This is a genomic window from Pseudomonas sp. MPFS, assembly GCF_022537035.1.
In the GTDB taxonomy this organism is placed as follows: domain Bacteria; phylum Pseudomonadota; class Gammaproteobacteria; order Pseudomonadales; family Pseudomonadaceae; genus Aquipseudomonas; species Aquipseudomonas sessilinigenes.
Map to the genome: position 1 here is coordinate 6,154,465 of NZ_CP066123.1, position 113,765 is coordinate 6,268,229.

Annotated in this window: 109 protein-coding genes and 1 pseudogene (2 of these 110 only partly in view); 50 read left to right on the forward strand and 60 right to left on the reverse strand. The window is 63.5% G+C overall.

The window, feature by feature from the left end:
• On the forward strand, positions 1-1,160 hold the 3' portion of the coding sequence (locus I9018_RS28240; protein ID WP_241108074.1) for a TIGR03862 family flavoprotein. Its footprint begins 88 nt before the window's first position; only the last 1,160 of its 1,248 coding nucleotides appear in the window; the start codon falls outside the window, past its left edge; it ends in the stop codon at positions 1,158-1,160.
• Positions 1,161-1,215: 55 nt separating this feature from the next.
• Here I9018_RS28240 and I9018_RS28245 read toward each other — a convergent pair whose 3' ends face one another.
• Positions 1,216-2,550: a DEAD/DEAH box helicase gene (locus I9018_RS28245; protein ID WP_068576339.1), complete on the reverse strand. Its 1,335-nt coding sequence runs from the start codon at positions 2,548-2,550 to the stop codon at positions 1,216-1,218.
• A 194-nt stretch (positions 2,551-2,744) separates the two neighbouring features.
• On the opposite strand from I9018_RS28245, the gene I9018_RS28250 reads away from it, so the two are divergent.
• Complete coding sequence (locus I9018_RS28250) at positions 2,745-3,203, forward strand: hypothetical protein (protein ID WP_068576337.1); 459 nt, start codon at positions 2,745-2,747, stop codon at positions 3,201-3,203.
• A 62-nt stretch (positions 3,204-3,265) separates the two neighbouring features.
• A complete protein-coding gene (locus I9018_RS28255; RefSeq protein WP_241108075.1) occupies positions 3,266-4,327 on the forward strand; it encodes an alpha/beta fold hydrolase in 1,062 nt (353 codons plus the stop codon).
• Here I9018_RS28255 and yedA read toward each other — a convergent pair whose 3' ends face one another.
• On the reverse strand, positions 4,328-5,236 hold the full coding sequence (gene yedA / locus I9018_RS28260; protein ID WP_241108076.1) for a drug/metabolite exporter YedA: 909 nt from the start codon (positions 5,234-5,236) through the stop codon (positions 4,328-4,330).
• A 162-nt stretch (positions 5,237-5,398) separates the two neighbouring features.
• On the opposite strand from yedA, the gene I9018_RS28265 reads away from it, so the two are divergent.
• The gene (locus I9018_RS28265; RefSeq protein WP_241108077.1) at positions 5,399-5,860 is read left to right on the forward strand and encodes an Lrp/AsnC family transcriptional regulator; all 462 of its coding nucleotides are present in this window, start codon (positions 5,399-5,401) and stop codon (positions 5,858-5,860) included.
• 79 nt (positions 5,861-5,939) lie between these two features.
• Here the strand turns inward: I9018_RS28265 and I9018_RS28270 are convergent, their stop codons facing one another.
• The 3 genes from I9018_RS28270 to I9018_RS28280 all read right to left on the reverse strand — a co-directional run bounded on the left by I9018_RS28270 (position 5,940) and on the right by I9018_RS28280 (position 7,967).
• Positions 5,940-6,545 carry a 3'-5' exonuclease gene (locus I9018_RS28270; RefSeq protein WP_241108078.1) on the reverse strand — a complete coding sequence of 202 codons (606 nt, stop codon included), beginning with the start codon at positions 6,543-6,545 and terminating at the stop codon, positions 5,940-5,942.
• A 28-nt stretch (positions 6,546-6,573) separates the two neighbouring features.
• Positions 6,574-7,053 carry an NYN domain-containing protein gene (locus tag I9018_RS28275; protein ID WP_068576326.1) on the reverse strand — a complete coding sequence of 160 codons (480 nt, stop codon included), beginning with the start codon at positions 7,051-7,053 and terminating at the stop codon, positions 6,574-6,576.
• Positions 7,054-7,190: 137 nt separating this feature from the next.
• On the reverse strand, positions 7,191-7,967 hold the full coding sequence (locus tag I9018_RS28280) for a DUF2076 domain-containing protein (RefSeq protein WP_241108079.1): 777 nt from the start codon (positions 7,965-7,967) through the stop codon (positions 7,191-7,193).
• Between the two features lie 178 nt (positions 7,968-8,145).
• Here I9018_RS28280 and I9018_RS28285 point away from each other — a divergent pair, with 178 nt between their 5' ends.
• Both I9018_RS28285 and I9018_RS28290 read left to right on the forward strand, forming a co-directional pair.
• Entirely contained in the window at positions 8,146-8,805 is a 660-nt protein-coding gene (locus I9018_RS28285; RefSeq protein WP_241108080.1) for a YciC family protein, read from the forward strand.
• 88 nt (positions 8,806-8,893) lie between these two features.
• Positions 8,894-9,970: an endonuclease/exonuclease/phosphatase family protein gene (locus I9018_RS28290; RefSeq protein WP_068576320.1), complete on the forward strand. Its 1,077-nt coding sequence runs from the start codon at positions 8,894-8,896 to the stop codon at positions 9,968-9,970.
• Positions 9,971-10,341: 371 nt separating this feature from the next.
• Here I9018_RS28290 and I9018_RS28295 read toward each other — a convergent pair whose 3' ends face one another.
• The 3 genes from I9018_RS28295 to I9018_RS28305 are packed head-to-tail and all read right to left on the reverse strand — an operon-like array spanning position 10,342 to position 13,270.
• The gene (locus I9018_RS28295) at positions 10,342-11,214 is read right to left on the reverse strand and encodes a transporter (protein WP_241108081.1); all 873 of its coding nucleotides are present in this window, start codon (positions 11,212-11,214) and stop codon (positions 10,342-10,344) included.
• Between the two features lie 20 nt (positions 11,215-11,234).
• Entirely contained in the window at positions 11,235-12,275 is a 1,041-nt protein-coding gene (locus I9018_RS28300; protein WP_241108082.1) for a phenylacetaldoxime dehydratase family protein, read from the reverse strand.
• Positions 12,272-13,270, reverse strand: coding sequence for a nitrilase (locus tag I9018_RS28305; protein ID WP_241108083.1), 999 nt, complete (start codon positions 13,268-13,270; stop codon positions 12,272-12,274). The genes I9018_RS28300 and I9018_RS28305 overlap by 4 nt, the downstream gene beginning before the upstream one ends.
• A gap of 161 nt (positions 13,271-13,431) precedes the next feature.
• On the opposite strand from I9018_RS28305, the gene I9018_RS28310 reads away from it, so the two are divergent.
• Complete coding sequence (locus I9018_RS28310; protein ID WP_241108084.1) at positions 13,432-14,403, forward strand: helix-turn-helix domain-containing protein; 972 nt, start codon at positions 13,432-13,434, stop codon at positions 14,401-14,403.
• A 40-nt stretch (positions 14,404-14,443) separates the two neighbouring features.
• Here the strand turns inward: I9018_RS28310 and I9018_RS28315 are convergent, their stop codons facing one another.
• Positions 14,444-14,962, reverse strand: coding sequence for a nuclear transport factor 2 family protein (locus I9018_RS28315; RefSeq protein WP_241108085.1), 519 nt, complete (start codon positions 14,960-14,962; stop codon positions 14,444-14,446).
• Positions 14,963-15,003: 41 nt separating this feature from the next.
• Positions 15,004-16,128, reverse strand: coding sequence for an amidase (locus tag I9018_RS28320; RefSeq protein ID WP_241108086.1), 1,125 nt, complete (start codon positions 16,126-16,128; stop codon positions 15,004-15,006).
• Between the two features lie 197 nt (positions 16,129-16,325).
• Between I9018_RS28320 and I9018_RS28325 the strand changes: the two genes are divergently transcribed.
• On the forward strand, positions 16,326-16,805 hold the full coding sequence (locus tag I9018_RS28325) for a MarR family transcriptional regulator (protein WP_241108087.1): 480 nt from the start codon (positions 16,326-16,328) through the stop codon (positions 16,803-16,805).
• Between the two features lie 29 nt (positions 16,806-16,834).
• Here the strand turns inward: I9018_RS28325 and I9018_RS28330 are convergent, their stop codons facing one another.
• From I9018_RS28330 to iacA, 7 genes are all read right to left on the reverse strand, one after another.
• A complete protein-coding gene (locus I9018_RS28330) occupies positions 16,835-17,332 on the reverse strand; it encodes a flavin reductase (RefSeq protein WP_185698285.1) in 498 nt (165 codons plus the stop codon).
• A gap of 11 nt (positions 17,333-17,343) precedes the next feature.
• Complete coding sequence (locus tag I9018_RS28335; RefSeq protein WP_241108088.1) at positions 17,344-18,303, reverse strand: PDR/VanB family oxidoreductase; 960 nt, start codon at positions 18,301-18,303, stop codon at positions 17,344-17,346.
• Positions 18,304-18,348: 45 nt separating this feature from the next.
• Entirely contained in the window at positions 18,349-19,089 is a 741-nt protein-coding gene (locus tag I9018_RS28340; RefSeq protein ID WP_241108089.1) for an SDR family NAD(P)-dependent oxidoreductase, read from the reverse strand.
• Positions 19,090-19,099: 10 nt separating this feature from the next.
• Complete coding sequence (locus I9018_RS28345; protein WP_124347307.1) at positions 19,100-19,576, reverse strand: aromatic-ring-hydroxylating dioxygenase subunit beta; 477 nt, start codon at positions 19,574-19,576, stop codon at positions 19,100-19,102.
• Positions 19,577-19,590: 14 nt separating this feature from the next.
• Positions 19,591-20,865: an aromatic ring-hydroxylating dioxygenase subunit alpha gene (locus I9018_RS28350; protein WP_124347306.1), complete on the reverse strand. Its 1,275-nt coding sequence runs from the start codon at positions 20,863-20,865 to the stop codon at positions 19,591-19,593.
• Positions 20,866-20,926: 61 nt separating this feature from the next.
• Positions 20,927-21,289 (reverse strand): IacB protein, encoded by a 363-nt coding sequence (locus I9018_RS28355; RefSeq protein ID WP_241108090.1) that lies wholly within the window; start codon positions 21,287-21,289, stop codon positions 20,927-20,929.
• A gap of 18 nt (positions 21,290-21,307) precedes the next feature.
• The gene (gene iacA, locus I9018_RS28360) at positions 21,308-22,477 is read right to left on the reverse strand and encodes an indole-3-acetate monooxygenase (protein ID WP_124347304.1); all 1,170 of its coding nucleotides are present in this window, start codon (positions 22,475-22,477) and stop codon (positions 21,308-21,310) included.
• Positions 22,478-22,512: 35 nt separating this feature from the next.
• Between iacA and I9018_RS28365 the strand changes: the two genes are divergently transcribed.
• A complete protein-coding gene (locus I9018_RS28365) occupies positions 22,513-22,782 on the forward strand; it encodes a hypothetical protein (RefSeq protein WP_124347303.1) in 270 nt (89 codons plus the stop codon).
• A 369-nt stretch (positions 22,783-23,151) separates the two neighbouring features.
• Here the strand turns inward: I9018_RS28365 and hrpB are convergent, their stop codons facing one another.
• Positions 23,152-25,674, reverse strand: a complete 2,523-nt coding sequence (gene hrpB / locus I9018_RS28370; RefSeq protein ID WP_124347302.1) for an ATP-dependent helicase HrpB — start codon at positions 25,672-25,674, stop codon at positions 23,152-23,154.
• 130 nt (positions 25,675-25,804) lie between these two features.
• Between hrpB and I9018_RS28375 the strand changes: the two genes are divergently transcribed.
• Together I9018_RS28375 and I9018_RS28380 are read left to right on the forward strand one after the other, a co-directional pair.
• Positions 25,805-26,224: a hypothetical protein gene (locus tag I9018_RS28375; RefSeq protein WP_022641172.1), complete on the forward strand. Its 420-nt coding sequence runs from the start codon at positions 25,805-25,807 to the stop codon at positions 26,222-26,224.
• 22 nt (positions 26,225-26,246) lie between these two features.
• On the forward strand, positions 26,247-27,143 hold the full coding sequence (locus I9018_RS28380; protein ID WP_068579651.1) for a cation diffusion facilitator family transporter: 897 nt from the start codon (positions 26,247-26,249) through the stop codon (positions 27,141-27,143).
• Here I9018_RS28380 and I9018_RS28385 read toward each other — a convergent pair.
• On the reverse strand, positions 27,137-28,201 hold the full coding sequence (locus I9018_RS28385; protein ID WP_068579648.1) for a DUF6515 family protein: 1,065 nt from the start codon (positions 28,199-28,201) through the stop codon (positions 27,137-27,139). The genes I9018_RS28380 and I9018_RS28385 overlap by 7 nt on opposite strands.
• Before the next feature lie 416 nt (positions 28,202-28,617).
• On the opposite strand from I9018_RS28385, the gene I9018_RS28390 reads away from it, so the two are divergent.
• Together I9018_RS28390 and I9018_RS28395 are read left to right on the forward strand one after the other, a co-directional pair.
• Positions 28,618-29,097, forward strand: a complete 480-nt coding sequence (locus I9018_RS28390; RefSeq protein ID WP_068579645.1) for an Lrp/AsnC family transcriptional regulator — start codon at positions 28,618-28,620, stop codon at positions 29,095-29,097.
• Between the two features lie 138 nt (positions 29,098-29,235).
• Positions 29,236-29,445: a DUF2788 domain-containing protein gene (locus I9018_RS28395; protein ID WP_022641176.1), complete on the forward strand. Its 210-nt coding sequence runs from the start codon at positions 29,236-29,238 to the stop codon at positions 29,443-29,445.
• Here the strand turns inward: I9018_RS28395 and I9018_RS28400 are convergent.
• The 4 genes from I9018_RS28400 to I9018_RS28415 form a co-directional block, all read right to left on the reverse strand.
• A complete protein-coding gene (locus tag I9018_RS28400) occupies positions 29,440-30,006 on the reverse strand; it encodes a pseudouridine synthase (protein WP_241110205.1) in 567 nt (188 codons plus the stop codon). The two genes, I9018_RS28395 and I9018_RS28400, sit on opposite strands and share 6 nt — an antisense overlap.
• Before the next feature lie 146 nt (positions 30,007-30,152).
• The gene (gene amn / locus I9018_RS28405) at positions 30,153-31,649 is read right to left on the reverse strand and encodes an AMP nucleosidase (RefSeq protein ID WP_241108091.1); all 1,497 of its coding nucleotides are present in this window, start codon (positions 31,647-31,649) and stop codon (positions 30,153-30,155) included.
• A gap of 76 nt (positions 31,650-31,725) precedes the next feature.
• A complete protein-coding gene (locus I9018_RS28410) occupies positions 31,726-33,378 on the reverse strand; it encodes an acyl-CoA dehydrogenase family protein (protein WP_241108092.1) in 1,653 nt (550 codons plus the stop codon).
• Positions 33,379-33,451: 73 nt separating this feature from the next.
• Positions 33,452-35,818, reverse strand: coding sequence for a hybrid sensor histidine kinase/response regulator (locus tag I9018_RS28415; RefSeq protein WP_241108093.1), 2,367 nt, complete (start codon positions 35,816-35,818; stop codon positions 33,452-33,454).
• A gap of 280 nt (positions 35,819-36,098) precedes the next feature.
• On the opposite strand from I9018_RS28415, the gene I9018_RS28420 reads away from it, so the two are divergent.
• From I9018_RS28420 to I9018_RS28435, 4 genes are all read left to right on the forward strand, one after another.
• On the forward strand, positions 36,099-36,896 hold the full coding sequence (locus I9018_RS28420; RefSeq protein WP_241108094.1) for a hydroxymethylpyrimidine/phosphomethylpyrimidine kinase: 798 nt from the start codon (positions 36,099-36,101) through the stop codon (positions 36,894-36,896).
• Positions 36,897-36,914: 18 nt separating this feature from the next.
• Positions 36,915-37,538 carry a thiamine phosphate synthase gene (gene thiE / locus I9018_RS28425; RefSeq protein ID WP_241108095.1) on the forward strand — a complete coding sequence of 208 codons (624 nt, stop codon included), beginning with the start codon at positions 36,915-36,917 and terminating at the stop codon, positions 37,536-37,538.
• Between the two features lie 20 nt (positions 37,539-37,558).
• Complete coding sequence (hemL, locus tag I9018_RS28430; protein ID WP_241108096.1) at positions 37,559-38,842, forward strand: glutamate-1-semialdehyde 2,1-aminomutase; 1,284 nt, start codon at positions 37,559-37,561, stop codon at positions 38,840-38,842.
• Between the two features lie 220 nt (positions 38,843-39,062).
• On the forward strand, positions 39,063-39,617 hold the full coding sequence (locus I9018_RS28435; protein ID WP_068579613.1) for a tetratricopeptide repeat protein: 555 nt from the start codon (positions 39,063-39,065) through the stop codon (positions 39,615-39,617).
• A gap of 65 nt (positions 39,618-39,682) precedes the next feature.
• On the opposite strand, the gene I9018_RS28440 is transcribed toward I9018_RS28435, so the two are convergent.
• On the reverse strand, positions 39,683-40,009 hold the full coding sequence (locus I9018_RS28440; protein WP_007927079.1) for a DUF1820 family protein: 327 nt from the start codon (positions 40,007-40,009) through the stop codon (positions 39,683-39,685).
• A gap of 133 nt (positions 40,010-40,142) precedes the next feature.
• On the opposite strand from I9018_RS28440, the gene miaB reads away from it, so the two are divergent.
• From miaB to lnt, 5 genes are all read left to right on the forward strand, one after another.
• Positions 40,143-41,471, forward strand: a complete 1,329-nt coding sequence (miaB, locus tag I9018_RS28445) for a tRNA (N6-isopentenyl adenosine(37)-C2)-methylthiotransferase MiaB (protein WP_068579610.1) — start codon at positions 40,143-40,145, stop codon at positions 41,469-41,471.
• A gap of 188 nt (positions 41,472-41,659) precedes the next feature.
• Positions 41,660-42,679, forward strand: a complete 1,020-nt coding sequence (locus I9018_RS28450; RefSeq protein ID WP_068579607.1) for a PhoH family protein — start codon at positions 41,660-41,662, stop codon at positions 42,677-42,679.
• Entirely contained in the window at positions 42,672-43,130 is a 459-nt protein-coding gene (gene ybeY / locus I9018_RS28455; RefSeq protein WP_241108097.1) for an rRNA maturation RNase YbeY, read from the forward strand. The genes I9018_RS28450 and ybeY overlap by 8 nt, the downstream gene beginning before the upstream one ends.
• A 43-nt stretch (positions 43,131-43,173) precedes the next feature.
• Positions 43,174-44,013 (forward strand): HlyC/CorC family transporter, encoded by an 840-nt coding sequence (locus tag I9018_RS28460; protein ID WP_068579604.1) that lies wholly within the window; start codon positions 43,174-43,176, stop codon positions 44,011-44,013.
• 190 nt (positions 44,014-44,203) lie between these two features.
• The gene (gene lnt / locus I9018_RS28465; RefSeq protein WP_241110206.1) at positions 44,204-45,727 is read left to right on the forward strand and encodes an apolipoprotein N-acyltransferase; all 1,524 of its coding nucleotides are present in this window, start codon (positions 44,204-44,206) and stop codon (positions 45,725-45,727) included.
• A gap of 36 nt (positions 45,728-45,763) precedes the next feature.
• Here lnt and I9018_RS28470 read toward each other — a convergent pair whose 3' ends face one another.
• Positions 45,764-46,525, reverse strand: coding sequence for a YdcF family protein (locus I9018_RS28470; protein WP_241108098.1), 762 nt, complete (start codon positions 46,523-46,525; stop codon positions 45,764-45,766).
• Between the two features lie 126 nt (positions 46,526-46,651).
• Complete coding sequence (locus tag I9018_RS28475; RefSeq protein WP_124347298.1) at positions 46,652-46,972, reverse strand: hypothetical protein; 321 nt, start codon at positions 46,970-46,972, stop codon at positions 46,652-46,654.
• 262 nt (positions 46,973-47,234) lie between these two features.
• On the opposite strand from I9018_RS28475, the gene leuS reads away from it, so the two are divergent.
• The 5 genes from leuS (at position 47,235) to I9018_RS28500 (ending at position 53,272) form a co-directional block, all read left to right on the forward strand.
• Entirely contained in the window at positions 47,235-49,841 is a 2,607-nt protein-coding gene (leuS, locus tag I9018_RS28480; protein ID WP_124347297.1) for a leucine--tRNA ligase, read from the forward strand.
• Between the two features lie 89 nt (positions 49,842-49,930).
• On the forward strand, positions 49,931-50,536 hold the full coding sequence (gene lptE / locus I9018_RS28485; protein WP_068579595.1) for an LPS assembly lipoprotein LptE: 606 nt from the start codon (positions 49,931-49,933) through the stop codon (positions 50,534-50,536).
• 39 nt (positions 50,537-50,575) lie between these two features.
• Positions 50,576-51,613 (forward strand): DNA polymerase III subunit delta, encoded by a 1,038-nt coding sequence (holA, locus tag I9018_RS28490; protein ID WP_241108099.1) that lies wholly within the window; start codon positions 50,576-50,578, stop codon positions 51,611-51,613.
• Positions 51,614-51,724: 111 nt separating this feature from the next.
• Entirely contained in the window at positions 51,725-51,886 is a 162-nt protein-coding gene (gene arfA, locus I9018_RS28495; RefSeq protein WP_007927093.1) for an alternative ribosome rescue factor ArfA, read from the forward strand.
• Between the two features lie 63 nt (positions 51,887-51,949).
• Positions 51,950-53,272 (forward strand): lytic murein transglycosylase, encoded by a 1,323-nt coding sequence (locus I9018_RS28500; RefSeq protein WP_241108100.1) that lies wholly within the window; start codon positions 51,950-51,952, stop codon positions 53,270-53,272.
• 43 nt (positions 53,273-53,315) lie between these two features.
• On the opposite strand, the gene I9018_RS28505 is transcribed toward I9018_RS28500, so the two are convergent.
• The 13 genes and pseudogenes from I9018_RS28505 to I9018_RS28565 all read right to left on the reverse strand — a co-directional run bounded on the left by I9018_RS28505 (position 53,316) and on the right by I9018_RS28565 (position 65,718).
• Positions 53,316-54,263: an LD-carboxypeptidase gene (locus I9018_RS28505; RefSeq protein ID WP_068579574.1), complete on the reverse strand. Its 948-nt coding sequence runs from the start codon at positions 54,261-54,263 to the stop codon at positions 53,316-53,318.
• Positions 54,264-54,403: 140 nt separating this feature from the next.
• Positions 54,404-55,429, reverse strand: a complete 1,026-nt coding sequence (gene lipA / locus I9018_RS28510) for a lipoyl synthase (protein ID WP_068579572.1) — start codon at positions 55,427-55,429, stop codon at positions 54,404-54,406.
• 1 nt (position 55,430) lies between these two features.
• Entirely contained in the window at positions 55,431-56,078 is a 648-nt protein-coding gene (gene lipB / locus I9018_RS28515) for a lipoyl(octanoyl) transferase LipB (RefSeq protein ID WP_068579570.1), read from the reverse strand.
• Positions 56,078-56,353, reverse strand: a complete 276-nt coding sequence (locus I9018_RS28520; RefSeq protein WP_025129297.1) for a DUF493 domain-containing protein — start codon at positions 56,351-56,353, stop codon at positions 56,078-56,080. The genes lipB and I9018_RS28520 overlap by 1 nt, the downstream gene beginning before the upstream one ends.
• Before the next feature lie 81 nt (positions 56,354-56,434).
• Positions 56,435-57,592 (reverse strand): D-alanyl-D-alanine carboxypeptidase family protein, encoded by a 1,158-nt coding sequence (locus I9018_RS28525; RefSeq protein ID WP_068579568.1) that lies wholly within the window; start codon positions 57,590-57,592, stop codon positions 56,435-56,437.
• Between the two features lie 184 nt (positions 57,593-57,776).
• Positions 57,777-58,778 carry a septal ring lytic transglycosylase RlpA family protein gene (locus I9018_RS28530; RefSeq protein WP_241108101.1) on the reverse strand — a complete coding sequence of 334 codons (1,002 nt, stop codon included), beginning with the start codon at positions 58,776-58,778 and terminating at the stop codon, positions 57,777-57,779.
• Positions 58,778-59,788, reverse strand: coding sequence for a lytic murein transglycosylase B (gene mltB / locus I9018_RS28535; protein WP_068579562.1), 1,011 nt, complete (start codon positions 59,786-59,788; stop codon positions 58,778-58,780). The genes I9018_RS28530 and mltB overlap by 1 nt, the downstream gene beginning before the upstream one ends.
• A gap of 17 nt (positions 59,789-59,805) precedes the next feature.
• On the reverse strand, positions 59,806-60,909 hold the full coding sequence (gene rodA / locus I9018_RS28540; protein ID WP_068579663.1) for a rod shape-determining protein RodA: 1,104 nt from the start codon (positions 60,907-60,909) through the stop codon (positions 59,806-59,808).
• A 31-nt stretch (positions 60,910-60,940) separates the two neighbouring features.
• Complete coding sequence (gene mrdA, locus I9018_RS28545) at positions 60,941-62,836, reverse strand: penicillin-binding protein 2 (protein ID WP_241108102.1); 1,896 nt, start codon at positions 62,834-62,836, stop codon at positions 60,941-60,943.
• Between the two features lie 12 nt (positions 62,837-62,848).
• On the reverse strand, positions 62,849-63,316 hold the full coding sequence (gene rlmH / locus I9018_RS28550; RefSeq protein WP_011063671.1) for a 23S rRNA (pseudouridine(1915)-N(3))-methyltransferase RlmH: 468 nt from the start codon (positions 63,314-63,316) through the stop codon (positions 62,849-62,851).
• A gap of 9 nt (positions 63,317-63,325) precedes the next feature.
• Positions 63,326-63,733 (reverse strand): annotated as a pseudogene (gene rsfS / locus I9018_RS28555) (ribosome silencing factor); the annotation flags it as partial.
• Positions 63,734-63,808: 75 nt separating this feature from the next.
• Complete coding sequence (nadD, locus tag I9018_RS28560) at positions 63,809-64,453, reverse strand: nicotinate-nucleotide adenylyltransferase (protein ID WP_068579553.1); 645 nt, start codon at positions 64,451-64,453, stop codon at positions 63,809-63,811.
• Positions 64,453-65,718: a glutamate-5-semialdehyde dehydrogenase gene (locus tag I9018_RS28565; protein WP_241108103.1), complete on the reverse strand. Its 1,266-nt coding sequence runs from the start codon at positions 65,716-65,718 to the stop codon at positions 64,453-64,455. Before I9018_RS28565 ends, nadD begins: the two co-directional genes overlap by 1 nt.
• Positions 65,719-65,883: 165 nt before the next feature.
• Here I9018_RS28565 and I9018_RS28570 point away from each other — a divergent pair, with 165 nt between their 5' ends.
• Together I9018_RS28570 and I9018_RS28575 are read left to right on the forward strand one after the other, a co-directional pair.
• Entirely contained in the window at positions 65,884-66,570 is a 687-nt protein-coding gene (locus I9018_RS28570) for a DNA-3-methyladenine glycosylase (RefSeq protein ID WP_241108104.1), read from the forward strand.
• 38 nt (positions 66,571-66,608) lie between these two features.
• A complete protein-coding gene (locus tag I9018_RS28575) occupies positions 66,609-67,925 on the forward strand; it encodes a bifunctional DedA family/phosphatase PAP2 family protein (RefSeq protein ID WP_241108105.1) in 1,317 nt (438 codons plus the stop codon).
• 19 nt (positions 67,926-67,944) lie between these two features.
• Here I9018_RS28575 and I9018_RS28580 read toward each other — a convergent pair whose 3' ends face one another.
• Genes I9018_RS28580 through I9018_RS28590 form a run of 3 tightly spaced genes read right to left on the reverse strand, consistent with a single transcriptional unit; the run spans position 67,945 to position 69,622 of the window.
• Entirely contained in the window at positions 67,945-68,535 is a 591-nt protein-coding gene (locus I9018_RS28580) for an LON peptidase substrate-binding domain-containing protein (protein ID WP_124347290.1), read from the reverse strand.
• Between the two features lie 11 nt (positions 68,536-68,546).
• Entirely contained in the window at positions 68,547-69,263 is a 717-nt protein-coding gene (locus tag I9018_RS28585; protein ID WP_068579536.1) for an LrgB family protein, read from the reverse strand.
• Positions 69,260-69,622: a CidA/LrgA family protein gene (locus I9018_RS28590; RefSeq protein ID WP_241108106.1), complete on the reverse strand. Its 363-nt coding sequence runs from the start codon at positions 69,620-69,622 to the stop codon at positions 69,260-69,262. Before I9018_RS28590 ends, I9018_RS28585 begins: the two co-directional genes overlap by 4 nt.
• Before the next feature lie 178 nt (positions 69,623-69,800).
• Here I9018_RS28590 and I9018_RS28595 point away from each other — a divergent pair, with 178 nt between their 5' ends.
• From I9018_RS28595 to I9018_RS28605, 3 genes are all read left to right on the forward strand, one after another.
• The gene (locus tag I9018_RS28595) at positions 69,801-70,256 is read left to right on the forward strand and encodes a MaoC family dehydratase (protein WP_068579530.1); all 456 of its coding nucleotides are present in this window, start codon (positions 69,801-69,803) and stop codon (positions 70,254-70,256) included.
• Positions 70,257-70,358: 102 nt separating this feature from the next.
• Positions 70,359-72,077: a C13 family peptidase gene (locus I9018_RS28600; RefSeq protein ID WP_241108107.1), complete on the forward strand. Its 1,719-nt coding sequence runs from the start codon at positions 70,359-70,361 to the stop codon at positions 72,075-72,077.
• A gap of 28 nt (positions 72,078-72,105) precedes the next feature.
• On the forward strand, positions 72,106-72,747 hold the full coding sequence (locus tag I9018_RS28605; RefSeq protein WP_068579524.1) for an oxidoreductase: 642 nt from the start codon (positions 72,106-72,108) through the stop codon (positions 72,745-72,747).
• Between the two features lie 47 nt (positions 72,748-72,794).
• On the opposite strand, the gene I9018_RS28610 is transcribed toward I9018_RS28605, so the two are convergent.
• The 4 genes from I9018_RS28610 to I9018_RS28625 all read right to left on the reverse strand — a co-directional run bounded on the left by I9018_RS28610 (position 72,795) and on the right by I9018_RS28625 (position 77,095).
• Positions 72,795-73,082, reverse strand: a complete 288-nt coding sequence (locus tag I9018_RS28610; protein WP_068579522.1) for a YceK/YidQ family lipoprotein — start codon at positions 73,080-73,082, stop codon at positions 72,795-72,797.
• Positions 73,075-73,707 (reverse strand): flavin prenyltransferase UbiX, encoded by a 633-nt coding sequence (gene ubiX, locus I9018_RS28615; RefSeq protein ID WP_068579519.1) that lies wholly within the window; start codon positions 73,705-73,707, stop codon positions 73,075-73,077. The genes I9018_RS28610 and ubiX overlap by 8 nt, the downstream gene beginning before the upstream one ends.
• Complete coding sequence (mpl, locus tag I9018_RS28620; RefSeq protein ID WP_068579516.1) at positions 73,704-75,053, reverse strand: UDP-N-acetylmuramate:L-alanyl-gamma-D-glutamyl-meso-diaminopimelate ligase; 1,350 nt, start codon at positions 75,051-75,053, stop codon at positions 73,704-73,706. The genes ubiX and mpl overlap by 4 nt, the downstream gene beginning before the upstream one ends.
• A 119-nt stretch (positions 75,054-75,172) precedes the next feature.
• Positions 75,173-77,095, reverse strand: a complete 1,923-nt coding sequence (locus I9018_RS28625; protein ID WP_124347288.1) for a sigma-54-dependent Fis family transcriptional regulator — start codon at positions 77,093-77,095, stop codon at positions 75,173-75,175.
• A gap of 382 nt (positions 77,096-77,477) precedes the next feature.
• On the opposite strand from I9018_RS28625, the gene I9018_RS28630 reads away from it, so the two are divergent.
• The 14 genes from I9018_RS28630 (at position 77,478) to I9018_RS28695 (ending at position 92,763) form a co-directional block, all read left to right on the forward strand.
• Positions 77,478-78,998, forward strand: coding sequence for an aldehyde dehydrogenase family protein (locus I9018_RS28630; protein WP_068595430.1), 1,521 nt, complete (start codon positions 77,478-77,480; stop codon positions 78,996-78,998).
• A gap of 195 nt (positions 78,999-79,193) precedes the next feature.
• Complete coding sequence (gene eutH / locus I9018_RS28635; RefSeq protein WP_068579677.1) at positions 79,194-80,474, forward strand: ethanolamine utilization protein EutH; 1,281 nt, start codon at positions 79,194-79,196, stop codon at positions 80,472-80,474.
• A gap of 25 nt (positions 80,475-80,499) precedes the next feature.
• On the forward strand, positions 80,500-81,936 hold the full coding sequence (locus tag I9018_RS28640) for an ethanolamine ammonia-lyase reactivating factor EutA (protein ID WP_241108108.1): 1,437 nt from the start codon (positions 80,500-80,502) through the stop codon (positions 81,934-81,936).
• 28 nt (positions 81,937-81,964) lie between these two features.
• On the forward strand, positions 81,965-84,160 hold the full coding sequence (locus I9018_RS28645; protein WP_241108109.1) for an ethanolamine ammonia-lyase: 2,196 nt from the start codon (positions 81,965-81,967) through the stop codon (positions 84,158-84,160).
• A gap of 51 nt (positions 84,161-84,211) precedes the next feature.
• On the forward strand, positions 84,212-85,606 hold the full coding sequence (locus I9018_RS28650; RefSeq protein WP_241108110.1) for an ethanolamine ammonia-lyase subunit EutB: 1,395 nt from the start codon (positions 84,212-84,214) through the stop codon (positions 85,604-85,606).
• Between the two features lie 11 nt (positions 85,607-85,617).
• Positions 85,618-86,442, forward strand: coding sequence for an ethanolamine ammonia-lyase subunit EutC (gene eutC / locus I9018_RS28655; protein ID WP_068579689.1), 825 nt, complete (start codon positions 85,618-85,620; stop codon positions 86,440-86,442).
• Between the two features lie 107 nt (positions 86,443-86,549).
• A complete protein-coding gene (locus I9018_RS28660) occupies positions 86,550-87,008 on the forward strand; it encodes a GNAT family N-acetyltransferase (protein WP_068579692.1) in 459 nt (152 codons plus the stop codon).
• A gap of 360 nt (positions 87,009-87,368) precedes the next feature.
• On the forward strand, positions 87,369-88,025 hold the full coding sequence (locus tag I9018_RS28665) for a DedA family protein (protein ID WP_068579694.1): 657 nt from the start codon (positions 87,369-87,371) through the stop codon (positions 88,023-88,025).
• Positions 88,026-88,030: 5 nt separating this feature from the next.
• Positions 88,031-88,843: a M90 family metallopeptidase gene (locus I9018_RS28670; protein WP_241108111.1), complete on the forward strand. Its 813-nt coding sequence runs from the start codon at positions 88,031-88,033 to the stop codon at positions 88,841-88,843.
• A gap of 171 nt (positions 88,844-89,014) precedes the next feature.
• The gene (ppa, locus tag I9018_RS28675) at positions 89,015-89,542 is read left to right on the forward strand and encodes an inorganic diphosphatase (protein WP_068579703.1); all 528 of its coding nucleotides are present in this window, start codon (positions 89,015-89,017) and stop codon (positions 89,540-89,542) included.
• Between the two features lie 433 nt (positions 89,543-89,975).
• Positions 89,976-90,440, forward strand: a complete 465-nt coding sequence (locus tag I9018_RS28680) for a hypothetical protein (RefSeq protein ID WP_241108112.1) — start codon at positions 89,976-89,978, stop codon at positions 90,438-90,440.
• A 175-nt stretch (positions 90,441-90,615) separates the two neighbouring features.
• Positions 90,616-91,791, forward strand: coding sequence for a GGDEF domain-containing protein (locus tag I9018_RS28685; RefSeq protein WP_241108113.1), 1,176 nt, complete (start codon positions 90,616-90,618; stop codon positions 91,789-91,791).
• A 140-nt stretch (positions 91,792-91,931) separates the two neighbouring features.
• A complete protein-coding gene (locus tag I9018_RS28690) occupies positions 91,932-92,303 on the forward strand; it encodes a cytoplasmic protein (protein ID WP_068579033.1) in 372 nt (123 codons plus the stop codon).
• A gap of 10 nt (positions 92,304-92,313) precedes the next feature.
• Positions 92,314-92,763 carry a DUF3828 domain-containing protein gene (locus I9018_RS28695; RefSeq protein ID WP_068579036.1) on the forward strand — a complete coding sequence of 150 codons (450 nt, stop codon included), beginning with the start codon at positions 92,314-92,316 and terminating at the stop codon, positions 92,761-92,763.
• A gap of 106 nt (positions 92,764-92,869) precedes the next feature.
• Here the strand turns inward: I9018_RS28695 and I9018_RS28700 are convergent, their stop codons facing one another.
• From I9018_RS28700 to I9018_RS28725, 6 genes are read right to left on the reverse strand one after another with little or no spacing between them, the layout of a single operon-like run.
• Positions 92,870-93,685 (reverse strand): DUF2135 domain-containing protein, encoded by an 816-nt coding sequence (locus I9018_RS28700; RefSeq protein ID WP_241108114.1) that lies wholly within the window; start codon positions 93,683-93,685, stop codon positions 92,870-92,872.
• 3 nt (positions 93,686-93,688) lie between these two features.
• Positions 93,689-95,332: a DUF2300 domain-containing protein gene (locus I9018_RS28705; RefSeq protein WP_068579041.1), complete on the reverse strand. Its 1,644-nt coding sequence runs from the start codon at positions 95,330-95,332 to the stop codon at positions 93,689-93,691.
• Position 95,333: 1 nt separating this feature from the next.
• Positions 95,334-99,911, reverse strand: coding sequence for an alpha-2-macroglobulin (locus I9018_RS28710; protein WP_241108115.1), 4,578 nt, complete (start codon positions 99,909-99,911; stop codon positions 95,334-95,336).
• A complete protein-coding gene (locus I9018_RS28715) occupies positions 99,908-100,567 on the reverse strand; it encodes a DUF1175 family protein (RefSeq protein WP_124347282.1) in 660 nt (219 codons plus the stop codon). The genes I9018_RS28710 and I9018_RS28715 overlap by 4 nt, the downstream gene beginning before the upstream one ends.
• Positions 100,552-102,264 (reverse strand): DUF2138 domain-containing protein, encoded by a 1,713-nt coding sequence (locus tag I9018_RS28720; protein WP_068579046.1) that lies wholly within the window; start codon positions 102,262-102,264, stop codon positions 100,552-100,554. Before I9018_RS28720 ends, I9018_RS28715 begins: the two co-directional genes overlap by 16 nt.
• A 37-nt stretch (positions 102,265-102,301) precedes the next feature.
• Positions 102,302-103,093, reverse strand: a complete 792-nt coding sequence (locus tag I9018_RS28725; protein ID WP_068579048.1) for a DUF2135 domain-containing protein — start codon at positions 103,091-103,093, stop codon at positions 102,302-102,304.
• 445 nt (positions 103,094-103,538) lie between these two features.
• On the opposite strand from I9018_RS28725, the gene I9018_RS28730 reads away from it, so the two are divergent.
• The 4 genes from I9018_RS28730 (at position 103,539) to I9018_RS28745 (ending at position 108,679) form a co-directional block, all read left to right on the forward strand.
• The gene (locus tag I9018_RS28730) at positions 103,539-103,781 is read left to right on the forward strand and encodes an exodeoxyribonuclease VII small subunit (protein WP_068579050.1); all 243 of its coding nucleotides are present in this window, start codon (positions 103,539-103,541) and stop codon (positions 103,779-103,781) included.
• Positions 103,778-104,665, forward strand: coding sequence for a (2E,6E)-farnesyl diphosphate synthase (ispA, locus tag I9018_RS28735; RefSeq protein ID WP_068579052.1), 888 nt, complete (start codon positions 103,778-103,780; stop codon positions 104,663-104,665). The genes I9018_RS28730 and ispA overlap by 4 nt, the downstream gene beginning before the upstream one ends.
• Before the next feature lie 112 nt (positions 104,666-104,777).
• Positions 104,778-106,679, forward strand: a complete 1,902-nt coding sequence (gene dxs / locus I9018_RS28740) for a 1-deoxy-D-xylulose-5-phosphate synthase (protein ID WP_068579054.1) — start codon at positions 104,778-104,780, stop codon at positions 106,677-106,679.
• A 107-nt stretch (positions 106,680-106,786) separates the two neighbouring features.
• Positions 106,787-108,679, forward strand: a complete 1,893-nt coding sequence (locus tag I9018_RS28745; RefSeq protein ID WP_241108116.1) for a TonB-dependent receptor — start codon at positions 106,787-106,789, stop codon at positions 108,677-108,679.
• Between the two features lie 7 nt (positions 108,680-108,686).
• Here I9018_RS28745 and I9018_RS28750 read toward each other — a convergent pair whose 3' ends face one another.
• The 8 genes from I9018_RS28750 to ribE all read right to left on the reverse strand — a co-directional run.
• Complete coding sequence (locus I9018_RS28750; protein WP_241108117.1) at positions 108,687-109,484, reverse strand: cobalamin-binding protein; 798 nt, start codon at positions 109,482-109,484, stop codon at positions 108,687-108,689.
• Positions 109,484-109,903 carry a hypothetical protein gene (locus tag I9018_RS28755; protein WP_022641265.1) on the reverse strand — a complete coding sequence of 140 codons (420 nt, stop codon included), beginning with the start codon at positions 109,901-109,903 and terminating at the stop codon, positions 109,484-109,486. Before I9018_RS28755 ends, I9018_RS28750 begins: the two co-directional genes overlap by 1 nt.
• A complete protein-coding gene (gene ribA, locus I9018_RS28760) occupies positions 109,900-110,517 on the reverse strand; it encodes a GTP cyclohydrolase II (protein WP_022641266.1) in 618 nt (205 codons plus the stop codon). Before ribA ends, I9018_RS28755 begins: the two co-directional genes overlap by 4 nt.
• Before the next feature lie 128 nt (positions 110,518-110,645).
• Positions 110,646-111,389, reverse strand: a complete 744-nt coding sequence (locus I9018_RS28765) for a transporter substrate-binding domain-containing protein (protein WP_241108118.1) — start codon at positions 111,387-111,389, stop codon at positions 110,646-110,648.
• A gap of 10 nt (positions 111,390-111,399) precedes the next feature.
• Positions 111,400-111,903, reverse strand: a complete 504-nt coding sequence (locus tag I9018_RS28770; protein ID WP_068579061.1) for a phosphatidylglycerophosphatase A — start codon at positions 111,901-111,903, stop codon at positions 111,400-111,402.
• A complete protein-coding gene (thiL, locus tag I9018_RS28775; protein ID WP_241108119.1) occupies positions 111,900-112,865 on the reverse strand; it encodes a thiamine-phosphate kinase in 966 nt (321 codons plus the stop codon). The genes I9018_RS28770 and thiL overlap by 4 nt, the downstream gene beginning before the upstream one ends.
• An 18-nt stretch (positions 112,866-112,883) precedes the next feature.
• Entirely contained in the window at positions 112,884-113,384 is a 501-nt protein-coding gene (gene nusB / locus I9018_RS28780; protein ID WP_068579066.1) for a transcription antitermination factor NusB, read from the reverse strand.
• Positions 113,381-113,765: the 3' portion of a 6,7-dimethyl-8-ribityllumazine synthase gene (gene ribE / locus I9018_RS28785; protein WP_022641271.1), read on the reverse strand. 92 nt of this gene lie beyond the right edge of the window; the window shows 385 of its 477 coding nt (coding positions 93-477); the start codon falls outside the window, past its right edge; its stop codon occupies positions 113,381-113,383. The genes nusB and ribE overlap by 4 nt, the downstream gene beginning before the upstream one ends.

The window sequence follows — 113,765 nt, forward strand, 5'->3', positions numbered from 1 at the left end:
AGGCAGGCGTGCGGGTCGATCTGTACGATGGCATGCCATCAGTGGGGCGAAAATTCCTCCTGGCCGGGGTCGGTGGCATGAACATCACCCACTCCGAGGCCTATCCGGCCTTCCTCTCCCGCTACGCGGAACGGGCACCGCAAATCGCCCCGCTGCTGCGCGAGTTCGGCGCCGAGGCGCTGTGCCAATGGATTCACGGGTTGGGTATCGACACCTTTGTCGGCAGCTCCGGCCGGGTCTTCCCCACGGATATGAAAGCCGCCCCACTGCTGCGTGCCTGGCTCAAGCGCCTGCGCGATGCTGGAGTGGTTATCCACACCCGTCATCGCTGGCTGGGCTGGAATGCCGATGGCAGCCTGCGCATCCAGCACCCGGCGGGTGAAAGTACGGTCCAGGCCGACGCGACCTTGCTGGCGCTGGGCGGTGGCAGTTGGGCACGCCTGGGGTCAGATGGCGCCTGGTTGCCGCTACTGGAACAACACGGGGTCCGGGTAGCGCCCCTGCAGCCGAGCAATTGCGGTTTCGAGGTCAGTGCCTGGAGCGAGTTGCTGCGCAGCAAGTTCGCCGGTGCGCCATTGAAGAACGTAGCCATCGGCCTGGACGACGACGTACCACGGCTGGGGGAATGCGTGATCACCGCCAGTGGCATCGAGGGCAGCCTGGTCTACGCCCTCTCGGCATCGATCCGCGAAGCGATCAACCAGCACGGCCAGGGCACGATCCATATCGACCTGTTGCCCGGCAAGCCCCGGGACAAGGTCCAGGCGGCGCTGGCCAAGCCACGCGGGTCACGCTCCATGGCCAAGCACTTGCAGGGCCAACTGGGCATCGAGGGCGTAAAGGCTGCCCTGCTGCGAGAGCTGGCGCCCGTCGAGGCCTTCGACGACCCGGCCCGCCTGGCCGCCGCGATCAAGTCCCTGCCGCTGGTGCTGGTGAAGGCCCGTCCACTGGACGAAGCCATCAGCAGCGCCGGTGGCGTGTGCTTCGAGGCATTGGATGAGCGGCTGATGATCCAGCAGCGACCGGGGCTGTTCTGTGCCGGAGAGATGCTCGACTGGGAAGCGCCCACCGGTGGCTACTTGCTCACCGCCTGCTTCGCCAGCGGACGCCGGGCCGGACGCGGCATCCTCCAATGGCTCGCCGAACGCCGCCAGTCCTAGGCCGGATACCAGGAGCGGCCAGGTTGAACCGGCCGCTCGCAACGTGTCGTGGTGCTTATGGCTTGCGCTTGCGCGGCCCGGTATTGAAGGCCGGTACCTTGCGCACCGGTTTCACCGCAGGCTCTGCGGCCACTTCCCCGCTATCGACCCAACGTCCCAGGTTGCGCTTGCCGGCGCCACCGGCGGCCTTGGGCTTCTTCGGTTTCTTCGGCTTCTTCACCACCTGGCCACTGGCGTCGGTCTCGGGCACCCGGTGCTCGGGCTCGAAATCCTGCTCTTCATGGCGCTTGAGGGTCTGGCGGGTCAGCATTTCGATTGCCGAGAGCAGGTTGACCTCGTCGGCGCAGACCAGGGAAATCGCCTCGCCGGTGGAACCGGCACGCCCGGTGCGGCCGATGCGGTGGACATAGTCCTCGGCCACGATTGGCAGGTCGAAGTTGACCACCAGCGGCAGATCCTCGATGTCCAGGCCGCGGGCCGCCACGTCAGTGGCCACCAGGATCTGGACCTCGCCCAGCTTGAACCGATCCAGGGCGCGCTGACGCGTGGCTTGGGGCTTGTCGCCGTGGATACCGTCGGCATTCACGCCCTGGCCCTGGAGCTTCTCGACCAGGGCATCCACGCCGTTGCGGGTCTTGGCGAACACCAGCACCTGCTTCCAGCGGTTCTTGCGCAGCAGGTGGCTGAACAGCTCCGGCTTGCGCTTCTTGTCCACTGGCACCACCCATTGCTTGACCGTGCTGGCGGCGACGTTGCGCGGGCTGACTTCGATGCTCAATGGGTCGTTGAGCATCTGCCCGGCCAACAGGCGGATGGCATCGGAAAAGGTTGCGGAAAACAGCAAGGTCTGGCGCTTTTTCGGCAGGGCGGCGTAGATGCTCTTGAGCTCCTCGGAGAACCCCAGGTCGAGCATGCGATCGGCCTCATCCAGCACCAGTGTCTGCAACTGGCTGAACTTCACCGCGTTCTGCCGGAACAGGTCCAGCAGGCGGCCAGGGGTCGCCACCAGCAGGTCGACACCCTTGCGCAACTTCATCATCTGCGGGTTGATGCTGACTCCGCCATACACCGCGTAGGTGCGCAGCGGCAGGTGCTCGGCGTACTGGCGCACGCTGTCATGGACCTGCTCGGCCAGCTCGCGGGTCGGCACCAGGATCAGTGCCCGCACCGAGTTGCTGTCGACCTTCGGGCCTTCCAGGGTCAGCAATTGCAACAGCGGCAGGGCGAAACCGGCGGTCTTGCCGGTGCCGGTCTGGGCTGCGGCCATCAGGTCGCGACCGGCCAGCACCGCCGGAACCGCCTGGGCCTGCACCGGGGTCGGGGTCTGGTAGCCAAGGGGTTCAAGGGCGCGCAGCAAGGGTTCGATCAGGCCGAGAGTGGCGAATGTCATGGAGATACCGTAGGAAAAAGTCAGCACAGGAATGCAATGGGCGGCAGTTTACCCTAATTCACAGCCCCACTTACGGACCATGCCCGCCGGCCCGGGAGCGTGTATGCTCGCCCCCAGCTGGCCCAAAAGAATGCACCGTGCGCCCCGCACCGGGTATCTTCACGGCCTTCCCCCCTCAAGGAGTCTCACCTCGTATGGACCACGAAAATCCGTTCCAGCCCCCCGCTGCCGAACTGCGGACCGCACCGACCGCCGATCAGAACCTGCGCCTCTACAGTGTCGCGGCCATCGGCCTGAGCACCTTCATCGGCACCTCCATGGCGGGTGCCTATTTCATCAGCCAAAACCTCAAGGCACTGGGGCGCGAGGCCGAGGTGAAGAAGGTCTGGGGCATGGGTATCGGCGTCTTCCTGGCAATGACCCTGGCAGGTTTTTTCCTTCCAGAGAACATTCCCGCCGTGGTCTTCATCCTGCCGCAGATCTATGGGATGAACGCCTACGCACGCCAACTGTTCGGCCCCCAGGTGATAGAACACAAGACCAACGGGGGGCCCTTCGTTTCGTTATGGCGCGTGGCGGGAATCAGCCTGCTGTTTGCCCTGGCCCTGGCGGCGGTGTTCTTGATAGTAGCGCTGCTTATCGGCCTCGAGTGATGCTCTCACGCTGAAACCACTACGCCGGGCAATGCCCGGCGTTCTTTGTCCATGGAATCCCAATGCGCAATATTGCCCTATCCGCACGGATGCTCGCGGGCCTGTCGCTGACCCTGTTCCTCCCCCTTGCCGGTGCTGCCGAACTCACCGCTTTGCGTGAAATCACTGTGGCGGATGCCAGCGGCCAACGCCCCCTGCATGTCGCCCTCTGGTACCCCACCGAAACACCGGCTCCGCTGCTGACATTCGCAGAGAACCCGGTCTTCCAGGGCCTGCCCGCCATCAAGGATGCCTCGCCTACCGCCGCGGCCCACCCATTGGTGGTCCTGTCCCACGGCTATCGGGGCAGCTGGCGCAACCTCAGCTGGCTGGTACCGAGCCTGGTCAGCCGGGGATACGTGGTCGCAGCTCCTGACCACCCTGGCACCACGACCTTCGACCGACGCCCGGCAGAAGCGGCGAAGCTCTGGGAGCGTCCCCACGATGTAAGCCGGGTCATAGATGCGCTGAGCGCAGACCCGTCCCTGGCGGGCACGGTCGACCCACAACGTATCGCCGCCATCGGCCATTCCCTGGGTGGCTGGACAGTCACCGCGCTGGCCGGCGGGCGCTACAGTCCGCAACGCTTCCTCGAGCAGTGCCGGCTGCATCCCAACCCACGCCTGTGCGGGCTGGCTCCGGAACTGGGCATCGCAACGGACAACCAAGGTCCGCTAAGTGCCGATCTGCGAGACCCGCGAATCAAGGCCGTGGTGTCACTGGACCCGGGGCTGGTCCGCGGATTTACCCCAGAGAGCCTGGCAGCGGTGCAAACGCCGACCTTGATCCTGGGCGCCGGGGTGAACATTGCCGGCATGCCGGTGGAACAGGAATCGGGTTATCTGCAAGCCCACCTGCCGCCGGCCACCTCCAGCCTGTTGGTGATCGCCGATGCCAGCCATTTCAGCTTCATGCAACTCTGCAAGCCAGGAGCCACGGCCTTGCTCAGGGAGGATGACCCCGAGGATGAAATCATCTGCCGGGACGGTGACAAGCGCAGCCGTGAAGCGATCCACCAGCAAGCGGCCCAGGTCATCGACGGTTTTCTCGAGCGCAACCTGGCCAGCCAGGCACCGGGAAGCTGATCAGGCAGCCTCTTTCTGGACTACAGCCTTAGGCTTGCGCCATTGCGGCAGGCCGATCAACACCACGGCGCTGATGATCACCAGCATCGCCAGCGCCTCTTCCAAGCCGATGCTCTCGCCGACGAAGACGATACCCAGCAACACCGCCACCGCGGGGTTGACGTAGGCATAGCTGGTGGCCGCCGCCGGGCGTACGTGCTTGAGCAGGTACATATAGGCATTGAAGGCGATGATCGAACCAAAGCCTGCCAGGTAGGCCAGCGCCAGCCAGCCCTCCAGGGCCGGCATGGCTTCCAGGCGCTCGCCGCGCAGCAGGCTGCCCAGCAGCAGCACCACACCACCGACGAGCATTTGCGCGGCGCTGGCCATGGCGCCCTGGGGCAGAGGCAAGTGCTTGCTCCAGACCGAACCGAAGGCCCAGGCCGCTGCGGCGAACAACAGCAGGGCCGCGCCCAAGGGACTCGATTGCAGGTTGGACCCCAGGTTGAGCATGCCGATGCCGATCATCCCGAGGATGATGCCGGCCCACTCCAGGCGGGTGTTGCGGGTGCCCCAGAAGTAACCGCAGAGCAAGGTGAACAACGGCACCGTGGCCACCGCCAGGGCCGCGACTCCGGAAGCCACGCCCAGGTGCTCGGCGACCGTCACCGCACCGTTGCCGAAACTCAGCAGCAGGATGCCGATGATCCCGGCGGCCTTCCATTGTGCCCAGGTGGGCGCCGGGACCCCACGCCAGCGCAGGAAGGCATACATCAGGCTGCCGGCGAGCACGAAGCGGATACCGGCAAGCATCAAGGGTGGCCAGTATTCGACACCGATACGGATCACCAGGTAGGTCGACCCCCAGATCACGTAGAGGGCAAAGAATGCGGCGATCAACGGCAAAGGAAAGCGGCTTTGGCCAGGCATGGGGTACGACTCAGGAGGCAGGCAGGGAAGGCCCATTGTAGAAAGTCGAACGGGGCAAGCTTAAGTTACAAAACCTGTTTTTAAGAGCAGTACACTTTCAATAAAGTGGAGTTTTTACCTATATACCTTGCTTTCGAAAGCCAGGTTGTTTTGGAGCCTTCCATGGACAAGTATGACCGCATGCTCCTGGCCCAGCTGCTGGAAAACGGCCGGGCGAGTTATGCCGAGCTCGCGCGCAAGGTCAACCTCTCGGCACCTGCCGTGGCCGAGCGAGTCGCCAAGCTTGAAGCCAGCGGCGTGATCACCGGCTACCAGGCCAAGGTCGACATGAACAAGCTGGGGTTGCCGATCCAGTGCGTCATCGAGCTGCGCCTGGCCCAGCACGGCAACCAGAAAAGCTATGAAGAACTGATCAAGATCCCACAACTCACCGAATGCCATCGGGTCACGGGGGATCCCTGCGTGATCATGCAGGCGGCCGTGGGCTCGATGCCAGAGCTGGAAGAGTTGATCAACCGCGTCGCCCAGTTCGGCTTCAGCAAGACCTCCATCGTGCTCTCCAGTGCCATCGAACGACGCCTGCCCCTGGGGCACCTGGACAGCAACGGTAAACCGTCCAGCTGATCCACCAACGGCTGCGTGAAAACCCACGGGGCCTTGCTTGAAGACTCCCCAGGCCCTGTCCGATGGCGCCCGCGGCGTGTCAGCGATGGCGCCGCAAGTGCTCGGGCACCTTGGCCGCGGGAACCTTCTGCAACTTGCACAAAAAATCGTGGGACAGCGGGTGCAGGCCGTGGGTATCGCGCAGTTCGCCCGCCAGGTGCACCAGCAGGTTGGCCGCCATCTCGGCGTCGGCCATGGCCCGGTGAGCCTGGCCGGTATGCGGCAGGCCGGCATAGGTGGTCAGGGTGCCGAGCTTGTGGTTAGGCGCAGCGGGCATCAGGCGCCGGGCCAACAGCAGGGAGCAGGCGAAGTTCTGCAACCGGGTGCGCCGGATCCGCCCCAATTCGAAATCCCAGAACTTCTGGTCGAAGGCCGCGTTGTGCGCCACCAGCGGCGTGGTGCCGACGAACTCGTTGACCTCGTTCATCACCTGCTCGGCCGGTGGTGCGCTACGCAGCATGGCATTGCTGATGCCCGTCAGTTGCTCGATGAAGGCCGGTACCCGTACGCCCGCGTTCATCAGGCTCTGGTAACGCTCGACGATACGTCCCTGCTCGAGGATCACCACGGCGATCTCCGTGGCCCGACAACTGCTGCTCGGGGAAATCCCGGTGGTTTCAAAGTCGATGACGGCAATGCGTTCCAAACCTGTTTTGCTCCGTATGAATCTGTTTTCAGCTTTTGAGCAGCAAGGTGCCTTCGATCGGCACATAGCGCGTGGCGGCACGAATCAGCGAGTTGGCCGTCAATCCAGGCACCCCATAGGCCACCGCACTGACACCGTGCTTGTGGATGATGCGCTCGAGCAACAGGTCGAAATCGCCATCACCGGAAGCCAGCACCACTTCATCCACCTGCGCAGCGGCGTCCATGATGTCGATGGTGATGCCCACGTCCCAGTCGCCCTTGGCCGAGCCGTCGCTGCGCTGGATATAGGGTTTGAGTTTTACCGTGAAGCCCAGGTTGCGCAGGATCTGCTGGAACTGCTGCTGCTTGCTGTCACCACGATCGATGGCATAGGCATAAGCCTGGACGATCTGCCCCTGCTTGCTGACATCCGCCCACAGGGCGGCGTAGTTGAAGTGGCAACCATAAGCCTGGCGCACGGTGTAGTAGAGATTCTGGACATCGGCGAACACAGCGATTTTTTTCACCGCTAATCCTCATGGCACAGCAGCGTGGGAGCTCGATCGGCACTCAGGGCCGCAAAAGTGGCCCAGTATGCCAGCGCCAGGGATTGTTCCGCGAATTATCGGCCCGGGGCGGGTCTGCGCCCCAGGTCGATGATGGATCAGACGAAGGAATCGTCGTCGGAGAAGAACGAGCTGTCGTCGTTGTCGTAGCCCGCGTCGCTGAAGCCGCCCTGGTCGTTGCCACCCCAGGAGTCGTTGTTGGCATAACGCTGCTCATCGTTGCCCCAGCCGCTGTTGTCGCTGGCCGGTGCCGGCTCTTCCTTGATGACCTCGACGACTTCCTGAGGCTGCTGGTTGCTGTGGAACAGGCTGCTGATACCTTGGGCCAGCATCACGCCGCCGGCGACGCCCGCTGCGGTTTTCAGCGCCCCCCCGAGGAAACTGCTGCCAGCCGCTGGCGCCTGCTGCGGCGCGTAGTTCTGTTGCGGCGCAGCGCCGAACCCCTGCTGGGGGGCACCGAAGTTCTGCTGTGGCGTGCCAAAGCCCGGGCGTGGCGGCTCACGCCAGCCACCACCGGAAGATGGCGCCGAGCTCGGGGCCGGGGCAGGTTGCGCTTCGCGGGAGCCACCGAAGATGCTCGACAAGAACCCGCCACTCGAGGCCGGAGCCGGAGCCGCCTGGGACTTGGCCTGCTGCAAGTCGGCCTGCAGTTGCTGTACCTGCTGGGTCAATTGCTTGTTCTGTTCATCGAGGCTCTTGAGGGCAGCCTCCTGCACCAGGATCGCCTGGGTCATGAAATACCCGGCCGCAGGCTGGCGGGTCAGATGCTCCTTGATCCGCGCCTCGGCCTGGGCATCACGCGGGGCTGAATCCGTTTCGGCTTGCTGCAACCGTGAAAACAGTCCATCGATCAGGGTTTGCTCTTCGTTATTCATGGCGACCTCTTTAGATTGCCGGTAAAAATCCGCTCTACCGCCGGATGAGACGGCGTTACGCACCAGTTATGGGGCTGGCGCGCAGACTTTCAATGGTCTTTACGCAAGGTTTACGTTTGCTCCGCAGGGGGCGTGATCGGTTAAAGTGTCCAACCGCTTCGCCACTGCGACCCCATCGATGAATCCGTTAGATGTCCTGCGTGACTCCCTGTATTTCTTTCGACGCAACCTGGGGCGCATTGCCCAGTTGTGCCTGCCCCTGGTGATATTCGAGGCCTTGTTGCAGCAAGGCGTGGGACAGATCCTGGGCCCGAATGCCTTTCCCGGATACAGCGTGATCGTCGGCCTGCTGGTGTATCCGCTGTACACCGGCGCGCTGATCCTGCTCCTCGATGCCCGTACCCGTGGCGAATCGCCACGTATCCGTGACCTGCTGGCCATGAGCCTGAGCCTGTGGCCACGCTTCGCCCTGCTGACGGCGGTCAGCACCCTGCTGATCCTGCTGGGGCTGTCGCTGTATTTCCTGCCGGGCCTGTGGTTGATGGTGGTCCTGGCCTTCGCCGAGTACCTGCTGGTACTCAAGGGGGCATCGCCGCTGAATGCCATCACCGAGAGCTTTCGCCTGAGCCGCGGGCATTTCCTGCGCATCCTGGTGTGCATCCTGTGCGTGATGACCCCGCTCTGGTTGCTCAAGGGCATGAGCGAGGCCGCCTATCCAGACCCGACGCCGCTGCTATCGCTGACGCTCGACAGCGCCTACAGCTTCCTCCAGCTATTCACCAGCGTGGTGCTGTTTCGCCTGTTCATGCTGATCAGCCAGCAACCGGACAAACACTGAAGCCCCGGCGCGCCGCTCTACCCCTTGGGGGACGGCGGCGCACTCGGTTATGCTCGGACCCCATCCTGCAACGCCATAAGCCGAGCCGATGACCCGTCTATTGCGCATCACCCTGTTGAGCCTGCTGCTGATCAGCCTGGTGCTGGCCAGCCTGATCTACAGCCTGACCTGGCGTCCCGAGGCCAAGGAGACCCTGGCGGTATCCTGCAGCGCCAAGGCTGCGCCCCTGGTACCGGGGCAGGCGCTGAAGGTGATGACCTGGAACCTGCAATACCTGGCGGGCAAGCGCTACGTGTTCTGGAACGACCAGGCCCACGGCGAGGATGAGCGCCCGACCCAGGAAGACATGGCCTTCAGCCTGGATGAAGTCGCCCGGGTCATTCGCGACGAACAACCGGACCTGGTCCTGCTCCAGGAAGTGGACGACAACGCCAAGGCCAGTGCCTACCAGGACCAGCTCAAGCTCCTGCAGGAGCGTCTCGCCGACCTCTATCCCTGCAGCACCCAGGCCTATGACTGGAAGGCCGATTTCGTCCCCTCCCCGCACATCTTCGGCAGCGTCGGCCGAAAGCTGGCAACGCTCAGCCGCTACCAGATCGAACACGCCGAGCGCCTGCAATTGCCGCTACCGGCCAGCAACTTCATCAGCCGCCAGTTCCAACCCAGGGATGCCATGCTGCTGAGCTACCTCCCCCTGAGCGACGGCGGGCAAATGGCCGTGCTCAATACGCACCTGGAGCGTGCCGAACACCCTGGCGACACCCAGCCAAGGCAGGTCGCGGCCATTGCCAAGGTACTGGACAAGCTGGAGGGCCGCGGCACGCCGTGGCTGATCGGTGGCGACTTCAACCTGCTCCCCCTGGGCCAGTACCGGCGCCTGGATGAAAACCAGCGCGCGCCCTACAGCGCCGACAGCCCGCTACACCTGCTGTGGGACAAATACCCGATGATTCCCAGCAATCCCCAGGCCAGTGGCATCGATCGCGCGCACTGGTTGACCCACTACCCCAACGATCCCACTCTCGACGGCCCGGATCGTACCGTCGACTACCTGTTCCACAGCCCGCGCCTGAAACGGGTCGAGTCCCGGGTCCGCCAGGACGACACCCTGCGCATCTCCGACCACCTGCCGGTGCTCGCACGCTTCCTGTTGCCGGCCCAGTAGATGGCCGCTCTGGGGCTTGGCGATGATGGTGAAAGTCAGCGTGTCGCTGTAGATACCGCCCTTGGCGGTCTTGTCGGTGGAGACATCAAAGGTCGTGTCCCTTGGCCGCTTTCCGGTCGATAGTGACAGTTATAGCCCGGGGGCCATTGCCGTTGTCGATATAGGAACAACCGCTCTAGCCATTGCTCAAGGGATCAAGGTCCAGGGCGGCAGAAGCCTGGTTGGCGAAGAAGCAGGCCGACATCGCAACCATTGCCACCAGACACGCGCAACCTGTTCAGGACGGTATCGGTTTTCCCCTTCGCCTCTTCACCGAAAACAAGACGAACCTTAAATAACTCTTCTGGTTTCAGACAAAGCGACACCCGGCATCAGAACAGCTTCACCAACCGCAGATTCAGCCGCCCGCGTTCCTTGAAGCCTTGCTCCACCGCCATGTCGCGACCCAATTGCACTTGGACCTGCACGTCAGGCACCAGAAAGTGAGTCAGGGTCAGGCGTGCATAGGAGGTCCTGAGTTCATCGTCCTGGTCGTCACCGGCCACCGAGCTACGCGCCCCCGTGACATATCCGCCGCCTATGCCCAGGCTGGTGGCCGGTGCCCACTGGTAGCGCAGGAAAGCCTGGTATTCGTAACGGGCCTTCTGCCTCTGCGTCGAGCCGTTCGGACCGAAGTCATCATTGCGGCTGAACCCGCTGACATCGGCCACCGTATCCAGCGACCAGCGTTCATCGAAGTGATGCACGTAGGCGCCTTGCAGCATCAGGCGCCAGCGATTTTCCCCCAGGTTCAGGGCATCGTCCCGGTCGTAGCTCCCGGTGGGCGCCTGGACAAACACCCCCAGGCCCAGCATGTCGCCATGGCGGGTGGGCAGGCGGATCTTGACCACCGACCCCAGGTTCAAGTCCCCCACCCCCGACTCATTCCCCAGTACCCGGGCATCGCCCCCTGTACGCAAGTGGCCGAAAGGCAGGATCGCCTGGGGCTCCCAATAGAGCCCGTCGCTCAACGGCACCGACTGCACCAGGCGCAGCAGGCCCATCTCGGAGCGCAGGCGGAAATCGTCCGAGATCTGGTGGCCGGAACGGTAGAACGACGAGCTCCGGGCATGCTGGTAGTACATCAACAACGCAGTCTTGCCCGCTGGCACCGGCTCGTAGTCGCCCGGTGCGGTTTCCTGGGCACAGACTGTTTCGGCAAAGGCAAACGGCAGGCAGCACAACGCCATCTTGGACTTGTTCATTGGTCGCACCCACCTGAGGTTCAGCCACGTAGCAGGCCTGTCTGGCCATGGCAGTTGATGTACTCGAACCACTGGGCACTGGCAGGAATGATCGCCACCTCGTGGTACAGCCGCAACGCGATCTGGAAATCGAGCGCCTGGGTGTAGCGCATGAAGCGCCCGAAGATGGCGAGGTGGGTCGGATGGGACCTGGCCCAGGTTTCGAGCTGGGCCAGCTCCTCGAAATGCACAAGCCCGAAGCTCTTATCCAGCGGGGTACCGGAGCAGGCATCCAGCACCTGCATCAGACGACAGCTGCGGCAGCCGATGCTACGCCCCTCGTCCCTCAGGAAATCCATCCCGGCACGCAACACCGGCTGGATCTCGCTCACATAGAGCTCCCGCTCCTGCTGCGAGGTGGCCGACCAATCCTGGCCGGAGCGGATCAGGCACAGGTTCTCTCGTCCTGGCACCCGAACCCGAGCGCCGGCCTCGGCCGCTGACGGCACTTCGCCACATTCCCCGAGCAACTTGTCCACCTGGGCCCGAGGCAGCCGATCCCGGGCGCTGCCCCAATAGCCGTGCTCACGGACCACGCCACTCATTCCACTGGCGAGATGGGCAATACCCTCGACGCCATCTGGCGAAGAAAACAGCGTCTCGAACCATTCCTGGCCCGGTGTCACGATCTCGACGAAGCGGCCAATGGCCTCGGTGTCCCGCTCCGGCGCCTGCCACCACTGATCGAATCCGCTGTTGCTCCGCCAACGCTCGAAAGCGGCCACATCGGCCCAATAGGCGATGGCCACCAGGTTATACGCGCCCGTTGCGTCCTGGCATTGCGCCGGGTCCCAGTACAACGGTCCATCCGCCAGGGCGAACCGCTTGGTATACGGTGCCAGGCTCTCCAACCCCAGGACCGTAGGAGCCTGGACGCCAAAACAGGCCATCACCACCTGCTTCACCAGGGGGGTGAAACGAGCGGTCCAGGCCGGAAACGGTGCCTGGTAATCGCGCGGGGTATTGACCGGTTCAAGGCGCGGACACACCAGGTGCTCGGGAATAGCCGATTCGATACTCACAAGACTTCCTCCGCTGCCTGACCCAGAACCTCGCCAAGGGTGCTGCCGTCGCACTCCACCACGGGGGTATAGGCATTGCGGTTGAACAGCAGCCGGGTCACATCGGGCCGCGAATAATGCCCCACCGGATCGGCCGCGAGCTTGGCGCCGACGAGCGCGGCAGGATCCAGCGTCGCATACAAAATGCCTTCTTCATGCTCGCCCAGGGGACTTGCCAGGTCCGCACCGTCGGGGCCGAAGATCCGTGCATGACCACCACCCGCTTCCAGCAGCGCGCGCTGCTCGTCGGTGGCGCAGAGCAGGTCGAGCATGTCCGGGGTCACCACGGCGCAGGACGCCAGCACGAAACACTGGCCTTCGGCGGCGTACAGCCGGGAAGCCGCCAGGTTGACCTCCGGCCCCAGTGCCGCGGTGCCACGCCGATAGAGGCTAAAGCTCGGCCAGGCGGCGACATGAATCTGCTCGTGCTGGGCGTACATCGCATAACGGCTGAGTGGTTGCAGGTGCTCCCAGCAGCACAACGCCCCCAGCTTGCCCAGGTGGCTGTCGAAGGTGGCCAGGGAGGAACCATCGCTTTCCCCGAACAGCACCCGCTCCACATGGGTGGCCTTGAGCTTGCGCCGGATACCGAGAGTGTGTCCCTGATCATCGATCAACCATTGGCCGATGTAGAGCGAGCCGTGATCACGCTCGCTGTAGCCCAGCACCACGTGGATGGCGTGCTGGCGCGCTGCCGCGCTGATCCGTCTGGCCTGCTCGCTGTCCAGTACCAGGGAGTTCTGGTGGTAGCGCTGCACCAGCGGCATGTAGTGGGCCGGCGCCTGCAACCACAGGAACCAGGGATAGCCAGGGATCCAGGTTTCTGGAAAGGCGATGAGCCGAGCACCCTGGCTGGCCGCTTCCTCGATCAGCGCCAGGGTCTTGTCCACCGTACCTTGCAGATCGAGAAAAACCGGGGCCGCCTGGACACAGGCAACCTTGATCTTCGCTTGCATGAGGCTTGACCTCCATTGAGTGATGGCCAGAGGTTAAGCGCCGCCCCAAGTGCAGTATTAGGACCTCAGGGAAGCGATGCTTGACTGCGAGGGAACTGCCATTTTTGGCCTTCGAATTGCATTCCAGCTCCAGCTTCTCCCTTACCGCGTGACATCAAGCCATGCTCACTCGATTCGATACCGGCGATATCAAGCCCCATGAGCGCCAAGCCTTCTGGCAGGAAGTGGTGTGCGCGACCTTCGTGCCGCTGGAGTGCCAGATTGGTGCGGGGGTGGATTTCGATGGGCAGTTGCAAGCCCATGACCTGGATGGACTGACCGTGGTCGATATTCGCGCCAGCAGCCAGCAGGTGCGTCGCAATCAACATTGCATTGCGCGCAGCCCGGATGAATATGTGCTGATCAACCTGGCGCAGGAGGGGTACTCACAGGTTATCCAGGACGGTCGCGAGGCCTTTCTGGAACAAGGGGACTTCGCGATCTACGACACTCGCCAGCCTTATGAGCTGCGTTTCTGCGGGGACTTTCGCCAGACCGTATTGCAAATTCCCTATCAGGTCCTGCGCGAGCGCATCAGTAACATCGAGCAATTGACCGCCCTGTCGCTGTCACGAAAAGACCCAGTGGCCCGATTGGCCTTCGACTACCTGACCGGTTTGGCCGGGATCGATGACAGCATCGACGTCGAAACCAGGCGCCGGTTGACCCATCAGGGCTTGGACCTACTGGCCACGGTCCTGGCCGAACGCGGCAAGGGGATCGTCCAGCCCTCCGCGCGACGTACGTCCCTGCTCTATCGCATCAAGAATCATGTCAGGGCCAACCTCGCGGACAGCGATCTGTCCCTGGCCGGTGTCGCTGGTGCCTTCGGCGTCACGTCGCGCTACATCAACAGCCTGTTCCAGGATGAGCGGACCTCGTTCGGGCGCTTCCTGCTCAGTACCCGCCTGCAAGCCTGTGCCGACCAGCTACGCAGCCACTCTCAGCAAGGCGTCTTGATCAGCACGTTGGCCTATCGCTCGGGTTTCACCGACATGACCTATTTCAGCCGAGTGTTCAAAGCACGCTTCGGTTGCAGCGCCAGGGACTTCCGACATGCCGCCATGCTTGGCATCGACACGCCCCTGGGCTGACTCATGGATAGCAACTGAAAATGGAGCTACCGAAAAAAGGCTATCCAGCCTGCCCCGGAACCGGCAGCGGCGCATCATTGTTCCAGGCCGTCGTCGGCCGGCTGAACAGGTTCTCGGTCTGGAAGTGAGCGATCCGCCAATGCCCCTCCTCCAGGGCGAAGCACACCGTCAACCTGGCTGCATTCAAGTGCGAGGCGCCCTCGGCGAAGGTACTGGCTTGCAACATCATCCAGCTACCACGCCCCTCATCCCCCTCCACCTCAATGACCTCACTGGCCAGGAAATGTGCGTTCAAGGCAAAGTGCGCCGGGGTCCTCATATAGGTGGCGAACATTGCGCGGATTGCCTCGCGACCACGGTAACCACCGAAGCTTGTGGCGTACCGGACACCCTTGCCTTCCCAGACCGCCTCACAGGTGAACAGGCCAGCCAGCTCATCCAGGGGGGTATCGGCATCGAGGCTGTCGCACAACGTCATGTAGCGATTGATGCAGGCCCTGATCGCCTGCTGGTTTTCGAAGAACTGCAGCCGGGCCTGCAACTGGGAAATATCAGGCATGTTGACCTCGTAATCAGTACCAGGAATGCAACGCAGCAGGATCAAAGCCCACTGGCGTCATGGATGCCGAGCAACAGGCGCTGCGCCACCGCTAGCAGCTTGGCGTCCGCGCCCTTGGCCGCCACCAATTGCAAGCCCACCGGCAAGCCTTGCGCGCTGCCCAACGGAATGCTCAGCGCCGGGTGCCCGGACAGGTTGAACGGTCGCACCAGCGAGGTCATGCCCAGCACCGCCCGGGTATCGGCGGCCTCCTCCACGCGCAGGGGAAAGTCGGGCATGGTCGGCAAGGCCAGCACATCGCAACTGGCCAGCACACGGTCGACCTCGGCGCTAAAGCGCCGGCGCACCTCTTCAGCCTCGGCGAGCGCCTGATCGCTGGTCTGGCCGGCGGCCGCCAGTCGGTCGGCAACGTCCGCGCCCACCAGGCCACTGGCCAGCAGGTGGCCGCAGCCTTCGAAGGTCTCGCGATTGATGACCACCAGGCCCGCGTCATAGGCCGCGGCAAAATGCTCGAGCTCGACATCCAGCAAGGTCAGGCCGCTGGCCGCCAGCGTGTGCTGGACGACTTCGAGAATCGCCGGCGCGGCGGGCACCGGCAACACCCCGACCCGGGCCTGGGACGGCACCTGGGCCACGCTGAAGGTCGGGTCGAGCATGCCCATGGCGCGAATCAGCATGGGCAGGCTCGCCGCCAGGGGGCCGACGCAATCCAGGCTGCTGCGCGCTGGTAGCACGCCCCGGCGGCTGATCCGGTCGAAAGTCGGCTTGAGACCGTACACCCCGCAGCAGCAGGCCGGGACCCGGATCGAACCCCCGGTGTCGGTGCCCAGGCTGAAATCCGCCAGGCCGGCGGCCACCGCGGCGGCCGAACCGCTGGAAGAGCCACCGGGGATGCGCCCCGGGAACCGCGGATTGGCCGCCGTGCCCAGGTAACGGTTGATACCGGTGGTGCCGAACGCCAGTTCGTGCAGGCTCACCTTGGCGGTCAGGCGAGCACCGGCGGCCAGCAGGCGCTCGACCACCTCGGCATGCCGCTCGGCCAGCGGCGCCTGCTCCAGGGCCCGGCTGGATGCACGGGTGGCGGTGCCGGCGACATCGATGGTGTCCTTGATCATGACCCGGGGGCCGCTGCCGCCCAGGTCCAGTGACTCAACTATGATGGTCATTTTCACCCCCCTTTTTTCAGGATCGGCCTGCAGCTCCTTAGCCACAGGCTCCCCTGACGACTAGTTGAACAATCAACTGAATATTCCAGTAAAATCGTCGCACTCCCCCAGCCCTATACCAGGCTGTTCGCGCCATATGGCACAGAACCTCGAACTGGCTATGATGGCGCGGCCCTCCACGGACAAGCAGTGAATCGATGAACAACTCGAAGAACCCCGGTCAGCCCCACCACGACCCTGCCAGCAGCGACTTTCGCAAGGAAGACTTCCCGTTCTACTGGCTGGCCCGGACCCACGGCCGCTATACCCAGAACATGGAGCGCCTGCTCAAGAAGGTCGATCTCGACGTGCCACGCTGGCGCGTGTTGTGGATCCTCAAGGAAAACGGCGAATCGAGCATTTCCGAGATTTCCACCCATGCCATCGCCAAGCTGTCGACCATCACCAAGATCGTCTACCGCATGAAGGACGATGGCCTGGTGGACACCGCTCCCAGCCCTGAGGATGGCCGCGTCACCCAGGTACGCATCACCGAGACCGGCCAGCGCGCCGTCGAACGCATGCAGGACATCACCCATGAACTGTTCCAGCGCAGCTTCAAGGGCCTGACCCAGGCCCAGGTGCAGCGGCTGAACCATATGCTGGAAGTGGTGTTCCACAATCTGGAAAGCCTGTAGCTACCATCGGCGCACGACGCTCCCGAGCCTCAACAGGCCTTGGAGGCCTCGCACACCCGGTGGTAGGCCCGGTTGAAGTACACCAGCCCATCATCCCCAGCGCCGTGGCGGATGCCCTGGATCTGGCAGTAGAAGATGCTGTGGGACCCCACCTCGTGCACCTGGGCGATACGGCAATCGAAGTTCACCAGGGCCTCCTGCATTACCGGCGCGCCGCTTTCCAGCACCGTCCAGTCGGTGGCGGCAAAGCGCTCCTCCATGCTCAATGCCTTGTTGGCGAAAGCCCCCGACAACGCCTGGTGGGTACCGGCCAGGACGTTCACGCATAATGCGCCGTTGGCCTTGAACTGGGCGTTGGAATACGAAGAACGGTTCATGCACACCAGCAGGGTGGGCGGCACATCGGTCACGCTGCATACCGCCGAGGCGGTGAAACCGAAGCGGCCGGCAGGACCATCGGTGGTGATCACCGTCACGGCGCCACCGAGCAGGGCCATCGCGTTGCGAAATTGGTTTACGTCTACCATGCTCGTTGCCCTCAGATATCCAGCACCAGTTTTTTCGATCGAGCCCGCGAACAGCACACCAGGATCTGGTCGTTGGCGGCCTTCTCTTCATCGGTCAGGTACACGTCGCGGTGATCGGGCTCGCCTTCGAGCACCTCGCACACGCAGGTTCCGCATACCCCCTGCTCACAGGAAATCTCGATCTTGATCCCCACCTGGGCCAGGGCATCGAGGATGCTCTGGCCGGCGGCCACCCGGACGCTTCTGTTGCTGCGGGCGGCGACCACCTCGAAGTCTTCGCCGCGGGTATCCACCGTCACCTGGAAGTATTCCTTGTGGATATGGTCCTCGGCGTAACCCCGCTCCCGGGCGCCGGCGATCACCCAGTCCATGAAGCCCGCCGGGCCGCAGGTGTACAGGTGGGTGCCGACCGCGCCAGGCCCCAGCACCCGCGCCAGATCCAGGCGCTGCTCCAGGCTCTCGTCATCGAAATGAGTCTGTACGCGATCGGCGAACGGCGCGCTGGCCAGTTCCGCGAGAAAGGCACTGCGGCTGCGCGAGCGAGCGCAATAGTGCAGCTTAAAGTCGGCTCCCCGCAGATGCAGGGTATGGGCCATGGCGATCATCGGCGTGATGCCGATCCCGCCTCCCAGCAGAATGCTGCGCCCGGCCCCCGGCGCCAGAGGGAACAGGTTGCGGGGCATGCTGATCTGCACTTCGCGTCCCTCGAGCAGGCTTTCATGCACGCCTTGCGAACCGCCCCGTGACGCCGGGTCCTTCAGGACCCCAAGGCGATATACCGCGCCATCGGCCGGATCGCCACACAGCGAATATTGGCGCACCAGGCCGGGAGCGATGTGGATATCCACATGGGCCCCCGCCTCGAATGCCGGCAGCGTCGCGCCGTCGACATGCCCCAGGTCGAGGACGACCACATCGTGCCCCTGGAGCTCGCGCTTGCGCACGACGACCTTCAGTAACTGTTCATTCATGACCGCATTCCTCATCACGACAAGGCGAACTGGCGCCCCGGAAAATCAACGCATGAACAGGCCGCCGTTCACGTCCCAGGTGGCGCCAGTGGTGAAGTAGGCCTCGGGCCGCGCCAACTGCGCGATCAGGTCGCCGACGAAGTCCGCATCCCCCAGGCGCTGCACCGGGACACCAGCCAGCAGGCCGGCGATGCGTTCGGCCGGAATCGCCGCGTGCACCGCCGGCGAATCGATGGGCCCTGGGGCAATGGCGTTGACGGTGACCCCACGGGCGGCGAATTCCTTGGCGAAGATCTTGGTCAAGGTAATGATCGCGCCCTTGCTAGCCGCGTAATGCGCGCCCGTGGCGGTACCGCCGTTCTGCCCGGCCAGGGAAGCCATGTTGATGATCCGGCCGTAGCCGGCCTCGGCCAGGTACGCACCGAACACCTGGCAACCGAGGAACACGCTGCGCAGGTTGAGCCCAACCACGGCATCGAACTCCTCGGGGCTGATCTGCATCAGTGGTGTGGTCCTGGTCACGGCGGCGTTGTTGACCACCACCTGCAAGGCGCCAAAATGCTCCAGCACCCGGGCCAGGCCCCGCTGGAAGTCGGCCTTGCTGCCGACATCCAGCTCAAGTGCCAGCAGCCGTCCGCCCGCCCCTTGCAACTGTGCGACGCTAGCCTTGGCGAGCTCCAGGTCACGGTCGCTGACCACCACATCGAAGCCCGCCGCCAACAGGCGCGCGCAGGTACGCTGGCCCAGCCCCTGGCCTGCACCGGTTACCAATGCGACTTGGTTCATGGCCGCCCCCTCAAAGGATGTAGCCGATACCGGCGAGGGTATCGTCGCTGTTGATCAGGCTGATCACCTTGCGCTGGATGCGCCATCCGCCCTCGGCCCTGACCAGGGTGTAGGTCAGGTCGGCGCTGTAGTGCTTGAGCGTGTCCTTGCGGAACTCCCGCAGGTTCTGCGCACAGCGCACCGTGACCTGGTCGCCGTCATCGTCAAGCACCCGAAAGCGCGAAAGCGTGCGCACCGTGCGTGGCCGCGGGCTGGTGGAGATCGACTCGCCGCCGACCAGGCGCTGCACCCGCAGGCCGCGCATGTGGTGGTCGTCATAGGCATAGTTGAGGCTGTTCTCGTAGTCGCCTTCCCCGGGCCTGATCGGAATGATGTAGGTGCCTTTTTCCGTCCATTGCGCCAGCCAGGCTTCGTATTCGCCATGGTCGAGCATGTCGCCTTCCTGCCAGATGAAAGCGCTCACTTCTTGCAGCAGTTGCAGATTCATGGGGTTCTCCAGGTTCAGGCCGACATCAGTTTTTTCCATTGCCGGTAGGCAGCGCGCATACCGGTCTCGGCGCTCACGTCCGAAACCAGGCCATCGGCGCTGGGTCTCTCGCCCGGCAGGCCACGGTTGAGCATGATCCACAGGTCTTCGCCGGCGCTGGCGCCCTTCTGCACACGCTCCCAGGCTTCGGAGTCGTCCGGAGTGCCGAAGCCCAGCGGCCCCTGGAAGTGCTCATGCAGGCGCAGGCGATAACGGTTGGCCGAGGCCGGTCCACCGTCCATGGTGATCACGGCATGGTGGATCTCGGTCTCGGTCACCGAGATCGGCTGCAGCACCCGGAAAAAAGCCATCGAGCAGGCGATGTTGGGAAACAGGTTGAGGTTGAAACCCGAGCCGCCCACGGCTCGAACGATGCGGCGCACCTGGGGTTCGTCGATGCCCTCGTCACGCAGCTCGGCGGCCAGGCCCGCGAAGCGCTCGGGGATGGGTTTGTCGAGGTCGGCCTCCAGGTCCACCAAATCGGGAATCATCACCATCACGCTGTGCCCGTTGCCCAGGTCCTCGACGTAGCCCGGACCTTCGGCGAAGTCGAACAGTTTCAGGGTCTGCTCGTCGACCGAGGACAAAAAACTCTTGTGCACCAGGGGGAAGTGATAGGCGTCGGTAGTGTTTTCCAGCTGGATTTTCCAGTTGCCGGGAAAACGGAAACGATGCTCACCGGGTACCTTGATGCCATAGCCGGCACCTTGCTTCATGAACAGGTCCATCCATTTCTTCGCCGCACCGAGGAAGTCCTCCAGCGGCTCAATGCCATCCTTGAAAGTGGCGAAGACCATGCCGGCATAACTCTCCACCCGTAGGCTGACCAGCGGTAGTTCGGACTTGTCCAGGCATTCGCCATAGCTCTCTGGCTGAGGAATGCCCCGCAGCGAGCCATCAAGGGCATAACCCCAGCCGTGATAGGGGCAGACGAAGCTGTTGGTCTTGCCCTTCTTGTGTTCACAGACCGTGGCCCCGCGATGCCGGCAGCGATTGAGCAGGACGTGAATGGCCTGCTTGCGATCCCGCACCACGATCACTGGCTGCTTGCCGATGTAGGTGCTCTTGTAGCTGCCGGCGTCCGGAATTTCACTTTCATGGGCGACCCAGACCCAGGTGCTGTAGAAGATCTTTTCCAGTTCGGCATCGAACAACGCCGGATCGGTGTACATGGAGGTATGGACGCGGTCGTCCTGCACCAACCCGGCAGGATCGAGCGCCAGGTTGACGGCTGGAATCAGGTTGTTCACGGCGTACTCCTTGCCAGCGTCGAAGGCTGGGCATTCTCGTTGTAGAGGGGCTCGGGGGACTTCAGGCACGCTGGATCACCAACTCGCGACCGATTCGCGCCTCGACTTTGGCGTAGCGCCACAGCTTGTAGGGTCCCTGGCCCACTGAGGTGGTGCGAAACAGGTTGCAGGCGTCGTGCACGGTCTCGATATCCGGGACATCGGCCAACAGGTAGGTGGTCCAGGGATAACCGTCGGACGGCCCGACCATGCCCTGGTCGTCATCCATGTTGCCCAGTACCTTCACTCCAGGCAGATCGTGGATACCGTTCCACATCGCGCTGAAGGCCGCCCATACCTGGAGCTGCTCTTCGCGCGGCGCATCGAAGAAGCTCTGGTTGATGCCCATGCAGAACAGCACGCGCAAGGTCTTCCGGTTGCTCATGGGATTTCTCCTCGAGGGTTACAGGTAGCCCGGCAGGGGCTGCTTGCCGAAGAACATCGCTCCGGCGTTCTGATAGGTGACATCGCCCATGAAGGCGTGCTGGGTGACCACCTGGGCGTCGTTGACGCAGCGAGCCAGGGGGCTGTCGTGGTAGATGCCGGTCATACCGGAGAGCATCTGTGCGTTGCGCGCCACCTCAGCGGCGATGCGCGTGGCATGGGTAGAAGACAGGCGCAGCAGGTTGGTGGCCTCCTGCGGCACAGGATCACCAGCCAGCACATGGTCCCAGGCGCGCTCGATGGATTCGTAGAAGAAGGCCCGGGCCGAACGCAGCGCCGCCTCGGCCTTGGCCACGTCTACCTGGGCCAGCGGACGGTCGGCGAGCGCAGGGGCCCCAGTCACCGATATTCGCCCGCTGGCCATGGCCGACAACTCGTCCAGGGCGGCACGGGCGACTCCCAGGCCGACCACCGACAGTACCTGTGTGGCGAAGGCCAGCGATGGATAACGAAAAAATGCCTCGTCCAGGTTGGGCAGGCCGCCACGGACGAATGTCCAGTCCTCGTCCACCCGCACGTCCTCCACCACCAGGTCATGACTGCCCGTGCCCAGCAAGCCCACGGTGTCCCAGGTTTCCTCGATACGTGCCTGAGCTTTGGGCAGCACGGCCAGGCGCGGCAGGTCGAGCTTGTCGCCGTGGCACGGAGCGATACCGACACCGACGATATCGGCGCCCAGCGAACCGCTGGAATACTTCCAGCGCCCGTTAACCCTGAAGCCGCCCGCCACCACTTCAGCCGGTTGCGGTGGAAAGATACCTCCGGCAAATACCGTATCGGGGTTGTCGCCATAGATTCGGGCGATGGTCGCCAGGGGCAGCGCCGCCAGGTACACCGGGCTCATGCCGAAGCTGGCCACCCAGCCCGCCGAACCATCGGCGTGGGAGATACGCTCGATCATCTGGCAGAACTCCCCGGGCGAGCATTCCAACCCGCCGAATCGACGGGGCACTAGGGCACGGTAGACACCGTGGGCCTTGAAGCCGTCGATCACGTCTCGGGAGATATGGCGCTGACGATCGAACTCTCCCAGGCGGGCACGATCACGAATAGTCTCAAGCAAGGCCTCGAAGGCCGGTCCGGAGGCCAGCGCCGAAGCAGGCGCCGAATGCAGGCAAAGCGAATCCATGGACTTTCTCCGTCTCAGGTGCGGTTGAGTACTAGATGGCAGGAGGGAAAACGCCGCTTGCGCAGCAAGGATGGGCACCAGCGAAAACCGCTGGAGAGATGTCAGGGCTGGCCGAAGGCAAGCGCCAGGCGTGCGCAGGGGCATGGATCGAGCAAGGCGGCATGGGCTGTCTCTCTTGTTATGGGTGCCGATGGCCAAGAATCGTGATTTTTTACATGAAATGTCAATTGAATATTCACGGTAAAAGTACCGAAAAATATTTTCAAGATAACCACCAGGATCACGGCAAATACTTATCCAATTGATTTAAATCAAATTAATTGACCCTTCCACGTTCAAAAATCGCATAAAAAGCTTAAAACAAATTCCTAAATGTTATTTATTCACAAGCAAATAAACATGAAATATCCATTAAATTCCAAGCAAAATCCTCCTTGTCGATAGCCGTGAGCCGCGGACAATCAGGATGTTTTCCAGGTGACCCAGCGGATATCGAGGCGAAACACCGCCGCAGGTAATCGTGCGCAACGATCACCTTTAAAGGCATTGGTAAAAAACAGGCAGCACGAACCGCTCCCGCTGTCGACGGGAGGAGGCCAGGCAGTGACGAAAAATGGCTGGGCAGGACGGCTTGCGATGCCCCCGCTGTTCGGCGGAGGCTTCGGGGCGGCCTGTCAGGTCCCCCTGGGCTTGGCCCGGGCGGTGGCTTCGGCGATCAGCGGATCATCCGGCCAGTAGTGCTTGGGGTAGCGCCCCTTGAGGTCCTTCTTGACCTCGGCGTAGGTGCTGCGCCAGAAGTTCGCCAGGTCCTGGGTCACCTGCACCGGGCGGCGGGCGGGGGACAGCAAGTGCAACTTGACCGCCTGGCGGCCGTCGGCGATGCGTGGGGTTTCGGCCAGGCCGAACAACTCTTGCAGGCGCACCGCGAGAATCGGCGGCTGCTCGCTGTAGTCCAGGCGGATCGAAGAGCCGGATGGCACCTTCAGGTGCTGCGGGGCCAGCTCGTCCAGGCGCTGGGGCAAGGGCCAGGGCAGCAAGCCGAGCAGGATGCCGGCCAGGTCCAGGTTGGCGAAGTGGGCCAGGCGCGAGACCTTGCCCAGGTACGGTGCCAACCAGTGTTCCAGCCCCTCAAGCAAGGCCGCATCGCTGACATCCGGCCACTGGCTTTCAGCCTTGGCGGCCAGTTCCAGCTGGCGCAACAGGGCCACCCGGGCCTGCCACTGGCGCAGCTCGGCGGTCCAGGGCAACAGCTCCAGGCCCTTGCGCCGCACCAGCTGGACCAGGGCCAGGCAGCGGGCGCTTTCATCCAGGCCCGGCAGCGGCTCGCGGCTGAGCACCAGTTCGCCCACCTTGCGTTGCCTTTCTGCCCGCAACAGGCCTTCACGCTCGTCCCAGTCCAACTGGTCGACGTTACGCACCTGCTCGGCCAGCACCGTTTCGAACAGCGCTGGATCGAAATCCGCAGCCAGGTAGATCCGCTCCTCACGCTGGCCCTGGCGGCTGCCCAGGTCGGCGATCACCAGCCAGGGTTGTTTCATCAGGTTGTCGGGCTCGCTGAACAGGGCCGCACGGCCATTGGCCAGGCGGTACTCGGCGCCACCCGGGCGCCGTTGCTGGGCCACCCGGTCGGGATAGGCCAGGGCCAGCAAGGCACCGAGCCAGCGTGGATGCTCGGGATCGGCTACCGCCGCATCGGCTTGGCCGCGCAGGTAGCCGCGGTATTGGCGCGCCAGTTGCCGGGCCCGCTGCACGCCACCCTGGGCGCCACGGGCAGCCCGCGCCTCACCCGAGAGCAGCACCAGGCGGCTGTGCAGGTCGGCGTCGGCGCCCCGCAGGATGTCCCGCTCGCCAAGCAAGGCCGCGACATCGCAAGCCATCGGCGCCAGCCCCAAGGACTGGCCACGCAGCAACAGATGGGCGATCCGCGGGTGGGCCGGCAACTCGGCCATGGCCTGGCCGTGACGGGTCAGGTTGCCTTCCCCGTCGAGCGCGCCCAGGCGCATCAACAGGTCCTGGGCCTGGGCGTAGGCTGCGCTGGGCGGCGCATCCAGCCAGGCCAGCTGGTCTGGCGCCACGCCCCAGCGCGCCAGTTGCAACGCCAGGCCAGCCAGATCGGCCTGGAGTATCTCCGGGCTGGCGTGGGCGGCCAGTTGTTCTTGCTGGTCCGCCGACCACAGCCGGTAGCACACCCCTGGCTCCAGCCGCCCGGCGCGACCGGCACGCTGGGTGGCGCTGGCCCGGGAGATGCGTTGGGTATCGAGGCGGGTCATGCCGCTGCCGGGATCGAAGCGCGGCACCCGCGCCAGCCCGGCATCCACCACCACCCGCACCCCGTCAATGGTCAGGCTGGTCTCGGCGATGTTGGTGGCCAGCACCACCTTGCGCTTGCCCGGTGGCGCCGGATCGATGGCGGCGCGCTGGGCGGCAAGCTCCAGCTCGCCATGCAGCGGGCACAGCAGGATCTCGTCCCGCTCGCCCAAGGCCTCGCTCAATTGCTGGTGCACCCGGCGAATCTCCGCCTGGCCCGGGAGGAACACCAGCAAGCTGCCGCTCTCATCATGGATCGCCTCCAGGACCGCCTGCACCACCCGCGGCTCGATGAACTCCCCGGGCTGGAACGGCCGGCCCCAGCGCTGGGCCACCGGGAACATGCGCCCCTCGCTGCGCAGGATCGGCGCAGCGTCCAGCAACGCCGACAAGCGCTCGCCCTCCAGGGTCGCCGACATCAGCAGGATCTTCAGCGGTTGCTCGTCACGGAACAGTTCGCGGCCATTGAGGCTCAGGGCCAGGGCCAGGTCGGCATCCAGGCTGCGCTCGTGGAACTCATCGAAGATCAGCAGGCCGACACCCTCCAGGGCCGGATCGTCCTGCAGGCGCCGGGTGAGAATGCCTTCGGTGACCACTTCGATACGGGTACGCGGACCGACCTTGCTGTCCAGGCGGATGCGATAGCCCACGGTTTCCCCGACCTTTTCCCCCAGTTCGCTGGCCAGGCGCTCGGCGGCGGCACGGGCGGCCAGGCGCCGGGGTTCGAGCATGAGGATGGTTTGCCCGGCCAGCCAATCCTGGTCCAGCAACGCCAGGGGCACGCGGGTGGTCTTGCCGGCGCCGGGCGGGGCTTCGAGCACCGCTTCGTGGCGTGTCGCCAAGGCGTCACGCAGTGCAGGCAAAACTTCATCGATCGGCAAGGATTTCATGCTGGCTCCAAAACAGAGGCGCGAGTATAACGGCGAACTGCCCGGGGCTGATCATGGTCTGAGTGCTGATCGACAAGACTCGCCCCACCGCACCATTTGTCCGGGCCTTCATGCCTGTTAGGAGATATCCATGCGTATTCCCCACCGTGTCATCGGCGGCATCCTGGTGACCACCCTGCTGACCCAGCTCACCGCCTGCGGCTCGATCTTCTTTCCTGATCGGCGCGGCCAGATCGACGGCAAGATCGATCCGGTGATCGTGGCGCTGGATGCCGTGGGCCTGCTGTTCTACGTGATCCCGGGGCTGATCGCCTTCGGTGTCGATTTCGCCACTGGCGCCATCTATCTGGAGCCGGGCAAGACCGCACAGGTCGCACCGGAGAAACTCCAGCAGGCCATCGGCGCCGACGGTACAGTCGACAAGCGCAAGTTGCAGGCCATCCTCGAGCAGGAACTGGGGGGCCACTTCCCACTGGACGATCCACGCCTGATCCAGCACAAGGGCAGCGTGCAACAACTGGCCCTGTACGGACTGCAACCGGCCGCTTGAACGCGCCACACAAGGAAACCCCATGATCGGTAGCCCGGAACACGCTCGCCTCCTACGCCTAGCCACCCGCGCCTCGGTCACCGTGGCCGGCATCCTGATCCTGACCAAGGCCGTGGCCTGGTGGCTCAGCGGCTCGGTGAGCATGCTCGCCGGCCTGACCGACTCGGTGCTCGACGGCTTCACCTCGCTGCTCAACCTGCTGGCCGTGCACTACGCCCTGCGCCCGGCCGACGATGACCATCGCTATGGCCATGGCAAGGCCGAGTCCCTGGCGGGCATGGCCCAGGCCCTGTTCATCGCGGGCAGCGCGGTGCTGATCGCCTTCCAGGCGGTCGAGCGCCTGCACCACCCGGAACCGGTCGGGGCGCCCTGGCTGAGCATCGGGGTGATCGTCCTGTCGCTGGTGCTGACCAGCGCCTTGCTGGTGTTGCAGCATCGGGTGATCCGGGCCACCGGCTCCAACGCGGTACGGGCCGACTCACTGCACTATCGCTCCGACCTGATGCTCAACGGCAGCATCCTCCTGGCCCTGGCCCTGGCGGCCTTCGGCTGGCAGCAGGTGGACGCCTGGTTCGGCTTGGGGATCGCCGTGTACATCCTCTGGAGCGCGATCCAGATCGCCCGGGAAAGCTTCTCGGTGCTGATGGACGAAGAACTCCCTCCCGAGGTCAGCCAGCGCATGCTGGAACTGGCCTGCGCAGTACCTGGAGTGTTGGGCGCGCATGATTTGCGGACGCGGATTTCCGGCAGCCGCTGGTTCGTCCAACTGCACCTGGAGCTACCCGGCGACCTGACCCTGAGGGTGGCCCACGGCATCAGCGACCAGGCCGCCGATGCAATCCACGCCGCCTATCCACGGGCCGAAGTGCTGGTGCACGCCGACCCGCAGGAAGTGGTCAAGGCCGCCAGGGCTCAGTAGGTCACCTGGTAGCCCCGTGAGCTCAGGCAATTGCCCTGGGCCTGGCGATAGGCCTGGACCACTTCGGGCGCCGGCTGGTAGGTCACACTGGCCGGATCGAAACCACTCTGCTGCACCGCCCAGCGATAACAGTCATAGCGGTCCTGATCGACCTGCTGCGGCGGCTGGCCGTTGACCGGATAGGCCATGACGTCATAGCCATTGCCAACCGGTTGCGGCGCAGGTGGCGCGACGCCTGCCGGCGGCTCCACCACCACGTACTCCTGGGTGTTGGCCTCATAGGTGTAGTAGGCACCGGCGGCAAGGAAGAACAGCGCGCTGCCGATCCACACTTCACGCGCGTAATCGGGCAGGTAGCCCACGCGGATGCCATAGGGCGGGGTCACCACCACATAGCGCGTGCCCTGGGGGCGATACCAGTAGCCACCCGAGAAGAAGTAGTCGTGGCCACGATACGGCACGCGAAAATTGCGCTCGGGAAAACGGTCGATCACATAACCCGGGCGGTATTGCGGCCCCGGGCCCCAACCGTTGCCACGACCGTCAGGACGACCCGGCCAGCGATTGTCATTGGGGTGGCGATTGTCTGGGCGCCAACCCGGATTGCCGGCCTGCCAATGCGGGTTGTAATCGTTGCGCCGGGGGATGTCCTGGTAATAGCCACGTTGTGGCTCCTGGGTCTGGCGCACAGTATCCGGGCGCGGCTGGATCGGCAGGTTCGGGGCCGGTTGTGGCGCTGGCCGCCCCTGCTGCTCGGCCTCATGGCGGGGGCGTTCCTGCCACTGCCCTTCCTGATGTTGAGGGCTGCGCTCGAACTGACGGCTGTTGTCGCCACGGATGATTTCGTTCTGCACACGGGGTTGCTGCGGGGGCTGCTGGTACGCCGGATGGCCCTGGTTGTTCTCCCTGCGGCCTTCAGGAGCATGTTCGCGCTGGCCCCCGGCCTGCTCTCCCTGCTGGGGAGGGCGCCTCTCGTCTCGCTCATCGGCGAACACCTGCGCGCTGACGCTCACGCACAACACACCAACACCTGCCATACGCCAGATGCGCGACTTCATGCTATTCCTCACTGCGAATTGGGGGACCTGAACATAAGACTGGCAAAAGCCCAGGGCGGTTCTGCTAGAGATTATCAGTCACGAAACTTATTTCGCAGGCAATAAAAAAGGGCGGCCCGTCGGCCACCCCTTGAGATTTTGTCCGTGCTCGGCGCTTGTGGCACCGGCTCACCTCACTCCGTCTTCTGGACAGGGTGCAGCCCGGGGGCCTGCCCAACCCTGTGGGGTTGGCGGCCGCGGCAGGCCTGATTCGGCGGGCCGCAGTGGACTCTATGTCCGGGCAGTGATTCTGGTGATAAGCATAGGCTTGGGCCTGCGACAGGGGATTGCGAAGATTGCTTTCAAAAACAACTCTTGCGCAATTTTTAACCCAAGACAGATAATTCGACGCAATAGTTAAGACAAAGGCCTGAACAATGAGCAAACTCGACCGCTACGACCTGAGCATTTTGGCGGAATTGCAACGCGACGCCCGCATCTCCAACCAGGAACTGGCCGAACGCATCGGCCTGTCGCCTTCGCCTTGCTCGCGCCGGGTCAAGCAGCTGGAAGACGACGGCTACATCTCGCGCCAAGTCGCGCTCCTGGACCGCAAGATGCTCGGCCTGAGCCTGACGGCCTATGTGCTGATCGGCATGGACCGGCACACCCCGGAACGCTTCGAGAATTTCGAAGCGGCGATCCGCAACCTGCCCCAGGTGCTCGAGTGCAGCCTGGTCACCGGGATCGACGCCGACTACCAGCTCAAGGTCGTGGTACCGGACATGGATCACTACCAGAAGCTGCTGCTGGGCCACCTCACCCGCATCGAAGGGGTCACCAGCGTCCGCTCCAGCTTCGTGCTCAACCAGGTGCTCAATAGCACCGAATTGCCCCTGACCCACCTGCGCAACTGACGACCACCGGCGGATTAGGCCAGGCTCTGCGCCCGATTGTCGCTGTGGCGACGTAACGCACGCAGATCAATGCCTGGCCCAGGTCGCTTGGCGTATACTCGCCCGGCTTTTTTATCCTGCCTGCACTGGAGATGATCGATGGATCCAGCAGTATTCGAAGAATGGATGATGACTGGCCTGGTCAGCATCCTGATCATTTTCATGGGTTTCATCGTCTGGGACCTGGCCAAGAAATCCAAGGCCGGACGTTTCGGCTCGTTCATCCTGTTCTTCGTCCTGGGTCTTGGCGTGGCCGCGTTCATCATCAAGAGCGTGGTGATCGGCCTGATCGAAACCGGCGCCCTATAGCCGCGCCGGCACTTCCTTCCACTGGCCTTGATCGAGGCCATCCAGGGTCCAGTCACCGATCCGCACCCGTACCAGGCGCAAGGTCGGCAAGCCCACCGCCGCCGTCATGCGCCGTACCTGGCGATTGCGCCCTTCGCGGATCACCAGCTCCAGCCAGCTGGTCGGTACGCTCTTGCGAAAACGCACCGGCGGATTGCGCGGCCACAGCGGCGGCTCCTCCAACTGCCGGGCCTGGGCTGGCAAGGTCATGCCGTCGTTCAACTCCACGCCGTCGCGCAAGCGCTGCAACTGCTCGGCGCTGGGCTCGCCTTCCACCTGCACCCAATAGGTCTTGGCCAGCTTGTGCTTGGGATCGGCGATACGCGCCTGCAACTGGCCGTCGTTGGTCAGCAGCAACAGGCCCTCGCTGTCGCGGTCCAGGCGCCCGGCGGGATAGACCCCGGGGATGGCGATGAAATCCTTGAGCGTCGCCCGGCCTTCGCCGTCGCTGAACTGGGTCAGCACATCGAACGGCTTGTTGAACAGGATCAACCGTGGCTCGGCGGGCGGCGCCTTGGCCACGCGCTTGGCGGGGGATGCGGAAAACGGCTTCGCGCCGGGGCGGCGGGAAGCAGGACGAGGCGGACGAGACATAGAGACGGGAACATTCAGCGATCAGGACCGACCATGCTAGTGGCCTGATCGCCAAATGACCATGGGGCGAGGTGTCAGCGGAACGGCGGCTCGTCGAAGCTGCGCAGTTTGCGCGAGTGCAGGGAATTGAGCTCGCTGCGCAGCAGGTCCACGGCCTCGATGCCGATCTTCAGGTGCTGGCTGACTGCGCGCTCATAGAAAGCGTTGGCCGATCCCGGCAGCTTGATCTCGCTGTGCAGGGGCTTGTCCGAGACACACAGCAAGGTGCCGTAGGGCACCCGCAGGCGATAGCCCTGGGCGGCGATGGTGCCGCTCTCCATATCCACCGCCACGGCCCGGGACAGGTTGATCAGCGGCCGCTCCTCGGCCCAGCGCAATTCCCAGTTGCGGTCGTCGTAGGTCAGCACGGTGCCGGTGCGCAGGCGCTTCTTGAGTTGCTCGCCCTTCTCCCCCGTGACATTGGCCGCCGCTTGTTGCAGCGCCAGCTGGACCTCGGCCAGGGCTGGAATCGGGATATTCGGCGGCACCACGCGATCGAGAATGCCGTCGCGGCGCATGTAGGCGTGGGCCAGCACGTAGTCGCCAATGGTCTGGGACTGCCGCAGGCCGCCGCAATGGCCAATCATCAGCCAGCAATGAGGACGCAGTACCGCCAGGTGGTCGGTGATGTTCTTGGCATTGGACGGACCGACCCCGATGTTCACCAGGGTCACGCCGTGGCCATCGCTGGCCTGCAGGTGGTAGGCCGGCATCTGGTAGCGGTGCCAGACCACGCCGGCGGCAATGGCCGAGGCCTCGCCGTGGTCCATGCCCTTCTCGATGATCACGTTGCCCGGCAAGACCATGCGCACGAAACGCGGGTCGGTGCGCAGCTGCTCCAGGCCATGGACGATGAACTGATCGACATAGCGATGGTAGTTGGTCAGCAGAATCCACGGCTGCACATGACGCCAGTCGCTGCCGGTGTAGTGCACCAGGCGACGCAGGGAAAAATCCACCCGCGCGGCATCGAACAGCGCCAGGGGCAGCGGGTCGGTGTTTTCCCAGTCGTAGAGGCCATCGGCGATGCCATCGGTGGCGGCCGACAGGTCGGTGCTCGGGAAGACCCGGGCCAGGGCCGCGGCAGTTACACCGGAGCCAGCCAGCTCATCGCCCTGCTCGACGACATAGGGATAGGGAATGTTCTGCTCGCTGACACCCACTTCCACCGTCACGGTGAAATCGTGCATCAACGGCACCAGCTGCTCGAGCAGGTAATTGCGAAAGGCCGCAGGGTGAGTGACGGTGACACTGTAGGTACCCGGCAGCTGGACCTTGGCATAGGCCCGGGTGGTCTGGGGTACTTCGCCCTGGCAGTGGTAGGTCAGGCGCAGCTCGGGGTAGCGGAACAACGCTCGTTGTTCGGCATCCGGTTCGACGCGGTCCTTGAGGTAACGCTTGAGCGCCTGGCTCAGCGCCGTGGTGGCCCGCTCGTGCAGAGCAGCCAGCCGGTCCACGGCTTGTTCGGCGGATTGAACGACAATAAAAGCTTCGGTCACGATGAGCACCCTGTGTTCTGATATTGCAGGCATCCATCTTGCCTGCAACCTCGTCCCACGGGAACAGTGGTATCACAGTCGGGGCCGGCGAACCGACCCCGGCCATGCCTCAGAAGCCCTGTGGAGTGGAGCGGGCAACGATGGCGGCTACGTCCAGCCCACGCGGCAGGGTGCCGTAGACCCGTCCGGACTGGCCACCCAGGCGACTGGCGATGAAGGCATCGGCGACCACCTGATTGCCGGCCTCCAGCAGTAGCTTGGCCTGCAGGCCCAGGGCAATGTCCTCGGTCAGCTGGCGAGCGCGGTACTGGATATCATCGGTGTCCTTGAAACCCGCCTTCAACCCGGCGATATGGGCGGCCAGGTGTTTGTCGCCATGGCCATCGCCCAACTCGGCGAACAACGCATCGAGCACGCCTGGCTCCTTCGACAGGGCCCGCAGCACATCCAGGCACTGGACGTTGCCGGAACCTTCCCAGGTGGAATTCACCGGCGCCTCGCGGTACAGCCGCGGCAGGATGCTGTCCTCGACATAACCGGCGCCGCCCATGCATTCGGCGGCTTCGTTGATCATGGCCGGGGCCCGCTTGCAGATCCAGTACTTGCCCACCGCCGTCACCAGGCGCGAGAACTTCGCTTCCTGGGCATCGTCCTGGTGATCCAGGGCCCGGCCCATGCGCATGCTCAGGGCCAGGGCGGCCTCGCTCTCCAGGGCCAGGTCGGCCAGCACGTTCTGCATCAGCGGCTGCTCGCCGAGCACCCGGCCACCGACGCTGCGATGGGCACAATGATGGCTGGCCTGGGTCAGGGCCTGGCGCATCAGCGAGCTGGAACCGACCATGCAGTCGAAGCGGGTCATGGCCACCATCTCGATGATGGTCGGCACCCCTCGACCCTCCTCTCCCACCATCCAAGCCAGGGCGCCACGGAACTCCACTTCGCTGGAAGCATTGGATTGGTTGCCCAGCTTGTTCTTCAGGCGCTGGATATAGAACTGGTTGCGACTGTCATCCGGGCGATGGCGCGGCAGCAGGAAACAGGTCAGGCCCTTGTCGGTCTGGGCCAGGGTTAGGAAGGCATCGCACATCGGCGCCGAGCAGAACCACTTGTGCCCGACCAGCTCATAGGCCTGCCCCGGCCCCGTGGCCCCTACCGGGTAGGCCCGGGTGGTGTTGGCGCGCACATCGGTGCCGCCCTGTTTCTCGGTCATGGCCATGCCGATGGTCAACCCGGCCTTGTGCTGCATGCCGACGTTGCGCGGGTCGTACTCGGTGGCGAGGATCTTCGGCAACCACTGCCCGGCGATATCCGGCTGTAGCTTCAAGGCCGGTACACAGGCGAAGGTCATGGTCAGCGGGCAGCCGCTGCCGGCCTCGGCCTGGCTGTGCAGGTAGGTCATGGCGGCCCGCGCTACGTGGGCGCCAGGCTGGGGATGGGTCCAGGGCAAGGACGTGAGGCCGCCCTCGATCGCCGCCTGCATCAGCTGATGGTAGGCCGGGTGGAACTCCACCAGGTCGACCCGGTGGCCGAAGCGGTCATGGCTGTTGAACACCGGCTTGTTCTGGTTGGCCAGGAACCCCGCTTCCATCAACGGACCGCCCGCCAGGGCCCCGTAGGCCTCGACCCGGGACTCGGCCCAGCCGGCATCGAACCGGCGCATCCATTGTTGCAGCGGCAGGTCGATCCGATAAAGATTGGCGCCATCCAGGGCAGGCGGCTGGTTGGTCACTTCGTGGGTTTCAGCGAACTGGTGGAGGTTCATCACAGGGCTCCTTCAGGGTGTGCCAAGCCCCAGTTAAGCACCCACCCCAGCCCGAACAAAGTGGCATATACGCCTAAATGTCGGCGCTTTCGCCCTGTTCCACGCGCAATACGCATGTGGCCAGCACGGCCTGCAACTCCTCGAACTTCACCGGTTTGCCCAGGTAATCGATGGCGAGACCCGCGGCACATCCCTCGGAGCCTGGCGTACAGGCCAAGAGAATCGGCAGGTGTGCATAACCCGGTAACGCCTGGACCTGAAGACGAAATGCTCCCAGCTGGGCAGTGCTGATATCGCCATCCACCAGCACCCCGCTGATAGCCTCGCGCCCCAGGGCCTGCAAGGCATCCGTGGGCCCGGCAACGGTACGCACCCGGTACCCCAGCTTGAGCAGCATGCCTCGCAGTACCAACTGATTGACGTCGTTGTCATCCACCAGCAGCACGGTGCAATCCTGGGGGCGGCGTCGCTGGGCAATCTCAGGGACGCGAGCCAGTGGCTCCTGGGAGTCCAGCTCCACATGCAGGCGGAAACAACTGCCCTGGCCAGGGCTGGACTCATGGGTCAACTGCCCACCCAGCAGTTCCACCAATTGCCGGCAGATCGCCAGGCCGATGCCCAGGCCACCGTATTCACGGGTCATGGTGCCATCGAGCTGGAAGAAGCGTTGGTACAAGGTGGCCTCGTCCAGATTGACGAAACCTATCCCGCTGTCGACCACCTCGAAGATCAGGCTCACTCGACCTGCCCGTGCAGGCCTGCTGATCACTCGCAAGGTCACCCCACCGCTAGGGGTGAACTTGACCGCGTTTTCCAGCAGGCACTCCAGGCAATGACTGAGCTTGCAGCGGTCTCCCAGGAGGCGGTCAGGCATGTTCGCACCCAGGTCGACCTGGAAAGACAGGGACTTGTTGGCGGCACTGGCACCGAACTGGGTCTGCAGGGTGCTCAACAGCGAGCGCAGGCTGAATGGCTGGAGTTGGGCCGTGAGCTTGCCGGCCTGCAGCTCGGTCAGGGTCAGAATGCCATTGACCATGCGCATCATGTCCCGTGCAGAGCCGGCGGCGGTCTGCTGGTATTGCTCAAGCTCCGGGTCCAACTCCAGGGTCTGCATCAACTCCAGGGAGCCGATGACCCCGTTCATCGGGGTCCGCAGTTCATGGGTCAAGGTGGCCAGGAACTCATCCTTGAGCCGGTTGCTGTGGGCCAGTTGCTGGTTCAGCACTTCCAGTTTCTGTCCGGTCTCCAACAGGGTCTGGGCCTGTTGCTCGCGCATCGAGTTGATGCGGTCGGCCAGGGCCAGGGAGAGCAGTGCCACCTCGATCGCCGAGCCGATCTGGCTGGCATACATGGTCAGGAATACGTTGGGCAGGTAGCCCAGCACCATCAGTGTGTTGATCACGCCTCCGAACAGGAAGGCCGACCAGGCGATGATGAAGTAGCGCGCCACTCGCAAGCCACGGCACCAGGCGACGATTCCCGCCACATAGATCACCACGGTGAAGACCAGGGCCAGGGTCGTGGCCAGGCGCAGCGCCAGGGCATAGCTGGTCATCAGCGACAGGGCCATGACCACGGCCCCGAAGGCCATCAGCGCCAGCAAGACACGATCGACCCAGGGGCTATGCCGGGCCGTTTGCAGGAAACTACGGGCGAACTGGCTGCCGAACAGGCCGGCAGAACCGATGAAGAAAGGTGTCGCGGCGTTGGCCCACCAGGGGTTGTCGGGCCAGAAGTACTCCACCGCAGCACCATTGACCGATAACTGGTAGAGACCGAAAGAAGCGATATAGACGATGTAGTAGAGGTAGCTGGTGTCGCGGACGCTGAGGTAGATGAACAGGTTGTATACCAGCATGCCCAGCAACACCCCGTAGATCAGCCCGAGCACGTACAACCGCATGGGCTGTGCCTCGAGATAAGCGGTGCTGGACCAGAGGCTCACCGGCGCCTGGATCGACCCCTCACTGGCCAGGCGCAGGTAGACGGTCTTGTGTTCGTGGGGCGAGAAATTCAGATGGAACAGGTAGTTGTTCTGGCGAATCTGCCGACTGTCGAAGGGCAAGGCATCGCCGGTGTGCCCGGCCAGGCGATAACCGCCAGCTTCGTCGGGAAGATACAGGTCCAGGCGATCCAGCGGCGGATAGGCCAGCTCCAGCAACCAGCTGCGTTGCGCTGCGGGGTTCGCGGGGCGATAGTCCAGATCGATCTTCAGCCAGAACGCCGAACGCGAATAGCCGGCATTGAGGGTGTCTTTTTCGTGGGGCTTGAATAGTGCGGCCAGGGGGCCTGAGCTGACATCGGCGATCGTGGCTTTGCCACCGGCATCCTCCAGGACTTGCATCACTCGGCCCAGGGGCAGGTGCGAAGTGAACTCGTCGAACTCGACGGCACCAGCCAGCATCGGCAAGCTCAACAGCAACATCAGCAAATAGCGCATTAAAGCCCCGGCGTGGCTTGTCCGGTTGTGTCAGGAAGTCCCCCATATCCCTTTGAGTAGACGTCAACCAGCATGACCTGTTATTGGTTTGAATCCACTCTAGCATAGCCGCTGATGGCCATTGAGCACCATTGAAAATTTTAGGTTAAAGGCTCTAGGACGGGCGTTTCAGCGCAATAGCGCGAGCTAGAGCTGTTGCATCGGTCAGGATCGTGATCCATATCGCCAGCGCCACGCCAAGCACCGCGCTCCAAAGCGTTTGGTGGTAAGCTCGCCGCCCATGAATATCTACAGCTCCCGCCCCGTTGTCCTCTGTCTCTCCGGCCACGACCCCAGTGGCGGCGCCGGCTTGCAGGCAGATATCGAAGCCCTGCTGGCCCAGGGCTGTCACGCAGCTCCGGCTGTCACCGCCCTGACCGTGCAGGACACGGTCAATGTCAGCGATTTCCGCGTCCTGGATCGCGAGTGGGTATTGGCCCAGGCCAATGCCGTGCTCAACGACTCCACCGTCGCCGCGGTCAAGCTGGGCATGCTCGGTTCCCTGGAGATAGTCGACACCGTGGTCGAACTGCTCCAGGCGCACCCGCACCTGCCACTGGTCTGCGATCCGGTGTTGCGCGCCGGCGGCGGTGGCCGCCTGGGCAAGGATGAAGTGGGCTACGCCATGCGCGAGCGCTTGTTGCCCCTGGCGACCGTTGCCACCCCCAACCTCCCTGAAGCCCGGATCCTGGCGGAACTGCCCGAAGGCACCGCCGACCAATGCGCCGAAAAACTCCTGCCCTACATCAAGTACCTGCTGATCACCGGCGGCCACGGCGACGAACACGAAGTGCACAACCGCCTGTACGGCCGCGACGGCCTGCGCGAAACCTATACCTGCCAGCGCCTGCCCGGCAGCTACCACGGCTCCGGTTGTACCCTGGCCAGCGCCCTCGCCGGCCGCCTGGCCCAGGGCGAGCATCTGGCCAGCGCGGTACAGACAGCCCTGGACTACACCTGGCGTACCTTGCGCGACGCCGAACAACTGGGCCGCGGTCAATTCGTCCCGCGCCGCTTGCCATTGGATTTCTGCTCGTAATGCCCTGAGGCCCGCCCAATGAAGCTACGTGGTCTATACGCCATCACCGACAGCCAGCTGATGGCTGGCAAGCTCCTGGAATACGTGGAGGCCGCGCTCGAGGGTGGCGTCACCCTGTTGCAGTATCGCGACAAGAGTACCGATCAAGCCCGACGCCTGCGGGAGGCCGAGGCCCTGCTCGGCCTCTGCGAGCGCTACAAGACCCGCCTGATCATCAACGACGACGCCGAGCTGGCCGCGCGCATCGGTGCCGGCGTGCACCTGGGCCAGACCGACGGCCCGCTGACCCCGGCGCGGTCCCTGCTGGGACGCCAGGCGATCATCGGCGCCACCTGCCACAGCCAGTTGGAGCTGGCCGAGCAAGCGGCCCGCGAAGGTGCCAGTTACGTCGCCTTCGGCCGCTTCTTCAATTCCACCACCAAACCCGGCGCACCTGCTGCCAGCCTCGAGCTGTTGGACCAGGCCCGGGCCAGCCTGCAATTGCCGATCTGCGCGATCGGCGGCATCACCCTGGATAACGCCGCACCGCTGGTCAGCCATGGCGCCGACCTGCTGGCGGTGGTCCACGGGCTGTTCGGCGCCGACAGCGCCGAGCAGGTGACCCGTCGTGCCCGCGCCTTCAATGCCTTGTTCGATCTTTGAAACTTTTTGAGAGCCCTGCCATGTCTCGTTCCGAAACATTGTTCGCCAACGCCCAGAAACACATCCCCGGTGGCGTCAACTCGCCGGTCCGCGCTTTTCGCAGCGTGGGTGGCACCCCGCTGTTCTTCAAGCACGCCGAAGGTGCCTACGTCACCGACGAAGATGACAAGCGCTATGTCGACTACGTCGGCTCCTGGGGCCCGATGATCCTCGGCCACAGCCACCCGCAAGTGCTGGACGCCGTACGCAAGCAGCTGGAGCACGGCCTGTCCTACGGCGCGCCGACCGCCATGGAGACCGAGATGGCCGACCTGGTGTGCTCCATCGTGCCGTCCATGGAGATGGTGCGCATGGTCAGCTCGGGCACCGAGGCCACCATGAGCGCCATTCGCCTGGCCCGTGGCTACACCGGCCGCGACGCCATCATCAAGTTCGAAGGCTGCTACCACGGTCACTCCGACAGCCTGTTGGTCAAGGCCGGCTCCGGCCTGCTGACCCAGGGCGTGCCAAGCTCGGCCGGGGTACCGGCCGACTTCGCCAAGCACACCCTGACCCTGCCGTTCAACGACATCGCCGCCGTCGAGAAGACCCTGGCCGAAGTCGGCCAGACCGTGGCCTGCATCATCGTCGAGCCGGTGGCTGGCAACATGAACTGCGTACCTCCCGCGCCAGGCTTCCTCGAAGGCCTGCGCGAGCAGTGCGACAAACACGGCGTGGTGCTGATCTTCGACGAAGTGATGACCGGTTTTCGCGTCGCGCTCGGTGGCGCCCAGGGCCACTACGGCATCACCCCCGACCTGTCGACCTTCGGCAAGATCGTCGGCGGTGGCATGCCGGTAGGCTGCTTCGGTGGCAAGCGCGAGATCATGGGTTGCATCGCCCCACTGGGCCCGGTCTACCAGGCCGGCACCCTGTCGGGTAACCCACTGGCCATGGCCGCCGGCCTGACCACGCTGAAACTGATCAGCCGCCCGGGCTTCCACGCCGAGCTGAGCGACTACACCAGCCGCCTGCTCGAAGGCCTGCAACAACGCGCCGATGCCGCCGGCATCCCGTTCGTCACCACCCAGGCAGGCGGCATGTTCGGCCTGTACTTCAGCGGCGCCGACGACATCGTCACCTTCGACGATGTGATGGCCAGCGACGCCGATCTGTTCAAGCGTTTCTTCCACCTGATGCTCGAAGGTGGCGTGTACCTGGCGCCAAGCGCCTTCGAAGCCGGCTTCACCTCGATTGCCCACGGCGAGACCGAGCTGAAGCTGACCCTGGATGCCGCGGAACGCGCATTTGCCGCGCTCAAGTAAGCGCTAGCCGGCGGGCGCAGCCATCGACTGTGCCCGTCGCTGCCTTTACACAGGCATTGCCCCGGTCAATCCGGGATATGCTGGACAAACCAGCAGATATCACGCCCATGCAGCAGAAAAACGAGTAAAGACTTTGTAAGGTGGGCCCTGCTTATTTCATAATGCGCGCTTATTGGGCCCCACGCTGGGCCGCGCGCCCCTCAGAGGTAAGTCGATTCCCATGAACCGCACCGGCCGCGCCCTGACACTGGGCTGCCTGTTGCTCCTTCAACCCCTGCTCGCGCACGCACAAGCAGGCGGCAACTCGTTGTTGATCCCTGCGCTGGGGCGCTGCACTCTCGATCCCCAGGCCCAGGAACAAGCCGAGGCGCTCGCTGCGTGCCAGAAAGCCGCCGATGAAGGGGATGCACAGGCGCAATACGAGCTGGGCGAGTTCTACTACGAAGGCAAAGCCACGCCGCGCGACCTCAACCAGGCCCTGAGCTACTTCGAGAAAGCCTCGCTGCAAGGCCATGCCCAGGCACAGTTCAAGCTGGGCACCATGTTCTTCCATGGCGAAGGCGTACCGGCCAACAACGTCCAGGCCTACATCGTCTTGAAGATGGCGGCGGTCAATGGCGCCGAGGATGCCCTGGATACTGCCGATGAAGTCGCCGAGCACATGCAGCGCGACGAGCTGGAAGTCGCCACCCAGGTATTGGGTCAGATCTTTCGCAAATACCTGCTCGAACTGCAGAGCGCCGATGGGCGTTCGCCCTTCTCCCCCCTGCCCTGACAACCCTTGCCAGCCATTGGCCGGCAAAGAAAGACAGGCGCTTGCGCAAGCGCTATCGAACGACGTTACTTCTCGGGCATCGGCATCGGGAATGGCATGACGTTGCTCACGCCCCGGGCTTCACTGATCTTTGGCGTACCCAGGCGCTCCACTTCGTCGATACGCACGATCGAATGCATCGGCACGAAACTGCGCACCACGCCTTCGAACTGCGCCTTGAGCTTCTCTTCGCTGGGATCGACCACCACCTGCGTACGCTCGCCAAAGACGAACTCCTCAACCTCCAGGAAGCCCCACAGATCGCTCTGATAGATCTGCTTGGCGTACATCTCGAACACCTGGCCCTGGTTGAGGAAAATCACCTTGTAGATTGGAGCTTCGCGTTTGGTCATGGTTGGCCGGTAGTACATCGGGGGATAAAAAAGGGGCGCGAACTATAGCATAGCTACCCGATGCACAACCCTAGGAACCTGTAGGCATGGCCCCTATAATGCGCGGTTCTTTGAATCACGTGATGACCCGTCCATGGCCAAGAAGCTTTACATCGAAACCCACGGTTGCCAGATGAACGAGTACGACAGCTCGCGCATGGTGGATCTGCTGGGTGAACACCAGGCCCTGGAAGTCACGGCTCGTGCCGAAGACGCGGACGTCATCCTGCTCAACACCTGCTCCATCCGCGAACGCGCCCAGGACCGGGTCTACTCCCAACTGGGGCGTTGGCGCGAGCTGAAACTGGCCAACCCGGAAATGGTGATCGCCGTGGGCGGCTGCGTGGCCAGCCAGGAAGGCGCGGCCATTCGCGATCGGGCACCCTACGTTGACGTGGTCTTCGGCCCACAGACCCTGCACCGCCTGCCGGAAATGATCGATATCGCCCGCGTCACCAAGCTACCGCAGGTGGATGTCTCGTTCCCTGAGATCGAGAAGTTCGACCACTTGCCCGAGCCACGGATCGACGGCCCCAGTGCCTATGTCTCGGTGATGGAAGGTTGCAGCAAATACTGCACCTTCTGCGTGGTGCCCTACACCCGTGGCGAGGAAGTCAGCCGGCCCTTCGACGACGTGATCGCCGAGATCATCCACCTGGCGGAAAACGGCGTCCGCGAGGTCACCCTGCTGGGCCAGAACGTCAATGGCTACCGCGGCCAGACCCATGAAGGGCGTACGGCGGACCTGGCCGAACTGATCCGCGTGGTGGCCGCCGTCGATGGCATCGAGCGGATCCGCTACACCACCTCGCATCCCCTGGAGTTCTCCGACAGCCTGATCCAGGCCCACGCCGAAGTGCCGGAACTGGTGAAACACCTGCACCTGCCGGTCCAGTCGGGCTCCGACCGTATCCTGGCGGCGATGAAACGCAACCATACCGCCCTGGAGTACAAGTCCAAGTTGCGCAAGCTGCGCGCTGCGGTACCGGGGATCTGCATCAGCTCGGACTTCATCGTCGGCTTCCCCGGCGAGACCGAGAAGGACTTCCAGCAGACCATGAAGCTCATCGAAGATGTGGGCTTCGATTTTTCCTACTCCTTCGTCTACAGCCAGCGCCCGGGGACTCCGGCCGCCGACCTGGCGGACGATACTCCCGAGGCACTGAAGAAAGAGCGCCTCAATGCCTTGCAGCACCGACTGAACCAGCAGGGGTTTGAAATCAGCCGACAGATGGTCGGCTCGACCCAGCGCATCCTGGTAACCGACTACTCGAAGAAGGACCCGGGTGAACTGCAGGGGCGGACCGAGAACAATCGAATCGTCAACTTCCGCTGCGATGATCCCAAGCTGATCGGCCAGTTCGCCGATGTCCACATCGACTCGGCGCAGCCTCACTCACTGCGTGGCTCGCTGCTATCGTAAAACCATGACCCCGACCCTGGACGGAGCTGGCTCTCCAGTGCACGCACTCTTCGAGGCACCAGGCTCCATCGGTCGAACACAGGAGAAAGACGCCAGCAACCACCGCGGCGCATAAGAGCTTTCGCACCCAGGCTGCTGGCGTTATCCTTGAATTCATCTTAATTGCCGTTGGGCGGCTAAAAACGACCTTGAACGCACCCATAGAACCTCATCGTTTCATCCTCGAGCCTTTCGAGGCTCGCCGCTTCGCCAATCTGTGCGGGCAGTTCGACGAGCATTTGCGCTTGATCGAGCAGCGCCTGACGATCGAGATCCGCAATCGCGGCAACCAGTTCGAACTGATCGGCGAACCCAAGCACACCACCTCCGCGGAAAACCTCCTGCGCCGCCTGTACCGGGAAACCAAGGGTACCGAGCTGTCGCCGGACCTGGTGCACCTGTTCCTCCAGGAGTCGGCCGTGGAACAGCTGGACAATCCTTCGGTGGCCGATGCCGCGGTGGCCCTGCGCACTCGCAAGGGCATGATCCGTCCCCGTGGCCTGAACCAGCAGCGCTACGTCAAGGAAATCCTGGCCAACGACATCAACTTCGGCATCGGCCCGGCCGGCACCGGCAAGACCTACCTGGCCGTAGCCTGTGCAGTGGATGCCCTGGAGCGCGAGCAGGTGCGCCGCATCCTGCTGGTCCGCCCGGCGGTGGAAGCTGGCGAGAAGCTGGGCTTTCTGCCGGGCGACCTGGCACAGAAGATCGACCCGTATCTGCGCCCCCTATACGACGCGCTGTATGAAATGCTCGGTTTCGAGCATGTGGCCAAGCTGATCGAGCGCCAGGTCATCGAGATCGCGCCCTTGGCCTACATGCGCGGCCGTACCCTGAACAACAGCTTCATCATCCTCGACGAAAGCCAGAACACCACCGTGGAACAAATGAAGATGTTCCTCACCCGGATCGGCTTCGGCTCCACCGCGGTGATCACCGGCGACATCACCCAGGTCGACCTGCCCAAGGGCACCAAGTCTGGCCTGGCCCATGTGATCAAGGTGCTTGGCGACGTACCGGGAATCAGCTTCACTCATTTCATGCCCAAGGACGTGGTGCGCCATCCACTGGTGCAACGCATCGTCGAAGCCTACGAGCGCTTTGAACTGCTCAGCGCCGACGAAGCCGCCAAGACCGCTGCCGACAGGGGCAACCGCCACGATGCTTGAGCTCGACCTGCAGCGCGCCAGCCAACAGCCGGCCCCCAGCGATGAACAGTTTCGCCAGTGGTGCGAGCTGGCCCTGCGCCAACGCACCGCCGATTCGGAACTGACCATCCGCCTGGTGGACGAAGCCGAAGGCCGCGAGCTGAACCACACCTGGCGTCATAAAGATTACGCCACCAATGTGCTGTCATTTCCCGCGGAAGTGCCGGATGAACTGCTGGATATCCCACTGCTGGGTGACCTGGTGATCTGCATTCCGGTGGTCGAGCGTGAAGCGGCCGAGCAAGGCAAGGCACTCGAGGCCCATTGGGCCCACCTGGTGATCCACGGCTGCTTGCATCTGCTGGGCTACGACCACATAGATGACGACGAAGCCGAGGAAATGGAAGCGCTGGAACGAACGTTGCTTGCAGAATTGGGTCATCCCGACCCTTATGCCGATGACGAAGACTGATCAACATCCACTTGTAACAACCTAAGGATTCAGAGCAATCGCTATGAGCGAAGATCGATCGAGCAACGGGCAAAAGTCATGGCTGGGCAAACTGACCCAGGCTTTTGCCCATGAGCCGAAAAACCGCCAGGAGCTGCTGGAGCTGCTGCGCGAAGCCCATCAGAACAAATTGCTGGACAGCGAAGCGCTGGCCATCGTCGAAGGCGCCATCCAGGTGGCTGACCTGCAAGTCCGGGACATCATGGTCCCGCGCTCGCAGATGATCAGCATCAAGGCGACCCAGACCCCTCGGGAATTCCTGCCCGCGGTCATCGACTCTGCGCACTCGCGCTACCCGGTGATCGGCGAAAGCCATGACGACGTGATGGGCGTCCTCCTGGCCAAGGACCTGCTGCCGTTGATCCTCAAGGAGAACGGCGACAGCTTCAACATCAAGGACCTGCTGCGCCCGGCCACCTTCGTGCCGGAGTCCAAGCGCCTGAACGTGCTGCTGCGCGAGTTCCGCGCCAACCATAACCACATGGCCATCGTCATCGACGAATACGGCGGCGTGGCGGGCCTGGTGACCATCGAGGACGTGCTGGAGCAGATCGTCGGCGACATCGAGGACGAGCATGACGTCGAGGAGGACAGCTACATCAAGCCCCTGCCCAGCGGCGACTTCCTGATCAAGGCGCTGACACCGATCGAGAACTTCAACGAGTTTTTCGACAGTGACTTCTCCGATGACGAGTTCGATACCGTGGGCGGCCTGGTAATGAGTGCCTTCGGCCACTTGCCAAAACGCAACGAAATCACTGAAATCGGCGCCTATCGCTTCCGCGTACTCAATGCCGATAGCCGACGGATCCATCTACTGCGCCTGACCCCCGTTTCCCGCTGAGGAACAGAGGTCACCGACCTGCCCCGCATGGACCAGCGCCCCAAGCCCGAAAAACCGGCCTTGGGGTGCTGATCTTGCGGGGCAGGTCGGTCGTGGAGTGCTGCGTGTCTCGACGCTCATCCGAATCAACCCGAACCCACTCCTCGCGCCATGCCCGACGCGAAACAGGAAAGAGCTGATGAAACGCCTCTTGCAGTGCTCGACACGCCCCGGCTGGCCCGGCAACCTACTGGCCATGGTCGCTGGCGCGATTACCACCCTGGCCCTGGCCCCCTACGATATCTGGCCGCTGGCACTGCTGGCAGTCGGCTTGTTCTACGCCGGCCTGCGGGAACTGACTCCGCGCCAGGCGCTGGGTCGAGGCTGGTGCTTCGGCTTCGGCCTGTTCGGCGCCGGCACCAGCTGGATCTACGTCAGCATTCATACCTACGGTGGCGCTTCAGCCTTGCTTGCCGGCCTGCTGATGCTGGCGTTCATCGCCGCCATTGCCTGGTTCTTCGCCCTGCCCGCCTGGCTCTGGGCCCGCTGGCTACGGCGCAACGAAGCGCCTCTGGCCGACGCCCTGGCATTCGCCGCCCTATGGGTGGGGCAGGAAGCCTTCCGCGGCTGGTTCCTCACCGGTTTCCCCTGGCTCTACTCTGGTTACAGCCAGCTCGACGGCCCGCTGGCTGGATTGGCGCCCCTGGGCGGTATCTGGCTGATTTCCTTTGCCCTGGCCCTGACTGCCGCGCTGCTCTATAACCTGCCACGCCTGGCCAGGAATGGACGCAAGGGGTTCATCGCCGCCGGCCTGGTGCTGCTGGCAGCGCCCTGGGCAATCGGCCTGGCGCTCAAGGGCCATGCCTGGACCAGCCCATCGGGAGACCCGCTGTCGGTAGCGGCCATCCAGGGCAATATCGAGCAAAGCATGAAGTGGGACCCGGCGCAGCTCAACGCCCAGCTGGCGCTGTACCGCGACATGAGCATGAGCAGCAAGCGCGTGGATCTGCTGGTCTGGCCGGAAACCGCCGTGCCCGTGCTCAAGGAGTCCGCCGAAGGCTACCTGGCGATGATGGGCAACTTTGCCGCCGATCGTCACTCCGCGCTGATTACCGGGGTTCCGGTACGCCAGCTGGTGCACCATGAGAAACGCTTTTTCAATGGCGTCACCGTCACCGGCGAAGGTGATGGCACCTACCTCAAGCAAAAACTGGTGCCCTTCGGCGAGTACGTACCGCTACAAGAGGTGCTGCGTGGGCTGATCGACTTCTTCGACCTGCCAATGTCCGACTTCGCCCGCGGTCCAGCCGACCAGCCATTGCTGCAGGCCAAGGGCTATCAGATTGCGCCATTCATCTGCTACGAAGTGGTCTATCCCGAGTTCGCCGCTGGCCTGTCCGCTCGCAGCGACCTGTTGCTGACCATCAGCAACGACACTTGGTTCGGCACCTCCATCGGCCCCTTGCAACATCTGCAAATGGCCCAGATGCGGGCCCTGGAGGCTGGTCGCTGGATGATCCGCGCTACCAATAACGGCGTTACCGGCCTGATCGATCCATTCGGCAAGATCACCGTGCAGATCCCCCAGTTCGAACGCGGCATCCTCTACGGCGAAGTCGTGCCCATGCACAACCTGACGCCCTACCTGCATTGGCGCTCGTGGCCACTGATCGTGCTGTGCGCCCTGCTGTTTGGCTGGGCGCTGCTGGCCAGCCGCATCGCCAAGACCGTCTGATACCTTTGATCCAGCCGGCTCCTGGGGAGCCGGCCCTCAACGGTAGAAAAGCCGGTAACCCAATTGGCCCGCCGCTTCATTGAGCAACTGGCCACTTTGCCAGATGGACTTGAACTCCGGCATCCAGCCGCCCAGTGGCCGGGCATTGTCCATTCCCAGGAAACCCACCGGCGCCGGCACCACCACGAACCCCGCACGCTCGAAACTCCAGGCCGAGCGCGGCATGTGCCAGGCCTGGGTCACCACCACCACGCGCTTGATCCCCAGGGGCTGCAAGACTTCGGCAGTGAACTGGGCATTCTCCCAGGTCGTGCGGCTCCGCCCCTCTTGCCAGCGTACCGTCACCCCAAAATCATTGAGCAATGACTCTGCCATGAGTGCCGCTTCGGTAGGTGGCGTGCCGTAGTGCAGGCCGCCACTGGTCAGCACCGGCAGGCCTGAAGCCTTGGCCAGGCGCGCAGCATAACGCTCACGCTCCAGGCCCACGCCGGTAGGCTGGTCGCTACCCCAGGCCGGGTCACCGCGCTCGCGACCGGAGCCCAGGACCACGATTGCATCCGCCTGCCCGGCCAGGCTGGCCCACTGGCTCTGTGGCAACGCAGGCAATTGCTCCAGGGCACGAGCCCCCCACTCCACCATCACTGGCAGGCTCATCAGCCAGAAACCACCCAGCCCCAGGACAAAGCAGCAGCGCGCCAGCCGCGGCCTGGAGCGGCGCAATAACCAGGCGAGCAGAAGCAGAAGCAGGAGAATGCCGGGGGGCAGCAGTAACTGTTTGATGAAATAGCGAAAAGGCATCGAGCATCTCCAAAAGATGCCCGAAGCCTATAGGGGATGCCTGTCCGGCAACAACCAATACCAACCACTTTCGCTTGCAAGGTCCTCGACAACGACCTTTATCGCCCAATGAAGGGCCCATGGGGCCTACTTGAACTGCCGGGACCGGACTTTCAGCGGATCCCGTACCGGCGCCTGGTCCTTCAGCCAGATGATCTCGGCCGAACGGGGCGCGCCCTGTTGCTGCAGACTGCCCAAAGCATTGATCTGCATGTCACGTTGACTGCGAGCCAGATAGGCCTTGATCAGTTCGAGCTCCGCAGGGCTCAAGCCCCGCAATTCCAACTCGACGGCGCGCTCGTCGCGCAACCGATCCGCGGTTCTTGCCGCGTCCAGGGCCAGAGCCAATCGATTCAGCAGCCGTTCGTACACCTCCGTATCTGTTGCTTTGCGCTGCGACTCAAGCATCCGTTCACCTCATTGAAGATAAGACTCACTCCCCTTTTTGAGCTTAGTCGGGCAGCCGCAGGCAACGCGCTGCCGCGACCAACGGCCCGCCTGCGTAATCAGGGTTTCCCTCGGTAGAGCACGGTCATGTATGCTACGACGCTTCCTGTAACTCCACTTCCAGCTCAATCGGGCAGTGAAAAACGCCTTATCCCGGCGCCTTCATCACCCGACGTTGCGTTGAAGAGGATTAGGCCACCCTTATCCAATACATAAAGTAGCCATGCACGAACATTACCAACCCCGTGAAATCGAAGCCGCCGCCCAGTCGTTCTGGGACGCGCAAAAGTCGTTTGAAGTCAGCGAACAGCCAGGCCAGGAGACTTACTACTGCCTATCGATGTTCCCGTACCCGAGCGGCAAGCTACACATGGGGCACGTGCGCAACTACACCATCGGCGACGTGATCGCCCGCTACCAGCGCATGCTCGGCAAGAACGTCCTGCAACCCATGGGTTGGGATGCTTTCGGCATGCCGGCGGAAAACGCCGCGATGAAGAACAACGTCGCTCCGGCCAAATGGACCTACGAAAACATCGCCTACATGAAGAGCCAGCTGCGTAGCCTGGGTCTGGCGGTGGACTGGTCCCGGGAAGTCACTACCTGCAAGCCGGACTACTACCGCTGGGAGCAGTGGTTGTTCACGCGCCTGTTCGAAAAGGGCGTGATCTACCGCAAGAACGGGACCGTGAACTGGGACCCGGCCGACCAGACCGTACTGGCCAACGAGCAAGTCATCGACGGCCGCGGCTGGCGCTCCGGCGCGCTGATCGAGAAGCGCGAAATCCCGATGTACTACTTCCGCATCACCGACTATGCCGAAGAACTGCTGCAAAGCCTCGACGACCTGCCCGGCTGGCCCGAGCAGGTCAAGACCATGCAGCGCAACTGGATCGGCAAGTCCCGCGGCATGGAAGTGCAGTTCCCCTATGACCAGGCCAGCATCGGTCACGAAGGCACACTGAAAGTCTTCACCACCCGCCCAGACACCCTGATGGGTGCAACCTACGTTGCCGTGGCCGCGGAGCACCCGCTGGCCACCCAGGCAGCCCAGGGCAACCCTGCATTGCAGGCGTTCATCGAAGAATGCAAGAACGGCAGCGTTGCCGAAGCCGATATGGCCACCCAGGAAAAGAAAGGCATGGCCACTTCCCTGCTGGTCGAGCACCCGCTGACCGGTGAAAAACTGCCGGTCTGGGTCGCCAACTACGTGTTGATGCACTACGGCGACGGCGCGGTGATGGCTGTTCCGGCGCACGACGAGCGTGATTTCGAGTTCGCCCAGAAGTACCAGCTGCCGATCAAGGCCGTGGTGCGCACCAGCGCTGGTGATGAAGTCGGCAGCGAGTGGCAGGCCGCCTATGGCGAGCACGGCCAACTGATCAACTCCGGCGAGTTCGATGGCCTGGATTTCGCCGGCGCATTCGACGCCATCGAGGCCGCGCTGATCCGCAAGGAGCTGGGCAAGTCTCGCACCCAGTTCCGCCTGCGCGACTGGGGCATCAGCCGCCAGCGCTACTGGGGCTGCCCGATCCCGATCATCCATTGCCCATCCTGCGGCGACGTCCCGGTGCCGGAAGACCAACTGCCGGTCAAGCTGCCCGAAGACGTGGTGCCCGACGGCGCTGGCTCGCCGCTGGCGCGCATGCCCGAATTCTACGAATGCAGCTGCCCGAAATGCGGTACTGCGGCCAAGCGCGAAACCGACACCATGGACACCTTCGTCGAGTCGTCCTGGTACTTCGCCCGCTACGCCTCGCCGAACTACGAAGGTGGCATGGTCGATCCGAAAGCCGCCAACCACTGGCTGCCGGTGGACCAGTACATCGGCGGTATCGAACACGCGATCCTGCACCTGTTGTACGCACGCTTCTTCCATAAGCTGATGCGCGATGAGGGCCTGGTTACCTCCAACGAGCCCTTCAAGAACCTGTTGACCCAGGGCATGGTGGTCGCCGAGACCTACTACCGCGTGGCCAGCAATGGCGGCAAGGACTGGTTCAATCCGGCCGACGTCGAAATCGAGCGCGATGCCAAGGCCAAGATCATCGGCGCACGCCTGAAGACCGACGGCTTGCCGGTGGAGATCGGTGGCACCGAGAAGATGTCCAAGTCCAAGAACAACGGCGTTGATCCTCAGGCGATGATCGACCAGTACGGCGCCGACACCTGCCGCCTGTTCATGATGTTCGCCTCGCCGCCCGACATGAGCCTGGAATGGTCCGATTCCGGCGTCGAGGGGGCAAGCCGCTTCCTGCGTCGCGTCTGGCGTCTGGCACAAAACCATGTTGGCCAGGGCCTGCCGGGCAAGCTGGATGTCGCCGCACTGGACGACGCACAGAAGGTCATCCGGCGTGCTATCCACGCTGCGATCAAGCAAGCCAGCACCGATGTAGGCCAGTTCCACAAGTTCAACACCGCCATCGCCCAGGTGATGACGTTGATGAATGTGCTGGAGAAAGCCCCGCAAGCCACTGAACAGGACCGCGCCCTGCTGCAGGAAGGCCTGGAAGCCGTCACCCTGCTGCTGGCTCCGATCACGCCACACATCAGCCATGAACTGTGGACCGAGCTGGGTCAGGCCGGCGCGGTCATCGACGCCGGTTGGCCAGCCGTGGACGAAAGCGCCCTGGTCCAGGACAGCCTGCAACTGGTGATTCAAGTCAACGGCAAGCTGCGCGGCCAGATCGAGATGCCGGCCAGCGCCAGTCGTGAAGAGGTCGAGGCCGCTGCACGTGCCAACGAGAACGTGCTGCGCTTCACCGATGGACTGACCATCCGCAAGGTCATCGTGGTGCCAGGCAAACTGGTCAATATCGTCGCCAGCTAATTGGATCAGGCACCCGGTCCGGGACCGGGTGCCGAACAAGACCTTCCGGGCCGCCAGGCGGGCCCATATGGTTTCAAGGGGAGCAAGACATGATCAAACGTAACCTTCTGGTGATGGGCATGGCCCTGGTGCTGAGCGCCTGTGGCTTCCATCTGCGTGGTACAGGAACCCAGGAGCTGACCATCAAGGAGCTCGACCTGAGCGCTCGGGACGCCTACGGCCCGACTGTTAAATTGCTGCAACAGCAACTGGAAAACAGTGGCGTCCAGGTCCATGCCGGCGCACCTTACAAATTGGTACTGGTGAACGAACAGAACTCCCAACGCACCCTGAGCTATAGCGGTGGTGGCAACTCTGCCGAGTATGAAATCAGCACCAAGCTGAGCTACGAAATCCTGACTCACGACAACCTGTCCATGCTGAGCGACAAGCTGGAAGTGCAGAAAGTCTTCGTTCATGACGGCAACAACATCACCGGTTCAGGCCAGGAGTCCTCCCAGACCTACCAGGAAATGCGCCGCGACCTGGTCCAGCGCATGCTGATCCGCCTGCAGTTGCTGACGCCTGATCAGCTGGCCAAGCTCCAGGCCACCGCCGAAGCCAAAGCCAAGGCAGAAGCCCAGGCCCTGGAAGCAGCACGCAAGGCTGAAGCGGAAACCCCGCGACAGTCGCCAATGGAACTGCCCAACCAGTAAGCCTTGTGGGGCGCTTCGGCGCCCCACCGACCCACGCCTATGAAACTCGCTCCCGCCCAACTCGGCAAACACCTGCAAGGCACCCTCGCTCCGGTCTATGTGATCAGTGGCGACGACCCGCTGCTGTGCCAGGAAGCCGCCGACGCCATTCGCTCTGCCGTACGCCAGCAGGGCTTCGATGAGCGCCAGGTATTCAGTGCCGACGCCAACTTCGACTGGGGCAGCCTGCTGCAAGCCGGTGCCAGCATGTCGCTGTTTGCGCAAAAACGCCTGCTTGAACTGCGCCTGCCTTCGGGCAAGCCCGGGGACAAAGGCGCCGCCGCGCTGATCGAGTACTGCTCGCGCCCCGCCGAAGACACGGTGCTGTTGATCAGCCTGCCCAAGCTCGACGGTAGCGCACAGAAAACCAAGTGGGGCAAAGCGCTGGTCGAAGGAAACCAGACCCAGTTCATCCAGATCTGGCCCGTGGATGCCAACCAGCTACCACAGTGGATCCGCCAACGCCTGTCGCAAGCAGGGTTATCGGCCAGCCAGGATGCAGTGGAACTGATTGCCGCCCGGGTCGAAGGCAACCTGTTGGCCGCAGCCCAGGAAATAGAAAAACTCAAGCTGATGGCCGAAGGCGGGCAGATCACCGTTGAAACGGTCCAGGCTGCCGTGGCCGATAGCGCACGCTTCGATGTGTTCGGCCTGGTCGATGCGATCCTCAATGGTGAAGCCGCTCATGCCTTGCGCATGCTCGAAGGACTCAAGGGCGAAGGCGTGGAACCTCCAGTGATTCTCTGGGCCTTGTCCCGGGAGTTGCGATCGCTGGCCAACCTGGCGCTGCAATTCAGCCAGGGAGTGCCGTTGGACAAGGTTTTCAGCCAAGCCCGGCCTCCTGTCTGGGACAAGCGCAAGCCGCTGATGAGCAAAGCCCTGCAACGCTACTCTGCGCAGCGCTGGGGCCAGTTGCTACTCGATGCACAGCGCATCGATGCCCAGATCAAGGGCCAGGCCAGTGGTTCTGCCTGGAGCAGCCTGAGCCGCCTGTCGCTCCTGATGGCCGGCCAGCGCCTGGCCTTGCCTGCCGAGTAAGCAGGCCAGCCAGGCCTGTTGACCTCGCCCCGAACTAAAGAGCACTGGACAGCGACAGCGCTCTGGCCGATGATCTGCGCCGCACAACCCACCCAGCCAGCGAGGCTCTCCATGAGCAAGCCATCCAAGCATGGTCCCAACAAGGCCAAATCCATCATTGCCCAACCACTGTTCCGCAGCCGCCAGGAACGCCCGGCCAAGGGCAAAGGCAGCTACCGCCGCGAAGCCTTCCAGTCTAAAAGCTGGGAGGCTTCTTACTTTCTGGCTGCTTGAAGCCCCGGACCCCATTGGCATGATAAGGTCTGCACCTGATTGTTATTCACTCTGGACCTGTGCATGCCCTCTTGTATTCCCCGTCGTTGGCACTTGCGCCAACTGATCGCTGCCTCCAGCCTGATTCTGTTGGTCGCCTGCGCGGAAAAACCCACCGCCGCCGACGCCCAGCCGCTGCCCACCCTCCAGGCAGCTCCCATTGCGGCACCTGCCACTGTCGCGCCACTGAGCGTCGACAACCTGGATATCCAGCCCCCCCAGACGTTCGATGAATGGCTCAGAGCCTTTCGCATCGAGGCCTTGAACGCCGGGATCCGTGCCGAGGTATTCGACCGCGCCTTTACTGGCATCACCCCGGACATGAGCGTGATCAAGGCCGATCGCAGCCAACCCGAGTTCACTCGCCCGGTATGGGAATACCTGGATGGAGCCCTCTCCGCAGTACGAGTACGCAAGGGCCAGGCACTGCTGGTCCAGTACAGTGACATCCTGCAACGAATCGAACAGCGCTATGGAGTGGACCGCCAGGCCCTCGTGGCCGTCTGGGGCATGGAAAGCAACTTCGGTGACTTCCAGGGCAACAAATCGGTGATCCGCTCGTTGGCCACCCTGGCCTATGAAGGCCGGCGTCCAGCCTTTGCCAATAGCCAGCTGATCGCCGCCCTGCAGATCATCCAGCACGGCGACATCCAACCCGAGAAAATGCTGGGGTCCTGGGCCGGCGCCATGGGCCAGACGCAGTTCATCCCCACCACCTATAACACCCATGCCGTGGATTTCGACGGCGATGGCCGCCGGGATATCTGGAACAGCCCCGCCGACGCCCTGGCTTCGACCGCCCATTACCTGCAAAGCTCAGGCTGGCAGAAGGGACAACCCTGGGGGCTGGAGGTCAAGCTCAACAGTGGATTCGACTATGCCCTGGCCGATGCCTCCACACGCAAGAGCGTTGCCGAGTGGATGCGCCTGGGGATGCGGCCAGTCAATGGCCAGGCATTGCCCTACGGCTCAGAACAGCTATCGGCTTCACTGCTGCTGCCCGCGGGCTATCGGGGACCTGCCTTCCTGATCCTGGATAACTTCCGCGCCGTGCTCAAGTACAACAACTCATCGTCCTATGCCTTGGCGGTGAACCTGTTGTCCGAACGCTTCAACGGTACCGGGCTGATCAGTGGCAGCTGGCCCAAAGACGAATTGCCATTGAGTCGCTCCGAGCGTATCGACCTGCAAACCCTGCTCAGCGCCAGGAACTATGATGCTGGCAATCCTGACGGCATCATCGGCGCCAACACCCGCAAGGCCATTCGCAGTGCCCAGCAAGCCTTGGGCTGGCCCGCAGATGGCTATCCGACCCGCAAGCTGCTGGACAGCCTGCGCAATCCTTGAGCAGCAACCTGGCGCCAGGGACAGCCCCTGCGCCAGGCCTTGGCTACTTGAAGACCACGTCCTGGGCCAGGGTCAACGTCCTGGCCCCTGCGTCGAGCTTGACCAGGGCGCCCATGGGCAAGGTCAAGTTAGGATCGCAATGACCACTGCGCCACCCAGCCAGCACGGGAATCCGAAATGGCTCGAAGGTCTGCTTGAGCAGCCCGCAGAGCGCGCTGAAATCCACTCCGGCCACATCTCCCACCAACACCCCTCGTAGCTTGTCGAGCTTGCCCGCCAGGCGCAGGTGATTGAGCAAGCGGTCAATGCGGTACAACGGTTCGTTGACATCCTCGATGAACAGAATGGTGCCATCGGTAACGATTTCGTAAGGGGTACCCAGGGTGCTGGCGATCATCGATAGGTTGCCTCCCAGCAGCGGGCCCTGCGCGATGCCCGGCTCGATGGTCGTCAGCGCAAAGGCCACCGGATGAGGCAGCGGACTGCCCGCCCTGACCTGTCCCCTGAGCAGATTGAAGAGGGACGCCTCGGTCGGTGGCTGCTTGCCGCCCAGCAGATCGGCATTGAGCATCGGCCCGTGGAAACTGACAAAACCCGCATAACGATTTATCGCCAGATGCAGCGCCGTGATATCGCTGTAGCCGATGAAAGGCTTGGGGTGTCGGCGCAGCAGGTCGAAATCGATCTTGTCCAGCAGTCGCGGGCTGCCATACCCCCCACGCAAGCACAGGATCGCGTCGACTTCGGTATCGGCGAAGGCCGCATGCAGGTCGTGCAGGCGCACCTCATCACTACCGGCCAAATAGCCATCCTGCTGCCCTACCCCGGGAAAGATTCGCAGCCCATACCCTCTGGAGCGCATCCATTGAAGGGCTTTTTCAGTATCCAGCGCCGCCGGGCCAGCCGGCGCGATAAGGCCGATGACGCCTTCGGCTGCCAATGCCGGAACTGGCAGATGGGCATGAAGAGCAGCAGTCGGTTGAGTGGGCATGCAGAGTCTCCCTGTGTGAGTTCACTCAAGCACAGTAGCCATGAATGCCAGGAAACAGAAGGGGAAATCGCCCGCCAGAGACACAAAGGAGGTGGATCGGTAGACCGCCCGCAAGAATCAGCTCTTGCGGGCGGAACGAATCAGGAAACCAGGCCTTCTTTGGCCAGCTTCGCTTGTTCGTCGGCGTGGTACGAGGAACGCACCAGCGGGCCGGATGCCACGTTCTTGAAGCCCATCCGATAGCCTTCCTCGGCGAACCAGGCGAAGGTGTCCGGGTGCACGAAACGCTGCACCGGCAGGTGGTTACGCGACGGCTGCAGGTACTGGCCAAGGGTCAGCATGTCGATGTCATGCTCGCGCATGCGCTTCATCACTTCGATGACTTCGTCGTCGGTCTCACCCAGGCCCAGCATCAAGCCTGACTTGGTCGGCACGTGAGGCACCAGCTGCTTGAACTTCTGCAGCAGGGTCAACGACCACTGGTAATCCGAACCCGGGCGCGCGGCCTTGTACAGGCGCGGTACGGTTTCCAGGTTGTGGTTGAACACATCCGGTGGAGTGGCCGCGGTAATTTCCAGGGCGATGTCCATGCGGCCGCGATAGTCGGGGACCAGGGTTTCCAATTGCACATTTGGCGACAGCTTGCGGATTTCGCGGATGCAGTCGGCAAAGTGCTGGGCACCGCCGTCGCGCAGGTCGTCGCGGTCCACGGAGGTGATTACCACATACTTCAGGCGCAGGTCGGCGATGGCCACGGCTAGGTTCACCGGCTCATCGACATCCAGGGGTTTTGGACGACCATGGCCAACATCACAGAAGGGGCAACGGCGGGTGCAGATATCGCCCATGATCATGAACGTCGCGGTACCACCAGAGAAACACTCACCCAGGTTCGGGCAGGATGCCTCTTCGCAGACGCTATGCAGCTTGTGCTTGCGCAGCAACTGCTTGATCCGATCGACCTCTGGCGATACCGGGATCCGCACGCGAATCCAGTCAGGCTTCTTCGGCAACTCGGTGGTCGGGATGATCTTCACCGGAATACGCGCGACCTTCTCTGCACCGCGCAACTTGACGCCGGTTTCAACTTTCGCACGGGCCGGCCGCTCGGAAACATCCAGCGTCGGGATCAGGGTTTGAACAGCGTCTTGTTGCGCAGTAGTCATATCAGTCGATTCCGCCCGTTAGGGTCGTCTGCTCAGCATAGTCGAGGTGTTTGACGAGCTGCGCACGCAGCCGGGCACTTACCTCGGCAAATTCAATCGGTCCTGCATGGTCGCTCAGCTGGGTCATTGCCAACCCGGCGTAACCACAGGGGTTAATCCGTCGGAACGGCTGCAAGTCCATGTCCACGTTCAATGCCAGGCCATGGAAGGAGCAGCCGTGGCGAATACGCAAGCCCAGGGAGGCGATTTTCGCCCCGTCTACATAGACGCCTGGCGCATCGGGCTTGGCCGCTGCCGAAACGCCATAACTGGCCAGTAAATCGATCAGGCAACGCTCCATGCGGCTGACCAGTTCACGTACGCCGAAACCCAGTCTGCGCACATCCAGCAAGAGATAAGCCACCAACTGGCCAGGCCCGTGATAAGTCACCTGGCCACCACGATCAGCCTGCACCACGGGAATATCGCCCGGCACCAGCAGATGCTCGGCCTTGCCGGCCTGCCCCTGGGTAAAGACCGGAGGATGTTGCACCAGCCAGACTTCGTCCGGTGCCTCGGTACCGCGTTGGTTGGTGAAGCGCTGCATGGCCTGCCAGACCGGCTCATAGGCCATCAGGCCAAGCTCACGAAAGCCCAGCGTCTGCGACATCACAGCACCATGTGGACGACACCGGTAGCACGCAGGGCACTATTGATATCACGCAGTTGGTCTTCACCGGTGGCGGTGATGTGCAGTTGTACAGTGGTGTACTTGCCATTGCTGCTCTGGCGCTCGGCCAGGGACTTGATGTCCAGGGTGGCGTACTTGGCAAGGATCTCGATCACGGTGTCCTTGAAGCCGACGACCGTGTCACCGATCACCTTGATCGGATAGTCATCGACGGGGAATTCAATCTTGTGCGACTTAACGTCAGTGTCTGTCATGGCAGTAACGGCCTCGTAAGCCGTGGCGACGGACATGGCCCCCGCACCACTAGGGAGCGAGGGCCATGCAGGTCGACAATATCAGTTGAACAAGCCGTAGAAGAATAGACGGATGCTATCCCACATGCGACGGAAGATACCACCTTCCTCGACCGCGTCCAGAGCGATCAGGTCGGCGCTGTGCACCACTTTATCGTCCAGTTTCACTTCGACCTTACCGATCACGTCACCCTTGGCGATCGGAGCGACCAGCTGCGGGTTCATGGTCATGCTGGCTGCCAGCTTCTTCAGCTGGCCCTTGGGCATGGTCATGGTCAGGTCTTCGGCCAGGCCGGCCTTGACTTGATGGGTCGTGCCCTTCCAAACCGGCGCCTGGGCCAGTTCGGTGCCCTTCTGGTAGAAGGTCTGGGTTTCGAAGAAGCGGAAACCGTAGGTCAGAAGCTTCTGGGTCTCGGCTGCGCGGGCCTGTTCGCTGTTGGTACCGAATACCACGGCGATCAGGCGCATGCCATCACGTACCGCCGAGGACACCATGCAATAGCCCGCTTCGTCCGTGTGGCCGGTCTTCAGGCCATCGACGGTCTTGTCACGCCACAGCAACAGGTTGCGGTTAGGCTGCTTGATACCGTTCCAGAAGAACTCCTTCTGCGAGTAGATCGCATAGTGAGCCGGGTCTTCATGGATGATCGCGCGGGCCAGCAACGCCATGTCATGGGCCGACGAGTAATGCTCGGGGTTCGGCAGGCCGGTCGGGTTCATGAAGTGGCTGTTGCTCATGCCCAGGTCGCCGGCAGTCTTGTTCATCATGTCGGCGAAGGCGTCTTCGCTACCGGCGATATGCTCGGAAATCGCCACGCTGGCGTCGTTGCCCGACTGGATGATGATGCCGTGCAGCAGGTCGCTGACGGAGACTTGCGAACCCACCTTGATGAACATCCGCGAACCGCCGGTACGCCAGGCGTTTTCACTGACGGTCACTGGATCGTTCTCGCCGATCTGGCCACGGCGGATTTCCAGGGTGGCGATATAGGCGGTCATCAGCTTGGTCAAGCTGGCCGGCGGCAGGCGCTGGTCACCGTTGTTCTCCACCAGCACGTTTCCGCTGCTGGCATCCATGAGCACATAGGATTTGGCGGCCAGCTGCGGTGGCGACGGCATCGCCTCTACCGCCCAGGCGGCGGGCGTGATGATCAGCGGGACAAGCAGGCACAGGCGTTTGGCAAAGGTGGTGATGTTCATCCGTCTCTCGAAGTCGCTAATGGAAACTTGCCCCAGGGGCAAAATTATTTCAGACAACCGTCTAAAGGGCTGTCGCGTGTAACGTTGTTCACTCACTGACCCTTGCCGGGCTTTTGTTGTACGACGAGCTAACAACCAGGATCGCCCCCCAGTACCGCAAGCGAACCATCATTTCTCAGCGTCCCTACTCTGCAGTGACCACGCTCGCCTGACCCAGGTTGGCCAGGCGCACGCTATTCTGCGCTTGCTGGGTTTCTCCCGGCGATCCGAACGGCCCCAGGCGTACCCGGTGCAGCGTCTGCTGATTACGTACGATCGAACTGATGAACACCGGGGCGCTCACCATTGAACTCAACTTCGACCTCAACAGCTCGGCCGCATCCGGATTGGCGAAGGCGCCTACCTGCAGGTACTGGCCGGAAGCGGCCGCAGAACCGTTCTTGACCTGTACAGGAACCACCGCGGCCGCATGTTGCTGCGGTGGCGGAGTCCACTGCTCGACCGTACCGGCCGAACTGGTGATCACCGGCGCGCTATTCTGCGCCACTTGCGGCTCGTTGAGCATCAAAGGCGCCGGACGGCCACGCTGGGCCCACCATTGCTGAGGATCGATGCCCTCGACCTTGACTCGGGCAGTCCCGGTCTCGGCATAACCGAGCTTCTTGGCCGCCGCATAAGACAGGTCGATAATCCGGTCTGAATAGAACGGCCCCCGGTCGTTGACCCGCAGGATCACGCTGCGGTTGTTGTCCAGGTTGGTCACCCGCACATAGCTGGGCAATGGCAGTGTCTTGTGCGCGGCACTCATGCCGTACAAATCATAGACCTCGCCATTGGCGGTGTTCTGGCCGTGGAACTTGGTGCCGTACCAGGAAGCCGTGCCCGACGCCACGTAGTTCTTGGACTCCTGGATCGGGAAGTAGGTCTTGCCCAGCACCGTATAGGGGTTGGCCTTGTACGGGCCGGTATGCAGGGTCGGGGTGGCATCGGGAATGCGCGATACATCGACATCCCACCAGGGCGCGCCATCCTTGTGGGCGCGATTGATATCCAGGCCCGGCATCGAACGCACGGTATTGGTGGGTTTCTGCTGTGGCGCGCGGCTCGTCGAGCAACTGGCCACCAACAGCGACAATGCGGCAAAAGCCAGCAGCTTCAGGGGTTTGCAGATTGGCATTGCCAGCATTACTTGACGCCCCGTGCTTGGACCAGCTGTTCAGACAGCTGATGTACGGCCATGGCATACATCACGCTGCGATTATAGCGAGTGATCGCGTAGAAGTTCTTCAGGCCCATCCAGTATTCCGGACCGTTATCACCCTCCAGACGGAAAGCAGTAACCGGCATATCATCGCGCAGCGCATCATGACTCGACCAGCCCAGGGCTCGCAACTCCCCGACGGTCTTCGTCGGCTCGATCCCGGTAGTCAGGCCCTCATCTACACGATCGCCGCGCACGTCGGCGCGACTGACCACCGGCTCGCCGGCGACCCAACCATGGCGCTTGAAGTAGCTGGCCACGCTGCCGATGGCATCGTCCGGATTGGTCCAGATATTGATGTGCCCATCGCCATCGAAATCCACGGCATAGGCCCGGAAGCTGCTCGGCATGAACTGCGGCAGCCCCATGGCACCGGCGTAGGAGCCCTTGAGACTCAGCGGATCCAGTTGTTCTTCGCGCGCCAACAGCAGGAACTCGCGCAGCTCCTTGCGGAAGAATTCAGCCCGCGGCGGATAATCGAAGCCCAGGGTCGACAAGGCATCGATCACCCGATAATTGCCCGTATTACGCCCGAAAAAGGTCTCGACGCCGATGATCGACACGATGACCTGGGCCGGTACTCCGTACTCCTGTTCAGCCCGGGCCAACACCGCCTCGTGCTGGCGCCAGAAGTCCACACCGCGGGCAATGCGCGCGTCGGTGATGAACATCGGGCGGTATTCCTTCCACTGCTTGACCCGCTCGGCAGGTCGCGAAATGGCATCAAGAATTGCTTGCTTGCGCTCGGCTTCGCGGAACACGCTCATGAGCTGCTCACCGGCAAAACCGTAGTCCCGGGTCATTTCCCCGACGAATTCGGCAACCTGGGGCGAGCCTTCGTAGGCACCAGCCGAAGCAGGTTCCACGGCCCCCAGGATGCTCGCCAGACCGACCCATGGAGCATACCGAGCGGTCCAGCCACGCATTACTTGCATTGAATTCTTCACCTTAATCAAACCTGTGCGATCCACTTGCGATGGGTATGGATCGACATCAAAACCCCAAACGCTGACAGTAGCGTCACCAACGAAGTTCCTCCGTAGCTAATGAAGGGCAACGGAACTCCCACCACCGGCAACAAGCCACTGACCATACCGATGTTGACGAAAACGTAAACAAAAAACGTCATGGTCAGGCTGCCTGCCAGCAACTTGCCGAACAGTGTCTGGGCCTGCGCCGTGATCACCAGGCCGCGCCCGATCAGCAGCAGGTAGATCAGCAACAAGGCGCAGATCCCCACCAGGCCGAACTCCTCGCCCAGGACCGCGATAATAAAGTCGGTGTGGCTCTCGGGCAAAAAGTCCAGGTGCGATTGGGTGCCCAGCAACCAGCCCTTGCCGAACACGCCGCCGGAGCCGATGGCCGCCTTGGACTGGATGATGTTCCAGCCGGTACCCAAAGGATCGCTTTCCGGGTCGAGGAAGGTCAGGATCCGCTGCTTCTGGTAGTCGTGCATGATGAACATCCACATGGCAATCGCCACCGGCACCGCGGCCGCCAGCACACCGATGATCCAGCGCCAGCGCAAACCGCCCATGAACAGCACGAAGGTGCCCCCGGCCAGGATCAGCAAGGCCGTACCCAGGTCGGGCTGGCGCACGATCAGCATGAACGGCAAGCCGATCAGGATGAGGCTGATCGCCACGTGCTTGAGGTGCGGCGGCAAGGTGCGCTTGGACAGGTACCAGGCGATGGTCGCCGGCATGATGATCTTCATGAACTCCGAAGGCTGGAAGCGGATGACCCCGGGGACATTGATCCAACGGGTCGCCCCCATGGCGTTATGCCCCATCACGTCCACCACCACCAGCAGCACCACGCCGAACACATAGCCCAGCGGTACCCAGCGCGCCATGAAGCGCGGCTCGAACTGGGCGATGACAATCATCGACACCAGGCCGATACCGAAGGACGTGGCTTGCTTGGCCAACAGGTCCCAGCTCTTGCCGCTGGCCGAATACAGCACGAACAGGCTGCCGGCGGCCAGGGTCAGCAGCAGGATCAACAAAGGGCCATCGATATGCAGGCGTTGCAATAGCGTCGCCCGACGCCGCATCACATCCTCGCTGGACAGAATGCGGTCAAAATTACTCTTCACGGGCCGTAGCCTCCGTGCTGATAGGGCTGGCGAATTCTGGCTTGAGCTGGCCATCCGGGCCCAGGAGCCAGGCATCCATGACCTGGCGCACTACAGGTGCGGCGACACCGGAGCCCGACTCACCGTTCTCCACCATCACCGACACCACGATCTTCGGATTCTCGGCAGGCGCGAACCCCACGAACAAGGCGTGGTCGCGGTGGCGCTCCTGGACCTTGGAGCGGTCGTACTTCTCGCCCTGCTTGATCGCTACCACCTGGGCCGTACCACTCTTGCCGGCGATGCGATACGGCGAGCCGACCGCAGCCTTGCGTGCGGTACCCCGGGCACCGTGCATCACCTGTTGCATGCCATGGTTGACCCGCGTCCAGTCCGCCGGGTCGCGCAGCACGATATCCGGCATCGGATTGTGATCCACGGGTTTTTCGCCCTCGATGCTCTTGGCCAGATGCGGCCGGTTCCAGCGCCCCTTGTTGGCCACCAGGGCGGTAGCCTGGGCCAGCTGCAGCGGTGTCGACTGCATGTAGCCCTGGCCGATTCCGAGGATCAGGGTTTCCCCCGGGAACCAGGCCTGGCGCCGGGTCGCACGCTTCCACTCGCGGGTAGGCATCAGCCCTGGCGACTCCTCGAACATATCCAGGGAAACTTTCTGGCCGATGCCAAATTTGCCCATGTAGGCCGAGAGCCGATCGATCCCCAGCTTGTGGGCCAGGTCGTAGAAATAGGTGTCGTTGGACCGCATGATCGCCGTATCCAGGTCAACGAAGCCGTCGCCAGTGCGGTTCCAGTTACGGTATTTGTGATCGTAGTTGGGCAATTGGTAGTAGCCGGGGTCATAAACCCGGGTCGCCGCCGTGACGACCCCGGCATCCAGTCCGGCAATCGCCACCGCCGGCTTGATGGTCGAGCCTGGCGGGTAGAGTCCGCGCAGTACCCGATTGAACAGCGGCCGGTCGATGGAGTCGCGCAATTCGGCATAGGCCTTGAAGCTGATACCGGTCACGAACAGGTTGGGGTCGAAGCTTGGCTGGCTGACCATCGCCAGGACTTCACCAGTGTTCGGGTCCAATGCCACCACCGCGCCCCGTCGACCACCCAGGGCCGCCTCCGCCGCTTCCTGCAACTTGATATCCAGGCTCAGGACAATGTCCTTGCCTGGAATCGGGTCGGTACGCTTGAGCACGCGCAACACACGATTTCGAGCATTGGTCTCGACCTCTTCGTAACCGACCTGCCCGTGCAGCTCCGCCTCGTAGAAGCGCTCGATACCGGTCTTGCCGATATGGTGCGTGCCGCTGTAGTTCACCTTGTCCAGGGTCTTCTGTTCTTTTTCGCTGATCCGTCCCACATAGCCCACGGAATGGGCGAAGTGCGCTCCCTGTGGGTAATGCCGGACCAACTGGGCAACCACTTCCACGCCTGGCAGGCGGAACTGGTTCACTGCGATGCGGGCTATCTGTTCTTCCGTCAGCTCGAACAGGATCGGCACCGGCTCGAATGCCCGCCGCCCTTGCTTGACGCGTTTTTCGAACAGCACGCGGTCTTCGGGCGTCAGCTCCAGCACTTCGACGACCACATCGAGCACCTGCCGCCAGTCACCGGAGCGCTCGCGCGTCATGCTCAGGCTGAAGCTAGGCCGGTTGTCAGCCACCACCACGCCGTTGCGGTCATAGATCAGACCCCGACTCGGTGGAATAGACAGCATATGAACCCGGTTGCTCTCCGACTTGGTCGAGTGAATCTCGTACTGGATCACCTGCAGGTAGTACAGGCGGGCAATCAGCACGCCGATCAGGCAGACCACCAGAATGGCGCCGAACACCACCCGGTTACGCACCAGGCGGGCGTCTTTTTCATGGTCCTTGATACGGATCGGCTGAGACATGAGGGGCGTGGGCTACTTGTGGTAGGGGTGGCCAGACAGCACGGTCCAGGCACGATACAGCTGTTCGCCGATGAGAATCCGCACCAGGGGGTGCGGCAGGGTCAGGGGCGACAACGACCAACGCTGGTCGGCCCGCGCACAGACCTCCGGTGCCAGCCCTTCCGGGCCACCGACCATGAAGTTCACAGTACGCGAGTCGAGGCGCCAGCGATCCAGCTCCACCGCCAACTGCTCGGTGCTCCAGGGCTTGCCGTGCACCTCGAGGGTGACGATGCGCTCGTTATGCCCGACCTTGGCCAGCATGGCCTCGCCTTCCTGACGGATAAAGCGGGCCACGTCGGCATTCTTGCCTCGGGTATTGAGCGGTATTTCCACCAGTTCCAGCGCCAACTCGGACGGCAGACGCTTGGCATACTCATGCCAACCCTCTTCCACCCATTTGGGCATGCGTGAACCGACAGCGATCAGACGCAGGCGCACAGCCGTCCCTTATTGCTGGTCTTTGTTGAGCTTGGCGAAGTGCTCATGGGTGTTTTCCGGGCTGTGGTGCTTGCCGTCGGCCGCACGACTCTGCTCAGCGCCCTGCCACAGGCGCTCCAGGTCGTAGAACTGGCGGGCAGAGGCGGTCATCATGTGCACGATCACGTCGTCCAGGTCCAGCAGGACCCAGTCGCTGTCGCCCTTGCCTTCTTCACCCAGCGGGCGTACGCCCTGGGCCTTGACCATCTCGCGGACCTTTTCCAGCATCGCGCCGATCTGGCGGTTGGAGGTACCGGTGGCGATCACCATGTAGTCGGTGATGCTCTGCTTGTCGCGCACATCGATCACCAGGATGTCCTGGGCCTTGACGTCTTCCAGCGCGGCAACAGCCACCTTGACCAGATCTTCGCCTTTCATTACTTGGTTAGTCATATAAAACTCGTTCAGCTCGTATGTACGGAACGCCGCACGGCCTGGGCCGGCAGCATTCCTTCAGTTCGGCGCACGGTAAAGTCCGTGAGCATCGATATAGGCCAGGACCGCGTCAGGCACCAGGAAACGTACCGACTTACCGCTGGCCAGCAGTTGACGGATCTGGGTGGCAGACACCGCGAGCGGTGTCTGCCAGACGAATGCAATATGTCCCCCCGGCCCTGCCAGGGCCAGCGGATCGCTCACCGAGCGGGCCGCCAACAGGTTGCGCAGGGCATCCGGCGGCTCGCTATCGGCATCCGGGCGTTGCAGCACCAGGATGTGGCAATGCTGGAGCAACTCCTCCCAGCGATGCCAGGTGGGCAGGCCGCAAAATGCGTCCCAGCCCAACAGCAGGAACAACTGGTCGTCAGCAGCCAGTTCGGCACGCATCTGCTCCAGTGTGTCTATGGTGTAGGACGGTTTGTCCCGTTTCAGCTCACGGTCGTCCACCACCAGGGGTGAGACGCCCGCCACCGCACGCTCGACCATCGCCAGACGATCGAGCGCCGACACCTGCGGTGTATCCCGATGAGGCGGCCTGGCACTGGGTGCCAGGCGCAGCTCGTCGAGTCGCATGGATTCGGCCACTTCCAGTGCGCCACGCAGGTGGCCGATATGCACTGGATCGAAGGTGCCACCCAGCAGGCCGATACGTTTGCCCATCAAGTACGCACGTGACCGTCGCCGAACACCACATACTTCTCGCTGGTCAGGCCTTCCAGGCCCACAGGACCACGGGCGTGCAGCTTGTCGGTGGAAATGCCGATCTCCGCGCCCAGGCCATACTCGAAACCATCGGCGAAACGCGTCGAGGCATTGACCATCACCGAACTGGAGTCCACCTCGTTGAGGAAGCGCCGGGCATCGGTGAAGTTCTCGGTGACGATGGAGTCGGTATGGTGCGAACCATAGGTATTGATGTGCTCGATGGCCTGCTCCAGGCCATCCACTACACGAATCGAGAGGATCGGCGCGGTGTACTCGGTACGCCAGTCCTCTTCGGTGGCTTCCAGTACATCGGCCCCAAGGATCGACCGGGTCTGCTGGCAGCCTCGCAACTCGACCCCCTTGTCGCGATAGATCGCGGCCAAAGGCGGCAGGACGCGCTCGGCGATGGCCCCGTGAACCAGCAGCGTCTCCATGGTGTTGCACGGAGCGTAGCGCTGGGTCTTGGCGTTGTCGGCGATACGAATGGCCTTGTCCAGGTCCGCTGCCACATCGATGAACACGTGGCAGACCCCATCCAGATGCTTGATCACCGGCACCCTGGCATCGCGGCTGACCCGTTCGATCAGGCTCTTGCCGCCACGAGGCACGATCACGTCGACGAACTCGGGCATGGTGATCAACGCGCCGACCGCTGCGCGGTCGGTGGTTTCCACCACCTGCACCACATGGGCTGGCAGCTCGGCCGCCGCCAACCCCTGCTGGATGCAGGTGGCGATGGCGCGATTGGAATGAATGGCTTCGGAGCCACCACGCAGGATGGTGGCGTTGCCGGACTTCAGGCACAGGGCCGCCGCGTCGATGGTCACGTTGGGACGCGATTCGTAGATGATGCCGATCACGCCCAACGGCACACGCATCTTGCCCACCTGGATCCCTGAAGGCAGGTAGCGCATGTCACGGATTTCACCGATGGGGTCAGGCAGCTTGGCCACCTGGCGCAAGCCTTCGATCATCTCGTCGATGCGCGCGGGAGTCAGTGCCAGGCGGTCCAGCAGGGCCGGTTCCAGACCATTGGCCCGACCATTGGCCAGGTCCTGTTCATTGGCCGCGGCCAGTTCCGGTCGCGCGGCGTCCAGCGCATCGGCAGCCGCCAGCAGCGCACGGTTCTTCTGCGCGGTGGTGGCACGGGCGATGACCCGGGAAGCTTGGCGGGCAGCGCGACCCAAACGGGTCATATAGTCAAGAACGGACTCAGTCATGGTCTGGTGTGGTCTTGGCAAAGAGGAAAGCGGCTGATTATAGCTGTCGCGCCCGCCCACGGACAGCGGTCACGGGCGGATGGTCGAAATACTCGCAGTTCAGCCTGAATTAAGCCTGGAGTTGTTATCATCCCGGCACTTTTCTGACCACATCTCATCACCACCATGTCCATCCTGACCTCTGCGAAACTGCCCAAAGCCCTGCCTGATGGCTTTTTCGACCGTGATGCTCAGCTCCTGGCCCGTGAGCTGCTGGGCAAGGTCATCCGCCATAAAGTCGGCGACCTGTGGTTGTCCGTGCGCATTATCGAGACTGAAGCCTATTACTGCGAGGAAAAAGGCAGCCATGCCTCCCTCGGCTTCACAGAAAAACGTAAGGCGTTGTTTCTGGATGGCGGCCACATCTATATGTACTACGCCCGGGGCGGCGACTCACTGAACTTCAGCGCCCAAGGCCCGGGCAACGCCGTGCTGATCAAGTCCGCCTACCCCTGGGTCGACGAGATTTCCGGCCCTGCCAGCCTGGCGCAAATGCAACTGAACAACCCGGACGCCAGCGGCCAGCCGCGCCCCTGGCAGAAGCTTTGCGCCGGCCAGACCCTGCTATGCAAGGCCCTCGGCCTGAAAGTCCCAGTATGGGATGCGAAACGCTTCGATCACGAAGCCCTCTTTGTCGAGGATGTCGGTGCCGCCGTATCGCAGATCATCCAAAGCACCCGCCTGGGCATACCCAAGGGCCGCGATGAACACCTGATGTACCGTTTCGTCGACGCCGCCTACGCGCCGTACTGCACCCGGAACCCGTTGCGCCGGGGCCAGGTCGAGGGCCGCGACTACCTCATCCTCGGCTGACCCCATCACCGCTCGATACTGACAATGGAGTTGAATCTATGGGCCCATGGCTCGACAGCGTGACCGCCTGGCTAAGCGGCAACCCACAGTGGCTGGCAGCCGCGGTATTTATCGTCGCGTTCGTGGAGTGCCTGGCCATCGCCGGCCTGATCGTCCCCGGCACCGTACTGTTGTTCGCTATCGCGGTATTGGCAGGCAATGGCGCCTTGTCGTTGGGCGAGACCCTGCTGCTGGGCTTCGCCGCCGGCATCCTGGGCGATGTCACGTCCTACCTGCTGGGACGTCGCTTCCACCAGCGCATCCGCCGCTTGCCAGGGCTGCGCCAGCACCCTGAATGGATCACCGGCGCCGAAGCCTATTTCCAGCGCTATGGCATTGCCAGCCTGCTGGTTGGACGCTTCATCGGCCCCCTGCGCCCAATGCTGCCGATGGTGGCGGGCATGTTCGACATGCCGTTCCCGCGGTTCTTCGCCGTCAGCCTACTGGCTGCGGCAGGCTGGTCGGTGGCCTACCTGCTGCCCGGCTGGGCCACCGGCGCGGCCATTCGCCTGCCTCTGCCCGAAGGGTTCTGGCCCCAGGCCGGCGTGGTCATCGGCAGCCTCGCGGTATTGATCGGCCTGAGCGTCAACAGCAGCCTGCGTCGCCATCGCCGGGCGACCCTGTTGATGTCCGGCCTGAGCCTGGCGCTACTGCTGGGGCTGTTCATCGGTTACCCCTACCTGGCCCAGTTCGACCAGGGGCTGATAGCCCTGGTGCAGGAACACCGCGACCCGGCACTGGACAGGATCATGGTGATGGTCACCCAGATCGGCGAGTTTCGCGCCATGTTCATCATCAGCGCGGCCCTGACCCTGTTGCTGGTGCTGCTGCGCCAGTGGCGCCATGCGTTGTTCGCCGGCGCCACGCTGCTGTGCACTGCACTGGCCAATACCGCCGGCAAGTGGTTCTTCGCCCGGATACGCCCGGAAGTGCTGAGCGAGCCGCTGGCCAGCTTCAGCATGCCCAGCGGTCACGCCTCCGGATCCTTTGCCCTGTTCCTGACCCTCGCGGTGCTGGCTGGCCGCGGTCAACCGCCGCGGATGCGCTTGACCTGGCTGCTGCTGGGCTGCCTGCCGGCAATGTCGATCGCCCTGTCACGGGTTTATCTGGGAGCTCATTGGCCGACCGACATTTTTGCCGGGGCAATGCTCGCAGCCTGCGTCTGTACCGCCAGCCTGACCCTGGTCCAGTGGCAGGCCCCGCTCAAGCCGATGCCGGCCAAGGCCTGGTGGCTGGTGCTGCCAGTGATGGTGCTGCTGTGTGCCTTTATGTCGATGCGACATTTGCCGCAAGCGCTGCTGCGCTACGCCTATTGAGTCGCCGGGAGGGTGTGGCTCAGGCGAAGAGCTCACCTTGCAACTCATCCAATAGCAGTTGAATGGCATCCAGACGCTGCTGTGGATCGTCCAGTTGCAGCAGATCGATCTTGTCCAGCTCGGAAAAGGGCAACAGGTACGCCAGTTGATTGGCCAGTGACTGTTGCCCTGCGGCCTCGACGCCCATGTCCAGGGCCTCGACCATCGGATGTTCGGCCAGGGCCTTGAGCAGCGCCACCAGGTCGGCGTCGTCTTCCTTCAATGGCTGCTCCGCCGCCTCATCCAGCCAGCGGACCTGGGCCACGACCAACTGATCCTTCTGCACCTCGCTACCAAGGACACGAAAGCGCCGCCCGCCCTTGACCCGAATGCCCAGCAAGCCATTGTCCTGCTGGTGGAAGTCGGTAATCAGTGCCTCGCAACCTACCTGGGCATAACCTGGGGCAGCCACACCCGTTTCCGCGCCCTCCAGGATGCACACCACACCGAACCCGCTCCCCTGCTTCATGCAGCGGCCGATCATGTCCAGGTAGCGAGCTTCGAAGATCTGCAAGTCCAGAATGCAGTCGGGAAACAGCACGGTATTCAAGGGGAACAGCGGCAGACTCATGACATCCATCCTCAAACCAGCAACGACACCGCCAATGGCAGCAGGACTGCCGTGGCCACGCCCATCAGACTCATCGCCAGCGCGGCAAAGGCGCCGCACTCCTCACTTTCTTGCAGGGCCACCGACGTGCCCACGGCGTGTGCCGTCATGCCCAGCGCCATGCCCCGGGCCTCGGGTGCCCGGACTCCCAGGCGATCGAGCAGGCCGGGGCCGAAAATCGCACCAATCACGCCCGTGATCAGCACGAACACCGCGGCCAGTGCCGCTACCCCGCCGATCTGCTCGGCCACCAGCATGGCGATCGGTGAGGTAACCGACTTGGGTGCCATGGTCATGAGGATCATGTGCTCGGCACCGAACCACCACCCAAGCAACACGCCCAGGCTAGTGGCCAGAACCCCACCCACCACCAGCGTAGTAAATATCGGCCAGAACAACTGGCGGATACGTCGCAGGTTGAGGTACAGCGGCACCGCCAGGGCGACTGTAGCCGGCCCCAGGAGAATGCTCAGGATCTCGGTGCTCTTGCGGTACTCGGCATAGCTCAACCCACAACCGAGCAGTACCCCGATCACCAGCAGCATCGATACCAGCACCGGCTGCAGGAACATCCAGCGAGTCTTTTCGAATGCCGCCAGCACCAGTTGATAGGCCCCGAGGGTGATACCGATGCCAAACAGCGGATGGTGGATGACCGCGGCCCAGGCCCCCTGCCAATCGAAACTCATGGGCGCTCCTCCCGGCGAGCCTGGCGCTTGACCAGGCGCTGCATCAGCACTCCGGCAAAGGCCATGGAAAGCACCAGCGACAGCACCAGCGCCCCGGCGATGGCCCAGAAGTCCGCAGCGATATCCCGGGCGTAGACCATCACCCCGACAGCAGGCGGTACCAGCAACAGTGGTAGATAACGCAACAGACTGCCGGCCGCCTGGTTCAACGGCTCGCCCACTTCACCGCGCACGACCAGGAACACCAGCAGCAATAGCAGGCCGATGATCGGCCCCGGCAATACGGGCAACAGCAGATGATTGAGCGCCGTCCCGATCAGTTGGAACAGCACCAGCCATGTCAAACCGCGTAACAACATACCGCCCTCTCCAGCCAGATCCCGTCGCGCATTATAAGCACGCAGGCGCGATGAACCGGCATTCGCCAAAAGCATGGGTCTTTACCGAGCCGGATCACCATGATGATCTACAGTGGAAGTTTCGGACCGTGAAACACCGCATCGATCACCCAAAATCGTTGAACCAAGGAGAGTGTCAATGCCCTATGTTCCTGTTGCAGAGCTCAAGGATTATGTTGGAAAGGAACTGGGTCGTTCCGCATGGCTCACTATCGACCAGGAGCGTATCAACCTGTTTGCCGAAGCCACCGGTGACTTCCAGTTCATTCACGTCGACCCGGCCAAGGCCGCACAGACGCCATTTGGCAGCACCATCGCCCACGGTTTCCTGACCCTGTCGCTGATTCCGAAGCTGATGGAGGACATCCTGGTACTGCCCCAGGGGCTGAAAATGGCGATCAACTATGGCCTGGACAGCGTGCGTTTCATCCAGCCGGTGAAGGTCGACTCCAAGGTGCGGCTCAAGGTCGACCTGGTGGACGCGACCGAGAAGAAACCCGGCCAATGGCTGCTCAAGGCCAGCGTCACCCTGGAAATCGAAGGCCAGGAAAAACCGGCCTATATCGCTGAGCCCCTGTCACTCTGCTTCGTCTGATGCACCCCTGAGCGAAACGCATCACGCTGTTTCGCTCAGGCTCTCTATATATAAGGCACACGGCTACGGCATACTCGGACCCCTAATCATCCGGAACCCGTTATGCGCCCATTTGTCCCCCTGGTTTTGACCCTCCTGCTCAGCGCTTGCGGTGATGGCGAATCACTGTTGCCGCCCGATGCCCGCCTACCGGATGGCGGACGCTATCGTGGCGACCTGGTCAACGGTCTGTTGCAGGGCCAGGGCCGCATCGACTACCCCAATGGCAGCTGGTATGCCGGTCAGTTCGACAAGGGGCAATGGCACGGGCAAGGGGAATGGCACGGTAGCAACGGCGAAGTCTACCGAGGCCTGTTCCAGCAAGGGTTATTCCATGGGCAAGGCACCCTGACCACCAAGAACAGCAGCTACAGTGGCGGCTTCAAGCTCGGGCGCCGTGACGGAGAAGGCACCCTCAAAGAAGACGGCATGACCTATCGGGGCGAGTTCAAGGCCGACCTGTATTCGGGCCTGGGGCGCCTGGAACTGGACGACGGCAGCCAGTACCAGGGCCAGTTCGCCAAGGGCAAGCCCAATGGCGAAGGCCAGCGCAGCGACTCCAGCGGCAACCAGTTCAGCGGCCACTTCGTCGACGGTCAACTCGAAGGCAATGGCACGTTCAACAGTGCCGAAGGCGATATCTACGTCGGCGGTTTCAAGCACAACCAGCTCAATGGCAAAGGCCGCTATGAAAACTCCGACGGCGATGTATGGATCGGCCAGTTCAAGGACGGAGCCCTGGGCGGTAAAGGTGAGTTGATCGGCGCCGATGGCAGCCACTACCTCGGCACCTTCAGCGACTGGCGTTTCAGCGGCGAGGGGCGCCTGAACCTCAGCGATGGCAGCTTCTATGTCGGTGGATTCGACAGCGACAACTATCAGGGGCACGGGGTCCTGGTGCTACGCGACGGCAGCGTGCAAAGCGGTGTGTGGAACAACGGCCTGCGGGTTCGCGATGCCGATGGCAAGCTGCTCCCCGACCCCCTGGAAACGGCCCTGCTGACCCAGGGCCGCCTACTCAAGGAAGCCCTCGATGCCGTGCCGGCCTCGACCCGAGCCATCGAGCTCTACAGCCTGACCCTGGCCGGCGATGGCAAGCAGAGCGTATTCCTGCGTGAAGCCGACTATGTCAGCAACATGCTCGCCAGCCGTTTCGGCGCCTATGGCCAGATCCGCCTGGTGAACCACCGCGACCACATGATGAACCGCCCCATGGCCACCCGGGAAAACCTGCGCCGCGCGGCCCAGGTCCTGGCCGAACGCAGCGGTCCCGAAGACCTGGTATTCATCTACCTCACCAGCCACGGCACCAGCGAACATGAACTGGTGCTCGACCAACCACGCCTGGAGCTGGCCGACCTGCCCGCCGACGAGCTGGCCAATGCCCTGGCGCCCTTGAAGAATCGCGACAAGATCGTGGTCATCTCGGCTTGCTACTCTGGCGGTTTCATCCCGGCCCTCAAGGATGAACGAACCCTGGTCATGACTGCCTCAAAGGCGGACCGGGTATCCTTCGGCTGCTCGGAAGAAGCCGACTTCACCTACTTCGGAGACGCCCTGTTCGCCCAGGCGCTGAACCAGACCGATGACCTGGAGCACGCCTTCATGCTGGCCAAGGCGAGCGTGGCCGAGCGCGAGCAGGCGGACAACTTCGACCCGTCCGAGCCACAGATCTGGGCCCCCAAGGGGGTCATCGCCCACTGGCAGCAACTACGCAAGCAGCAGGCACGAAAAGCCCTGCAGAGTGTCTCTATCAGCAGCAAGGAAGCACAAGGCAACTAAGCTGGAACAGTATCAAGGGGGAATGACTATGTACTTGACGCCACAGCACATCCTGCTCGCCGGCGCCTCTGGCCTGACCGGGGAGCAATTGCTCGACCGCCTGCTCAACGAGCCCACCATCAGCCGGGTCCTGGCCCCCAGCAGGCGCCCATTGAGCGAGCACCCACGACTGGAAAACCCGGTCGGCGACCCTGCAACCGTCCTGCCGCAGCTGACCGGCAAGGTGGAAATCGCCTTTTGCTGCCTGGGCACCACCATCAAGCAAGCCGGCTCCGAAGCCGCCTTTCGCGCCGTGGACCTGGACCTGGTCGTGACTTTCGCCAAGCGCGCCCTGGAAATGGGTGCACGACACCTGGTTGTGGTCAGCGCCCTGGGCGCCGACCCCAAGTCGTCGATTTTCTACAACCGGGTCAAGGGCGAGATGGAAGAGGCGCTGAAGCGCCAGGGCTGGCCGCAATTGACCATCTGCCGGCCTTCCCTATTGCTCGGAGACCGGGTCGAACCGCGTCTTGGCGAGCAGTTGGTCGGTCCACTATCGCGGCTGATCCCGGGCAAGTACCGCGGCATCGAAGCCTGCCAGTTGGCTCGAGCCATGTGGCGCCTGGCCCTGGAAGAACAGAGTGGCACCCGGGTGGTGGAGTCCGACGAGTTGCGCAAGCTGGGCAAATGATCGGCTGCGCCAGGCAAGCTCCGCAGGAGGCGGCCTGGCAACTCTCCCTACAACCCGCCGGTAGCCCTGAACCCCACGCCCAACACCGTCAGCACCGACAGCGGCAAGAGCAACGTATCGAGCACAGCGCTGGCCGGCAGGTCCAGGCCCGGATACCCCGGCGCCTCGGCACCAAAGCGATCCAGGGGACAACATCCGCCCTGCAGGGCATACAGATCCAGGCGCGTCCCCGAGTACACCACCGCAGCCCCGGGCTTCGCCGCATCCAGGGTCCGGGCCGTGGCGCAGCCGCCCAACTGCAGGGCCGCCAACAGCAAAGGCAGGGCTTTACTCATCGCTGCTCAAATGATGCTCGCCCCAACGGGGCAGCATGTCCTGGGGGATATTCAGCAGGTTGAGAATTCGCGCCACCACGAAGTCCACCAGGTCATCGATGGTCTGGGGCTGGTGATAGAAACCCGGCGAGGCCGGCAGGATGGTCACGCCCAGGTTCGACAGCTTGAGCATGTGCTCCAGGTGAATACTGGAGTACGGCGCCTCGCGCGGCACCAGGATCAGCTGACGGCGCTCCTTGAGCGTAACGTCCGCAGCCCGTTCGATCAGGTTGTTGCAGGCGCCGGTGGCAATCGCCGACAGGGTGCCGGTAGAGCAAGGCACCACCACCATCGCGGCCGGTGAGCCGGAGCCCGAAGCCACCGGCGACATCCAGTCCTCCTTGCCGTAGACCCGGATCTGCCCCGCCGCCGCCCCGGTGTACTCGGTCAGGAACGCCTGCATCAGCTGCGGCTTGGCCGGTAGGGTGACATCGGTCTCGGTGGCCATCACCAATTGCGCCGCCTTGGAGATCAGAAAATGCACCTCCCGGTCCTCGCGCACCAGGCAGTCGAGCAGGCGCAGGCCATACTGGGCACCAGAGGCGCCAGTCATGGCCAGGGTGATGCGTTCCGGGCCGTTGCTCATTGCAGCGCCTCGGCCAGCTTGCCGTGCAGGCCGCCAAAGCCGCCATTGCTCATGATCACCACCTGGGTCCCGGGCTTGGCCTGGCTCTTCACTCGTTCGATGATGCCGTCCAGCGAATCGCTGACGATCGACGGCACCGTGCACTGGGCCGCCGTGGCCGCCAGGTCCCAGCCCAGGTTGGGTGGCGCGTACCAGATCACCTGGTCGGCCTGGTTGACGCTTTCCGGCAGACCATCACGGTGGGCGCCCAACTTCATGGAGTTGGAACGCGGCTCGATGATGGCAATCACCGGCGCCTCGCCGACGCGCTTGCGCAAGCCATCCAGGGTGGTGGCGATGGCCGTCGGGTGGTGGGCGAAGTCATCGTAGATGGTCACGCCATGCACCTGGGCGACTTTCTCCATGCGCCGCTTCACACTCTTGAAAGCGCTCAGCGCAGCGATGCCCATGGCCGGCACCACGCCCACATGACGGGCCGCGGCCAGGGTCGCCAAGGCGTTGGCGACGTTATGCTGGCCGGTCAGTTCCCACTCGACCACGCCCTGGCTCACACCCTCGAACAGCACTTCGAAGGCCGAGCCGTCTTCGCTGTGCAGCTTGACCTGCCACTGGCCGCCGGCGCCGGTGGTCTGCACCGGGGTCCAGCAACCCATCTCGATCACCCGCTGCAAGGCGGGCTCGGTGGTGGGATGGATCACCAGGCCTTCGCTGGGGATAGTCCGCACCAAGTGGTGGAACTGCCGCTCGATGGCCGCCAGGTCCGGGAAGATGTCCGCATGGTCGAATTCGAGGTTGTTGAGGATCGCGGTGCGCGGACGGTAGTGGACGAACTTCGAGCGCTTGTCGAAGAACGCGCTGTCGTACTCGTCGGCCTCGATCACGAAGAACGGCGTGCCGCCCAGGCGGGCCGAGACCGCGAAGTTCTGCGGCACGCCGCCGATCAAAAAGCCCGGGCTCATCCCGGCATGCTCCAGCACCCAGGCCAGCATGCTGCTGGTGGTGGTCTTGCCATGGGTGCCGGCCACCGCCAGTACCCAACGCCCTTGCAGCACATGGTCCGCCAGCCATTGCGGGCCGGACACATAGGGCAAGCCCTTGTTCAACACATATTCCACCGCCGGGTTGCCCCGGGACATGGCGTTGCCGATCACCACCAGGTCCGGTGCGGGGTCCAGCTGGGCCGGATCATAACCCTGGGTCAGCTCGATGCCCTGGGCTTGCAGCTGGGTGCTCATCGGCGGATAGACGTTGGCGTCGGAGCCGGTGACGTGGTGGCCGAGTTCTTTGGCCAGAACCGCCATCGACCCCATGAAAGTGCCGCAGATACCGAGAATATGGATGTGCATAGTCGACCTCATAAAACATCGGCGCAGGGTAGCCTAGAGGGCTGCAATTCGCACCCTTTAGCTGACGGGGAGATCCAGCCACGGCCTGACGCCATGGCTGGTCGGAAACAAGCGAAGGCTCAGCGCGCGATACTGTGCTTGCGCAGCTTTCTATACAGGGTGTTACGGCTGATCCCCAACTGCTCGGCGGTGTGGGTCATGTGCCAGCGCTGCTGCTCCAGCGCTGCCAGCAGGGCCACCCGTTCGGCATCCTCAAGAGGCCGCTCCGGCTGATCATCGAGGGGTTCGCTGGGCGCTATCGGGCGGTTGCCCTGGCGAATCAGCGGTGGCAGGTCCTGCACACCGATCCGACCGTCCTCGCACAGCGCCGCCAAGGTCCGCAGTACGTTTCGCAATTGCCGCACGTTACCCGGCCAGGAGTAGGCCAGCAGGTTCTGGCGCGCCGCCTCGTCCAGCACCACCGGTTGCGAGCCCGCCTCTTCGGCCAGGAGAAAATCCAGCAACTGGGACTTGTCGCTGCGCTCGCGCAAGGCTGGCAGGGCAATCTCCAGGCCATTGAGCCGGTAGTACAGGTCTTCGCGAAAACTACCGTCGCCGACTCGCTCCAGCAGGTTGCGGTGGGTGGCGCTGATGATCCGGACATTGACCGATTGCGGCTCGCCTCCAATCGGCACCACCAGTCGATCCTCCAGCACCCTCAGCAAACGAGTCTGCAAGGCCAGGGGCATGTCACCAATTTCATCGAGGAACAAGGTACCGCCATCGGCCTGCTGCAACTTGCCGCGCATGCCTTCCTTGCGTGCCCCGGTGAAACTGCCACCGCGATAACCGAACAGTTCGCTCTCGATCAGGCTCTCCGGAATGGCCGCGCAGTTGAGGGCGACGAAGGCCTTGTCCGCCCGGGCACTGGCCTGGTGCACGGCCTTGGCGAAGGCCTCCTTGCCCGAGCCGGTCTCACCATTGATCAGCAGCGGCACGTCGCGCTCGAAGACCCGCGATGCCCGGCGAAAATCGCCTTGCAGGCCAGCATCGCCAAGGCAGATGCCCGAAGCCTTAGGCACCGCCACATTCACCGGGGCTCGCAGCATGGGTTGTACAACGGCAGGTGGCGCGCCTCGCAGCAGGGCGAACAAATGCCGCCCATCCCGGGTGCGTAATGGCCAACTGGCACTGGCGTTCAGGCTGGCGCGCCCGAACAGCTCGTCCAGGGAGCACTCGAAGAAACTGTCCACCGGCTTGCCCAACAGGCCGCCGCGGATATGCCCCAGCAGGTTCAGCGCACTCTGGTTCACCGCGCAGATCCGTCCTTCGCCGTCGAAGGCCAGCAGACCCTCGCTGAACAGGCCCACCGATTCGGCCTGCAAATGAAAGCGCAGCAACCACTGGTTCTCGAAGTAACGCAGGAAGTAGCAACTCTCGATCATCTTCGCCGAGAGGTTGACCATGGCCATGGTGTGGAACTGGCTCTGGCGGGAAACATCCTGGCGAGCCGACGACACATCCAGCACCGCCAGCAACTCGCCATGGGGATCGAACACCGGACTGGCCGAACAGGTCAGGCCGGTGTGCCGGCCACGAAAATGCTCGCCCTGATGAATCGTCAGCGACTGGCGCTCGACCAGGCAGGTACCGATACCGTTGGTGCCCTCCCGGGCCTCGCTCCAGTCAGCCCCCAGCCACAACCCGGCATGCTCGAAGATCTTGCGCTCGCTGGGAGCGGTGATGCAGTTGAGGATCACCCCACGGGCATCGGTCAGCAGTACCGCATGGCCAGCGCCAGACAACTGCTGGTGCAGGTTGGCCATTTCGGTGCCGGCGATCTGCAGGACATCCTTCAAGCGCTCCCGGCTCTCCAGCAGGCGACCGTGCTCGAGCACCGTGGGGGCCATGGAAAGAGCCGGGTCGAGGTGATAGTCCTCCAGGCAGCGCAACCAGGAGCGGGCGATGGAAGGATCGCTGCCGGGCCCCTGCAGATGAGCCTTGCCCCGGGCGACCGTCAGCACTTGCTGGGCATGGCGGGTGAGATGATTACTGCTGTGCATTTCTTATTGTTCTCCTGCTGTGCTGTCACACGCGGGCGCGATCCTGCGCCACCGAAGGTCTGGAGATCAGGGTCCATCGACGAAAACACCGATGGGCCGACGGATTTGTCCGACAGGATTCGACATTCGAGCCAGCATCCTCCAGGCGTCGTCGCATTGCAACGCCAGCTTGTCCCCTGAGCCACAGCTTGTGCCATCCAGGTTACAAACTGTCACTCAATGCTGCGCCAGATTTGTCACACGCCAGGGACCGACAGCCCCTGCTACCTGCGCAAACGCTTGATTCACATGGCTCGCGCTACGCTGGCCCGGGCTTTGCTCTACGCTTGCCATGCGCTACAGCGCGTCCTCCCCCATAAGCATAAAAGCCAGGAGATACCCCATGCGTTACGCACACCCCGGTACTGAAGGCGCTATCGTTTCGTTCAAGAGCAAGTACGGTAACTACATCAACGGCGAATTCGTCGCGCCCATCAAAGGCCAGTACTTCACCAACACCTCGCCGGTGAACGGCAAGCCGATTGCCGAATTCCCGCGCTCCACTGCCGAAGACATCGAAAAAGCCCTGGACGCCGCCCATGCCGCCGCCGATGCCTGGGGCGCGACCTCGGTCCAGGCCCGCTCGCTGATCCTGCTGAAGATCGCCGACCGCATCGAGCAGAACCTCGAACTGCTGGCCATCACCGAAACCTGGGACAACGGCAAGGCCGTACGCGAGACCCTGAACGCCGACATCCCCCTGGCCGCCGACCATTTCCGCTACTTCGCTGGCTGCCTGCGGGCCCAGGAAGGCAGCGCCGCCGAGATCGACGGCAACACCGTGGCCTACCACATCCATGAGCCACTGGGCGTGGTCGGCCAGATCATCCCGTGGAACTTCCCGATCCTGATGGCCGCCTGGAAGCTGGCCCCGGCCCTGGCCGCCGGCAACTGCGTGGTGCTCAAGCCTGCCGAGCAGACCCCGCTGGGCATCACCGTGCTCATGGAAGTGATCGGCGACCTGCTGCCAAAAGGCGTGCTCAACGTGGTGCAAGGTTTCGGCCGCGAAGCCGGCGAGGCCCTGGCCACCAGCAAGCGCATCGCCAAGATCGCCTTCACCGGCTCGACCCCGGTGGGCTCGCACATCATGAAATGCGCCGCCGAGAACATCATCCCGTCCACCGTGGAGCTGGGCGGCAAGTCGCCGAACATCTTCTTCGAAGACATCATGCAGGCCGAGCCGAAGTTCATCGAGAAGGCCGCCGAAGGCCTGGTGCTGGCGTTCTTCAACCAGGGTGAAGTCTGCACCTGCCCATCCCGCGCCCTGGTGCAGGAGTCGATCTACGACGAATTCATGCAGGCGGTGATGAAGAAGATCGAGCAGATCAAGCGTGGCGACCCGCTGGACACCGACACCATGGTCGGCGCCCAGGCTTCCGAACAGCAGTTCGACAAGATCCTGTCCTACCTCGACATCGCCAAGAACGAAGGTGCGCAGCTGCTCACCGGCGGCAAGGTGGAGAAACTCGAAGGCGACCTGGCAACCGGCTACTACATCCAGCCGACCCTGCTCAAAGGCACCAACAAGATGCGCGTATTCCAGGAAGAAATCTTCGGCCCAGTGGTGAGCATCACCACCTTCAAGGACGAAGCCGAGGCCCTGGCGATCGCCAACGACACCGAGTTCGGCCTGGGGGCCGGGGTCTGGACCCGCGACATCAACCGCGCCTACCGCATGGGCCGTGGGATCAAGGCCGGTCGCGTGTGGACCAACTGCTACCACCTGTACCCGGCGCACGCCGCGTTCGGTGGCTACAAGAAATCCGGCGTGGGCCGCGAGACCCACAAGATGATGCTCGACCACTACCAGCAGACCAAGAACCTGCTGGTGAGCTACGACATCAATCCGCTGGGCTTCTTCTGATCGACCCTCCCGGCGGCCCCAGGGTCGCCGGGAGTTTTTTCGCGGCCCTGCCGCACATCTATACCTTCGTGGTCCGGCGCCACTGGCTTGCCGGACGGGACGCTGCTGTCGGAAGTTCTGAGTCAACGACCTCGCGCGCACAGCCCCGGGCTCGAACAAGAGCCTTGAAAAACAATAAGACAAGGGAGCAAAGCAATGGACCAGATCGGCAACTACGTGCTCTACCTCATCATGCTCTGTGCCGTGCTCGGCGCCCTCGCTGCCATCTATGACAGCGATCGCGGGCTGGGCAAGGAGTTCATGGAAGGCATCCACGCCACGGGCTACATCTTCGTGCCGGCGGCGGGGATCATGGCTTCCATCCCCTATCTCACCGTATTGATCGAATCGGTCTTCGGGCCCTTCTTCGAATCCCTGGGCGCCGACCCGGCCCTGGCGGCGACCATGATCATCGCCTCGGACATGGGCGGCTACCACCTGGCATCGGCCCTGGCGGCCAGCAAGGAAGCGCTGGTGATGGCGTTGATCACCGGCTTCATGGGTGGCGCTACCATCGTCTTCTCGATCCCCATGGGCCTGGCGATGCTCGACAAGCGCGACCACAAGTACATGGCCCTGGGGATCATGTCCGGCATCCTGACCATCCCGGTCGGAGTGATGGTGGCCAGCCTGATCCTGGCCTTCAGCAACCCGATGGTCCGCGAACTGGTCAGCACCAACTCCGAGGCCAGCTACCAACTGGCCCTGGCCGTGGGAGGCCTGTTCGCCAACCTGCTGCCGATCCTGATCTTCGTCGTGGCCCTGGCCCTGGGCCTGCGGTTCCTGCCGGACCTGATGATCAAGGGCTTCATCATCTTCGGCCGGACCCTGGACGCAGTGATCAAGCTGGTACTGGTGGCCTCGATCGTCCAGCACTTCACCGGCGTGTTCACCACGGTCTTCGGCAGCTGGGGCTTCCACCCGATCATCGCCGACGCCGAGGACCAGACCCGCGCGCTGGAGACTGCCGGCTACATCGGCATCATGCTGGCCGGGGCCTTCCCCATGGTCTACCTGCTGCGCAAATACCTGGGCAAACCCCTGGAGAGCCTGGGTGGCAAGGTCGGCCTGAGCGCCGTGGGCAGCGCCGGCATGCTGGCCACCATCGCCAACATCCTGGCGATGTTCCGCCTGGTGCGCTACATGCCGCCAAAGGACAAGGTGATCAACATTGCCTTCGGCGTCTGCGCGGCGTTCCTGCTGGGCGACCACCTGTCCTTCACCGCCAACTTCCAGCCGACCATCATCCTGCCGGTGCTGATCGGCAAGCTCAGCGCCGGTTTCGTCGCGGTAGGCCTGGCCTACTGGCTGTCGGTGCCCAAGGCCCTGCAACTGGAAGCCCAGGACCGTGCGGCCGGGATCATCGCCGAGGGCGAGTACCTGGGCGATAGCGTGCAGGAAGCGCCAGTAGGGCCCGGGCAAAAGGCCACAGCCTAAGCCCGGCACGACAAGGAACGCCTGCATGCCAGCCATCACGGGCGGCGCACCGGTATTGCTGCTGGGGCTGGACTTCGGTTCCACCACCAGCAGCGCGCTGATCGCCCAGGCCAGCCTCAGCAGCCAGTGCGTCACCGGACGCATGGCCCTCAATGAACCCCGCGTGCTGTTTCGCGGCGACCCGGTGTTCACGCCGTTCAAGGACGACATCATCGACACCGGGGCCATCGGCGACTTGATCGAAGGCTGGCTGGAACAGGCCGGAGTCCGCCCGCAGCAGCTGTTTTCCGGCGGGGTGATCATCACCGGCCTGGCCGCTCGGCGACACAATGCCCAGGCCCTGGCGCACCAGGTAGGGCAACTGCTCGGCAACGCCCTGGTGACCCGGGCCGACGACGGCGGCCTGGAATCCTGGCTGGCCTTCATGGGCAGTTGCTCGGCCCTGAGCCGTTTCCATCGCCAGCAGCCACTGCTCAACCTGGACATTGGCGGCGGTACCACCAACGCCGCCTGGGGCCTGGATGGCAATGTCCTGGCCACTGGCTGCCACTTCATCGGCGCCCGGCACCTGCAATTCGAGCCCGGTAGCTATCGGCTCAGGGAGCTCTCGGCGTTCGGCCGGGCCCTGCTCCAGCACCTGGGCATCGCCAGGGAGCCCGGCCAGGAGCTGATGCCCCTGGAGCGGGACGCCGTGCTCGCCTGGTACATCGCGGCGTTGCTGGCGATCGCCGAGGGCGACCGGGCGTTCTTCGCCACTGCGATGGGCCGGCTGGTCGAGCAATTGCCGTTGCTCTTGCCCCAAGGCCATGCAAGCGCCGCGCTGACCTTTTCCGGCGGCGTCGGCGAGCTGCTCTATCGCCACCTGCAAGGCGAAACGCTGCCCGGCACCACCTTCTATGGCGATTTGGGCATCGACCTGGCCCTGGCCATCGCTCGCCAGCCCCGGCTGGTGGGGGATGCCAACCGACTGCTGCCGGAAAACCGCGGACGAGCCACGGTCTATGGCCTGACCCTGCACAACACCGAGATTTCCGGCAGCACCCTGTTCTTGCCACGACCGCAGGCGCTGCCGCTCAAGGACCTGCCCATCGTCGCGCGCCTGCCCATCGATGCCAGCGAGCGCCAACTGGGCGACGCCCTGGGCCTGGCCCTGGGCAGCCGCGACGGGGCCTGCCTGCAATTGCTCGATGGCGGCCAGGTTCCCCGGTTGGAGCAGGTCCGCCAACTGGGCACGCGCCTGGCCCAGGCCCTGCAAGCGGCGGCGCCGCAGCCGCAGTGGCCTCTGGTGCTGCTGCTGGAAAGCAACATCGGCAAGGTCCTGGGCAACTACGCCACGGACTGGGGGCGCAGTGCTTGCAACCTGATCGTCATCGACGAGGTACGCGAGCGCTCGGCGCACTTCATCAACCTGGGAAAACCCCATCAGCACATCGTGCCCGTCGCCTTCTACGGCGTGCACTGAGGCGATGCGAACCAAGGAGAGTCCTGCCATGCCACTCACCGAACTCCAGCACATCCGCCTGCCCGAGGTGCCCGCCGAGCGCAGCTACGGCACCCGGGTCCTGGATCGCGAGATCCACTTCGCCAACCTCAAGGCGGTGCTCGGCGCCGCCGACATCAGCAAGGCCGGGGACCGCGTGGCTGGCCTGGCGGCGGCCGACGAAATCACTCGCGAAGCGGCCCGCAAGGTGCTCTCGGAGCTGACCCTGGGCCACTACTTCGAGCACCCTCTCACCGACCGCCATGGCCGTATCGACAGCGTCATGCAGGTCAACTACGACATCGACCACCAGGTGTTCGCCGAGATATCCGGGTTGACCCTGGGCGCCCTCAAGGACCGCCTGCTGCGCAGCCACGGCACGCAGATCCGTCGCATCGGCACGGGCCTGACCGGGGTGATGGTCGCCGCCCTGGCCAAGCTCCTGGACGTGCACGAGCTGATCCTGCTGTCCAAGAAGCTCAAGAGCGGTGCGGCCGCCAAGGCCCGGACCCTGGTGGGCCTGCCTGGCACCCTGTCGTCACGCTTGCAGCCCAACCACCCCACCGACAACCTCAGCGGCATCACCCTGCTGGTGTACACCGGGCTGAGCATGGGCTCGGGCGATGCGCTGATCGGCCTCAACCCGGCCATCGACACCGTGGACAACATCAGCGCCACCCTGCGCCACCTGGACAAGCTGCGCCGGGAAACCGGGGCCCCCACGCAGATCTGCGTGCTGTCGCACATCAAGACCCAACTGGCCTGCCTGGACCAGGGCGCGCCGGTGGAAATCATGTTCCAGAGCCTGGCGGGCACCGAGCGCACCCTGACCGACGAGTTCGACGTCACCGTGCAACTGCTCGACCAGGCCTGGCAGGCCATGGCCGAGCGGGGCCCGCTCAGGGACGTGGCGGAAAACTTCATGTACTTCGAGACCGGCCAGGGCAGCGAGCTGACCTACGGCAAGCACGAAGGCATCGACATGACCACCTGCGAGGCGCTGTGCTACGGCCTGGCCCGGCGCTATCGGCCGTACATGGTCAACAACGTCACCGGGTTCATCGGCCCGGAAACCCACCTCGACAACTTCGAGATGACCTACGCCTGCCTGCAGGACCAGTTCATGGGCAAGCTGCTGGGCCTGCCCATGGGCATGGCGCCCTGCTACACCCTGCACTCCCAGGTGACCCTGGAAGGCCAGCAGATGGCCACCGAGCTGCTGACCGCGGCCGGCGCCAACTTCTTCATGGACGTGTACCTGAGCACCGACCGCATGCTCGCCTACTTCGATACCAGCGCCCACGACAACCAGACCCTGCGCGAAGTCCACGACCTGGTCCCAGCACCGGAGTACCTGCGCTGGGCCCTGGCCAAGGGGATCTTCCAGGAGGATGCCCATGGCAACGTCGAGCGTGGGCCGAACTGGGGCAACCCGCGGATCTTCTGCGAGTCGGACATCGACTTCCAGCGCCTGCTGGAGTCCACCCCGGCCACCTACGGCTTCGATAACGCCGGGCCGCGCCCGGCCAACACTGTCTCGCGCATCGTTCGGGCCAACCTGGCGGTAGCCCGGGAGGCGATCTACGTCGACCTGCGACCGGCCGAGATCGGCGAGATTCCCCTGCGCGAGCTGCGCACCGCCGCCCCGGACAAGCTGGCCCACCTGCAGGACCCGGAACTGGGGGCACGCCTGACCGAAGAGGTACTGCGCCAACTGCAACCGGAATACAACGACGTGCAGATCGTGATTTCCGATGGCCTCAGTGCCGAGGCCATCCATCACAACATTCCCGAGCTGCTCCCGGTGCTGATGGACGGCCTGCGCAGCCGCCAGTTGCGTATCGGCCAACCGATCCTCGCGCCCTACGGCCGGGTCAAGCTGGCGGAGTCGGTGGGTGAGGCGCTGCAACCGCAGCTGATCATCGTGTTGATCGGCGAACGCCCCGGTGGCGATGCCCTGGCCTCGCGCAGCATGTCCGCCTACCTGGGCTACCGCCTGCCGGACGACCAGGCCCGGCGCGCCGCCGCTCAGTTCAGCGGCAACCCGGATATCGGCTACGAATACACCGTGATCTCGAACATCTACAGCGGTGGCCTGCCTCCGCTGGAAGGCGGCAGCCTGGTGGCGGAAAAGGCCTTTGCCATCCTCCAGCACCGGGCTGCCGGCAACCGTCTGGAAAACCTGCTGAAGAAGGTGGCATCCTGATGATCCGCCAGCACTCGGCAACGCCCCTACATCGTTGAAACGGAGACTGAGATGGCCCAATTTTCCCACAGCGTAGGTACTCAGACCTATCGCTTCGACAGCCTCAAGGAAGTCATGGCCAAGGCCAGCCCGGCCCGCTCCGGGGACTTCCTGGCCGGAGTCGCCGCCCTCAACGACGGCGAGCGGGTGGCCGCGCAGATGACCCTGGCGGACATCCCCCTCAAGCACTTCCTCGAAGAGGTGCTGATCCCCTACGAATCCGACGAAGTTACCCGGTTGATCATCGACAGCCACGACAAGGCGGCCTTCGCCCCGGTCAGCCACCTGACCGTCGGTGGTTTTCGCGACTGGCTGCTCAGTGACGCTGCCGACGAGCAGAGCCTGCGCGGCCTGGCCCCGGGCCTGACCCCGGAAATGGCCGCCGCGGTATCGAAGATCATGCGCCTGCAAGACCTGGTGCTGGTGGCGCAGAAGATCCGCGTGGTGACCAAGTTCCGCGGCACCCTGGGCCTGCGTGGGCGCCTGTCCACCCGCCTGCAGCCCAACCACCCCACCGACGAGCCGGCCGGTATCGCCGCGAGCATTCTCGACGGCCTGCTGTACGGCAACGGTGACGCCATGATCGGCATCAACCCGGCCACCGACAGCATTGCCTCGATCTGCGCCATGCTGGAAATGCTCGATGCCATCATCCAGCGCTACGAGATCCCCACCCAGGCCTGCGTGCTGACCCACGTCACCACCTCCATCGAGGCGATCAACCGTGGCGTGCCCCTGGACCTGGTGTTCCAGTCGATCGCCGGTACCGAGGCGGCCAACGCCAGCTTCGGCATCAACCTCAACATCCTCAAGGAAGGCTACGAAGCGGGGCTGAGCCTGAACCGCGGCACCTTGGGACAGAACCTGATGTACTTCGAGACCGGCCAGGGCAGCGCGCTGTCGGCCAACGCCCACTTCGGCGTCGACCAGCAGACCTGCGAGACCCGCGCCTACGCCGTGGCCCGGCACTTCAAGCCGTTCCTGGTGAACACCGTGGTCGGCTTCATCGGGCCGGAGTACCTGTACAACGGCAAGCAGATCATCCGCGCCGGCCTGGAGGATCATTTCTGCGGCAAGCTGCTGGGCGTGCCCATGGGTTGCGACATCTGCTACACCAACCACGCCGAGGCCGACCAGGACGACATGGACAACCTGCTGACCCTGTTGGGGGTGGCCGGGATCAACTTCATCATGGGCATCCCGGGGTCCGACGACATCATGCTCAACTACCAGACCACGTCCTTCCACGACGCCCTCTACGCCCGCCAGACCCTGGGCCTGAAGCCCGCGCCCGAATTCGAGCAATGGCTGGCGCGGACCGGGATCTTCACCCAGGCCGACGGCAAGGTGCATTTCGGCAACAACCTGCCTCCGGCCTTCCGCCAGGCACTGGCCCAGTTGGGATAAGGAACAGGCTCATGCAAAAACACCCGAGCGACTCACAAAACCCCTGGCTGGAACTGCGCCGCCTGACCCCGGCGCGCATCGCCCTGGGCCGCACCGGCACCAGCCTGCCCACTGGCGCCCAGCTGGATTTCCAGTTCGCCCATGCCCAGGCCCGGGATGCCGTGCACCTGCCGTTCGACCATGCCGGACTCAGCGCCCAGCTGGCCGAGCGGGGCCGCGACAGCCTGCTGCTGCACAGCGCCGCCACCGACCGCCACAGCTACCTGCAACGCCCTGACCTGGGGCGCCGGCTCAGCGACGAGTCGGCCCAGGCCCTGCGTGAGTACGCCCAGGCCCACCCCGGCGGGGTCGACCTGGCGGTCGTGGTGGCCGATGGCTTGTCGGCGCTGGCCGTGCATCGCCACACCCTGCCGTTCCTGGCGCGCATGGAAGAACAGACCGCCGCCGAAGGCTGGTCGCTGTCGCCAGTGGTCCTGGTGGAACAGGGCCGAGTGGCGGTGGCCGACGAAATCGGCCAGCTGCTGGGCGCCAAGATGACGGTCATCCTGATCGGCGAACGCCCGGGGCTCAGCTCTCCCGACAGTCTGGGGCTATATTTCACCTACCAGCCGAAGGTCGGGCTCACCGATGCCTACCGCAACTGCATCTCCAACGTACGCCTGGAGGGCCTGAGCTACGGCATGGCCGCCCATCGGCTGCTGTACCTGATGCGCGAAGCCTGCCGCCGGCAATTGTCGGGGGTGAACCTCAAGGACGAGGCGCAGGTCCAGACTCTGGACAGCGACTCGCCCGCGGACATGAAGGGCAACTTCCTCCTGGGCCCGCCCCAAGTGTGATTTTGCAAGACGATTGCGCTTTTTAACCGCTTTGGGCAGCATCGCAACGCGGCTGCCCCGAGTCATCCAACTTGTGCCGTCACATCCACTTGAAGTTGAGAGCCATCATGCGGATTACTCAAGCAACCCTCGAGCACCTGGATCTGTTGACCCCGCTATTCGTCAAGTACCGCGAGTTCTATGGCGCCCTGCCTTACCCGGACTCTTCCCGGGCGTTCCTGGAAAAGCGCCTGCGGCGCAAGGAGTCGGTGATCTACCTGGCCCTGGCCGATGATGACAACAGCAAGTTGCTGGGTTTCTGCCAGCTCTATCCGAGCTTTTCGTCCCTGTCCCTCAAGCGGGTCTGGATTCTCAACGACATCTACGTCGCCGAGGACGCCCGGCGCCAGCTGGTGGCCGACAACCTGATGCGCACTGCGAAGAAGATGGCCAAGGAAACCAATGCCGTGCGCATGCGGGTTTCCACCAGCAGCGACAACGAAGTGGCGCGCAAGACCTATGAATCCATGGGATTTCGCGAAGATACCGAGTTCAAGAACTACATCCTGCCTATCAGCGAAGACTGAAAGCGCCCCCGGGCCTAATGCCAATCAGTCAAGCGAGGTGATTCTCTGTAGGAGCAACCGGTCGATGCTCGTTAACGGTAGCGCGTATCGACTGGATAAACGCAGCGCTCTGAAGTCCCTCGCGCCTACCCTGTCCTTAACTGATCGGCATTAGTCCCCGGTCCCAGACAGCGGAGTCTGTCAGCGTGCCGACAGGTTGCGGATCGACATGTGCCGCTACAATCTGAACATGCATTTCACCTCCCAGCCTTTATAATGCCGACCTTTTCCGCTTCCCAGAAAAGTCGCACACCCTTTAAGTCCTTTTCTCAAAGCTATCGCACAGGCCTGCCGAGCCAGGCCACCACTACAGGTGCCTCAATGGATTTCAACCCGATCGACCTAATCCTTCATCTCGACGTCTATCTCGACATGTTGGTGACCAACTACGGGCCCTGGATCTACGCCATCTTGTTCATGGTGATTTTTTGCGAGACAGGACTGGTGGTCACTCCCTTCCTGCCAGGGGATTCACTGCTGTTCATCGCCGGTGCGGTAGCGGCCGGTGGCGGCATGGACCCGGTATTGCTGGGCGGGCTGCTGATGCTTGCGGCGATCCTGGGCGACAGCACCAACTATGTGATCGGACGAACGGCTGGGGAGCGTTTGTTCAGCAACCCCAATTCGAAGATCTTCCGTCGCGACTACCTGCAGAAAACCCACGATTTCTATGAAAAACACGGTGGCAAGACCGTAACCCTGGCGCGCTTCCTGCCCATCATCCGGACTTTTGCGCCCTTCGTTGCCGGCGTCGCCAGAATGCCTTATGCACGTTTCTTCGCCTTCAGCGTGGCCGGCACCATCCTCTGGGTCGGCGGCCTGGTGACCCTGGGTTACTTCTTCGGCAACGTACCGTTCATCAAGAAAAACCTGTCGCTGCTGGTGGTAGCCATCATCCTCCTGTCCCTGGTACCGATGATCATCGGTGTGTTGCGCAGCCGTTTCGGCCGTAACGCGGAAAAAGCCGAGACCCGCTGACCAGCATGTGGTCCTTGAGCGCCTGGCGCCGCAGGCGCCGCCTGGCCAAACATCCGGTCAGCGACCAGACCTGGCAGCAGGTCCGCCAGCAATTGCCCTTCCTCGACGGCATCAGTGCCGCCGAGGACCAGTGGTTGCGCGAAGCCAGCGTGCTGTTCCTGGACGACAAGCACCTGACAGCCCTGCCGGGAGTCGAGCTGCACCAGGAACAGCGCCTGCTGCTGGCCGCCCAGGCCCAACTGCCGTTGCTGCACCTGGGCGACCTGAACTGGTACCAGGGTTTCCACGAAATCATCCTCTACCCCGACGATTTCCTCAGCCCCCAGCGCCATCGCGATGCCAGCGGTATCGAGCACGAATGGGACGGCGAACACAGCGGTGAAGCCTGGCAACAGGGGCCGGTCATCCTGGCGTGGCCCGGGGTTCTGGCCAGCGGTGGCTGGGAGGCCTACAACCTGGTCATCCACGAACTGGCCCACAAGCTGGACATGCTCAATGGCGATGCCAACGGCCTGCCGCCGCTGCACAGCGACATGCGGGTCAGCGACTGGGCCCAGGTCATGCAAAGTGCCTACGACGACCTCAATCGCCAGCTCGATCATGATCCGGACGCCGAAACCGCCATCGACCCCTATGCCGCGGAAAACCCGGCGGAGTTCTTCGCCGTGACCAGCGAGTACTTCTTCAGCGCCCCGGACCTGCTGGTGGCGGCTTATCCGAAAGTCTACGAGCAACTGCAGCTGTTCTATCGGCAAAATCCGCTGGCCAGGCTGCAGCAACTTCAGGCGCATGATCCGGTCTATCAAGCGCAACACTAATGTCTTGCCGAGCCATTACGTTGTTCATCTGAAGACGTGCCAGCAAGACACTGCAACCGGGGACCTACGACCCCTGGTACGTGGCATCGGTAGCGGAGTGTGTCTATAATCGCCGCCACTTTTTGGTCAATCCGGCCAAGTCATTTGGTCAACTAACGGGGGCAATGCCCAATGAGCTACAGCAAGATTCCGGCGGGCAAAGACCTGCCGAACGACATCTACGTCGCGATCGAAATCCCGGCCAACCACGCGCCGATCAAGTACGAAATCGACAAAGACAGCGACTGCCTGTTCGTTGACCGTTTCATGGCCACCCCGATGTTCTACCCGGCCAACTACGGCTTCATCCCCAACACCCTGGCTGACGACGGCGATCCCCTGGATGTGCTGGTCGTGACCCCATACCCAGTGGCTCCAGGCTCGGTGATCCGTGCTCGTCCGGTCGGCATCCTGAACATGACCGACGACGGCGGCGGCGACGCCAAAGTGATCGCGGTTCCTCACGACAAGCTGTCCCAGCTGTACGTGGACGTGAAGGAATACACCGACCTGCCACCGCTGCTGCTGGAGCAGATCAAGCACTTCTTCGAGAACTACAAGGACCTCGAAAAAGGCAAGTGGGTGAAGATCGACGGTTGGGGCAACGCTGACGCGGCCCGTGCCGAGATCCTGAAGTCGGTTGCTGCCTACAAAGGCTAAGAGGCCGTTACAAGCTTCGAGCGACAAGCTTCAAGAAAAGCCCCGAGTGATCGGGGCTTTTTTGTATCTGCCAGCACCCGCACGGGTCGCTTGTCGGTGAAGAGGCCCACCCGGCCATGCATCCTGCAACAGCCTCCTGGGCACTATTTTCGCCCTCAAGGCCTCTGGATCGCGCTTCGCACTGGGAATTCCCGGCGAACATGCGTATGCTGCGCCCCATCTTTGCGCATCGGCCCTCCAGCGGCCAGATCGCCCGGCAAAGCGGATGATTTTCCCGCCTAGCCCCACAGCCAGCCGCAAGAGCTGGGTGTACGTTTTGCAGGCTGGTGCGGTTTACCAAAAATAAGCCAAGCCAGTCCCCGAGAAGCCGGCCACAAGCCGGCTTTTTAATACCTGGAATCCAGGTAGCGCTCCCCCAGACGACAGGTGCAGGATGCACGACCCACGCAAATGCTCTTCCCCTCGCACTCCCAAGTACCTGGGCTCGGCCACTATCAAAGGCCTGCTTTGCACATTGATCGTCCTCGGACTGTCCGGTTGTGTCGGCGCCTGGGTAGATATGCCTGAGAAGCAGGAATCGACGACAGTGGCTTACCAGCAGCTCGTCAAGAACGGGACTCACCCCGTAATCACCCACACGGAGAAGACCTCGCCCCAACGCCGATGGTGCGGCACCACGATCTGGGCGGTCATTCTTCCCATCCCCTTGAAACTGCCGGTTTGCGAGTCCTACGACAGCGCCATTTCCTACGGTAATGATGCGCACGGGACACCAACCCCGTTACTGCGCTCCAGCCAGACCCTGGGCTCGACGTTCCATGCCTGTGGCCCATTGATGTTCATGGCTCCCATCCTCCACGGCTACCAGGGCAATGCGCTCTGCGGGACATTCAGATAAGCCCCTGCCACTCGCGGCATTCCCGCCATGCAAGGCCAGCCATGATCGAACTCACCAACTGGCCTGCACCGTATCTGCGGGTGATTTTCAGTTCTTGCACCAACGTTCCACAGTTCTCGTACAATCCCGCCCATTAATGGCAATTTGCCGCAACCGGCTCACGAGAACTCAGGACATGGCTCTGCACATCCCCACCTTGCTCGTGGTGTCTGTGTTCATCTTCTCCTTGATGGGGCTGCTGACGTTTCATGCCTGGCTGCGTGAGCGCCGCGAGCGGCCACTGGCCTACCTGGGCGGCATGATGTTACTGGCGGCGATTGGCATGGTGCTGGTGAGTTGGCGCGACCAGGGGGTGGACTTCGTGCCGAAGATCCTCGGCAACATGGTCCTGCTACTGAGCGCGGCGCTCAACTGGACGGCGATGCGGGTCTTCGCCGGGCGTGCACCCCATGCACTCGGCCTGCTGGCTGGCGCCGGCCTCTGGCTGGCACTGTGCATGATTCCGGCTTTCTACCACTCGATGACAGTGCGCGTTACCGTGTATTCGCTCCTGGTCGGTGGATATGGCGCGGTGACAGTGCTGGAGTTCTGGCGCAGCCGGCAAAGCCTCGAGGTAGCCTGCACCCCAGCTCTGGTGCTGACGGTGCTGCACACCGTTTTCTACATCGTGCGCAGCATCACGGACCAGGGCGTGGGTATGTCCCAGGCCCTGAAAGGCCAGGGCGTGGGGGTTCCGTTTTTCTCGTTCATGCTGTTCGAAGCGATGGTCTACGTGATCGGCATTGCCTACGTGACCCTGGCCATGGTCAAGGAGCGTGTCGAGCTGCGCTTCAAGGCGGCGGCGTTCTGCGATGCCTTGACCGGCATCGGCAATCGGCGGGCGTTCATGGTCCATGGCGATCACCTGCTGCTCAAGAGCCGGGACCAAGACAAACCGGTCGCCCTGCTGCTGTGCGACCTGGACAACTTCAAGCGCCTTAACGATGCCTTTGGCCATCAGACAGGCGACCAGGCCTTGATTGCCTTCAGCCAAGTGCTATCGCAGACCCTGCGCAAAGACGATGTGTTCGCTCGCATCGGTGGGGAAGAGTTCGCCTGCCTGTTGATCGATACCGATGAAGAAGAAGCGGTACAGGCGGCCGAGCGGATCCGTGAGTCCTTCGCCCACCTGCCACTGCTGGCTCCGGGGCTGCTCAGCGTCAGCATCGGGGTCGTGACCAGCCAGGCCCTGGGCTATGACCTGTCGCGCCTGCTGTCCCAAGCCGACGAGGCGCTGTATGACGCCAAGGACAAGGGGCGCAATCGAGTGCATACCCGGTCCTGGCGGGCCCCTGCGCGACAGTTGGGCTGAGGCTTCGTAGCCCCCCGCAACGCCCGCCCAAGATCTGTGAACCACCGCCCAAAGCCCAGCAACAAGGCATTTCGCCAGTATTTCCGAGCCGCTTCGGCACGCATAAAATCGCCGCTCTCAGGACTCTCGGATGACAAGGAATGTGGAATAAAGAAGCCGCTATCAGTCACTTGAACAACCACGCCCACGCCGGTAGTACCGGACGCTGTGCGGCCTATACGCGCCAGGCGATCGAAGCCGGCGGTGGCGGCGTGATCCTGCACCGCAGGCACTCGGCCAAGGACTTTGGCTCATCGTTGACCGCCGTGGGTTTTGTCGAGCAACCAGCCGGCCAGGCGCCACAAGCTGGCGACGTGGTGATCATCCAGCCCATCCCCGGCCACCCTCACGGCCACATGGCGATGTTCAACGGCAAGCTCTGGGTGTCAGACTTCAAGCAGATGCACGGTTTCTACCCTGGGCACTCCTATCGGGTACAGAAACCTGAATACAAAATCTACCGTCATCCGTAAGGGGCTCACCATGAGAATGCTCTTCTGTTCGCTGCTCGCGGCCATGGCGCTGCACCAGCCCTTGGCACTGGCCGATTGCGCCAGCTCGCCCAAGCCGGCAACCCAGGCGTTTTACAGCTGGTACCTGCAAACCTACAGCCAGGACAAGGACCCGGTGACCGACAATGCCGCCGAGATGAAGAAGTACGTCTCGGAGTCGCTGGTCGCCAAGATCAAGAAACAGATGGCCAGCCCCGATGGCCTGGAAGAGGATTATTTCCTCAAGGCCCAGGACTACATGGATGAGTGGCTGACCCAGATCCAGGTCAGCGAACCGCAGATCCAGGGCTCCACCGCCAAGGAGCAAGTGACCCTGGGCAGCACCCCCGACACCACCCAGGTCGTCGATGTGCGCATGGTCAAGGACAAGGGCTGCTGGAAGATCGACGAAGTACTCTCCACCGCCGACCAGAGCGACTGATCCACCCTCCCCTCATCGCCTGGCCAGCATCATCGCTGGCCGGACATGACCGCGGCCCCAGTGGCTATTTCCCTGCCGATGAACGCTGGTTCATGGCAGGGATCGATCACGGATAGCTGAAGCTGCGTACCAGGGTCAGTTCCCCTGGGGCACGCATCGGCACGACGAACGATTCACTCTTCTCATTCGCCGTTCCCTCCTCGGTGATCACCGTCACCTGGGCGGTGGTCAGGGGCTGCACGGCGTTATCCTGGCCGCCGTCACCGTCGTCGTCCGAGCGATAACCGCCACCGTAGTAGTTCACATACACCAGGTACTGGCCCTTGAGCGGTGCAGGCATGGAGAAGATCTCCGGGCCATAGCCGGTGGTCACGTCCACGTCCAGCGCCGCCCCATTGGGAGCCACCCGGTCGCCGTACCAGATATGCGCACCATCCGGAGTCACCAAGTGCAGGTCCAGGTCAGTGTTGTCGCTGTCCCAGGACAACAGCACCCGCAGCTTGGGCGGCGTGGTGCCACCACCGGTATTGAGGAACTGCACGCGCTTGCGCTGCTGGCCATCGGGGCTGCGTACTTCGACGCTATTGCTACCGTTGGGAAACGAATAGGGTCGGTCGAAACCGCCATCCTCGTCGACCTTGAGCGGCATGCTGATGCCATTGATGATGAGCTTGCCCGGCTGCGAAGCCTTGGGCGAACCCTTGATCTGGCCACGGATACGCGCGGTATCGGCCTGGCCTTGCGGGGTGTTCACCGACGAGGCCGGATAATTGACGCTCTGGCGATACTGCTCGCCGTCGTCGGCGCGGGTGCGCCACCCGCCTTTGGGGGTGTCGAGCTGGATGCCGCTGTCGGCCAGGGCCGCGGGCAGGCTGAACATTCCACAAAGGAACAGGAGCACAGGGGTAGCAGGAAATTTCATGGCCTATTCCAATAAAAGATGGCGGGCAAGCCCTTCGATGTAGGTTTCATCCTGGCCGTTGGGATGGGCTTCAAAGGCCAGGTGCAGGTATTCATGGGTCAGGTCGAGGCGGTCCTGCAGCGACAGCACGCCACGCACGTAGATCCGTTGCCGTTCGCGGTCCACATAGGGCCGACCGAAGCCCAGGCGACAAACCGCGAACTGGCTGATTTCGTTGTAGCCCACCTCTTGCTCCAGCGGTTGGCGCCAGCGCCGCCGCTGCTTCATCAACCAGTCCTGGGCCGCTGGCAAGGGCTCGCAGGACGCCACCGGGTTGTCCCAGCGACTGAGGCTGGCACGTGGGTAGGCATGCAACAGGATGGCGTCGTAGCGTTGGCCAGCGCCGGCCTGCTCCACGGCCTGCTGCCAGGACAGCTTGTCCGGTGCCTGCAAGTCCGAGTGATAGGTGACCTGGGTCCCGGCCAGCACCAGCCCATCGGTCCAGGCGGCAACCGCCCGGGCCTCGGTGGTCGCCGGACGCGGGGCGACCCGCTGGCGGCTGCTGCTGTCGTCGATGCTCAGGCATTCGCCACTGCGCTCGGCGTTCTGCAGCAGGTAGGTACGGATCGCCACCGCCAGGGCCTTGGCCGCTTCCCGTGGCTCGCTGCTGGCTTCGCGCTGCAATACCCGGGCTACGTACTCTTCACGGTCCAGGCGCGCCACCAACCGTTGCGCCAAGCCCTCCTGTTGCAGGAACAGCTCGCCGGCGCTGTGGATATCCAACTGGTTGCCGTTGGCAAACACCACCCGGTAATCCCCTTGCAGGGCACCGGGCCCGACCGGCTGGCCATTGCGGCTGACGCTTTTCAGCGGGTAACGGGAGAACAGGCTGACTTGCACGCAACGATCCTTGTCCACAGGCGGATTGTCCGGCAGCACCTGGTCCAAGGCCTGCGCGTAGTCCTTCAACACCCGCTGGCTGGTGCCACGTCCGCCGACCCACAGCGGTGTACCGTCCACCAGCCAGCCGGCAAAGCCGCCTTGGCGCGACTGCGGATCATGCTCCGCCAGCCAGCTCCAGGTCTTGACCCGCAACCGCCCGCCGAGGGCGCCCACCACACTGCCGTCACCGGCGTTGAGCACCACATCCAGCAATACCCGGCGAGCGGTGTCCTGGGCCGGTAGTTGGGCAAGCACCTGCAGCAGTTGCGCAACGGGTACCCGGGTTTGGGGCTGCAGTCGGTCCAGGTCTTGCAGCCAGTCGGGGGCCTGCCGTGCCTGCCAGTAATCGCGCCATTGCCCAGCCGACAGCTGCAGGCGCGCAGGCTCGAAGTACAGGCCGCAGGAACGTACCAATGCCTGATCCCGGGCAATGCTGCCGCCTGCCGAGCAACAGTACACCTCGTCCCTGGACTTGCCCTGGCAGGCGTACGCCGGCTCCTGGGCGCCGGTGTCCACCAGCCAGGCATAAACGAAGAGTTTCCAGATGCTGCCCAGGGGCGCCTGCAGTTCTGGCGACAGGGGCTCACGCGCCACAACCTGGGTCCTGGAAAGACTCACCAGCTCACTGTCCGGAGCAGTTTTCCAGGCCAGGTGCAGAGGCTCGTCCTGGGCCGTCGCCAGCCCAGGAAGCAAACACAAACACAGCCAGGTCCAACGTCGCAGCATGTTACTTGACCGAAACCTGGCCCAAGGCCGGAGTACGCTCCTGGGCCTGATGCTCCGGTGCATAGACCTGGTAGAAGCGTGCCGGCGGCAGGTTGAACTGGCCTTTCTGGGAGAAACGGACCAGATGGCGCAGGCGTACTTCGCTGCTGTCGTTCAGCGCATCCAGCGGCACCCGGTAGCTCATCTGCCCCGGCTCGGCACGGGCCTTCTCCAGCGATGCAGCTTCGCTGCCCGCAGGGCCGGCCAGCTTGATACCCCAGGTAGTGCGCTCCACGTCGGCGCCCGGCGGCAGCGGTACCTCCAGCATGCCGTACAGCAGCGGCCGCTTGCCTTCGTTGGCGATGATCACCTCATCCAGGTACAGGCCATCGCTGGCGATCGGCTTGTTGCCCACCGGTTCCAGCTTGAAGGTGAAGGCCTCGTCTCCTGGCACCAGGCGCAGCAGGCGCCGAGTGATATTCACCGGCGCAGGCGTGCCACCCTCGACCTTGCTCAGGTAGCTCAGCGACGCTTGCAGTGGACGTTCCGGTACGGCATTCAATGCCAGCACCGCAGGCGGTTGCGCGCCCTGCCACTGCCAGTAGCTTTCGCCGCTGGCGCCCTGGCGCTGCTTCCAGCCCTGCCCCGGGTTCAACGCCACGGCCGGAGCCGATTGAGCCACGCTGCGTTGCAGCCAGGTCAGGGCCAAGGCCCGTTCCAGGGTCGATTGCGATGGCAGCAGGCGTTGCAGCAAGGCCCGCGCAGCCGCTTGATCGAATGGCTTGAGCGACAGGTTCAAGGCTTGGGCGAACGGCTGGGAACTGAGCTCCACTTGCTGTTGTGCCGATTCCAGCTGGGCGACGAACGCCGGCGGTGGCGTGACCTTGGCATCCCGTGCCAGGGCCGCCGCCAGCACCCGGGCACTGGCCAGGCCCAGGGCGGAATCAGGATCATCCATCACCAGGCTGGCGCTATAGTCATCCTGCACGCTGGCTTGCGCACCCTCCCCGGCCTTGGCCAGGTCGTCCATCAGGCCGCTGACCAGGGTATTGATCGGCAGTTTCATCTCACGGGCGAAAGACAGGATCAGCGCCCGTTGCAGCAATGGCGTATTCCCGGCCTGCTTGGCGTAGACCTCCAGGACCCGCTGCCAGTGCTCCGGTGGCAGGTTCAGGTCCATGACCTTGCTGGCGTTCCAGTCGGCGTAATAGGCATAGGCCGTGAGGAAGGCATCCGGATCGGCGTCCTCGCCCCACCAGGTGAATGCCGCTTCCGGCCCGGCCATGTGCACCAGGCGCAGGCGGCTGTTCTGCATCATCAGGCGCAGGCGATCACGGATCTGCGGATTGCCCGCCAGTGCCGGGTAGGCAACGCTCAGCGGCAACAACTGGCTGGCCGTCTGCTCGACACCGCCGTAGGGGTATTCCAGCAGATCGTCCAGGGCCGTACGGAACAACGCCTGTGGGCTGTCATCCAGGCGCAGGCGGATCTCCCCGGCATCGGCCGGCAGGCCCAGTGGCGTGCTGGTGGTCACCACATCCAGGCTCTGGGTCTGCACGGTCTGCCAGCCAGCGGCGTTGCTTGCCAGGCGCACGGCCAGGGTGTCGACGGTCTTGCCGCCCTGCACCAGCTCGGCGCTCCAATCGCCATTGCCCGGGGCAATGGCCGGCAGGGCCACGTAGTTGATGCCGTTATTGAGGGTCACCGGCAGGCGCTGGGACTCACCGGCGTAGTGCACCACCAGCTCGGCCTTGACCGGTTGCTCGGCCTGGCTGAACGCAAAGACCCCGAGGTCCGGTTTGTCGCCATTGCGGAAACGGGTCGGGCCGCTCCACTTCAGGTAAAGGGCCTTGTCGGAACGCACGAACTGCTTCTTCTGGCCCACCTGGCCATCGTCGGCGATGGCACGGGCGGTGATGCGCCAGCGGGTCAACGAGTCGGGCATGCGGAAGGTGAAACGGGCCTTGCCGCTGCCGTCGGTCACCAACTCCGGCTGCCAGGCAGCGGTGTCGACGTCTTCGCGGCGCGGACGCTCCAGGACCTTGACCCCACGCTCGCTGCGATTGGCCTTGCCCGGCGCCGTCGGGCTGCCCGGCAGGGCCACGTCGTAGCTGATGAACGACAGGCTGGCACTGGTGCGCACGTTGTTGCGCCGTGGATGGTAGAAGAACTGATCGATGCTCGGCGCCACTTCCGGCTGCAGCGCGTAGACCATTTCGTCCACCACGCTGACCGTCAGGTGGGCCGGCACCGGCTTGCCGGCGAACTGGGTGGAGAGGTCCACGGTGACGGTGTCACCCGGCTGGTATTTCTCCTTGTCGGTCTGGATGGCCACGTCGATCTGCGGCGTCAGCACCTTGATCCCAGCGTTCTGGAAGCTGTATTCGCCACCCTTGGTGTAGAGCACGGAGAAGGTCAGGTTCGGCGCGAAGCTGTCCTTGACCAGCACTCGGGCGCGGTACTGGGTCGGGCTGAGTTTTTCCACTTTCAGCCAATCACCACCCTGGGACAGCAGTGCCGTGCCCTCGACCTTGTCACGCTCCAGCGACAGCAGCGCGTCGTTGATCGGCTCGGGGAAGGTGATCAGCGCCAGGGCTTCATCACCGGCCTTGTATTCGGGCTTGTCGAGGACGATCTCCACGGTACCCGGCACGGCCTTGACCCCTTCGCCGGTAACCGAATGGCTGGTGCCCCCCACGACCCGGTCATGCTCGTCGCGCAGGGTCAGGTTGTAGGTACCGGGACGTTCGAAGGCCAGGGAGAAGCCGCTGTCGCCAGCGGCCAGCTTGCCCTCGCCGGTGGACTGGTCTTCCATGCGCACCCAGCTGTAGCGGCTGGGCAAGACGTTCTTGCTCTGCTCGCTGGTGTTCTGGTTGGCGTAGCTGAACTGCACCTTGTCGCCCACCGCGCTGAAGCGCTGCGGGGCGCTGAGGCTGAAACTCGCGGCGCCACGCTCGATGAGGATTTCCTTGGTGGTCTTGACCCGATAGGCGGCGCCATCGCTGGCGAACACGGTGAGCATGTAGCGGCTGGGCTTGTCCGCCGCCGGCAGATCGAGGCTCGCGCTACCCTTGGAGTCGGTGGTCAGTTCGGCGCTGGTCAGTTCCACCGGGAACTGGCCCATGTACTGCAGTTCGTTGTCCACCATGGACAGCTGCTGGGCCCGCAGGCTCAGTTGCAGGCGCGCATTGGCCACCGGCTTGCCATCGGGATAGAGCAGCACCAGGTTGCCCTTGACCGCCTCGCCGGTCTTGAAGTCCGGCTTGGCCAGGCTCAGGGACACCTCGAAGTGCGGCTTGATGTACTCGGCTACGCGAAAGGCGCTGCTGTAGACCTGGTCCTTGTAGCGCAGGCGCAACTCATAACCGCCCGCCACCGCATTCTCCGGCAGCTGGAAGCGGCCCTGGGTGCCGGACTTGGAGTCCAGGTTCAGGGTCAGGTTCTGCAGGGCGGTGCCTGCGGCATCCAGCACACTGACGTTCACAGTACCGGCACCGGGCAACACCGAGTCCCGGGCGTTCTTGAACTCGCGACCGACGACCTTCAGCGATACCCAGTCGCCCGGACGGTACAGCGGCCGGTCGGTGAAGGCATAGAGCTTGGTGTCGTAGATCTCGCTGTCGTAGTAGAAGTTCTCGGAGACGAACACCCCGCCTTCCTGGTCTTCACCGATCACATAGGAACGCTCGGGGCTGACGTGCTTCAAGCGCACCAGGCCCTGCTCATCGGTGGCGCCGCTGTTCATCACGCCCAGGCCGTCGGTCCACAACACGTTGACCTTGGGCACCGAGTTGCCTTCATGCTTGCCCGCTGCCCAGACCAGCAGCTCGTCACCGGCAATCTTGCTCACCGCCACGGTATTGGAGACGAACACCATGGTGGTGGCGCGGTACTTGCCCACCAGGGCTTCGACCAGGTACAGGCCTGGCTTGAGCTGCCCCAGGGGAATGTAGACGTTGCCCGGGGCGACGTTGATGAAGTCACTGGAAGACCCGGCCAGGTTGACCCCGGCCGGCGGCTGGATCGGCTTGGCCTGCCACAGCGGATAGCGGAACTGGGTCACCAGCGGCAAGCCCGGGACCAGGCCAAACTGCGGCTGGGCGTCATAGGGCGTCGGCGCCAGCAACGAGTTGCCGACCTTCAGCTCCGGAACCTCTTCGGTCACCTGCTTGCGCGACTCGTAGGAGAAGGCGCGTTGCATCACCCGGCGCGACTTGCGATACCAGTTGTCCCAGAGGTAGGCCAGGGTGTTGGACAACCCTTCGCCCTTGAACTGGCCATCGCTGACCACCCGATGCAGGTTCTTCTGGCGCTTGAGGAAGTCCAGCGGCTGGTTGATCCGGTAGACCCGGATGTCCGCGCCGCCATAGGGCTCCATGCGAAAACGCCGATAGTCGCGACCCGGGGCCTCAAGGCGCACCATGGCCTGCTCGTCGCTGGCAAAACTGCTGTCGGACAGCAGGAAGAAACTCTCCCCGGCGACCGCTGCGTAATCGCTGGCGGGCACGGAGTCCTCGGCGTTGACCAGGGCCACGGGAGCCACCAGGGTCAAGGCCAGGGTCAGGCGAAACAGAAAACGGGACATACGCGATTCGCTCATTGGGTGAGGAAGTTCAGTCGATAGATGCCGATGAAGTTCGGGTTGGCGGGGTCGGGTATCCATCGGGTGTCCTTCCATGTCATCAGTTGCTGCACGCTGGCCGAGCGCATGCCGTTATCGGTGGGGGTGGTGGTGCCGGTGTGATAGGCAATGTTGCGGCCCATCCAGATCATCAAGTGCTGGTCGTCGCCCTGGTCGAAGAACAACAGGTCGCCGGGGCGCGCCTGGCCCAGGTCGCGGCTCACCAGATGGCTGTTGAACTGGATCAGCTTGATCGCATTGACGTAGGGGCCGACCTTGCCGCCGCCCTGCTGCCACTGCTGGGCCAGGGCGCGCTGGCCTTCGCTCAGTTGCAGCTCCGGCGGCAGGTAGCGGTTGGACAGGCCATTGGCCCGCAGCCATTTGCTGTCGTGGTTCTTGAGCGCTTCATTGGCGGCAAAACGCACCAGCCCCGCGCAGTCCTGCTGGTACCAGCGCGGGCTCGGGCCCTGGCTCAACTGCTCCTGGGCGATGCGCACGAACCAGGCACGAAACACCTGGGACTGCTGCACATCCAGCGGCGCAACCGTGGTCGCGCCCACTGCACTGCTGAGCAGCAGGGCCAGCAGGCCAAGACGGTTCAGGCCATGGCGCAAGGCGTTCACAGGGCTTGCCATTGCAGCGGCAGCCATTGCCAATGGCCATTGGGCTCGCTGCCTTCGGGCAGGGTCAGGGCGTATTTGCCATAACCGCCGAGGGTGCGCAGCTTGGGCACCAGGTAGGTCTGCGCGGCGTTGTTGAATACCGGCTCCATGTCCTGGGGCAGGCTGTCGAAGGTTTCCTGCTGGATCAACTGCGCCAGGGACTGCGGCCCCAGGTAGATCGGCATCAGGGCATTCTTCGGCGCCACGTCGGCCAGGGGTGGGAAGCGCTTGTCCAGGGTGCCCAGGGCCTTGGTCACCAGCTTGTCATCCAGGGAGAACACCAGGGTCGAGCCATGGCGGGCCAGGCTGACCTGCATGAAGGCGCGGCCGGTGATGGCTTGCGGGTCCTTGGCCTGCTTGGCCGGGTACGGGCCGAAGTTCGAGCTGACCTGGCGCTGCCACTGGTGCACGTTGCCGTCCTGCTGCTCGACCACCGGGAAGATCCGCTGCGCCACCTTGCTCTCGCGGGAACCCACCATGGAGCCGAACAGCTTGCCCAGGTCGGCGTCGAGCTTGGCGCTGTCCTTGTCCTTGAGGCTGGCCACCAGCAACGGCGTGTACAACCGCGAGTCGGCATACCAGCACAGTCCGGCGCTGCCGGACATGTGTTCGGTCAGGGCCTGGGCCACCGACTCCTCGGCGCCGAGCTTGACCAGCAACGGCTTCTGTTGCTGCGCCGCCAGGGGCAGCGCCACGCAGGCACTGGCCCCCATGGGCATGGCCTGCCAGATCGGCTTGAAGTCGAAGTCCGGTTGGTCCTCTTGTTCTTCCATGGCCAGGTAGCTGTGCCAGCCCTTGTCGTCCATGTCGAAGCGCAGGCCGGCGAAGTTGGGGATAAAGCGCTGGTAACCCATGGCCAGGACGCTGGAGTTGACCGCCAGGCGCTGCTGCACCTCAGGCTTGCGCGCCTCCAGGCCAAAGGCCTCGGGAAACAGCTTGTCGCCGTTGAGCAGCGCTTCCAGGGCCTTGGTGGAGACCGCGCCATGTACGTCGCTGACGCCAGAGTCCAGGTCATACAGCTGGGTCGGGTTGGACAGCACCACCAGCTTGTCGCCATGGGAAGCGAAGGCCAGGGACTTGTTGGCGTTGAAGTTCAGCTGGTAAAGGGTCACCGCATCGCCGCCGACCTTGAGCTCCGCCAGCTTGCTCAGCTGGCTGTCATCCAGGGCAGCCTTGGCCAGGGGCTCGAGCAGCTTGGCCAGGCCGCCACGGTCCATCACCAGCAGGAAATCCTTGAGCCGGCCGTCGACGCCGCGCCACAGGGCGATGTCCGCTGGCTGGTCGAGCAGTTGCTCGATCAGGTTGTCCTGCAGCTTCAGGTCATGCTCGTAGATGATTCGCCGCAGGCTGCCGATCAGGCCCAGGCGGTCGGCATGGGCCTGGTAATAGAAGACGAAGTCCTCGGTCAGGGTTTCACGCAGGAACGGTACGGCCAGCAGGTCCTTGGGCAACTGCGCCAGGGAGTGGGTCTCCAGCAGGCCATCGGGGCGACTCAGGCCCAGCTTGTCGCCAGGCAGCTCGGCCACCGAGGTCTTGGGCTTGCAGCCCACGCCGGTGGCGACGGCCGCCGCCAGGCACAGGCCCATGACCAGGGCTGGCCAGCGCCGCTGGCTGCCGGGTTGTTCAGTGCCGGGGACGCCGGCCGCCGGGGATGCTGTGTTTTCGCTCATGATTCACAAAGCCCAATTCATCCGTGGTGCGGGATGTTCAATAGTTGAAAGACTTGACCAGCAACAGGTCGCCGATGGCCCGCATGGGCACGATAAAGGTCTCGCGTTTCTCATCGACGGTGTTTTCGTTAAGGATCAGGTTGATCTGCGAGGTGATCACTTCGTTCTGGTTGCTGCGTTCATCGAAGTTGTAGCCACCACTGCCGAAGTTGCCCCAGTAGTTGACGTAGATCAGGTAGGTACCGCGCAGCGGCGCGGTCATGGTGAACATCTCCGGCCCCGGGCCATCGACCCCGTCCGGGTCCAGGCCACCGCCATTGGTCAGGCCCGGATGGCCGAAGTACGCATGCTGGCCGTCGGGCGTGATGATGTGCATGTCCAGCTCGGCCTTGGGGTCGTCCCAGCCGAGCACCACGCGGATACGTGGCGGGGTCTTGTTCGGGTTGGATTCGTAGAACTGCACGCGCTTGAGCGACTTGCCCTCGGAGCTGCGCACTTCGACGCTGTTGGAGCCAGCACCAAAGGCATAGGGACGACCGAAGCGCCCCTGTTCGTCGGTGTAGAGATTGAGCGGATTACCGTTGACCGACAGGCTGTGGGGTTGGCGCAAATGGCCAATGGCCTTGAGCTGGCCCTCGATCATGGTGCGGTTGCGCTGGATGCCGCGATCGATGGGCGGTGTCGGATAGGCCACGCGGTCCTGTTCGGTGCGGTCGAGCAACCCGGAATAGCGCCAGCCGCCCAGGGGCTCCTGCAGCTCGGCCGAAGGTTCGGCCCGTGCGCCAACGGACACCAGCAGGGTCAACAAAAGGAAGGATAGAGCGCGCATGTAGTGCGTCCTGCCATGCATGGGAAAACCCTGGCGCCAGATCCTCGGCGCGGCTGCGAAACATTCGGAAGGTCGCCCAATGATGATGGGCGCTCAAAGGGCGCAGATTATCGATTTGCCGTCTGTTGCACAATTGGGGAAAAGGGATTTTGCGAGGGAGTCGGCATCGGCCTGGAAGCCACGCCAGCCGTGCCATTACGGTGACATCACCCTTCAAGAGCAAGGGGGTAAACACCTCAAGATTTGCGTCACTTCGCCTTCGCTCCCGGATGCTGCCCGCCCTCGTATCCGGCCCATCCCGCAAGGTTTCATCCTGCCGCTCGGCAGCGGATTTTCATCCTGTGCGCACGAGCCTGCCCAGCGTGCCAGCGAGCGCTTCTCATTTGCCCGAAACCCCAGTGTCTGCTAGTGTCGCGCCGGTTTAACGTCACCCGGGATAGCCGCCATGGCCCGCAAAAAAGCTGCCTTAGATTTCGAACAATCCCTCGCCGACCTGCAAACCCTGGTCGAGCGTCTGGAGAACGGCGAGCTGTCGCTGGAAGACTCGTTGACCGCCTTCGAACAAGGCATCGGCCTGACCCGTGATTGCCAGGCCGCCCTGGCCCAGGCCGAACAGAAGGTGCAAATCCTGCTGGAGCGCGATGGCGAGCTGGCCGAGCAACCCTTTTCGGCGGAACAACCAGAATGATCGCCACCTACCAGGCCAACTGCCAGGCCCGTGTCGATGCGGCGATGCAGTCGCTGTTCAGCGCGCCCAGCCCCGAACTTGCCCGCCTCTATGAGGCCATGCGCTACAGCGTGATGAATGGCGGCAAGCGCGTCCGCCCACTGCTGGCCTACGCCGCTTGCCAGAGCCTGGGCGGCAAGCCGGAGCAGGCCAACGGTGCGGCCTGCGCTGTGGAGCTGATCCACGCCTATTCCCTGGTGCACGACGACCTGCCGGCCATGGACGACGACGATCTGCGCCGCGGCCAGCCCACTACCCACAAGGCGTTCGATGAGGCCTGCGCGATCCTCGCCGGCGATGGCCTGCAGAGCCTGGCCTTCAGCGCCCTGCTGGACCCGCGCCTGAGCGATGCCAGCGCCGAGATCCGCCTGCGCATGGTCACCACCCTGGCCCAGGCCGCAGGCCCAGCGGGCATGGTCGGTGGCCAGGCCATCGACCTTGGTTCGGTGGGGCTCAAGCTCGACCAGAAGGCCCTGGAATACATGCACCGGCACAAGACCGGCGCGCTGATCGAAGCCAGCGTCATCCTCGGCGCCCTGGCCAGCGGCCGGGCCGAAAAGGATGAACTCAAGGCCCTGCAAACCTATGCCCAAGCCATCGGCCTGGCGTTCCAGGTCCAGGACGACATCCTCGACGTCGAGAGCGATACCGCGACCCTGGGCAAGCGCCAGGGTGCCGATATCGCCCGGGACAAGCCGACCTACCCGGCGCTGCTGGGCCTGGCAGCGGCCAAGGAGTACGCCCTGGAACTGCGAGACCAGGCCTTGCATGCCCTGCGTCCGTTTGACGCGGCAGCCGAACCCTTGCGGGAGCTGGCGCGGTATATCGTCGAACGCCGCAACTGATCGAAGGCCGGGCAAAGGACCGCATATCGGCCAAGTTCAGTGCTCTGCGTGGGCAGCTTGCGATGCATAAGGTAAACTGCCGCCTCTTTCTACACCTATAACGATTCGCCTGATGCCCACGACGTTTCATGAGATTCCCCGCAAGCGCCCGACCACGCCATTGCTCGACCGTGCCCAGACGCCGGACGGCCTGCGCCGGTTAGGCGAAGCCGAGCTGGAAACCCTGGCCGATGAATTGCGCCTGGAATTGCTCTATACGGTCGGCCAGACCGGTGGGCATTTCGGTGCCGGCCTCGGCGTCATCGAGCTGACCATCGCCCTGCACTACGTGTTCGATACCCCGGACGACCGGCTGGTATGGGACGTGGGCCACCAGGCGTATCCGCACAAGATCCTCACCGGTCGCCGCGAGCAGATGGCCACCCTGCGCCAGAAAGACGGCCTGGCTGCCTTCCCCCGGCGCTCGGAGAGCGAATACGACACCTTCGGCGTCGGTCATTCCAGCACCTCCATCAGCGCCGCCCTGGGCATGGCCATCGCCGCCCGCCTGCAGAACAGCGAGCGCAAGGCCATCGCCGTGATCGGCGACGGCGCCCTGACCGCGGGCATGGCCTTCGAGGCCCTGAACCACGCGCCGGAAGTGGACGCCAACATGCTGGTGATCCTCAACGACAACGACATGTCGATCTCGCGCAATGTCGGCGGCCTGTCCAACTACCTGGCCAAGATCCTCTCCAGCCGCACCTACGCCAGCATGCGCGAAGGCAGCAAGAAAGTGCTGTCGCGCCTGCCCGGTGCCTGGGAAATCGCCCGCCGCACCGAAGAGTACGCCAAGGGCATGCTGGTGCCCGGCACCCTGTTCGAAGAGCTGGGCTGGAACTACATCGGCCCGATCGACGGCCACGACCTGCCGACCCTGATCGCCACCCTGCGCAACATGCGCGACCTCAAGGGCCCGCAGTTCCTGCACGTGGTGACCAAGAAGGGCAAGGGCTTCGCCCCGGCGGAAGTCGACCCCATCGGCTACCACGCCATCACCAAGCTCGAACCCCTGGACGCTCCGGCAGCCGCACCGAAAAAAGCCGGCGGACCGAAGTATTCCGGTGTGTTCGGTGAATGGCTGTGCGACATGGCCGCCGCCGATTCGCGCCTGGTGGGCATCACCCCGGCCATGAAGGAAGGCTCGGACCTGGTGGCCTTCAGCGAACGCTTCCCGCTGCGCTACTTCGACGTGGCGATTGCCGAGCAGCACGCCGTGACCCTGGCAGCCGGCATGGCCTGCGAAGGCGCCAAGCCGGTGGTGGCGATCTACTCCACCTTCCTGCAACGCGGCTACGACCAGCTGGTCCACGACGTGGCGGTGCAGAACCTCGACGTCCTGTTCGCCATCGATCGCGCTGGCCTGGTGGGCGAAGACGGCCCGACCCACGCCGGCAGCTTCGACTTGTCCTACCTGCGCTGCATTCCCGGCATGGTGGTGATGACCCCCAGCGACGAGAACGAACTGCGCAAGATGCTCACCACCGGCCACCTGTACAACGGCCCGGCAGCGGTGCGCTATCCACGTGGCACCGGCCCCAACGCACCGATCGACAAGGACCTGGAGCCGATCGAGATCGGCAAGGGCGTGATCCGTCGCCAGGGCAAGCAAGTGGCGCTGCTGGTATTCGGCGTGCAACTGGCCGAAGCCCTGAAGGTGGCCGAGAAGCTCGACGCCACAGTGGTCGACATGCGTTTCGTCAAACCCCTGGACGAAGCCCTGGTGCGCGAGATCGCCGGCAGCCACGAGCTGCTGGTGACCATCGAGGAAAACGCCATCATGGGCGGCGCCGGCAGTGCCGTCGGCGAGTTCCTGACCCAGGAAGGCATTCTCAAGCAGCTCCTGCACCTGGGCCTGCCGGATGCCTACGTCGAACACGCCAAGCCAGCGCAGATGCTCGCCGAGTGCGGCCTCGACGAAGCCGGCATCGAAGCCTCGGTGCGCCAGCGCCTGCAGCTGCTGGGCCTGGCGTAAGCTGTAGCGCCCCATGCTGAGCGCCCGCCACGCGGGCGCCAGCTTCTCCCCATCCACGGCCCATCACCTCCTGCGGCCGAACCCGCGCCGTGCGAAAAGGAGCAGCCATGAAACTCTCCCGCCTTGCCCTGCCCCTGTTCCTGCTGCCCGGTGGCGAACTGCTGGCCGACACCTCCGACCGCGACCAGGCCCTGAAGCTGCCGGACACCCTGATCAGCGCCAACCGCCAGGTACAGGCGCGCAACGACAGCAGCGCAGCCAACACGGTGTTCACCCGGGAGGACATCGATCGCCTGCAACCCACCAGCCTGACCGACCTGCTGCAACGGGTTCCCGGGGTGCAGGTTGCCCAGAGCGGCGGACGCGGCAACCTGCCGAATATTTTCATTCGCGGCACCAAATCGGCCCAAAGCCTGGTGCTGGTGGATGGTCAGCGCATCGGCAGTTCATCCAGCGGCGACAGCAACCTGCAGTTCATCAGCGTCGAACAGATCGAGCGGGTGGAAGTGCTGCGTGGCTCGCGCTCGGCGATCTACGGCAGCGACGCCATTGGCGGGGTGATCCAAATCTTCACCCGCCGCAGCGCCGACTCGGGACTGCATGGGCGCATGCGCGTTGCCGCTGGCAGCAACCAGACCTGGGAGCGCAGCCTGGGACTGTCTGGCGGCAACCAACAGACCCGCTTCAGTCTCGGCGCCAACCTGGATGAAAGTGCCGGAATCGACTGGACCCACACCTCCTACCCCAGCGATACGGATCACGATGGCTACCGCAACCAATCCCTGAGTTTCACCCTAAGCCATGCCCTCAGCGACGACCTGGAAGTGGGCTTCAACCTGCTGGATAACCGAGGCCGCAGCCGTTATGACAACCCTTTCGCCGCGGAGCAGGACCCTTACACCGACTTCACCGTCAGCAGCGCCAGCGGCTTTATCGATGCGACGGTCAATGACCGCTGGCAGTCCCGACTGGAACTGGGTCACAGCGAAAACCGCGACCTCAAGCGCAATAAACTCAGCGATGAACGTAGCGTGTTCAACACTTACCGCGACTCACTTGCCTGGCAAAACGATCTGCGCCTGACTGCGCAACACAGCCTGATTCTTGGCGCCGACTGGTACGAGGACCGACTCAATACCAGCCCCGTTTTCATCGGCAGCACCCCACAGCACTTCGCCGAGGACAGCCGATGGAACCGGGCTGCATTCATTCAGCACCGTTTTCAGGCCGACAGCTTCTCCACCGAGCTGGGTCTGCGCCGCGACCAGAACCAACAGTTCGGCGGACACAGTAGCTGGAGCGGAACCTTCACCCTGCCCCTGACACCGGACAACGACCTGCTGCTGACTTACAGTGAGGGTTTCCGTGCCCCAACATTTAACGACCTCTACTTCCCAGACAGTAGCGGTTCTAAAAACAGCAACCCGAATCTGAAACCCGAAATCTCGAAAAGCTACGAGATGCAGTGGCGCAGTCAGCTCAACGACAGCAGCCGACTGGAGGTCTCGCTGTATCGGACCGATCTTCGGGACGCGATCATCTTCAAAAACGATGGTCCACAAAACATCAGTTCGGCACGTATCAACGGCTTTGAAACCTCACTGAAGCAGGAGTTGTTCGGTTGGCAGGGCAATCTGGGGTTGGCCATCATCGACCCTCGCGACCGCGACAAAGGCCATACACTCCCCCGACGCGCCCGGCGTACTCTTAGCCTGGATCTGGACCGACAGTTCGATCGCCTGGGCCTCGGCGCCAGTTGGCTGGCGGTGAGTGGTAGCTATGACGACGAGAAAAACACGCAGCGGCTTGGCGGTTATGGTCTGTTCGGCCTGCGCAGCAGTTGGGCAGTCAACCAGGAGCTCAAGCTGGACCTGAAGCTCGACAATGTCTTCGACAAGTCCTATTCCCGTGCGCTCTACAGCCACCAGGGCAGCGACTACGGCTACCGCGAAGAAGGTCGGACCTGGATGCTCGGGGTGACCTGGACCCCTGAGCTGTAGAACCGGCTCAACGCTCGGGCGCGATCAATGCACACAGCTTGGCCACTGCGCCGACCATCTGCCCGCTGGGCCGCTCCAGGCCCTTGTCCGTCACCAGCAACAAACGCCCCTGCTCAACCGCGGCAATCTGCGGCCAGGCCTTCCAGGCATCCAATTGCCCCTGGGCCGTGGCGAGGATCGCCTGCGGGTTGCGCTGCAGCACCGCCTCGATGCTGACTTGGGGCGCCGGCAGCGGTTGATCGGCAAATACATTGCGCGCCCCGCAGACCGCCAGGGCGTCGCTGATGATCTGGCCACCACCCACCGTGTACAGCGGACGATCCCAGACCTGGTAGAACACCGGCAGGGGCAACTCGCGGCGATAGCGCTGGCGCAGTTGCGCAAGTTGCTGGTCCAGCTGGGTCGCCAATGCCTGGCCGGCTTGCGCTCGCCCCAGGCGCTGGCCGATCTCGGCAATCTGGGCGGTCAGCTGCGCAAGGTCGTGGGGTTCGGCAACCAGGGTGGGAATGCCCAGGCGCGCCAATTGCTCCTTCTGGGCCGGTCCGACACTGCCCGGCCAGAGCAGCAGCAAGTCCGGGCGCAGGCTCAGCAAGCGCTCGATATCCAACTGGCCGTAGCGCCCAACCGAAGGCAGGTCCTTAAGGGGCGCCGGGCGCTCACCGGCATCCAGCACGCCCACCAGCAGGTCGGCGGCGCCCAGTTCGACGACAATTTCCGAGAGCGATGGCGCCAGGCTGACGACCCGCTCGGCGGCCAGCGCCTGGCCACACAGAGCCAGCAGCAAGACGGCCAGCCAGCGCTGCATCAACCGAGTTGGCGTGGGATGCGGTAGAGGTAGAACAACACCGCCGTGGACAGGGCCAGGAGCATCAGCGGCACGGCCTCAAGGCCGACGAACACCGCCAGGGCACCGATCCAGGCCGGCAACGCTGCCACCAGCAGGGCCGTGCGCCGCCGCGCTGCCAGGTCGATCCAGGCCGCTGGTTCTTCCGGGGTATCGAGGGCTTTCTGGGTGGCGATCAAGCCGTGCTTGTAGGCGCCGAAAAAGCGCAGGCTGACGAACATCGACGCCACCCCGGCAATGAAGAACGGCATCGCCAGCACCGGCAGGATCGGCTCGCCCTGGCCGAATACGGCGTTGAGCACGAACAGCGGCAGCAACGCCAACGCCAGGTACTGCCACCAGCTGACGGCCAGGCGCCGCCTCACTTGGCCCCGGGTCACGCGCGGTCGACCTCGCCCTGGTGCTCGTTACCCATCATGTGGTCGAGCTTGCTGGCCTTGGTCGCCAGGTAGAGTTTGTTGTGCGGGTTATGGCCGGTATGCAGAGGCACGCGCTCGGCGACCTGGATGCCCATCTCGGTCAGGGCCTTGACCTTGCGCGGGTTGTTGGTCATCAGGCGCAGGGCCTTGACGCCCAGGTGCTCGAGCATCGGCAGGCACATGGCGTAGTCGCGCTGGTCGGCGGCGAAACCCAGGCGCTCGTTGGCCTCCACGGTATCGGCACCGCCATCTTGCAGTTCATAGGCGCGGATCTTGTTCAGCAGGCCGATACCCCGGCCTTCCTGGCGCAGGTACAGCAGCACCCCACGGCCTTCACGGGCGATGGCCCGCAGGGCGGCTTCGAGCTGCGAACCGCAGTCGCAACGCTGGCTGAACAGGGCATCGCCAGTCAGGCATTCGGAGTGCAGGCGACCGAGCACCGGCGCGCCGTCGGCGATATCGCCCAGGCTGAGCACCACGTGCTCGCGACCGGTGGCTTCGTCGAGGAAACCGTGCATGGTGAATTGCGCAAAGGGGGTGGGCAGCTTGGAAGCGGCAACAAAAACAACGGGCACTGTTGTGCTCCTGATCTGTATGGGGACTGGAGATTCGCAGAGGCGGCATTGTAACAGCAGCCTCCACTGGACGCTTAGGCTGAATTATCGTGGATAAAGATCGATAAGTTTGATCACCGGACCACCGGCTAGCGCTTCTCGTCAAAGGGATAAGGTTGCTTCCAGCGCTGGAAGATCGGCCGCAGGCCACCACTCTTCACCAGTTGTTCCATGCGTTGGTCATACAGCGAAAGCAGGGCGCGCCCGCGCGCGGTATCGGCAAAGCCCAGGTACAGGGGCAATTCCACCAGGTGCGAACGCTTGAAACGGGAAGGGTCTTCGGCCTGCCCAAGCACGTAGTCGACTTCGGTCTGGCCATCGATGTAAAAGTCGGCGCGGTGGTACAGCAGCATCGGCAGGATCCCGACACGACGCCGGATCTCGTTGTAGATACCGATGTTGGGCAGGTAGTCCTGGTACTTGTAGCCACGCACCCAGACCAGCCGGTAGCTGGCCAGGTTGGCAAGGCTCAACTCGGGACCGCCGGCCAGGCCCAGGACGTAGATATGGTCGTTGTCGTAGTTCCAGCGTGGATAGAGCACGCCAGGCGATTCATTGTGGTAGGCACCGGCCTGGGCATCCACCTCGCCACGTTGCACCAGCCCGACCGAACGGGTGTAGGGCACGCTGCTGCGCTCGACCTTTACCCCCTGGGGCTCGAAGACCTCCCGCAGGATGTCCCAGGACAAGCCCTGGCCGTCGGCCTCGCTGTACTGGTCCCACTCCTCGCTGGCAATGCGAATCTGCCTGGGCAACGACGCTTGTTCGCCGGCCCATGCGTTACAACAGTTCCAGAGGACCAGCAACGCCAGTAGCCCGCGACAGACACCCATGCCTTGCCCCTCAGCTGAAACACCACACCAGCCCTTGCATCGCGAGCCAGGCGAAAACCCCGGCCAGGACATCATCGAGCATGATGCCGACACCGCCATGGACATGCCGGTCGACCCAACGGATGGGCCAGGGCTTGAGAATATCGAAGAAGCGGAACATCAGGAATCCCGCCAGCAACCACTGCCAACCGGCGGGCACCAACCACAAGGTGATCCACATGCCGACCATCTCATCCCAGACGATGCCTTCATGGTCATGCACCCGCAGATCGTCGGCTACCTTGCCGCACAGCCAGAAGCCGAACAGCATGGTGATGCCGAGCATCAGCCAGTAGCCCCAGTCCGGCAACATCTGCCAAAACGGAATGAAGGGTAGCGCAACCAGCGAACCCCAGGTGCCCGGGGCCTTGGGCAGGGTGCCCGAGCCAAAACCGAACGCGAGGAAATGCCAGGGGTTACGCCAGACCGACGGGGGTACGAACTCCGCCGGAACCTGATTGGGATGATCTGTCACGGTGTCTCCGGAAAGTGTTGGTAGCCCCGGATGCCCGGGGTGATGTCCTGCCCTGCGGCATCCAGCAAGGCCACGCCCTGCCCCGCCACCACCTGCCCCACCACATGCACGGGCCAACCCGCGGCCTGCAATGGCGTCAAGTCGGCAGGCGGCAGGGTGAAGGCCAGCACATAGTCGTCACCGCCACTCAAGGCCGCAGCACGAGCGCCCTCCAGGCCGAGAAAGTCCACCAGGGGCCTGGACAGGGGCAACGTGTCCAGCACCACTTGCAACCCGACCGATGACGCCGCGGCGATATGCCCGCAATCGGCCAACAGCCCATCGGAGATATCCAGGGCTGCCGTGGCCTTGCCACGCAACGCCTGGCCCAGGGCCAACTGCGGTTGCGGCGACCAGTAGCGGGCCAGCAACGGCTCGGCCACTGCCGGCGCGGCCTGGCGCTGGCCAAGCACCAGTGACAGGGCGCCAGCGGCATCACCCAGCGGACCGCCGACACACAGCAAGTCACCAGGCCGCGCGCCGCTGCGGGTCAGGGCCCGGCCTGCGGGTACGCGGCCGAACACCGTCATGGTCAAGGTCAGGGGGCCCCGGGTGGTATCGCCGCCGATCAAGCGCACGGCGCAATCCTGGGCCATGGCATTCAAGCCACGGGCATAGGCGGCGAGCCAATCGGTGGCTACCGTTGGCAAGGTCAGGGCAAGGGTAAAGGCCAGCGGTGTGGCGCCCATGGCGGCCAGGTCGCTGACAGCCACCGCCAGGGAACGTTGGCCAAGAAGGAAGGGATCGCAGGGATCGGCGAAATGCACACCCGCCACCAGGGTGTCGGTGGAAATCGCCAATTGCTCGCCAGGAGCAACTGCCAGCAAGGCACAATCATCGCCGATCCCCAGGGCAACGCCCTCGCCGCCCTGCGCACAAGGCGCGGCAGCGAAGAAGTTACGGATCAGTTCAAACTCGCCCATGGCAGCTACAAGCGCGGATCAGCGCTTGAACGCCTTCACTTCTGCTGCACGCAGGCGGGGGGCCAGCTTGTCGAGTACGCCATTGACGAACTTGTGGCCATCGGTGGAACCGAAGACCTTGGCCAGTTCGATACCCTCGTTGATCACCACGCGGTATGGCACGTCGACACGCTTGAGCAGTTCCCAGGTGGACAGGCGCAGGACGGCCAGTTCTACCGGGTCCAGCTCATCGATGGCCAGGTCCAGGCAAGGTACGAGCGCATTGTCGATCTCGTTCTTGTTGGCCGGGACCCCGTGCAGGATTTCACGGAAGTAGGCGCCGTCGATGTCGGTGAAATCGTTGTCGACCCGAAACTGCGCTTCGATCTCGTTCAGCGAATGCTTGGCCATGTGCCATTGGTACAGCGCCTGGGTCGCGAGCTGACGGGCTTCGCGACGCTTGGCGCTCTTGGATGGCTTGCCGGCACTGGCAGGCTTGGGATCGCGCGGGTTGAAACGATCGCTATCGTCGCTAATCACTTGGCCTCCAACTGCGCCAGCAGGCTGACCATTTCCAGGGCGGACAAGGCAGCTTCAGCCCCTTTGTTGCCGGCCTTGGTGCCGGAACGCTCGATGGCTTGTTCGATCGAGTCGACGGTCAGCACGCCAAAGGCTACCGGCACGCCAAACTCCATGGACACCTGGGCCAGGCCCTTGGTGCATTCGCCAGCAACGTATTCGAAGTGCGGGGTACCGCCACGAATGACCGCGCCCAGGGCGATGATCGCCGCGTATTCACCCTTCTGCGCGACCTTCTGGGTCACCAGGGGAATCTCGAAGGCGCCGGGAGCGCGGATGATGGTGATGTCGCTTTCGCTCACGCCATGGCGAACCAGGGCGTCAACCGCGCCGCTGACCAGG

Bases quoted from the DNA above. Each gene is read 5' to 3' on its own strand.
- I9018_RS28245 (WP_068576339.1), bottom strand. From the start codon at position 2,550: ATGACATTCGCCACTCTCGGCCTGATCGAACCCTTGCTGCGCGCCCTT.
- I9018_RS28250 (WP_068576337.1), top strand. From the start codon at position 2,745: ATGGACCACGAAAATCCGTTCCAGCCCCCCGCTGCCGAACTGCGGACC.
- I9018_RS28255 (WP_241108075.1), top strand. From the start codon at position 3,266: ATGCGCAATATTGCCCTATCCGCACGGATGCTCGCGGGCCTGTCGCTG.
- yedA (WP_241108076.1), bottom strand. From the start codon at position 5,236: ATGCCTGGCCAAAGCCGCTTTCCTTTGCCGTTGATCGCCGCATTCTTT.
- I9018_RS28265 (WP_241108077.1), top strand. From the start codon at position 5,399: ATGGACAAGTATGACCGCATGCTCCTGGCCCAGCTGCTGGAAAACGGC.
- I9018_RS28280 (WP_241108079.1), bottom strand. From the start codon at position 7,967: ATGAATAACGAAGAGCAAACCCTGATCGATGGACTGTTTTCACGGTTG.
- I9018_RS28285 (WP_241108080.1), top strand. From the start codon at position 8,146: ATGAATCCGTTAGATGTCCTGCGTGACTCCCTGTATTTCTTTCGACGC.
- I9018_RS28290 (WP_068576320.1), top strand. From the start codon at position 8,894: ATGACCCGTCTATTGCGCATCACCCTGTTGAGCCTGCTGCTGATCAGC.
- I9018_RS28295 (WP_241108081.1), bottom strand. From the start codon at position 11,214: ATGAACAAGTCCAAGATGGCGTTGTGCTGCCTGCCGTTTGCCTTTGCC.
- I9018_RS28305 (WP_241108083.1), bottom strand. From the start codon at position 13,270: ATGCAAGCGAAGATCAAGGTTGCCTGTGTCCAGGCGGCCCCGGTTTTT.
- I9018_RS28310 (WP_241108084.1), top strand. From the start codon at position 13,432: ATGCTCACTCGATTCGATACCGGCGATATCAAGCCCCATGAGCGCCAA.
- I9018_RS28315 (WP_241108085.1), bottom strand. From the start codon at position 14,962: ATGCCTGATATTTCCCAGTTGCAGGCCCGGCTGCAGTTCTTCGAAAAC.
- I9018_RS28320 (WP_241108086.1), bottom strand. From the start codon at position 16,128: ATGACCATCATAGTTGAGTCACTGGACCTGGGCGGCAGCGGCCCCCGG.
- I9018_RS28325 (WP_241108087.1), top strand. From the start codon at position 16,326: ATGAACAACTCGAAGAACCCCGGTCAGCCCCACCACGACCCTGCCAGC.
- I9018_RS28330 (WP_185698285.1), bottom strand. From the start codon at position 17,332: ATGGTAGACGTAAACCAATTTCGCAACGCGATGGCCCTGCTCGGTGGC.
- I9018_RS28335 (WP_241108088.1), bottom strand. From the start codon at position 18,303: ATGAATGAACAGTTACTGAAGGTCGTCGTGCGCAAGCGCGAGCTCCAG.
- I9018_RS28340 (WP_241108089.1), bottom strand. From the start codon at position 19,089: ATGAACCAAGTCGCATTGGTAACCGGTGCAGGCCAGGGGCTGGGCCAG.
- I9018_RS28345 (WP_124347307.1), bottom strand. From the start codon at position 19,576: ATGAATCTGCAACTGCTGCAAGAAGTGAGCGCTTTCATCTGGCAGGAA.
- I9018_RS28355 (WP_241108090.1), bottom strand. From the start codon at position 21,289: ATGAGCAACCGGAAGACCTTGCGCGTGCTGTTCTGCATGGGCATCAAC.
- iacA (WP_124347304.1), bottom strand. From the start codon at position 22,477: ATGGATTCGCTTTGCCTGCATTCGGCGCCTGCTTCGGCGCTGGCCTCC.
- I9018_RS28365 (WP_124347303.1), top strand. From the start codon at position 22,513: ATGGCAGGAGGGAAAACGCCGCTTGCGCAGCAAGGATGGGCACCAGCG.
- hrpB (WP_124347302.1), bottom strand. From the start codon at position 25,674: ATGAAATCCTTGCCGATCGATGAAGTTTTGCCTGCACTGCGTGACGCC.
- I9018_RS28375 (WP_022641172.1), top strand. From the start codon at position 25,805: ATGCGTATTCCCCACCGTGTCATCGGCGGCATCCTGGTGACCACCCTG.
- I9018_RS28380 (WP_068579651.1), top strand. From the start codon at position 26,247: ATGATCGGTAGCCCGGAACACGCTCGCCTCCTACGCCTAGCCACCCGC.
- I9018_RS28385 (WP_068579648.1), bottom strand. From the start codon at position 28,201: ATGAAGTCGCGCATCTGGCGTATGGCAGGTGTTGGTGTGTTGTGCGTG.
- I9018_RS28390 (WP_068579645.1), top strand. From the start codon at position 28,618: ATGAGCAAACTCGACCGCTACGACCTGAGCATTTTGGCGGAATTGCAA.
- I9018_RS28395 (WP_022641176.1), top strand. From the start codon at position 29,236: ATGGATCCAGCAGTATTCGAAGAATGGATGATGACTGGCCTGGTCAGC.
- amn (WP_241108091.1), bottom strand. From the start codon at position 31,649: ATGCCTGCAATATCAGAACACAGGGTGCTCATCGTGACCGAAGCTTTT.
- I9018_RS28410 (WP_241108092.1), bottom strand. From the start codon at position 33,378: ATGAACCTCCACCAGTTCGCTGAAACCCACGAAGTGACCAACCAGCCG.
- I9018_RS28415 (WP_241108093.1), bottom strand. From the start codon at position 35,818: ATGCGCTATTTGCTGATGTTGCTGTTGAGCTTGCCGATGCTGGCTGGT.
- I9018_RS28420 (WP_241108094.1), top strand. From the start codon at position 36,099: ATGAATATCTACAGCTCCCGCCCCGTTGTCCTCTGTCTCTCCGGCCAC.
- thiE (WP_241108095.1), top strand. From the start codon at position 36,915: ATGAAGCTACGTGGTCTATACGCCATCACCGACAGCCAGCTGATGGCT.
- hemL (WP_241108096.1), top strand. From the start codon at position 37,559: ATGTCTCGTTCCGAAACATTGTTCGCCAACGCCCAGAAACACATCCCC.
- I9018_RS28435 (WP_068579613.1), top strand. From the start codon at position 39,063: ATGAACCGCACCGGCCGCGCCCTGACACTGGGCTGCCTGTTGCTCCTT.
- I9018_RS28440 (WP_007927079.1), bottom strand. From the start codon at position 40,009: ATGACCAAACGCGAAGCTCCAATCTACAAGGTGATTTTCCTCAACCAG.
- miaB (WP_068579610.1), top strand. From the start codon at position 40,143: ATGGCCAAGAAGCTTTACATCGAAACCCACGGTTGCCAGATGAACGAG.
- ybeY (WP_241108097.1), top strand. From the start codon at position 42,672: ATGCTTGAGCTCGACCTGCAGCGCGCCAGCCAACAGCCGGCCCCCAGC.
- I9018_RS28460 (WP_068579604.1), top strand. From the start codon at position 43,174: ATGAGCGAAGATCGATCGAGCAACGGGCAAAAGTCATGGCTGGGCAAA.
- I9018_RS28470 (WP_241108098.1), bottom strand. From the start codon at position 46,525: ATGCCTTTTCGCTATTTCATCAAACAGTTACTGCTGCCCCCCGGCATT.
- I9018_RS28475 (WP_124347298.1), bottom strand. From the start codon at position 46,972: ATGCTTGAGTCGCAGCGCAAAGCAACAGATACGGAGGTGTACGAACGG.
- leuS (WP_124347297.1), top strand. From the start codon at position 47,235: ATGCACGAACATTACCAACCCCGTGAAATCGAAGCCGCCGCCCAGTCG.
- lptE (WP_068579595.1), top strand. From the start codon at position 49,931: ATGATCAAACGTAACCTTCTGGTGATGGGCATGGCCCTGGTGCTGAGC.
- holA (WP_241108099.1), top strand. From the start codon at position 50,576: ATGAAACTCGCTCCCGCCCAACTCGGCAAACACCTGCAAGGCACCCTC.
- arfA (WP_007927093.1), top strand. From the start codon at position 51,725: ATGAGCAAGCCATCCAAGCATGGTCCCAACAAGGCCAAATCCATCATT.
- I9018_RS28500 (WP_241108100.1), top strand. From the start codon at position 51,950: ATGCCCTCTTGTATTCCCCGTCGTTGGCACTTGCGCCAACTGATCGCT.
- I9018_RS28505 (WP_068579574.1), bottom strand. From the start codon at position 54,263: ATGCCCACTCAACCGACTGCTGCTCTTCATGCCCATCTGCCAGTTCCG.
- lipA (WP_068579572.1), bottom strand. From the start codon at position 55,429: ATGACTACTGCGCAACAAGACGCTGTTCAAACCCTGATCCCGACGCTG.
- lipB (WP_068579570.1), bottom strand. From the start codon at position 56,078: ATGTCGCAGACGCTGGGCTTTCGTGAGCTTGGCCTGATGGCCTATGAG.
- I9018_RS28520 (WP_025129297.1), bottom strand. From the start codon at position 56,353: ATGACAGACACTGACGTTAAGTCGCACAAGATTGAATTCCCCGTCGAT.
- I9018_RS28525 (WP_068579568.1), bottom strand. From the start codon at position 57,592: ATGAACATCACCACCTTTGCCAAACGCCTGTGCCTGCTTGTCCCGCTG.
- I9018_RS28530 (WP_241108101.1), bottom strand. From the start codon at position 58,778: ATGCTGGCAATGCCAATCTGCAAACCCCTGAAGCTGCTGGCTTTTGCC.
- mltB (WP_068579562.1), bottom strand. From the start codon at position 59,788: ATGCAAGTAATGCGTGGCTGGACCGCTCGGTATGCTCCATGGGTCGGT.
- rodA (WP_068579663.1), bottom strand. From the start codon at position 60,909: ATGCGGCGTCGGGCGACGCTATTGCAACGCCTGCATATCGATGGCCCT.
- mrdA (WP_241108102.1), bottom strand. From the start codon at position 62,836: ATGTCTCAGCCGATCCGTATCAAGGACCATGAAAAAGACGCCCGCCTG.
- nadD (WP_068579553.1), bottom strand. From the start codon at position 64,453: ATGGGCAAACGTATCGGCCTGCTGGGTGGCACCTTCGATCCAGTGCAT.
- I9018_RS28565 (WP_241108103.1), bottom strand. From the start codon at position 65,718: ATGACTGAGTCCGTTCTTGACTATATGACCCGTTTGGGTCGCGCTGCC.
- I9018_RS28570 (WP_241108104.1), top strand. From the start codon at position 65,884: ATGTCCATCCTGACCTCTGCGAAACTGCCCAAAGCCCTGCCTGATGGC.
- I9018_RS28575 (WP_241108105.1), top strand. From the start codon at position 66,609: ATGGGCCCATGGCTCGACAGCGTGACCGCCTGGCTAAGCGGCAACCCA.
- I9018_RS28580 (WP_124347290.1), bottom strand. From the start codon at position 68,535: ATGAGTCTGCCGCTGTTCCCCTTGAATACCGTGCTGTTTCCCGACTGC.
- I9018_RS28585 (WP_068579536.1), bottom strand. From the start codon at position 69,263: ATGAGTTTCGATTGGCAGGGGGCCTGGGCCGCGGTCATCCACCATCCG.
- I9018_RS28590 (WP_241108106.1), bottom strand. From the start codon at position 69,622: ATGTTGTTACGCGGTTTGACATGGCTGGTGCTGTTCCAACTGATCGGG.
- I9018_RS28595 (WP_068579530.1), top strand. From the start codon at position 69,801: ATGCCCTATGTTCCTGTTGCAGAGCTCAAGGATTATGTTGGAAAGGAA.
- I9018_RS28600 (WP_241108107.1), top strand. From the start codon at position 70,359: ATGCGCCCATTTGTCCCCCTGGTTTTGACCCTCCTGCTCAGCGCTTGC.
- I9018_RS28605 (WP_068579524.1), top strand. From the start codon at position 72,106: ATGTACTTGACGCCACAGCACATCCTGCTCGCCGGCGCCTCTGGCCTG.
- I9018_RS28610 (WP_068579522.1), bottom strand. From the start codon at position 73,082: ATGAGTAAAGCCCTGCCTTTGCTGTTGGCGGCCCTGCAGTTGGGCGGC.
- ubiX (WP_068579519.1), bottom strand. From the start codon at position 73,707: ATGAGCAACGGCCCGGAACGCATCACCCTGGCCATGACTGGCGCCTCT.
- mpl (WP_068579516.1), bottom strand. From the start codon at position 75,053: ATGCACATCCATATTCTCGGTATCTGCGGCACTTTCATGGGGTCGATG.
- I9018_RS28625 (WP_124347288.1), bottom strand. From the start codon at position 77,095: ATGCACAGCAGTAATCATCTCACCCGCCATGCCCAGCAAGTGCTGACG.
- I9018_RS28630 (WP_068595430.1), top strand. From the start codon at position 77,478: ATGCGTTACGCACACCCCGGTACTGAAGGCGCTATCGTTTCGTTCAAG.
- eutH (WP_068579677.1), top strand. From the start codon at position 79,194: ATGGACCAGATCGGCAACTACGTGCTCTACCTCATCATGCTCTGTGCC.
- I9018_RS28640 (WP_241108108.1), top strand. From the start codon at position 80,500: ATGCCAGCCATCACGGGCGGCGCACCGGTATTGCTGCTGGGGCTGGAC.
- I9018_RS28645 (WP_241108109.1), top strand. From the start codon at position 81,965: ATGCCACTCACCGAACTCCAGCACATCCGCCTGCCCGAGGTGCCCGCC.
- I9018_RS28650 (WP_241108110.1), top strand. From the start codon at position 84,212: ATGGCCCAATTTTCCCACAGCGTAGGTACTCAGACCTATCGCTTCGAC.
- eutC (WP_068579689.1), top strand. From the start codon at position 85,618: ATGCAAAAACACCCGAGCGACTCACAAAACCCCTGGCTGGAACTGCGC.
- I9018_RS28660 (WP_068579692.1), top strand. From the start codon at position 86,550: ATGCGGATTACTCAAGCAACCCTCGAGCACCTGGATCTGTTGACCCCG.
- I9018_RS28665 (WP_068579694.1), top strand. From the start codon at position 87,369: ATGGATTTCAACCCGATCGACCTAATCCTTCATCTCGACGTCTATCTC.
- I9018_RS28670 (WP_241108111.1), top strand. From the start codon at position 88,031: ATGTGGTCCTTGAGCGCCTGGCGCCGCAGGCGCCGCCTGGCCAAACAT.
- ppa (WP_068579703.1), top strand. From the start codon at position 89,015: ATGAGCTACAGCAAGATTCCGGCGGGCAAAGACCTGCCGAACGACATC.
- I9018_RS28680 (WP_241108112.1), top strand. From the start codon at position 89,976: ATGCACGACCCACGCAAATGCTCTTCCCCTCGCACTCCCAAGTACCTG.
- I9018_RS28685 (WP_241108113.1), top strand. From the start codon at position 90,616: ATGGCTCTGCACATCCCCACCTTGCTCGTGGTGTCTGTGTTCATCTTC.
- I9018_RS28690 (WP_068579033.1), top strand. From the start codon at position 91,932: ATGTGGAATAAAGAAGCCGCTATCAGTCACTTGAACAACCACGCCCAC.
- I9018_RS28695 (WP_068579036.1), top strand. From the start codon at position 92,314: ATGAGAATGCTCTTCTGTTCGCTGCTCGCGGCCATGGCGCTGCACCAG.
- I9018_RS28700 (WP_241108114.1), bottom strand. From the start codon at position 93,685: ATGAAATTTCCTGCTACCCCTGTGCTCCTGTTCCTTTGTGGAATGTTC.
- I9018_RS28705 (WP_068579041.1), bottom strand. From the start codon at position 95,332: ATGCTGCGACGTTGGACCTGGCTGTGTTTGTGTTTGCTTCCTGGGCTG.
- I9018_RS28710 (WP_241108115.1), bottom strand. From the start codon at position 99,911: ATGAGCGAATCGCGTATGTCCCGTTTTCTGTTTCGCCTGACCCTGGCC.
- I9018_RS28715 (WP_124347282.1), bottom strand. From the start codon at position 100,567: ATGGCAAGCCCTGTGAACGCCTTGCGCCATGGCCTGAACCGTCTTGGC.
- I9018_RS28720 (WP_068579046.1), bottom strand. From the start codon at position 102,264: ATGAGCGAAAACACAGCATCCCCGGCGGCCGGCGTCCCCGGCACTGAA.
- I9018_RS28725 (WP_068579048.1), bottom strand. From the start codon at position 103,093: ATGCGCGCTCTATCCTTCCTTTTGTTGACCCTGCTGGTGTCCGTTGGC.
- I9018_RS28730 (WP_068579050.1), top strand. From the start codon at position 103,539: ATGGCCCGCAAAAAAGCTGCCTTAGATTTCGAACAATCCCTCGCCGAC.
- ispA (WP_068579052.1), top strand. From the start codon at position 103,778: ATGATCGCCACCTACCAGGCCAACTGCCAGGCCCGTGTCGATGCGGCG.
- dxs (WP_068579054.1), top strand. From the start codon at position 104,778: ATGCCCACGACGTTTCATGAGATTCCCCGCAAGCGCCCGACCACGCCA.
- I9018_RS28745 (WP_241108116.1), top strand. From the start codon at position 106,787: ATGAAACTCTCCCGCCTTGCCCTGCCCCTGTTCCTGCTGCCCGGTGGC.
- I9018_RS28750 (WP_241108117.1), bottom strand. From the start codon at position 109,484: ATGCAGCGCTGGCTGGCCGTCTTGCTGCTGGCTCTGTGTGGCCAGGCG.
- I9018_RS28765 (WP_241108118.1), bottom strand. From the start codon at position 111,389: ATGGGTGTCTGTCGCGGGCTACTGGCGTTGCTGGTCCTCTGGAACTGT.
- thiL (WP_241108119.1), bottom strand. From the start codon at position 112,865: ATGGGCGAGTTTGAACTGATCCGTAACTTCTTCGCTGCCGCGCCTTGT.